At 64.2% G+C, this 114285-nt stretch carries 100 protein-coding genes and 1 tRNA gene (1 of these 101 only partly in view); 45 read left to right on the forward strand and 56 right to left on the reverse strand.

Features of this window, described 5'->3' with window-relative positions; genetic code table 11:
* Positions 1–245 precede the first annotated feature (245 nt).
* From C1A35_RS26950 to C1A35_RS26970, 5 genes are all read right to left on the reverse strand, one after another.
* Positions 246–1748 carry an aldehyde dehydrogenase family protein gene (locus C1A35_RS26950; protein WP_104667317.1) on the reverse strand — a complete coding sequence of 501 codons (1503 nt, stop codon included), beginning with the start codon at positions 1746–1748 and terminating at the stop codon, positions 246–248.
* A 110-nt stretch (positions 1749–1858) separates the two neighbouring features.
* On the reverse strand, positions 1859–2875 hold the full coding sequence (locus tag C1A35_RS26955) for a helix-turn-helix transcriptional regulator (protein ID WP_104667318.1): 1017 nt from the start codon (positions 2873–2875) through the stop codon (positions 1859–1861).
* A gap of 39 nt (positions 2876–2914) precedes the next feature.
* Complete coding sequence (locus C1A35_RS26960) at positions 2915–3856, reverse strand: electron transfer flavoprotein subunit alpha/FixB family protein (RefSeq protein WP_104667319.1); 942 nt, start codon at positions 3854–3856, stop codon at positions 2915–2917.
* Positions 3853–4605, reverse strand: coding sequence for an electron transfer flavoprotein subunit beta/FixA family protein (locus C1A35_RS26965; RefSeq protein WP_104667320.1), 753 nt, complete (start codon positions 4603–4605; stop codon positions 3853–3855). Before C1A35_RS26965 ends, C1A35_RS26960 begins: the two co-directional genes overlap by 4 nt.
* A gap of 38 nt (positions 4606–4643) precedes the next feature.
* On the reverse strand, positions 4644–5888 hold the full coding sequence (locus tag C1A35_RS26970) for an acyl-CoA dehydrogenase family protein (RefSeq protein ID WP_158665175.1): 1245 nt from the start codon (positions 5886–5888) through the stop codon (positions 4644–4646).
* A 416-nt stretch (positions 5889–6304) separates the two neighbouring features.
* Between C1A35_RS26970 and C1A35_RS26975 the strand changes: the two genes are divergently transcribed.
* A complete protein-coding gene (locus C1A35_RS26975; protein ID WP_199773036.1) occupies positions 6305–7999 on the forward strand; it encodes an amidohydrolase in 1695 nt (564 codons plus the stop codon).
* A 114-nt stretch (positions 8000–8113) separates the two neighbouring features.
* Here the strand turns inward: C1A35_RS26975 and selD are convergent, their stop codons facing one another.
* A complete protein-coding gene (selD, locus tag C1A35_RS26980; protein ID WP_440271570.1) occupies positions 8114–9160 on the reverse strand; it encodes a selenide, water dikinase SelD in 1047 nt (348 codons plus the stop codon).
* A 192-nt stretch (positions 9161–9352) separates the two neighbouring features.
* Here selD and fdnG point away from each other — a divergent pair, with 192 nt between their 5' ends.
* The 7 genes from fdnG to C1A35_RS36090 all read left to right on the forward strand — a co-directional run bounded on the left by fdnG (position 9353) and on the right by C1A35_RS36090 (position 18501).
* Positions 9353–12439, forward strand: coding sequence for a formate dehydrogenase-N subunit alpha (gene fdnG / locus C1A35_RS26990; RefSeq protein WP_158665176.1), 3087 nt, complete (start codon positions 9353–9355; stop codon positions 12437–12439).
* On the forward strand, positions 12436–13425 hold the full coding sequence (gene fdxH, locus C1A35_RS26995) for a formate dehydrogenase subunit beta (RefSeq protein ID WP_104667324.1): 990 nt from the start codon (positions 12436–12438) through the stop codon (positions 13423–13425). The genes fdnG and fdxH overlap by 4 nt, the downstream gene beginning before the upstream one ends.
* The gene (locus tag C1A35_RS27000) at positions 13425–14114 is read left to right on the forward strand and encodes a formate dehydrogenase subunit gamma (protein WP_104667325.1); all 690 of its coding nucleotides are present in this window, start codon (positions 13425–13427) and stop codon (positions 14112–14114) included. The genes fdxH and C1A35_RS27000 overlap by 1 nt, the downstream gene beginning before the upstream one ends.
* A 102-nt stretch (positions 14115–14216) precedes the next feature.
* The gene (gene fdhE, locus C1A35_RS27005; protein ID WP_104667326.1) at positions 14217–15128 is read left to right on the forward strand and encodes a formate dehydrogenase accessory protein FdhE; all 912 of its coding nucleotides are present in this window, start codon (positions 14217–14219) and stop codon (positions 15126–15128) included.
* Entirely contained in the window at positions 15128–16504 is a 1377-nt protein-coding gene (gene selA, locus C1A35_RS27010; RefSeq protein WP_104667327.1) for an L-seryl-tRNA(Sec) selenium transferase, read from the forward strand. Before fdhE ends, selA begins: the two co-directional genes overlap by 1 nt.
* The gene (selB, locus tag C1A35_RS27015; protein WP_104667328.1) at positions 16501–18405 is read left to right on the forward strand and encodes a selenocysteine-specific translation elongation factor; all 1905 of its coding nucleotides are present in this window, start codon (positions 16501–16503) and stop codon (positions 18403–18405) included. Before selA ends, selB begins: the two co-directional genes overlap by 4 nt.
* Positions 18406–18501: transfer RNA gene (locus tag C1A35_RS36090), tRNA-Sec, on the forward strand.
* Between the two features lie 61 nt (positions 18502–18562).
* Here C1A35_RS36090 and C1A35_RS27020 read toward each other — a convergent pair.
* The 8 genes from C1A35_RS27020 to C1A35_RS27055 form a co-directional block, all read right to left on the reverse strand.
* Positions 18563–18835, reverse strand: a complete 273-nt coding sequence (locus C1A35_RS27020; protein WP_234823029.1) for a helix-turn-helix domain-containing protein — start codon at positions 18833–18835, stop codon at positions 18563–18565.
* A gap of 152 nt (positions 18836–18987) precedes the next feature.
* Complete coding sequence (locus C1A35_RS27025; RefSeq protein WP_104667330.1) at positions 18988–20139, reverse strand: hypothetical protein; 1152 nt, start codon at positions 20137–20139, stop codon at positions 18988–18990.
* An 11-nt stretch (positions 20140–20150) separates the two neighbouring features.
* The gene (locus C1A35_RS27030; RefSeq protein WP_104667331.1) at positions 20151–21920 is read right to left on the reverse strand and encodes a hypothetical protein; all 1770 of its coding nucleotides are present in this window, start codon (positions 21918–21920) and stop codon (positions 20151–20153) included.
* 5 nt (positions 21921–21925) lie between these two features.
* A complete protein-coding gene (locus tag C1A35_RS27035; protein ID WP_104667332.1) occupies positions 21926–23245 on the reverse strand; it encodes a hypothetical protein in 1320 nt (439 codons plus the stop codon).
* A complete protein-coding gene (locus tag C1A35_RS27040) occupies positions 23242–24246 on the reverse strand; it encodes a hypothetical protein (protein WP_104667333.1) in 1005 nt (334 codons plus the stop codon). The genes C1A35_RS27035 and C1A35_RS27040 overlap by 4 nt, the downstream gene beginning before the upstream one ends.
* A gap of 36 nt (positions 24247–24282) precedes the next feature.
* Complete coding sequence (locus tag C1A35_RS27045; protein WP_104667334.1) at positions 24283–25161, reverse strand: hypothetical protein; 879 nt, start codon at positions 25159–25161, stop codon at positions 24283–24285.
* 341 nt (positions 25162–25502) lie between these two features.
* The gene (locus C1A35_RS27050; RefSeq protein WP_104667335.1) at positions 25503–26012 is read right to left on the reverse strand and encodes a gluconokinase; all 510 of its coding nucleotides are present in this window, start codon (positions 26010–26012) and stop codon (positions 25503–25505) included.
* Positions 26009–27385 (reverse strand): GntP family permease, encoded by a 1377-nt coding sequence (locus C1A35_RS27055; RefSeq protein ID WP_104667336.1) that lies wholly within the window; start codon positions 27383–27385, stop codon positions 26009–26011. The genes C1A35_RS27050 and C1A35_RS27055 overlap by 4 nt, the downstream gene beginning before the upstream one ends.
* Positions 27386–27666: 281 nt before the next feature.
* Between C1A35_RS27055 and C1A35_RS36095 the strand changes: the two genes are divergently transcribed.
* Positions 27667–27804: a hypothetical protein gene (locus C1A35_RS36095; RefSeq protein ID WP_158665177.1), complete on the forward strand. Its 138-nt coding sequence runs from the start codon at positions 27667–27669 to the stop codon at positions 27802–27804.
* Between the two features lie 105 nt (positions 27805–27909).
* Here C1A35_RS36095 and C1A35_RS27060 read toward each other — a convergent pair whose 3' ends face one another.
* Positions 27910–29253, reverse strand: a complete 1344-nt coding sequence (locus C1A35_RS27060) for an aminotransferase-like domain-containing protein (protein WP_104667337.1) — start codon at positions 29251–29253, stop codon at positions 27910–27912.
* 132 nt (positions 29254–29385) lie between these two features.
* Here C1A35_RS27060 and C1A35_RS27065 point away from each other — a divergent pair, with 132 nt between their 5' ends.
* Positions 29386–30144 (forward strand): sulfite exporter TauE/SafE family protein, encoded by a 759-nt coding sequence (locus C1A35_RS27065; RefSeq protein ID WP_104667338.1) that lies wholly within the window; start codon positions 29386–29388, stop codon positions 30142–30144.
* 109 nt (positions 30145–30253) lie between these two features.
* On the opposite strand, the gene C1A35_RS27070 is transcribed toward C1A35_RS27065, so the two are convergent.
* Positions 30254–30736, reverse strand: a complete 483-nt coding sequence (locus tag C1A35_RS27070) for a methyltransferase family protein (RefSeq protein ID WP_104667339.1) — start codon at positions 30734–30736, stop codon at positions 30254–30256.
* A gap of 153 nt (positions 30737–30889) precedes the next feature.
* Here C1A35_RS27070 and C1A35_RS27075 point away from each other — a divergent pair, with 153 nt between their 5' ends.
* Positions 30890–31315 (forward strand): OsmC family protein, encoded by a 426-nt coding sequence (locus tag C1A35_RS27075; protein WP_060604512.1) that lies wholly within the window; start codon positions 30890–30892, stop codon positions 31313–31315.
* Between the two features lie 52 nt (positions 31316–31367).
* On the opposite strand, the gene C1A35_RS27080 is transcribed toward C1A35_RS27075, so the two are convergent.
* The 7 genes from C1A35_RS27080 to C1A35_RS27115 form a co-directional block, all read right to left on the reverse strand.
* Positions 31368–31748 carry a VOC family protein gene (locus C1A35_RS27080; protein WP_104667340.1) on the reverse strand — a complete coding sequence of 127 codons (381 nt, stop codon included), beginning with the start codon at positions 31746–31748 and terminating at the stop codon, positions 31368–31370.
* A 118-nt stretch (positions 31749–31866) separates the two neighbouring features.
* Positions 31867–32838 (reverse strand): aldo/keto reductase, encoded by a 972-nt coding sequence (locus C1A35_RS27085; RefSeq protein ID WP_104667341.1) that lies wholly within the window; start codon positions 32836–32838, stop codon positions 31867–31869.
* A gap of 113 nt (positions 32839–32951) precedes the next feature.
* On the reverse strand, positions 32952–33362 hold the full coding sequence (locus C1A35_RS27090) for a hypothetical protein (RefSeq protein ID WP_104667342.1): 411 nt from the start codon (positions 33360–33362) through the stop codon (positions 32952–32954).
* 455 nt (positions 33363–33817) lie between these two features.
* Positions 33818–35158, reverse strand: a complete 1341-nt coding sequence (locus C1A35_RS27100) for an HlyD family type I secretion periplasmic adaptor subunit (protein WP_104667343.1) — start codon at positions 35156–35158, stop codon at positions 33818–33820.
* Between the two features lie 6 nt (positions 35159–35164).
* The gene (locus C1A35_RS27105; RefSeq protein ID WP_104667344.1) at positions 35165–37627 is read right to left on the reverse strand and encodes a type I secretion system permease/ATPase; all 2463 of its coding nucleotides are present in this window, start codon (positions 37625–37627) and stop codon (positions 35165–35167) included.
* Positions 37628–37648: 21 nt separating this feature from the next.
* Positions 37649–39682: a type I secretion protein gene (locus C1A35_RS27110; RefSeq protein WP_234823030.1), complete on the reverse strand. Its 2034-nt coding sequence runs from the start codon at positions 39680–39682 to the stop codon at positions 37649–37651.
* Between the two features lie 132 nt (positions 39683–39814).
* Positions 39815–41563: a hypothetical protein gene (locus C1A35_RS27115; protein WP_104667346.1), complete on the reverse strand. Its 1749-nt coding sequence runs from the start codon at positions 41561–41563 to the stop codon at positions 39815–39817.
* Positions 41564–42100: 537 nt separating this feature from the next.
* Between C1A35_RS27115 and C1A35_RS27120 the strand changes: the two genes are divergently transcribed.
* The 4 genes from C1A35_RS27120 to C1A35_RS27135 all read left to right on the forward strand — a co-directional run bounded on the left by C1A35_RS27120 (position 42101) and on the right by C1A35_RS27135 (position 48260).
* Positions 42101–42583: a hypothetical protein gene (locus C1A35_RS27120; RefSeq protein ID WP_199773038.1), complete on the forward strand. Its 483-nt coding sequence runs from the start codon at positions 42101–42103 to the stop codon at positions 42581–42583.
* A gap of 160 nt (positions 42584–42743) precedes the next feature.
* Positions 42744–43715: a DUF817 domain-containing protein gene (locus tag C1A35_RS27125; protein WP_104667348.1), complete on the forward strand. Its 972-nt coding sequence runs from the start codon at positions 42744–42746 to the stop codon at positions 43713–43715.
* 100 nt (positions 43716–43815) lie between these two features.
* Positions 43816–46872 (forward strand): AsmA family protein, encoded by a 3057-nt coding sequence (locus C1A35_RS27130; RefSeq protein WP_104667349.1) that lies wholly within the window; start codon positions 43816–43818, stop codon positions 46870–46872.
* A gap of 122 nt (positions 46873–46994) precedes the next feature.
* On the forward strand, positions 46995–48260 hold the full coding sequence (locus C1A35_RS27135) for an alkyl sulfatase dimerization domain-containing protein (RefSeq protein WP_104667350.1): 1266 nt from the start codon (positions 46995–46997) through the stop codon (positions 48258–48260).
* A 127-nt stretch (positions 48261–48387) separates the two neighbouring features.
* Here the strand turns inward: C1A35_RS27135 and C1A35_RS27140 are convergent, their stop codons facing one another.
* A complete protein-coding gene (locus C1A35_RS27140; RefSeq protein ID WP_104667351.1) occupies positions 48388–48957 on the reverse strand; it encodes a methylated-DNA--[protein]-cysteine S-methyltransferase in 570 nt (189 codons plus the stop codon).
* A 191-nt stretch (positions 48958–49148) separates the two neighbouring features.
* Between C1A35_RS27140 and C1A35_RS27145 the strand changes: the two genes are divergently transcribed.
* The gene (locus tag C1A35_RS27145; RefSeq protein ID WP_158665178.1) at positions 49149–50423 is read left to right on the forward strand and encodes a GGDEF domain-containing protein; all 1275 of its coding nucleotides are present in this window, start codon (positions 49149–49151) and stop codon (positions 50421–50423) included.
* 113 nt (positions 50424–50536) lie between these two features.
* On the opposite strand, the gene C1A35_RS36100 is transcribed toward C1A35_RS27145, so the two are convergent.
* From C1A35_RS36100 to C1A35_RS27155, 3 genes are all read right to left on the reverse strand, one after another.
* Positions 50537–50683 (reverse strand): hypothetical protein, encoded by a 147-nt coding sequence (locus C1A35_RS36100; RefSeq protein ID WP_158665179.1) that lies wholly within the window; start codon positions 50681–50683, stop codon positions 50537–50539.
* A gap of 236 nt (positions 50684–50919) precedes the next feature.
* On the reverse strand, positions 50920–51564 hold the full coding sequence (locus C1A35_RS27150; protein ID WP_104667353.1) for a LysE family translocator: 645 nt from the start codon (positions 51562–51564) through the stop codon (positions 50920–50922).
* 83 nt (positions 51565–51647) lie between these two features.
* Positions 51648–52550: a M23 family metallopeptidase gene (locus C1A35_RS27155; RefSeq protein WP_104667354.1), complete on the reverse strand. Its 903-nt coding sequence runs from the start codon at positions 52548–52550 to the stop codon at positions 51648–51650.
* 135 nt (positions 52551–52685) lie between these two features.
* Here C1A35_RS27155 and C1A35_RS27160 point away from each other — a divergent pair, with 135 nt between their 5' ends.
* The gene (locus C1A35_RS27160; protein ID WP_104667355.1) at positions 52686–53174 is read left to right on the forward strand and encodes an RrF2 family transcriptional regulator; all 489 of its coding nucleotides are present in this window, start codon (positions 52686–52688) and stop codon (positions 53172–53174) included.
* Here the strand turns inward: C1A35_RS27160 and C1A35_RS27165 are convergent.
* The 4 genes from C1A35_RS27165 to C1A35_RS27180 all read right to left on the reverse strand — a co-directional run bounded on the left by C1A35_RS27165 (position 53157) and on the right by C1A35_RS27180 (position 55999).
* A complete protein-coding gene (locus C1A35_RS27165; protein ID WP_104667356.1) occupies positions 53157–54167 on the reverse strand; it encodes a mechanosensitive ion channel family protein in 1011 nt (336 codons plus the stop codon). The genes C1A35_RS27160 and C1A35_RS27165 overlap by 18 nt on opposite strands.
* A 79-nt stretch (positions 54168–54246) precedes the next feature.
* Positions 54247–54654 carry a cupin domain-containing protein gene (locus C1A35_RS27170; RefSeq protein WP_104667357.1) on the reverse strand — a complete coding sequence of 136 codons (408 nt, stop codon included), beginning with the start codon at positions 54652–54654 and terminating at the stop codon, positions 54247–54249.
* Between the two features lie 54 nt (positions 54655–54708).
* Positions 54709–55461: an SDR family oxidoreductase gene (locus tag C1A35_RS27175; RefSeq protein ID WP_104667358.1), complete on the reverse strand. Its 753-nt coding sequence runs from the start codon at positions 55459–55461 to the stop codon at positions 54709–54711.
* Between the two features lie 58 nt (positions 55462–55519).
* Positions 55520–55999, reverse strand: coding sequence for a carboxymuconolactone decarboxylase family protein (locus tag C1A35_RS27180; RefSeq protein WP_104667359.1), 480 nt, complete (start codon positions 55997–55999; stop codon positions 55520–55522).
* Positions 56000–56129: 130 nt separating this feature from the next.
* Between C1A35_RS27180 and C1A35_RS27185 the strand changes: the two genes are divergently transcribed.
* Positions 56130–57035 carry a LysR family transcriptional regulator gene (locus C1A35_RS27185; protein WP_104667360.1) on the forward strand — a complete coding sequence of 302 codons (906 nt, stop codon included), beginning with the start codon at positions 56130–56132 and terminating at the stop codon, positions 57033–57035.
* Positions 57036–57042: 7 nt separating this feature from the next.
* On the opposite strand, the gene C1A35_RS27190 is transcribed toward C1A35_RS27185, so the two are convergent.
* Entirely contained in the window at positions 57043–57528 is a 486-nt protein-coding gene (locus tag C1A35_RS27190) for an Lrp/AsnC family transcriptional regulator (protein ID WP_104667361.1), read from the reverse strand.
* A gap of 141 nt (positions 57529–57669) precedes the next feature.
* Here C1A35_RS27190 and C1A35_RS27195 point away from each other — a divergent pair, with 141 nt between their 5' ends.
* Positions 57670–58086, forward strand: a complete 417-nt coding sequence (locus tag C1A35_RS27195) for a DUF2000 domain-containing protein (protein ID WP_104667362.1) — start codon at positions 57670–57672, stop codon at positions 58084–58086.
* A gap of 310 nt (positions 58087–58396) precedes the next feature.
* Positions 58397–59575 (forward strand): MFS transporter, encoded by a 1179-nt coding sequence (locus C1A35_RS27200; protein ID WP_104667363.1) that lies wholly within the window; start codon positions 58397–58399, stop codon positions 59573–59575.
* Positions 59576–59646: 71 nt separating this feature from the next.
* On the opposite strand, the gene ycaC is transcribed toward C1A35_RS27200, so the two are convergent.
* Positions 59647–60273, reverse strand: a complete 627-nt coding sequence (gene ycaC, locus C1A35_RS27205; protein ID WP_104667364.1) for an isochorismate family cysteine hydrolase YcaC — start codon at positions 60271–60273, stop codon at positions 59647–59649.
* 146 nt (positions 60274–60419) lie between these two features.
* Here ycaC and C1A35_RS27210 point away from each other — a divergent pair, with 146 nt between their 5' ends.
* Together C1A35_RS27210 and C1A35_RS27215 are read left to right on the forward strand one after the other, a co-directional pair.
* Positions 60420–61430 carry a LysR substrate-binding domain-containing protein gene (locus tag C1A35_RS27210; protein ID WP_104667365.1) on the forward strand — a complete coding sequence of 337 codons (1011 nt, stop codon included), beginning with the start codon at positions 60420–60422 and terminating at the stop codon, positions 61428–61430.
* 208 nt (positions 61431–61638) lie between these two features.
* A complete protein-coding gene (locus C1A35_RS27215; protein WP_034787562.1) occupies positions 61639–61932 on the forward strand; it encodes a hypothetical protein in 294 nt (97 codons plus the stop codon).
* A 131-nt stretch (positions 61933–62063) separates the two neighbouring features.
* Here C1A35_RS27215 and C1A35_RS27220 read toward each other — a convergent pair whose 3' ends face one another.
* Entirely contained in the window at positions 62064–62762 is a 699-nt protein-coding gene (locus tag C1A35_RS27220) for an aspartate/glutamate racemase family protein (RefSeq protein WP_104667366.1), read from the reverse strand.
* A gap of 236 nt (positions 62763–62998) precedes the next feature.
* Between C1A35_RS27220 and C1A35_RS27225 the strand changes: the two genes are divergently transcribed.
* From C1A35_RS27225 to C1A35_RS27245, 5 genes are all read left to right on the forward strand, one after another.
* On the forward strand, positions 62999–64528 hold the full coding sequence (locus tag C1A35_RS27225) for an ABC transporter substrate-binding protein (RefSeq protein ID WP_104667367.1): 1530 nt from the start codon (positions 62999–63001) through the stop codon (positions 64526–64528).
* 120 nt (positions 64529–64648) lie between these two features.
* Entirely contained in the window at positions 64649–65590 is a 942-nt protein-coding gene (locus C1A35_RS27230) for an ABC transporter permease (RefSeq protein WP_199773039.1), read from the forward strand.
* The gene (locus C1A35_RS27235) at positions 65590–66459 is read left to right on the forward strand and encodes an ABC transporter permease (protein WP_104667368.1); all 870 of its coding nucleotides are present in this window, start codon (positions 65590–65592) and stop codon (positions 66457–66459) included. The genes C1A35_RS27230 and C1A35_RS27235 overlap by 1 nt, the downstream gene beginning before the upstream one ends.
* A 3-nt stretch (positions 66460–66462) precedes the next feature.
* Positions 66463–67674, forward strand: a complete 1212-nt coding sequence (locus C1A35_RS27240; RefSeq protein WP_104667369.1) for an amidohydrolase/deacetylase family metallohydrolase — start codon at positions 66463–66465, stop codon at positions 67672–67674.
* A gap of 20 nt (positions 67675–67694) precedes the next feature.
* A complete protein-coding gene (locus C1A35_RS27245; RefSeq protein WP_104667370.1) occupies positions 67695–68210 on the forward strand; it encodes a RidA family protein in 516 nt (171 codons plus the stop codon).
* Between the two features lie 15 nt (positions 68211–68225).
* On the opposite strand, the gene C1A35_RS27250 is transcribed toward C1A35_RS27245, so the two are convergent.
* Complete coding sequence (locus C1A35_RS27250) at positions 68226–69032, reverse strand: IclR family transcriptional regulator (protein WP_104667481.1); 807 nt, start codon at positions 69030–69032, stop codon at positions 68226–68228.
* Positions 69033–69246: 214 nt separating this feature from the next.
* Between C1A35_RS27250 and C1A35_RS27255 the strand changes: the two genes are divergently transcribed.
* Entirely contained in the window at positions 69247–70446 is a 1200-nt protein-coding gene (locus C1A35_RS27255) for an aminotransferase class V-fold PLP-dependent enzyme (RefSeq protein WP_104667371.1), read from the forward strand.
* A 51-nt stretch (positions 70447–70497) separates the two neighbouring features.
* Positions 70498–72333 carry an ABC transporter ATP-binding protein gene (locus C1A35_RS27260; RefSeq protein ID WP_104667372.1) on the forward strand — a complete coding sequence of 612 codons (1836 nt, stop codon included), beginning with the start codon at positions 70498–70500 and terminating at the stop codon, positions 72331–72333.
* Positions 72334–72426: 93 nt separating this feature from the next.
* Here C1A35_RS27260 and C1A35_RS27265 read toward each other — a convergent pair whose 3' ends face one another.
* Complete coding sequence (locus C1A35_RS27265; RefSeq protein ID WP_104667373.1) at positions 72427–72903, reverse strand: Lrp/AsnC family transcriptional regulator; 477 nt, start codon at positions 72901–72903, stop codon at positions 72427–72429.
* A gap of 142 nt (positions 72904–73045) precedes the next feature.
* Between C1A35_RS27265 and C1A35_RS27270 the strand changes: the two genes are divergently transcribed.
* From C1A35_RS27270 to C1A35_RS27290, 5 genes are all read left to right on the forward strand, one after another.
* Positions 73046–74065 (forward strand): 1-aminocyclopropane-1-carboxylate deaminase, encoded by a 1020-nt coding sequence (locus C1A35_RS27270; protein ID WP_104667374.1) that lies wholly within the window; start codon positions 73046–73048, stop codon positions 74063–74065.
* Positions 74066–74116: 51 nt separating this feature from the next.
* Positions 74117–76504 carry a 1-deoxy-D-xylulose-5-phosphate synthase N-terminal domain-containing protein gene (locus C1A35_RS27275; protein ID WP_104667375.1) on the forward strand — a complete coding sequence of 796 codons (2388 nt, stop codon included), beginning with the start codon at positions 74117–74119 and terminating at the stop codon, positions 76502–76504.
* Between the two features lie 502 nt (positions 76505–77006).
* The gene (locus C1A35_RS27280; RefSeq protein WP_104667376.1) at positions 77007–78701 is read left to right on the forward strand and encodes an ABC transporter ATP-binding protein; all 1695 of its coding nucleotides are present in this window, start codon (positions 77007–77009) and stop codon (positions 78699–78701) included.
* A gap of 111 nt (positions 78702–78812) precedes the next feature.
* A complete protein-coding gene (locus C1A35_RS27285) occupies positions 78813–79997 on the forward strand; it encodes a glycoside hydrolase family 5 protein (protein ID WP_104667377.1) in 1185 nt (394 codons plus the stop codon).
* Between the two features lie 117 nt (positions 79998–80114).
* Entirely contained in the window at positions 80115–81938 is a 1824-nt protein-coding gene (locus tag C1A35_RS27290) for an adenylate/guanylate cyclase domain-containing protein (protein ID WP_158665180.1), read from the forward strand.
* 57 nt (positions 81939–81995) lie between these two features.
* Here the strand turns inward: C1A35_RS27290 and C1A35_RS27295 are convergent, their stop codons facing one another.
* The 10 genes from C1A35_RS27295 to C1A35_RS27340 form a co-directional block, all read right to left on the reverse strand.
* The gene (locus C1A35_RS27295; protein WP_104667379.1) at positions 81996–82841 is read right to left on the reverse strand and encodes a sugar phosphate isomerase/epimerase family protein; all 846 of its coding nucleotides are present in this window, start codon (positions 82839–82841) and stop codon (positions 81996–81998) included.
* A complete protein-coding gene (locus C1A35_RS27300; protein ID WP_104667380.1) occupies positions 82838–84148 on the reverse strand; it encodes a DUF6005 family protein in 1311 nt (436 codons plus the stop codon). The genes C1A35_RS27295 and C1A35_RS27300 overlap by 4 nt, the downstream gene beginning before the upstream one ends.
* Positions 84145–85425 (reverse strand): AMP-binding protein, encoded by a 1281-nt coding sequence (locus C1A35_RS27305; protein ID WP_104667381.1) that lies wholly within the window; start codon positions 85423–85425, stop codon positions 84145–84147. Before C1A35_RS27305 ends, C1A35_RS27300 begins: the two co-directional genes overlap by 4 nt.
* Positions 85422–87158: an IucA/IucC family protein gene (locus C1A35_RS27310; protein ID WP_104667382.1), complete on the reverse strand. Its 1737-nt coding sequence runs from the start codon at positions 87156–87158 to the stop codon at positions 85422–85424. Before C1A35_RS27310 ends, C1A35_RS27305 begins: the two co-directional genes overlap by 4 nt.
* Positions 87142–88926: an IucA/IucC family protein gene (locus C1A35_RS27315; RefSeq protein WP_104667383.1), complete on the reverse strand. Its 1785-nt coding sequence runs from the start codon at positions 88924–88926 to the stop codon at positions 87142–87144. The genes C1A35_RS27310 and C1A35_RS27315 overlap by 17 nt, the downstream gene beginning before the upstream one ends.
* Before the next feature lie 104 nt (positions 88927–89030).
* Positions 89031–89321 (reverse strand): DUF2218 domain-containing protein, encoded by a 291-nt coding sequence (locus tag C1A35_RS27320; RefSeq protein WP_104667384.1) that lies wholly within the window; start codon positions 89319–89321, stop codon positions 89031–89033.
* A 113-nt stretch (positions 89322–89434) separates the two neighbouring features.
* Positions 89435–91744 (reverse strand): TonB-dependent receptor, encoded by a 2310-nt coding sequence (locus C1A35_RS27325; protein WP_104667385.1) that lies wholly within the window; start codon positions 91742–91744, stop codon positions 89435–89437.
* A gap of 117 nt (positions 91745–91861) precedes the next feature.
* Positions 91862–92854 (reverse strand): FecR family protein, encoded by a 993-nt coding sequence (locus C1A35_RS27330; protein ID WP_104667386.1) that lies wholly within the window; start codon positions 92852–92854, stop codon positions 91862–91864.
* A 105-nt stretch (positions 92855–92959) separates the two neighbouring features.
* A complete protein-coding gene (locus tag C1A35_RS27335) occupies positions 92960–93484 on the reverse strand; it encodes an RNA polymerase sigma factor (RefSeq protein ID WP_104667387.1) in 525 nt (174 codons plus the stop codon).
* Positions 93485–93635: 151 nt separating this feature from the next.
* Positions 93636–94580 carry a LysR family transcriptional regulator gene (locus C1A35_RS27340; protein WP_104667388.1) on the reverse strand — a complete coding sequence of 315 codons (945 nt, stop codon included), beginning with the start codon at positions 94578–94580 and terminating at the stop codon, positions 93636–93638.
* A gap of 96 nt (positions 94581–94676) precedes the next feature.
* Here C1A35_RS27340 and C1A35_RS27345 point away from each other — a divergent pair, with 96 nt between their 5' ends.
* Complete coding sequence (locus C1A35_RS27345) at positions 94677–96092, forward strand: aldehyde dehydrogenase family protein (protein WP_104667389.1); 1416 nt, start codon at positions 94677–94679, stop codon at positions 96090–96092.
* Positions 96093–96179: 87 nt separating this feature from the next.
* On the opposite strand, the gene C1A35_RS27350 is transcribed toward C1A35_RS27345, so the two are convergent.
* The gene (locus tag C1A35_RS27350) at positions 96180–97148 is read right to left on the reverse strand and encodes a TerC family protein (RefSeq protein ID WP_440271567.1); all 969 of its coding nucleotides are present in this window, start codon (positions 97146–97148) and stop codon (positions 96180–96182) included.
* 221 nt (positions 97149–97369) lie between these two features.
* Between C1A35_RS27350 and C1A35_RS27355 the strand changes: the two genes are divergently transcribed.
* The 3 genes from C1A35_RS27355 to C1A35_RS27365 all read left to right on the forward strand — a co-directional run bounded on the left by C1A35_RS27355 (position 97370) and on the right by C1A35_RS27365 (position 99209).
* The gene (locus C1A35_RS27355) at positions 97370–97777 is read left to right on the forward strand and encodes a GNAT family N-acetyltransferase (RefSeq protein ID WP_104667391.1); all 408 of its coding nucleotides are present in this window, start codon (positions 97370–97372) and stop codon (positions 97775–97777) included.
* A gap of 129 nt (positions 97778–97906) precedes the next feature.
* A complete protein-coding gene (gene yghU / locus C1A35_RS27360) occupies positions 97907–98821 on the forward strand; it encodes a glutathione-dependent disulfide-bond oxidoreductase (protein ID WP_104667482.1) in 915 nt (304 codons plus the stop codon).
* Positions 98822–98831: 10 nt separating this feature from the next.
* Positions 98832–99209 carry a hypothetical protein gene (locus C1A35_RS27365; protein WP_104667392.1) on the forward strand — a complete coding sequence of 126 codons (378 nt, stop codon included), beginning with the start codon at positions 98832–98834 and terminating at the stop codon, positions 99207–99209.
* A 75-nt stretch (positions 99210–99284) separates the two neighbouring features.
* Here the strand turns inward: C1A35_RS27365 and C1A35_RS27370 are convergent, their stop codons facing one another.
* Positions 99285–100022: a glutathione S-transferase family protein gene (locus tag C1A35_RS27370; RefSeq protein ID WP_104667393.1), complete on the reverse strand. Its 738-nt coding sequence runs from the start codon at positions 100020–100022 to the stop codon at positions 99285–99287.
* 197 nt (positions 100023–100219) lie between these two features.
* Positions 100220–100984 (reverse strand): SDR family oxidoreductase, encoded by a 765-nt coding sequence (locus C1A35_RS27375; protein WP_104667394.1) that lies wholly within the window; start codon positions 100982–100984, stop codon positions 100220–100222.
* Positions 100985–101238: 254 nt separating this feature from the next.
* On the opposite strand from C1A35_RS27375, the gene C1A35_RS27380 reads away from it, so the two are divergent.
* Positions 101239–101712 carry a VOC family protein gene (locus tag C1A35_RS27380; RefSeq protein ID WP_104667395.1) on the forward strand — a complete coding sequence of 158 codons (474 nt, stop codon included), beginning with the start codon at positions 101239–101241 and terminating at the stop codon, positions 101710–101712.
* A gap of 229 nt (positions 101713–101941) precedes the next feature.
* Here the strand turns inward: C1A35_RS27380 and C1A35_RS27385 are convergent, their stop codons facing one another.
* Entirely contained in the window at positions 101942–102637 is a 696-nt protein-coding gene (locus C1A35_RS27385; RefSeq protein ID WP_104667396.1) for a type 1 glutamine amidotransferase domain-containing protein, read from the reverse strand.
* A gap of 122 nt (positions 102638–102759) precedes the next feature.
* Here C1A35_RS27385 and C1A35_RS27390 point away from each other — a divergent pair, with 122 nt between their 5' ends.
* Complete coding sequence (locus C1A35_RS27390; RefSeq protein ID WP_199773040.1) at positions 102760–103647, forward strand: LysR family transcriptional regulator; 888 nt, start codon at positions 102760–102762, stop codon at positions 103645–103647.
* A gap of 58 nt (positions 103648–103705) precedes the next feature.
* Here the strand turns inward: C1A35_RS27390 and C1A35_RS27395 are convergent, their stop codons facing one another.
* Positions 103706–104347, reverse strand: coding sequence for an HD domain-containing protein (locus C1A35_RS27395; protein ID WP_104667398.1), 642 nt, complete (start codon positions 104345–104347; stop codon positions 103706–103708).
* 110 nt (positions 104348–104457) lie between these two features.
* On the opposite strand from C1A35_RS27395, the gene C1A35_RS27400 reads away from it, so the two are divergent.
* Positions 104458–105444, forward strand: a complete 987-nt coding sequence (locus C1A35_RS27400; protein ID WP_104667399.1) for a GlxA family transcriptional regulator — start codon at positions 104458–104460, stop codon at positions 105442–105444.
* 16 nt (positions 105445–105460) lie between these two features.
* On the opposite strand, the gene C1A35_RS27405 is transcribed toward C1A35_RS27400, so the two are convergent.
* Genes C1A35_RS27405 through C1A35_RS27415 form a run of 3 tightly spaced genes read right to left on the reverse strand, consistent with a single transcriptional unit; the run spans position 105461 to position 106448 of the window.
* Complete coding sequence (locus C1A35_RS27405) at positions 105461–105676, reverse strand: hypothetical protein (RefSeq protein ID WP_104667400.1); 216 nt, start codon at positions 105674–105676, stop codon at positions 105461–105463.
* 41 nt (positions 105677–105717) lie between these two features.
* Positions 105718–106128 carry an SRPBCC family protein gene (locus C1A35_RS27410; protein ID WP_104667401.1) on the reverse strand — a complete coding sequence of 137 codons (411 nt, stop codon included), beginning with the start codon at positions 106126–106128 and terminating at the stop codon, positions 105718–105720.
* A complete protein-coding gene (locus C1A35_RS27415; RefSeq protein ID WP_104667402.1) occupies positions 106125–106448 on the reverse strand; it encodes an ArsR/SmtB family transcription factor in 324 nt (107 codons plus the stop codon). Before C1A35_RS27415 ends, C1A35_RS27410 begins: the two co-directional genes overlap by 4 nt.
* 189 nt (positions 106449–106637) lie before the next feature.
* On the opposite strand from C1A35_RS27415, the gene C1A35_RS27420 reads away from it, so the two are divergent.
* Complete coding sequence (locus tag C1A35_RS27420) at positions 106638–107246, forward strand: flavin reductase family protein (RefSeq protein WP_234823031.1); 609 nt, start codon at positions 106638–106640, stop codon at positions 107244–107246.
* A 167-nt stretch (positions 107247–107413) separates the two neighbouring features.
* Here C1A35_RS27420 and C1A35_RS27425 read toward each other — a convergent pair whose 3' ends face one another.
* Positions 107414–107950, reverse strand: a complete 537-nt coding sequence (locus C1A35_RS27425; protein ID WP_104667403.1) for an invasion associated locus B family protein — start codon at positions 107948–107950, stop codon at positions 107414–107416.
* Positions 107950–110961 carry an autotransporter family protein gene (locus C1A35_RS27430; protein ID WP_158665181.1) on the reverse strand — a complete coding sequence of 1004 codons (3012 nt, stop codon included), beginning with the start codon at positions 110959–110961 and terminating at the stop codon, positions 107950–107952. The genes C1A35_RS27425 and C1A35_RS27430 overlap by 1 nt, the downstream gene beginning before the upstream one ends.
* Before the next feature lie 256 nt (positions 110962–111217).
* Between C1A35_RS27430 and C1A35_RS27435 the strand changes: the two genes are divergently transcribed.
* From C1A35_RS27435 to C1A35_RS27445, 3 genes are all read left to right on the forward strand, one after another.
* Entirely contained in the window at positions 111218–112312 is a 1095-nt protein-coding gene (locus C1A35_RS27435) for a sensor histidine kinase (RefSeq protein ID WP_199773041.1), read from the forward strand.
* A gap of 122 nt (positions 112313–112434) precedes the next feature.
* A complete protein-coding gene (locus C1A35_RS27440) occupies positions 112435–113523 on the forward strand; it encodes a sensor histidine kinase (protein WP_104667485.1) in 1089 nt (362 codons plus the stop codon).
* Positions 113520–114285, forward strand: partial view of a LytR/AlgR family response regulator transcription factor gene (locus C1A35_RS27445; protein ID WP_104667405.1) — the 5' portion only. Its footprint extends 38 nt past the window's final position; 766 of the gene's 804 nt are visible here — the first part of the coding sequence; it begins with the start codon at positions 113520–113522; its stop codon lies beyond the right edge, outside the window. Before C1A35_RS27440 ends, C1A35_RS27445 begins: the two co-directional genes overlap by 4 nt.

Raw genomic sequence — 114285 nt, forward strand, 5'->3', positions numbered from 1 at the left:
TTCAGCCGGATCGCCGCCGCAAGACCGGCCGGCCCCGCGCCGACGATCACAACGTCGAACTCCATGCTCTCGCGTTCAACCATCTGCATGCACCTATCAATTGGCGGCTCTACTGAAGCGCGCCGCGCGGAACGCTACGGCCGCCCTCGCCGAGGACCGCTAGAAGTTCGCACGGCGACGCGCCGAAGACGCGGCGTCGTCACCGTGCTGGAGGTTTGGTTCAATGGATCTGGTTCAGGAAGAACTCAGTCCTTCGGTGGCCAGGTCGGGATGCTCCCCCGACCCGACGGAAACCGGACGTTCTTGGAGCGCGTGAATTCGCGCAGGGTTTCGGCGGCATTTTCCCGTCCGAAGCCGCTTCCCTTCTGCCCGCCGAAGGGGGAACCGAGGAAGGCACGGCGCATGTAGTTGTTGACGAAGATCATGCCGGCTTCGAGCCTGGCGGCGATCTTGCCGGCATGGGCCTCGTCGGTCGTGCAGATCGCTGCCGTCAGGCCGTACTCGCTGTCATTGGCGATGCGGATCGCCTCTTCCTCGGTCGAAAACCGCATGATGCTGGCGATCGGACCGAACATCTCCTCGCGCGCCGGGGTCATGTCGGACGTGACATCAGCGAGCACCGTCGGGGCAACCCAGTAGCCGTCCTTCAATCGCTCCTCGGTCGGCAGCCTGCCCTGGGTGACGAGGCGGGCTCCTTCCTTCAGTGCGATATCGAGATAGGACAGCACCTTGTCGCGGTGCTTCGCATCGACCATCGCGCCGATATCGGTCGCCGGATCGAGCCCGTCGCCGACGACGAGCTTCTCGGTCGCCCGCGCGAACCGCTCGAGGAACTGGTCGTGGAGGCTGTCGTGCACGAGAATGCGCGACGTCGACGTGCATGCCTCGCCCTGATTGTAGAACATGCCTTCGAGCGCGACGTCGATCGCGACGTCGAGATCGGCATCGGCAAGCACGATCAGCGCGTTCTTTCCGCCAAGTTCCATCGTGGCATAGGTGAGGTTCTGCGCCGCCGACTGCAGCACGCGCCGGCCGGTCATCGTCGAGCCGGTGAAGGTGATCCGCTCGACCAGCGGATGGGAGGCAAGTGCCGGGCCGGACGCGAGACCTGCAACGGCATTGAGCACGCCCGGCGGCAGGATTTCATTGGCGAGTTCGACAAGCCGCAGCACGGTCAGGGGCGCCTGCTCACCCGGCTTGATGACGACGGTGTTGCCGGCGGCGAGCGCCGGCGCGCACTTCTTGGAAAAGTGGATCGGCGGCCAGTTGAAAGGCAGGATCGCCGCGACCACGCCATAGGGCTCGTAGCTGATGCGCGCCTCGATCGGTCCCTGATCGAGGATCTCGCCGTGGATCGTATCGGCGAGACCGCCGAAATAGTCGAAGCACGCATGGCAGAACGACAGGTCGAAGCGCAAGGCATCGCGTCGCGGCTTGCCCACCTCGCGCGCCTCGATCTCGGCCAGCTCGTCGACGTGCTTGCGGATATGGGCCGCGACCTCTCGCAGGATCTGGCCGCGCTCGCGCGGCGAACGATCACGCCATGCCTGGTAGGCGCCGCGCGCGCTTCTGACCGCCCGGTCGACGTCGCTCTCCGACGCGTTGGTCACGTGCGCAATGGTCGCGCCGGTCGCCGGCTCCTCGACGCTGAACGTGGTGGCGCTGCCGTCATCCAGAAATTCTCCGCCCACGAACAGGCCGGACATCCTGAGCGGTGCCCGCGCCTGATCCTCGACATTCTTAAGCATTGCTACTCCTCCCATGTTGCAATCAACCGCACATGCCGGACCGGATCCCGGTCAGGCTCTCCTCTGTCCGACGGACAATCCCGTTGCCCGCCTGGTTCCACTTGCCCTGACTAGCTCTTGCCCCTCGGCATGGGGCCCGCGGCCTGCGCGGCAAGGCCGCGCCGGGCGGCCGCGGGCACGGCAAGGTCGCTCAACCGTTTCGCCCGATAGGCCGTCGGGGTCATTCCGACCGACTTTCGAAACGCCCGCAGGAAATACTTCTCGTCGTTGTAACCAACGGCAAAGGCGATCTGGCCGATCGGCTCGTCGGTCAGCACCAGCCGCTCGCGCGCATCATCGATGCGCATCTCGCGTATGAGCGCGTTGAAGCTGGTGCCGGTATGCTGTCGTAAAAGCGCGCAGAGGCGGCTGCGGGAAAGCCTGGCATAGGTCGCCGCCTGATCGAGCGTCGGCGAGCGCAGATAGTTCTCCGCAATGAAGTCGGAGATCCGACGCATGTGTCCGCTGTCCCGGCCGATCACCGGCAGCACCGGCGACAACTCGTCGAAACGATCCTCATAGGCCCGGCAGATCCTGCCGAGCATCAGCGTCAACTCGGCGCGAATGATCTCGCCTGTACAGATGCGATCCTCCGAATGCTCCAGGATCATCGCCCGGCAGGCCTCCTCGACGCGCGCCGCCAGGGCTTCGTCGAGGTTGAAGTCGATGTGCCCCTGCCAGGCAAAGGGCGTGAGTTCCGGGGCGATGCGCACCAGTTCCGAGATCGGATAGGAGCGCGTGATCCCCGGCCGGAGGAAGTCGAGATCGAAATAGATCACGACAGACCGCGACGCGCTGCTGAACCGCATCTGGTGCGGGGTCATCGGCGCGATGAAATAGATCGAGCCCGGCTGCGGCCTGTAGGATCTGAGCCCGACGCGTGCCGTCGGCGCTTCGCTCATGAAATAGACGATCTGGAAGTAGTCGTGCTTGTGCGCCGGATAGAGCCTTTGGGTCTTTTCGACCAAGCGTATATGGAACCGGGGTGCATCGGCCCGTTCGAGCGCGTAGGAACGAAAGGGCGCCGAGAGGGTATCGTCCACGCCCTGATCCGGATCGCCGCCCGGCTGCCCGTCTGTCCTCACCATCTCGTCCTCCCCGTTTGCCTCACTGCCGATGCCACCTGCTCAAGTCGCGCTTGCGAGCGTCCCTTTCAATTCGGGAACGGCCTCGAAGAGATCGGCCACGAGACCGTAGTCTGCAACCTGGAAGATCGGTGCCTCGGCGTCCCTGTTGATCGCGACGATCACCTTACTGTCCTTCATGCCTGCCAGGTGCTGGATCGCGCCGGAAATGCCGCAGGCGATATAGAGGTCGGGCGCGACGATCTTGCCGGTCTGGCCGACCTGAAGGTCATTCGACACATAGCCGGCGTCAACCGCCGCACGGCTCGCGCCCAGTGCCGCCCCCAGCGTGTCGGCGAGCGGCGCAAGCACCGTCTCGAAATTGTCGGCCGAGCCCATGCCGCGCCCGCCGGAGACGACGATGCGCGCCGAGGTCAGGTCGGGCCGTTCCGAGACGGCAACCGCATTGGCGACGAATGTCGACAGGCAGGAGCCTGGGACAATGTCGACGGTCTCGATCGGCTTTGCCTCACCCTTGCCGACGGGCCGGAACGCCGACGCCCGGATCGTCAGAACGCGCTTCGGATCCTTCGAGCGCACCGTCTGAACGATGTTGCCGGCATAGATCGGACGGCGAAACAGGTCGGGACTATCGATCGCGATCACATCCGAGATCTGCATGACGTCGAGCAATGCCGCAACGCGTGGCATCACGTTCTTGCCGGTCGATGTGGACGCCGCGACGATGGCGTCGTAGTTGCCCGACCGAGCAACGATCAGGTCGGCGAGCGGCTCGGCAAGCTGGTTGGCAAGGCTTTCCCCTTCGGCGAGCAGGACCTTGGAGACGCCGTCGAGATGGGCGGCAGCCAGGGCCACGTCGTGACACCCCTTGCCCGCGACGAGCACGTGAACGTCGTTGTCGAGGCAAAGCGCGGCACTGACCGCCCTTGCCGTTGCCTCGTCCAGTTGCGCATTGCCGTGTTCGGCCAAGACAAGCACGCTCATGCCAGCACTCCCGCTTCCGTTTTCAGTCGTTCGACAAGTTCCGCCACCGACTTGACCTTGATGCCGGCGGCGCGCGTCGGCGGCTCCTCGAGGCGGACGACCTCCAGGCGCTCCTCGATGACCAGCCCGTAGTCCGAGGCTTGCCTTTCCTCCAGCGGCTTCTTCTTGGCCTTCATGATGTTCGGCAGCGACGCATAGCGCGGCTCGTTCAGGCGCAGATCTGCCGTGACGATCGCCGGCAGGGTGAGCGCGATCGTCTGCGATCCGCCATCGACCTCGCGGATGACGGTGACGCGGTCGCCATCGACGGCAAGCTGCGAGGCGAAGGTCGCCTGCGGCCAGCCGAGTTTTGCCGCCAGCATCTGCCCGGTCTGATTGCAATCGTCGTCGATGGCCTGTTTTCCAAGAAGGATCAAAGCCGGCTGCTCTTCGCCGGCGACGGCGCTGAGGACCTTGGCGACGGCGAGCGGCTCGGTTGTCGCCTCCGTCCTGACGAGGAGGCCGCGGTCGGCCCCCATCGCCAGCGCGGTCCGCAAGGTCTCCGTCGCCTTGTCGGGACCGACCGAAACGACGACCACTTCGGAAGCGATGCCTGCCTCCTTGAGCCGGACCGCTTCCTCGACCGCGATCTCGTCGAACGGGTTCATCGTCATCTTGACGGCGGCAAGGTCGAGACCGCTGCCGTCCGCCCGTAACCTCACCTTCACATTTGGATCGGCAACGCGCTTCACCGCGACCAGTATCTTCATCTTCGTCCTCCCGGGCCCGCCATCTCCTCCGCCACGTCCTAGTTTTCAGGGCCTGCGTATTTGCCGGCGGTTGCCGGGAACATGGTCTTGATGATCTTCATCCGGCTGACATCGACGGTCGCGTCCATGTGCAGGAAGATGGCGGCATCGCGGAACAGCTTCTCGATGCCGAACTCCAGCATTGCGCCGTTGCCGCCATGTAGTTCCAGCGCGTGGGTGGCGACCTTCATGATCTCTTCCGACGCGTAGACCTTGGCCATGTTGCAGAGAACATCCATGTCCGGATGCCCCTCGTCGACGGCCCTCGATGCCCGTTCGATCAGGGCACGCACCGCCTCGATCCGCGTCGCCATGTCGGCGAGCCTGAGCGCCACCGCCTGGTGCTTGATGAGAATACGCCCGCCCTGCACGTAGTTCTGGACGTAGTCGGCCGTGCGTTCGAAACAGGCGACGCCGACGCCGAGGTTCTTGGCCGCCTGGATGATCTTGCCGGCACGGAAATACTGCCCGGCGCTGCCAAGCGCGGTGTTCTGCACAAGCAGGTGATCGGCCGGCACCCGGCAGTCTTCGAACACCAGTTCGCCGTTGTTCATGAAACGGCAGCCCATGGTCTCGTTGCACTTCGTCACCGTCAGGCCGGGCGTGTCGCGCGGCACGAGGAAACTCGAGGTCCCCTGCAACATGCCGACGGAGGAGTCGGTGTTGGCGTAGACGACATAGAGGCTCGCGTCGAAGCCGTTCGAGATGAACTGCTTGCGGCCGTTGATCACCCAGTGTCCGTCCTTGAGCACGGCCTTCGTGTGCATCGCCGCCTCGGGCACGTTGTAGGGTAGCCAGCGATCGGAAGCGCCGCGCGGCTCGGTAAGGCAATGGGCCAGCAGGAACTGCGGGTCCGCCAAGAGGCGCGGGAACCACTTGTCCTGCAGATGCTTCGGCGCGAACTCGCGCAGGAGGATCGAGACCTTCCAGTTCTGCACCAGCTTGTCGGCCAGGCCAGAGTCGCCGCGGGCGATTTCCTCCGAGATGAGCGCGAAAGTCCTGACTTCCGTCTCGCGCTCGAGGTCGACGCCGCCATAGGCTTCCGGCACGCCGAGCGTACGGACGCCGATCGTTTCGGCGCCCTCCAGGATCGAGCGCGGCAGCCGCTCGCCGGGGCTCATGTCCCATTCGCGCTGCCAGTTCGATCGAATGAAGGGCGTCACCGCGTCGTCGACGAAGGCGCGGCAGCTGTCGCGCATCAATCGCTGTTCCTGGGACAGTGAGCCGTCATCGGCGTGGATCATTTCTCGCTCCCTTGGTTGATCTGGCAGGTTCCTCATCCTGCCGACAGATTGGTAGCGCGGCGTCCCGGTGGACATGAGGTTCGAGTGTGCTCTTTTGGTGGACTATCGTCCAATTCGACGTGGATTTTCTGCGCCATATCTGAAGCAACTGAACACCAGGCTGTGTTCGACCGCTCCGCATGCGATCACAGTCTTGCCCGGCGCCGGCAAAAATCGTTGTCCTATCTTCAGGACACTGTGGCCCGATTTCAGCAGCTACCGCGCGTTTGTACCGCTCGTATCTTTTTTGAGCCCGCCCGCTCAGGCGCGGCGAGACGGCTCGGCCACCATCCGACGCCGCACCTGCCGGGGAGGCGACGCGAACCACCCGCGACCTCCGCCAGTTTGCTTTCACCGATCCAGTTGAGGAGAGTGCCTTGATCCGCCGGTTTTCGACTTTCTGCCTCGCCGCGGCGCAGCTTGCCGTTTTCACATCACCGTCCCTGGCAAGCGATCGCCCCGACCTCGTGCTCCGAAACGGGACGATCGTCACCATGGACGACGACCGCGCGATAGCAGAAGCGCTTGCCATTTCCGACGGCCGCATCCTGGCGGTCGGCACCGATGAGGAAATCCAGGCCTTCGTGCAGCCGGGCACAAAAGTTCTGGATCTTGGCGGCCGCACCGTCATTCCCGGCCTTGTCGATACGCATATCCATGCGATCCGTGGCGGCCAGACTTATCCGTTTGAAACCTACTGGCATGACGAAACGAGCCTTGCGAGCGCGCTCGAAGCCCTGAAAACCGCGGCGCGCGATCGCGCAAGCGACCAGTGGGTCGCGGTCGTCGGCTCCTGGCATCCGGACCAGTTCGCCGAGCGTCGCGCGCCTGACGTGGCCGACCTCGACAAGGCCCTGCCGGACACGCCGGCCTATGTGCAATATCTCTATGACTACGCGCTCGTGAACACCAAGGGGATCGAACTGCTTGCTCTCGACAGCACCAAACCGAAACTGCCGCCCGGCGTCCGGATCGAGCGCAACGAAGAGGACCGCGCGACGGGCAAGCTCTTCGGAAATATCGGCTCGTTCAACGTGCTCTTCGGACAACTCAGTGCGATTGGAAAGGAAGAGCGCAAGGCGAACCTGAAGACCTTCTTCTCGCATCTGAACGCGGTCGGGGTCACCGGTTTCATCGACCCTTCCGCCGGACCGGCGGCCGGCTACGAACCGTTCTTCGCGCTCAGGGACGAAGGCGGCCTCACGCTGAGGGCCGGCTACCGCATTCCGGCGGCCCATCCCGGCAACGAAGCCGAATGGTTCCGCGAGATCATGTCGTTCCGTCCCGCCGTCCACGACGACGGCACGCTGAGCTTCCTCGGTCTTGGCGAATCCCTGGTCTTTGCGATGAACGACGGCGTGCAGATGGGGCCGGGGTTCACCCCGCCGAAGGAAGCGCGCGACGAACTGCGGAATGTCGCGCTCTTCGCCGCCGAGCGGCGCATCCCCGTCGAGATCCACGCCTATACCGATGACGCCGCGAGCGCCATCCTCGACGTCTTCGAGGAGGTGCACAAGACGCGTCCGCTCAATGACCTCAGGTGGTCGATCGCCCACCTCAACACCGGATCGGAACGGACACTCGACCGGATGCAGAAGATGGGCCTCGCCTACACCGTCCAGATGGGTCCCTATTTCGAGGGAGCGGCGATCGCTGATGCCAACGGCGCCGACGTGGCAGCCGTTTCGCCGCCGACACGCCTTGCCATCGACAAGGGGCTGCTCGTCGCAGGCGGCACCGATTCCACGCGGATCGGCGTGGCCGGCGTCTGGCAGGCGATTGAGTACCACCTGACCGGGCGCTCGCTCGGGGGCACGGTGCAGAAGGCCGACGACCAGTTGCTGACGCGACAAGAGGCGCTGCGGCTTTATACGCGCAACGCCGCATGGATCGGCTTTGCCGAAGAGGACCGCGGCACGCTTTCGGCAGGCAAGCTCGCCGATCTCGCGGTGCTCGACAAGCCGTACATGACGATGCCCGCCGACGAGATCGACACCATCGGATCGGTGCTGACCCTGCTTGGTGGCAAGGTCGTGCACGACGCCGGTGCCCTCGAGGCGGCAAAGCAATAGCCGGAGTGCCGGGGCAGCCCCGCACCCGTCACAGTCGACCGGGAGAGGTGACATCCTCTCCCTGTTGTGCGCGATCTGAACGCCGCTTCCGGCCAGACAGGAATGAGCGCGGCGCTACGCGACCACCAACTGCGCCGGTCCGGCCACCGTTTCCCCAATCGCCGCCGCGGCGAAGCCATGCTTGCTGAAGAGGTCGAGGACCTCCTGTGCGGCGGACCGGTCACAGGCAACGAGCAGGCCGCCGCTCGTCTGCGGATCGCAAAGCAGCGCCTTGTCGACCGCGCCCATCTCGCGGGCAAAGGCCACGTCCTGCCCGTAGCTTGCCCAGTTTCGCCCCGAAGCGCCGGTGACGAAGCCGGCAGTCGCGAAATCGAAGGCGCCTTCCAGTAGGGGAACGGCGGACCAGTCGATACGGACCTGGCAGCTCGACCCGCGCGCCATCTCGAGCGCGTGGCCGGCAAGCCCGAAACCGGTGACATCGGTCATGGCATGAACGCCGGAATGCCGCGCGAGGTCGGGCCCGGCGGTGTTGAGGCGGGTCGTGCTTGCGATCATCCTGATGTAACCGGCCTCATCGAGCGCGCCCTTTTTCAGCGCCGCCGAGAAGATGCCGACACCGAGCGGCTTGCCGAGGATCAGCACGTCGCCCGCAACGGCGCCGCTGTTGCGCTTGAGGTGGGCAGGGTCGACGAGGCCGAGAGCGACGAGGCCGTAGATCGGCTCGACGGAATCGATCGTATGGCCGCCGGCGATGGGAATTCCGGCCGCCCGACAGGCCGCCGCGCCGCCGTCGAGGATGGCACCGATGGTCGCCGTCGACAGCACGTTGACCGGCATGCCGACGAGCGCCAGCGCAAAGATCGGCGTGCCGCCCATGGCGTAGACGTCGCTGATCGCATTGGTCGCGGCGATCCTGCCGAAATCGTGGGGATCGTCGACGATGGGCATGAAGAAGTCCGTGGTGGCGACCACGGCCTGGTGATCGTTGAGGCGGTAGACCGCCGCATCGTCGGACGTTTCGATGCCGACGAGGAGTTCCGGCGGAACCGGCAGTTGCACGCGTCCACGCAAGATTTCCTGAAGCACGCCCGGCGCGATCTTGCAGCCGCAGCCACCACCATGGGCAAGTGAGGTCAGGCGAGGCTCGGCGGAGGCGGATATGCTGCTCACGGTTCGAACTCCCTCGATGCAATGGTGCCGATGGCGGCCAGGTGGAGGATCGCGATCATGCCGCATCGTTTCCGGCAAGGCCATGACTTTTCGTGACAAATGCCGATCAAATCGGCCTTGACACGCCGGCCCTGAGGCTCGACCATTCGCATCAAGACCGATACGCATGGAAGAGGACCTCCAATGAACATCGATCTTTCCCGCCGCAGCTTCCTGAGGCTCGCCGGCGCAGGTGCTGCGGCAACCACGCTCGGGGCCATGGGCTTCGGGGCGGCCGAGGCGGCAACTGCCGCCCATGTGCGCGCCTTCAAGCTCACAAGCACCACCGAGACCCGCAACGTCTGCACCTACTGTTCGGTCGCCTGCGGCATCCTGATGTATTCCAGGGGTGACCTTGCCGCCGGCGAAAAGGCGGAGCTCATCCACATCGAGGGTGATGCCGATCATCCGACCAACCGCGGGACGCTCTGTCCCAAGGGCGCGGCGCTCAAGGACTTCGTGAAGTCCGAGACCCGCGCCACCAAGCCGCGCCACCGCGCTCCGGGCGCAGACACGTGGCAGGACATTTCCTGGGAAGACGCCTTCGACAAGATCGCCCGGGCGATCAAGGACGACCGCGACAAGAACTTCATCGAGAAGAACGCGGCCGGCGTCACGGTCAACCGCTGGACGACGATGGGGTTCCTTGCGGCCTCGGGCGGCACCAACGAGACGGGGTGGCTGACCTACAAGACCGTCCGGTCCCTGGGAGTCCTCGGCTTCGACAACCAGGCACGCGTCTGACACGGCCCCACGGTAGCCAGTTTGGCTCCAACATTTGGCCGCGGCGCAATGACGAACGCCTGGACCGACATCAAGAACACCGACCTCGTCATCGTCATGGGTGGCAATGCGGCGGAAGCCCACCCCTGCGGCTTCAAGTGGGTGACGGAAGCCAAGCACCATCGCGGCGCCCGGCTGATCGTCGTCGATCCGCGCTTCAACCGCACGGCATCGGTCGCCGATGTCTATGCCCCGATCCGTCCCGGCTCCGACATCGCCTTTCTGATGGGCGCGATCCGCTACTGCATCGAGAACGACAAGGTGCAGTGGGACTACGTCAAGAACTACACCAACGCCACCTATCTGGTGAACCCGGAGTTCGGCTGGGCCGATGGTCTCTTTAACGGCTATGATGAGGAGAAACGCGACTACGACCGCACCGCCTGGGAATACCAGCTGAACGAGGACGGGACGGTCAAGACCGATCCGACGCTCACCGACCCGCGCTGTGTCTGGAACCTCCTGAAAGAGCATGTCGCGGCCTACACGCCGGAGTTCGTGGAAAACATCTGCGGCACGCCGAGGGATCGCTACCTGAAGATCTGCGAGATGATCGGCGCGACCTCGGCCCGCGACAAGGTGATGACCTCGCTCTATGCGCTCGGCTGGACTCAGCATTCCAAGGGCGCCCAGAACATCCGCGGCATGGCGATGCTGCAGCTCATCCTCGGCAATGTCGGCCTGCCGGGCGGCGGGGTGAACGCGCTTCGCGGCCACTCCAACATTCAAGGGTTGACCGACATCGGCCTGCTTTCCAACTCCCTGCCGGGTTACATGAACCTGGCGACCGAAAAGGAGACGGACTACGCGACCTACATGTCGACGCGCGGCAACAAGCCGCTCGTTCCGGGCCAGACGAGCTACTGGCAGAACACCCCGAAATTCATGGTCAGCTTCCTGAAGGCCATGTGGGGCAGCGCTGCGACCAAGGAGAACGACTGGGGCTTCGACTGGCTGCCCAAGCTCGATGTGCCCTACTACGACATCCTCAGGATGTTCGACATGATGAGCCGCGGCGAGGTGAACCTCTACTTCTGCCAGGGCTTCAACCCGCTTCTGTCCTTCCCGAACAGAGCGAAGGTGACCGAGGGTCTGTCGAAGCTGAAGCTGCTCGTCACCATCGACCCGCTGCAGACCGAGACGGCGCATTTCTGGGAAAACCACGGCATCTACAACGAGGTGGACTCGGCCAAGATCATGACCGAGGTGTTGCAGCTTCCTGCGACGTGTTTTGCCGAGGACGAGGGCGCCACCGTCAATTCCGGCCGCTGGCTGCAATGGCACTGGCCCGGCGCGACACCGCCGGGTGACGCCAAGCACGACACCTGGATCCTCGCCAACATCTTCCTGCGGGTGCGTGAACTCTACCGCAAGGAAGGCGGGGTTTGCCCCGATCCGATCCTGAACCTTGCCTGGGATTACAAGGATCCCTACGAGCCCGAGCCTGCCGAGCTTGCCCAGGAGATGAACGGACGGGCGCTGCAAACGCTCTACGATCCGACCGATCCGACGAAGGTGCTGGTAGAAGCGGGCAAGCTTCTGCCGAACTTCGGTGTGATGCGTGACGACGGCTCCACCATGGCGGGCTGCTGGATCTATGCCGGCTCCTGGACGGAGGACGGCAACATGATGGCCCGGCGCGACAACAGCGATCCGGGCGAGATCGGCACCTATCTCAACTGGACCTTCGCCTGGCCGGCAAACCGCCGCATCCTCTACAATCGTGCCTCCTGCGATCTTGAGGGCAAGCCCTGGGATCCGGCACGCAAACTGATCGAATGGAACGGCGAGCGGTGGGCAGGCTTCGACGTGCCCGACATCGCGGTGACGGCAAAGCCCGAGACGGTGATGCCGTTCATCATGACGCCGGAAGGCACCGCCCGCCTGTTTGCCCGCAAGCTGATGCGGGACGGGCCTTTCCCCATCCATATGGAACCGTTCGAAAGCCCGGTCGAAAATCCGTTCAACGCCAAGCTTCGCGGCAATCCGGTCGCCCGCATCTTCCCCCACGACCTTGAGCAGTTGGGCACGAGCGGCGATTTCCCGTTCGTTGCCACCTCCTATCGCCTGACCGAGCATTTCCACTTCTGGACCAAGCACAGCCGCGTCAATGCCGTCCTGCAGCCGGAATTTTTCGTGGAGATCAGCGAGGAGCTGGCGGCCGAACGGGGCATTACGAAAGGTGGAAGGGTGCGCGTGTGGAGCGCGCGCGGCGAGGTCTGGGCGAAGGCGGTGGTGACGAAGCGCATTCGGCCGCTGATCTGCAACGGCAAGCCGGTGCATGTGGTCGGCATTCCCTTGCACTGGGGCTTCATGGGGGCGGCCCGCAAGGGCTTCGGGCCGAACAGTCTGACGCCCTTCGTCGGCGACGCCAATATCGACACGCCGGAATTCAAGGCCTTCCTGGTGAACATCGAACCGGCGGCGGAAGAAGGAGCCTCGGCATGAGCGAACGCGCACCGGAACCGGTAACGGCCGCCGCCAACCCGCCGCTGCAGCCTCTGGCGTCGAACCTGTTGCCGAGCGACGTCATCAGGGTGTCGGCAACGAGCGACGTACCGGCGCCCGAAAGAGAACTCACCCCGGTCGCCAAGCTGATCGACGTTTCGAAATGCATCGGCTGCAAGGCCTGCCAGTCCGCCTGCATCGAATGGAACGACACCCATCCGGACCTGGAGGAGAATGTCGGCGTCTACGAGAACCCGCACGACCTGACGCCTGACATGTTCACGCTGATGCGGTTCACGGAATACGAGAACCCCGTCACCAACGAGTTCGAATGGCTGATCCGCAAGGACGGCTGCATGCACTGTGCCGATCCCGGCTGTCTGAAGGCCTGCCCGGCGCCGGGCGCCATCGTGCAATACTCTAACGGCATCGTCGATTTCATCTCCGACAACTGCATCGGCTGCGGCTATTGCGTGGCCGGCTGTCCCTTCAACATTCCGCGCATCTCCAAGACCGCGCATGTGTCGAAGAAATGCACGCTCTGCTCCGACCGTGTGGCCGTCGGCCAGGGACCGGCCTGCGCCAAGGCCTGCCCCACCAAGGCGATCTCCTTTGGCACGAAGGAAGACATGGTCACGCTCGCCAACGAGCGGGTCGAGGACCTGAAATCGCGCGGCTACGACCATGCCGGCCTCTATGATCCGCAGGGCGTCGGCGGCACGCACGTCATGTACGTGCTGCACCATGCCGATCAGCCGTCGCTCTATTCCGGCCTGCCGGACGATCCGCGGATCTCGCCGGTGGTAAGGGGCTGGAAGGGGCCGGCCAAGACCGTGGGTCTCGCCGTCGCCGGACTTGCAGCCGCCGGCGCCGTGCTCCACGGCATCTTTGCCCGGCCCAACGAGGTGACCGCCCACGAGGAGGGAGAAGCGGAGGAACTCGTCACGCATCGTAACCACGCGCCGCAGGGCGACAGGGAGGCATGATGGCTGACAAACGCATCTACTCCGCGCCCGGCGACAGGATCGAGACGAAGCACCCGGTCACCGTCAATCGATACCGCGGCTACACACGGGTGAACCATTGGGTCACGGCCGCCTGCATGATCGTGCTTCTGATCTCCGGCCTTTCCTTCTTCCACCCCTCGCTGTTCTTTCTGACCGGTCTCTTCGGCGGCGGCCAGATGACGCGGTGGCTGCATCCGATCGTCGGCGTCGTTCTGGTGGCAAGCTTCCTTCTGCTTTTCGCGCAAATGTGGAAGCTCAACCTGCCGCGGCGCGAGGACGTGGAGTGGAGCCGCAAGATCGGTGACCTGCTGCAGGGCAACGAGGAAAACCTGCCGGAACTCGGCAAATACAATGCCGGCCAGAAGGTGGTTTTTTGGGGCATGTCCGGGCTGATCGTCGTCCTTGTCACGACCGGCATCATGATCTGGGAACAGTATTTCCCCGACCTCGTTTCCATTCCGGTGCGTCGCATCGCCGTCGCCGTGCATGCGCTTGCGGCACTTTTCACGATCCTGATTTTCATCGTCCATGTCTACGCGGCGATCTGGACGCGCGGCACGATTAGAGCCATGACGCGCGGCACCGTCACCGGCGGCTGGGCATTTCGCCACCATCGCAAATGGTTGCGCGAACTGGCTGGACGCCAGGGCTCCGACCCGTCAAAATGAGCGTCTCCTACAGCGCCGCGCGTCCTGTCAGGCGCGCAAAGGTCGCTGTAGCACCGTGAATGCTGCTTGATCCGGCCTTGCGGCCGGATTGCCGGAGATGCGATGGCAGAAGACGTTCAACCCGATCCCTCCCTCATCGGCGGCGTGCCGACACCGCCCCTTACTCTCCTGCCCGAGCCAGTCAAACTGTTCCAGACGCGCGCGCGCCGCTTCGCGTTTCTTGCCGAAAGCAATGCGCTCGCGCCTTATCTCACCTTCCTCTCAGCCCTTTCCAAACTGCAGGCGCGGCTTGCGGCAACCCTTCCGCCCGTCTCCCCACCCTCTTCGGCGCGCATCGTCGAGGCAATGCGCGCCGCAATGCCACCGATCGACCGGACTGCATTTGCCGGCGATCCCGAGCTTGCCGCAACGCTCGGCGCGCTGCTCGACGGTGCCGTCGAGATCGCGATGCCCGAACCCGCCCGCCTGGCGCTTGATGCGGTGCGGGCGGCAAGCGTCGATGATCGGCGCTGGCTGCTTGCAAATATTCTCTCCGATCAGATTCCCGACGACAGCGCCGCACCCCATCTCTTCGTCGCAGCCGCGGTGCAGGTGCACATGGCGCGGCTCGCCGCGGCGCTCGATGCGGAAGCGCTCGTCCCTGTCGCGCTCGGCGTCTGTCCCGCTTGCGGCGGCCGGCCGGCCACCTCGTCCGTGATGGGCGCGCAGGGCGTCGAGAACGTCCGCTATGCCGCCTGCGCCTGCTGCGGCACGCAATGGAACGAAGTGCGGGTAAAGTGCCTCTGTTGCGGCTCGACCAAGGGCATCAGCTACCGCTCGGTCGAGACATCGGAGGCGACGGTGAAAGCCGAGACCTGCCGGGAATGCCACGCCTGGGTCAAGATCTTCTACCAGGTGAAGAACCCGAGCCTGGATCCGATCGCCGATGACGTCGGCAGCCTCGGCCTCGATATCCTGATGAAGGAAACCGAGTTCCGCCGCGGCGGCTTCAACCCCTATCTCGTGGGCTATTGATGCCGGATTTTCGCGTGCTTCCCTCGGTCGACCAGATGCTGACCTCGCCAGAGGGGCTGCTGCTGACTGAAGAATATGGCCGCCTTGCCGTCGTCACCGCCGTGCGCGCCGGGCTCGAGATTGCGCGAGCAAAAATCCGTGCGGGCGAGGATGGGGCAGCGCTCGCGACCGAGCTGCCACGCCGTGTTGCCGAGGACCTGGCGGCTGCCGCCCGCTCCGCTCTTCGACCGCTCTTGAACCTCACGGGCACGGTGCTGCACACCAATCTCGGCCGTGCCATTCTGGCCGAGGAAGCCGTCAGCGCCGCAACCGCCGCTATGGCCAACCCGCTGGCGCTGGAGTTCGACCTTTCGGGCGGCGGGCGGGGTCAGCGCGACGACCATCTGCGCGGCCTGCTCTGCGAACTGACCGGCTCCGAAGATGCCACCATCGTCAACAACAACGCCGCCGCGGTCCTGATCGCACTCAACACGCTCAGCGAAGGCCGCGAGGCGATCGTCTCGCGGGGCGAGTTGATCGAAATCGGCGGCGCCTTCCGCATGCCCGATATCATGGCCCGCGCCGGCGCAAAACTGGTGGAAGTGGGCACCACCAACCGCACCCACCCGCGCGACTACGAAGGCGCGATCGGGCCGGAAACCGGCGTCATCCTCAAGGTCCACACGTCCAATTACCGGATCGAGGGTTTTACCGCCGAAGTGCCGGCGCCGAGGCTGGCCGAGATTGCGCGCAAGGGCGGTGTCCCGCTTCTCAACGACCTCGGCTCCGGTTCGCTGGTCGATCTCTCCACCTTCGGGCTGCGGCGTGAACCGACCGTCGCGGAAGCGGTCGCCGAAGGTGCTGATCTCGTCACCTTCTCCGGCGACAAGCTGCTCGGCGGCCCGCAGGCGGGCTTTATCGTCGGGAAGCGCGACCTGATCGCTGCCATCAACCGCAATCCGCTAAAACGCGCCGTCCGCCTCGACAAGATCCGCATCGCCGCGCTGGAGGCGACGCTGAGACTTTATCGCGATCCCGACCGGCTTGGGGAACGCCTGCCAACATTGCGTTTCCTCACCCGGCCGCAGGCCGAAATCGCCGCGCAAGCGACCCGGCTTGCGCCGGCAATCGATGCGCTGCTCCAACCGCACGGCTACTCGGCGGCGCGCTGCGCTTGCCAGAGCCAGGTCGGCTCCGGCGCCTTGCCGGTCGATACCGTCCCGAGCGCCGGCCTCAGGTTGACAGGCAGTGGCGGCGATGCGCCGGAACGGCTTTCGGCACGGCTCCGCGGCCTTCCTTTGCCGGTGATCGGCTACATCCGCGATGGCGCGCTGATCCTCGATCTACGCTGCCTTCAGAGCGATCAGATACTGATCGAGGCCCTGGCGGCGCTATGATCGTCGGAACCGCAGGGCATATCGACCACGGCAAGACGGCGCTCGTGAAAGCGCTCACCGGCACCGATGCCGATCGCCTTGCCGAAGAGAAGGCCCGCGGCATCACCATCGACCTTGGCTTTGCCTATGCCGACCTCGGCGGCGGCACGGTCACCGGCTTCGTCGACGTGCCGGGTCACGAGCGGCTGATCCACACCATGCTTGCCGGCGCCGGCGGCATCGATTTCGCGCTGCTCGTTGTCGCCGCCGACGATGGCGTCATGCCGCAGACGCGCGAGCATCTCGCCATCCTCGACCTGCTGGGCAGCGAACGGGGCATCGTCGCGCTCACCAAGGCCGATCTCGCCGGACCGGAGCGACGCGCGGAAGTGAAAACGGAGATCCGCGCGGCGCTTTCCGGCACCGGGCTTGCGGGTGCGCCCATCATTGCCGTCTCCGCATTGACCGGCGAAGGTATCGACACTCTCAGCGCGGCACTTGCCGCCGCCGAAGCGGAAACCGCAGCGCGCAACGACACCGGCCTGCTGCGCTTTGCCGTCGACCGCAGTTTTACGCTTTCAGGCGCCGGCACCGTGGTGACAGGCATGGTCCTTGGCGGCCGCGTGACGCTCGACGATACCGTCACCGTCAGTCCGTCCGGCCTTGTGGCCCGCGTGCGCGGCATCCATGCGCAGAACCGGAAGGCAGCTGAAGGGCTTGCCGGCCAGCGCTGCGCGCTGAACCTTGCCGGCGAGCGCGTGACGAAGGACGCAATCCGGCGCGGCGACGTCATCCTGGCCCCACCGCTGCACGCCCCGACCGACCGGATCGATGCGACGCTCCATGTGCTCGCTTCGGAAGCCAAGCCGATCGGCACCTGGTTTCCCGTGCGGCTGCACAGCCATGCGACAGAAGTCGGGGCGCGGATCGTGCCCCTTGCCGGCCCGCTCGATGCCGGAACAGAAGGTCTGGTGCAACTGGTTCTCGATCGCCCCATTGCCGCGACGATCGGCGACCGCTTCATCCTGCGCGACACCTCGGCCAGCCGGACGATCGGCGGCGGCCGTTTTCTCGACCTGCGTCCGCCGGCGCGAAAGCGCGGCACACCGGAGCGGCTGAATGTCCTCGCCGCATCGGACAACCAGGACCCGGCGGCGGCGCTGGCGGCTCTGATCGAGCTTGCCCCGATCGAACTTTCGGCCTTCCTGCGCGACCGCGGCCTCGGCGAACAGACACTGCCCCGCCTGCTCACGGACGCCGGGGCCGAGGTCGTCGGCGACCACGCATTCTCTTCCGCGGCCCTTCACCGATTGCGGGCGAGCCTGACCGACACACTCTCAGCGTTCCACGCCGAGAACCCCGACCTGGCCGGCATCGGCCGCGAGAAGCTCCGGCTTTCGCTGAAGCCGCGCCTGGCAAAGCCTACGTTCCTGACATTCCTCAAGGCCGAAGCAGCGGCGGGCCGTATCGTGCTCGACGGCGCTTTCCTGCGGCTGCCGGGCCACGTGGTCCGGCTGACGCCTGCCGACGAAAGCCTCTGGCAACGCATTCATCCGCAGCTCATTGGCGAGAGCCGCTTCCGGCCGCCGCGGGTGCGCGATCTTGTGCCTCTGCTTGGCGCCGACGAGCGCGACGTGCGGCGGGTCTTGAAGCTCGCCCAGAAACTCGGGCAGGTTCACGAGATCGCGCACGATCACTTCTTCGCCCGCACGGTCGTGGAGGAAATGGCAGATATCGTGCTCGACGTCGCAGCGGAGACGGACGATGGCTGGTTCACCGCACCCGCCTTCCGCGACCGGGTGCACAACGGCCGCAAGGTCGCGATCGAGATCCTCGACTTCTTCGATCGGCTCGGCCTGACCTTGCGCCGGGGAGACTTGCGTCGCATAAATCCCCATCGCAGCGACCTGTTTTCACGCTGAGGAAGGGAATCGTCTCCGGTGGGACGGCCGGACTTCAAATCCGGTTGGGGCAGCGAGCCTGTCCCGGGTGGGTTCGACCCCCACTCCCCTCCGCCAGTGCTCGCGCATCGGGGCTGCGCCTGCAATGTACGCAAAGCCGAGACACAACTAAGCGATGTTATGCGCGAGATACCCCATTGGGCGGGCGTTCGCTCCTCGCAACTGTCGCCCGATAAAGGATGCAGAGATCGATACGGCGATCGATCTCCAGTTTGAGAAAAATACGTCGCAGATGCGCGGAAACTGTCCAATGGCTGATGCCGAGAGCAAGGCCGATCTCCTTGTTCGCCATGCCGCTTGCAACCAGACGGGCGATCTCCTGCTCCCGTGGGGACAGATATGAGCAGCGATCGCGAAACAGAGAAGGCGGCGTGGCCAGGTCCGGCGGCAAGCTCGGGCTCCTGCTCGCCAGCGGCAGGGAGGATGCAAACGATGTTCTTTCCTCCGGTACTGATGCCGATGATATCCGTGCCATTCGGCCCTCCCAAACGAATGAAATAACTCTACGCTTTTTGCCGGATTTCGACCCCGGTCACGATCCTCTCAGGTGTAGTTGATGCCGCCGAGGATGGACTTGCCCCGGCCTCGCGCCGGTTCGAACGTAACCACGTTCCCGCCATTCAACTTGGGATTCTGCCGAAGCCCCACGGACTCCGCACTTGTCAGCCAGTCGTCGCAGGCGTCCACGATCGCCTCAAGCAGGGACTCGAAATCGATGCGCACGGTCGTCAGCAGGTAATCTTCCGACAGCCAGCGCAAGATCTCGCGGCCGGTGACGGCCATGCGGCTGCGCTGCGAGGTGACCGGAATCTCGCGCAGATACCGCTTCGAGATCTCCTCGAGCACATCCCAGGCATTGTCGGCGCCGAACAGGTTGATGACGTCGTCGGAGCCCAGGATGTCGAAGGCCTCCTGCAGGAGAACCATGACTTCGCTGCGCAGCACGGCGACATGGCCGTAGGACACCTGCTTGAGATTGTGCCGAAGGTCGAGTCCGGACCGTCGAACGACGGCCATGCTGCCGAAGGTCTCGCGGATGCCGTCGGGACGCAGGACTTCAGACACGCGCTTGTCCTCGAAGAAGCGCGAAACGTGCTGGCAGAAATTGCTCAGAAGTGCATGGAACGCGATGTTCGGCTCGGCACCGGACGGCGGCGCCACCTCCGTGTAGCCGAAGACCTTGCGGTAGGCCGAACGCCGCTCCCTCTGCGTATACCGCAGCACGCGCTTGCGATCGTACTGGTAAAGCGAGAGCGCACCCCTGCCGTCGGAAAGGCGGATCTCGCCGGACTGGAACAGTTGCTGCAGCTTCAGGATCGACCGGAACACGCCGGCGCGCTCATGCTGGTAAATGTAGTAGAGATCGCCGACGGCCGTCAGCCGCTCGCGGCTGATCTGGTCGTCATAGGCGGGAACCAGCGGCGCCGGACGGACCTCGTTCAAGGTGGACGCCACCTGTTCGCCAAGACCGATCATGCGGCCGAGACCGCCGTCGGTACCCGGTTGGCCGGGCGCCCGCTTCAACGTCTCGTAGATCGCCTCCTCGGCCTCCGTGATGTACTGGTTGATCAGTTCGGCCTGCGCCGGCGTTTTGGCCAGTTCGTCCCGGGCATCGCGGACCATTTGCGAACGCAGTCGCTGCAGCCGCCCCAGCAGATCGTTGAGACCGCCCAGATTCGTAAGTTCGGTTGCCATCTCGCGTCCTCCTAAGCCTTTTCAATGGTCAAGGCCGCAGCCATCGCATCGGCAGCATTGAGCGCTTTGTCCAGCAGGTACTTCAGTTCGACCAGCTGCCGTATCGGCCCGGGCAGCCGAACCGAGAAGCTCAGGCTGCCCGCACCGGAGACGAATTGCTCAGCCGCCTGCCTGAGGGAACGAAGCTCGCAGCGGAGAATCTTGAGGTCGCCGGCGTGCAGGTTGGCAGCCTTGTTTTCCGGGCGCGAGAACGGTTCGGCGACCGCGCGCACCCATCCGAGGAACTGCCCGAGAGACAGGCCGCCGAACGTCTCGGGTGATCCTTCCTGCGCCGGAACGAGCACCAGATCCTGCTCGATCGGGTCGGTGCCGGTGCGTTCGAGTTGATCTTCGAGCGCAACAGCGGCGCTGAGCGTCGCCGTCAGTGCCAGCTCGAGCCGGGCCGAGTTGACACCACGCTGGGCGCCCTCCTGAACCGAAACGATCCGGCGGCCGATCGAGCAGAGAAGACCGAAGACGGCCCGCAGTTCGGCGGCGACCTCCTCCTCCCGGACCGCCGAAACCGGCGCCGCAAGGTCGTTTTCGATGACCTGGACGAGTTCCCTGATGAGCTCGCGCACGTCGTCGCTCGTAAAACATCTCCGCCAGTTCGCAACCGTATGAATCTCGCCGAGCTCCAGATATTCAAGGATTGTCCTGATCACCCGGCGAAACTGATATTTGGCCCGCGCCCGGTTGATCCCGAGCGGATCGCGCGCGGTCTCCACCAGGGCGTCGAGTTCGTCCTTGATCCGCCGGCGCATAGACGCAGGGTCGAAAAGCCCGCGAACCGTTTCGAAACGGTTCATCGCCGGCAACCGCGCGATCGTCGCATTCAGCGCGTTCGCGTCCGTGCGCAGAATCTCGGAATTGACCAACGCCTCGCCTCTCAGCAGCTGCGACGGATCTGCCGTGCTGCGGAGCTCCGGCGCGGCATCGGTCCGGTAATAGACGCGGAAACCATCACGCTCCTTCCAGGCGAAGTTGCGCATCAGGCCGTCGATCAGCCGGCTGCGCGTCAACTCCAGCTTGCCCTCGCTGCCGAACTGGACGCCTTCATGCGGCAGCCCCATCACATCGAGGGTCGCCATCATCTGATCGCTGACGGTTTCGAAGCGGCCGCTCGCACGGCTGGTCTCCATCGGCCGGGCGGAGCCCGCCTGGAAACTTGCCATCATCACCGCCAGATCACGAATGGCCTCGGCAGCGGGCTGCTCATTCGCCGGGTGGATGACCGGACGAGCCATGCTGGTCAGGGTAGGGGTAAGGTCGATGACGGTAGCCATCAGATTGTCTGTCAACTCGGAAAGTTCGTCGAGCAACTCATCCAGGCCCTCGACAGTATGGCGGTCGTCCTCGACCTCGCGCATCGACGTGCTCTCATCGATCTTGAGGCTTGCCAGATCGGCGGACCCATAGACCCGGATGTCAGACAGGATGACCCGGGATCGGAGCATGTGGATCAGAGCCAAGACGCTCTGGAGCGCACTGCTGGCGCGCTCATCCGCGACCGCCTTCTCAGCCCTTTCTTCAAGGATAAGGGCTTTCGGCACGCTCTCTGCCAAATGTTCAAGGGAAATCGTCAGGTCCTTGTGGTCGACCCGCTCCGTTACGCCGTCAAGAAAGGCATGGAGTCGACCCAGGCACTCTCCCAGCGCCTTCAAAGGCCGACCGAGTGCATGGAAAACGTTCTCCAGCTCGTAACTCGCGTTCTCGATTGACTTCTTTTCGATCCCGGCCATTGCGGTCACCTCCCCAACGTCTCGTAGAAGTTGCGATGGATGATCTCCGGCGCGGCTTTCTTGCGGATCAGCGCGATGCGCGCTGCTGCAATCAAGAAACGTTCCGGAAGTACGCCTGTATCGGTGCCTGTCTCGAGCCGCGCGGCGGCTTCTCGCACGAGCGCTGCGTGCTTGGGCTGAAAGCGTACCACGTCAGCGAGCGCCCGTCCTCCATATTCCTTGAAGCTCGTGAAGCACATCGCGTCGAGCGCAGCGTCTATCTGCTGCGGCAACTTCGCACGCACCCAGTCCGGCACCTGCCTCCAGACGGAGGCGGGGTAGAGCATGTCCCAGGACCGGCGGAACGCCTGTGCATCCTCGCCGAACCCCATCCGCTCCAGGAGACGGATGTTGAGCGGCACCCTGATGATCGGCGTCGGGTGCACGGCCTCGTCGGAATAGGCGGCGGTCTGCTGGCGGGAGCGTCCGACGACATCCATGAGCGAGCCGACATAGGCAGGCCCAATCAGGAGCACGCCGGCGAGATCGGCATAGGCCTCCTTGTGCCACCGCGCCCAGACCTCCGCGTTGCGCTCCGGCAGCTTGTGCTGGTCGAAGGCAAGCTTGATGCGATGCGGCATGATCTCCCAAAGCTCAAGGTCGTTCTGCAGATTGTGCGCGACCTCATGCGGCACAGCTCCCAGCGACCAGGGGTTGACCAGCCGATGAAACGGTACCTTGACCAGCGGAAACGGATTTTGCCGCTGGCCGAGCTTGGACAATTTCACGCCACGCCGATAGGTCGCCGGGCCGAACCCCGCTTCCATATAGGCAAACGGAACCGGAGACGGGATCGACCGCGCCCGCCCAAGGCCGAGATAGACCGCCTGGTAACAATCGAGCGCGATCCGGTCGATCCCGCGAAGCCAATGGCCGAAGGGGCCGATGCGCTGGCCAAAGAGGTTGAGGTAGAACTCCCAGATCTTCTCCGTCTCGCTGGCGAGCGCCTGGTTGCGCTCCTTCAGTTGCAAGAGCAGGGCGCGGCCGGAATCGCCGGCCTTCGCGATGTTGCCGGCGAGCGTCGCCAGCCGCCTGTCCTCGACCATCTGCCGCTTGCGTGCCTCCTCGATGAGGCGGTTTACCGCCTGGATGTGAGACCGGCTGGGCGATTCAGGCCCGGAACCGAACTCGTCCTCGCGGAAGGCTCGAAGGCCCGTCACGTAGCGTCTGGCATTGACCGCCGTGCGCACGGCAAAGAACGGCAAGGCGTTGCCGCTGGTGGCCGCCGCCGCGCCGGGTCGGCTCTTCACCTTCGTCGCTACCGGTATCGTCGCCACGACGTTCATCGCCATATCTCCGGGTCCGAGAACAACTCGTCGCTTTCTTTCGACGGGACGGCCCTCACCGCGAAGCTGGCGGCGATGATGGCAAGTTTTGCCATGGCCGGCAGGTGGGGCGCGAGCGCCGCGTTCACCACGTCGGCCAGCATCGGGACGGCACGATCATCGATGATGTTGAGGCGCCGCGCCGCATCGGCAACCGCCGCCGACGTCATTGCATTGATACCGGCATCTGCGACGTCACCGGCATTCGGATCCGAGAACAGACGCGTGAATTCCGCCACGAAGCGGTCGCTGGCAAGCCCGACAAAACGGGCGCGGACCTGAGCGATCTCGGAGGGCAGCAGTGTCGGATTGCGCCGAGCGATCGCCTGGTCCGTCAGCAAATTGCCGGTGGCGGCCCGGGCAAAGGCGACCCTGGCAAGGCCGGCAAGTCGCTGCCGCGCCTGTTGCGCGCTGTACCTCGCCTGCTTGCTCGCCTGTCCCCTTGACGCCCAACGTCTGACGTCGCGCGCCGCCCGCAGGTTGGCTTCGATCCTGTTGCGCCGCGCCGCCTTTGACCTCGGGTCTTCGAACTCGACCCCCTCACCCCGACCCGACGTGGCCAGTCTTCGGTCAAGGCTGCGAAGCAGATAGGCCCTGGCCGCTGCATTCGACCAGACGGAGCCGGCAAGCCGGCGGGCACTGCCTTCCTCTGCAGCCGGTTTCTCGAGCCCGCGCGAAAACATGTCGACTGCGGCCATGCGAAGCGCGAGGCGCACCAGATGCTGCCGTTCGGCGCTGCCGCGTTCGCGCAGCCGCATCGCATAGGTGCCCGGCAGTCGCTGCAAGAGAAGCGGGATCGCCCACCGTGCCGCGGCAAGGACGAGTTCTCGTCCGGACCCGGAGTGCCCTCCCGGCGCGCCGGCGAGGCGGCCGGGGCGCTGCGACCGCCCCGGTCGTGCCGCGCCGCGCCTGTCCACCACTTCTATGGTGTAGGCCGGGGCCATATGGCTGCTCGCGTACATCGTCGTTCTCGCCAGCCTGGGTTGCGGTTGAAGCGTTCAGTAGAAGCGTTCTGCCCGGGCGACTGCGCGTCGATCGATCTGCCGCTTCTTGGCGACATTGCCCGCGAGCGCCTTCGCAATCGTGTTCGGATTGGTCAGCGTCCGGTTTGCCTGCTTGGCCATGACGCGAATGGCGGTTCGCGGCGTAACCGGTTTTCCCGTCTGCGCCTTGCGGGTGAGAGTGGCGATGGTGCGGCGCTGGATCGTCGGCAGCGTCCGGATCAGGGTGCGGGCGCGCGGATCGTTGGTGGAAGCCAGCCGGCGGGCCACGTCGGCGCTCGCCTTTGCCAGAACCGGTGTCACCGTCTTGACGGCGAGAGGCGCGCGACTGGAGATGGTTATCGTGATCGCCGACCCCAGCGCGAGCGCATCGCTCACGGGCGCCTTCGACGCGGCAACGGCCATCGCCTCGGAAAGCTGATCGTCGATTGCCGGAACGCGGATCATGGCGTTCATTTCGTCTTCGGTCTCGCCTTCGTCTTCCGCCTCGAGCGAGCGCACGACAGACCCGAGCTTGCCGCCGATGGCAGCGCCGGCCGGCCCGCCGAGCGCGCCGCCGATCACGGTGCCGATCTGCGGGGCGAACTTCTTGGCGATCGGTGCCACGACCTTGGCTGCCTTCTTCGCTGCCTTCCACACCGAGCCGAGGAACTGGTCGCCCTCGGCCTCCATGGTAAACTCGTCCTCGAAATCGTAGCCGTCGGCGGAGAAATCTTCAGCTTCGAGGTCGAAGTAGTTGCCTTCGGGTTCGTTGAAGCCCTCGTCCTCAAAATCTTGAAAATCGAGAGCATCGCCGGCTTCGGCGGCGAGGAACCCTCCCTCATCCTCTCCGAGAAGTGCTTCAAGTCCGTTGAGCGAGCCCCTGTCCTGTGCCATTTCATCCTCCCTCGAAGATGGGCCGCTGCGGCCCGAAAAGAGATGAAGGAAAGTGATACTCCCATTGCCGAGGGGGCGTTAGAGACACGCATTCAGTAGCTAAGTTGAGCTAGTCAAATACGGCCCCCGGCCGCCTGTGTCGGCTCCGGCCCAGGGGTATCGATCTTGCGCTCGCGCCCACGGAAAGGCCGAGCAGACCACCCGGAAAATTGGGATTTCGGGCCGACGAGCGGCTTCACGCCGGTCCCGGCTGCGCAGCGACAAAGCCGTGCGCCGACGCCGGTGCACGACCGGCGAACGCTATTGCCCGCCGGTCGGCGCGGCGCAACCGCCGCAACCGGCTAGTTGCCCAGTCCCCGCAAGGCGAGCTCGACCTGTTCGCCCGTTGCGAGCGCCACGTCGACGACGACGCCATCCTCGTCCGGACCGAGCGGTTCGAGGGCTGCAAGCTGGGTGTCGAGCAGCGAGGCGGGGAAGAAATGCCCGGACCGATGCGAAAGCCGGTCGGCCAGCACGGCGCGGTCGCCGTGCACATGCACGAAGCGCACGCGCGGCGCTCCGGTGCGCAGGATGTCGCGATAGGCACGCTTCAGCGCCGAACATCCGACCACCGAGGGGCGGCCAGCCGCCTCGTCCTTGGCTATTTCTGCCGCCAGGGTCCGCAGCCAGGGCTCGCGATCGTTGTCATCGAGCGGAATGCCGGCCGACATCTTGGCGACGTTTTCCGGCGGATGGAAACTGTCGCCCTCGACAAAGCGCCAGCCGAGCCTTGCGGCCAGCGCCTCGCCGACGGTGGTCTTGCCGCTGCCGGAAACCCCCATGACAACGATATGCTGCAGATCCGCGCTCATAGCAGCCACCATCCGACGAGCGCGAAGGCGAAACCGATCACCCCGAGCAAGGTTTCCATCACCGTCCAGGTCTTGAGCGTCGTGCGTTCGTCCATCTGAAGGAAGCGGCCGACAAGCCAGAAGCCGGAATCGTTCACGTGGCTCAGCACCGTCGCACCGCAGGCGATGGCGATGACGAGGAAGCACAGGTCGAAGGGGCTCAGCCCCGTTGTGGCCGCAACGGTCGGCGCAAGCAGGCCCGCCGTCGTCGTCAGCGCCACGGTCGCCGAACCCTGCGCCACGCGCAGGGCCGTGGAGATGAGGAAGGCGGCGACGATCAGCGGCATGCCGATGGTCTCGAGGCTGCCGGCGAGCGCCTGCCCGATTCCGCTTGCGCGCAGCACGCCGCCGAACATGCCGCCGGCTCCGGTAACGAGGATGATGCCGCAGATCGGGCCAAGAGCACCGTCCATCAGCTTCTCCATGTCCTTGAGCGTACGCTCGCCGCTCAAGAGCCACATGCCGACAAGAACGGTGATCAGCAGCGCGACCGGCGTCTGCCCGGCCATGCGCAGGATGCTGACCCACAATGCGCCGCCGTCGATCACCTTGGCGGCGGCCAGCGTCGAAAGGCCGGTATTGAGGAAGATCAGCACGAGCGGCAGCAGCAGCACCAGCAGCACCGTGCCGAAGGACGGAGGTACGTCGTCGTGCGCCGCCTCGCTCGGCGATCCGAGAAGTGTCGGAACCGGCAGTTCGAAGCGCTTGCCGGCCCATAGGCCGAAGATGTAGCTGCCGAGATACCATGTGGGCAGGGCAAGGACGAGGCCGACAAGCACGAGGAGGCCGATGTCCGCCCCCAGCAACTCGCTTGCCGCGACCGGGCCCGGATGGGGCGGGAGAAACGCGTGCATCACCGCGAAGGCGCCTGCCGAGGGCAACGCATAAAGCAGCACCGAGCCGCCGAAGCGGCTTGCGACGCTGAAAATGATCGGCAGCATGACCACCAGGCCGGCGTCAAAGAAGATCGGAAAGCCGAAGAGCAGCGAGGCGACGCCGAGCGCCAGAGGCGCGCGCTCAGGCCCGAACTGGCCGATCAGCCGATCCGCCAGCACCTGCGCTCCGCCGGAGACTTCCAGCATCCGCCCGATCATCGCGCCGAAACCGACGAGCAGCGCGACCGAGGCAAGCGTCGAGCCAAACCCCTGCAGCAGCGTCGGCACCACGTCCTTGAAGGAGATGCCGGTCACCAGCGCGGTCAACAGACTGACCAGCACCAGGGCGACAAAGGCATGCAGACGCAACCGGAGGATAAGAAAAAGAAGCAGGCCGACGGCTGCCGCCGCGATCAGCAGCAGCGTCGCGGTTCCATAGACGGGTTCGATCGAAGTCATGTGTCCTCCTTGTTCCGGAAGTGAGGTCAAGGGCCTTATAGTCTATGTTCTTTCTCAGCAACCTACCTGAAAGAGGTGGACATAGGAGATGCGCCCGTAAGATCACGGGCTGTGGCCCGACGGTAACGATCGCCTTCCACAGGCGATCGCGGTGCGTTTGAGGCGCGTCGCATTGCCATAGACAGTCATCGCCACACGCACTCGATCAAACTCCACCGGGCGTGTTAGGTATGCGACCTCGGCAACCCTGTCGTGATTGTTGAATTGAAAAGGTAGAATAAATGCGCGCTACAATCCTGTTGGCAATGGTTCTCGCCCTCGCCGGATGCTCCCAGACCGGCGGCGGCGGTGGTAGCTACGCCGCGGACTACGAGGCCGGCGACGGTGACTACTACCACGGTATCGTGGCGCCAAGATAAGCTTTCGACTGCCTTCACGAGAGACCCCTTTCGTGTTCCAGCGGGATGGACGCTTGCACCGCTGCTCCATCCCGACGACCGGGTCGATCAGGCCAATAGGGGCGCTCACTCCGTGGAATAGAGCTCTTCCTCCCGCGCGTTCAGCATCCCCGCCAATGTTCGCAGGCCGCTGTCGAGCTGCTCCATCGTCGGGGTCGCCAGCGCCAGCCTGACGGCATTCGGCGCGTGCCCGGGCATGACAGCGAAGGTCGTCGAGGGCGTCAGGGCGATATCGCGCCTGGCCGCTGCAACGACGAAACTCTGCGAGCGCCAGTGGGGCGGCAAGGTCAGCCAGAGATGGAAGCAATTGCTGTTGGCCTGGACTTCGAAGCCGGAGAGGCGGTCGGCCGCAAGCTTCTGGCGCGCGCGCGCGTCGAGCCGCTTCAGCCTGACCAGCTCGGCAACGGTGCCGTCGGCCATGATCCGCTGGGCAGCGGCGAAGGTAAAGCCGGAGGCGGACCAGCCGCCGGACCGCACCGACGCCATCATGCTTTCACGCAAGCGCAGCGGCGTGACGATGAAGCCGAGCGACAGGCCCGGCGCGACCCGCTTGGACAGGCTGTCGACGACGACGCAGCTTTCCGGCGCCAGCGCGGCGAGCGGCAGGTCGTCCTCGAGAAAACTGTAGACGCGATCCTCGATGACTGGGAGGTCGAGTGCTTCGACGACCCGGATCAGATCGCTCCGCCGCGCCGGCGACATCGTCGTGCCGAGCGGGTTCTGCGCCGCAGGCTGGACGTAGATCGCCGAGAGCCGGGCCTCCTGTTGCGCCTTCAGCACCGAGTCCGGCCGCACGCCGTCCTCGTCCATCGCAAGCGGCACCAGCGTGATGCCCAAGCGGACGGCGACCCCCTTGATGAAGGGATAGGTCAATGCCTCCACCCCGCATCGGCCGCCCGTCGGGACGAGCGCGGCGAGTGCCGCGGCAATGGCCTGCCGTCCGTTGCCGGTAAAAACGAGTTGCTCGGCCGCAGGCGCCCATCCGCCCCGTGACAGAAATTTGGCCCCCGCGCTTCGCGCCGCGGTCGTTCCGGTGCTGGTGACCTGCCTCAGCGCGCCATCCAGGGCCGCGACTTTTTCCAGGCCCGCGAGGCTCCTTGCGATCAGCGCGGTCTGTTCGGGCAGAACTGGATAGTTGAATTCCAGGTCTATCCGGATGCCGCGCGGCTCGCCGAGCGCCTCCGCGCCGCGCCTGGCCTCGCCCGAGACGAATGTGCCCCGGCCCACTTCGCCGACGACAAGTCCGCGACGCAGCAATTCGGAAAAGACGCGGCTGGCGGTCGAAACGGCAATCTTGTGCTCATAGGCAAAGCGTCGTTGCGGCGGCAGGCGGTCACCCGGCTTCAGTGTACCGTTCGCGATCTGCGCCGCGACCGCGTCCGCGAGCCTGATATATTCGGAGTTCGACATTTATTGCTCCGAGTACAATGTTTGGATTGCACAGAGCATTATCTGCGATCATTCTTCTCCCATCAACCCACTTCCACTGAAAAACGCGAGACGCTTCCGGCGTCGCGGGCGCGTCAACGCGGAGCCACCGCCATGGAACTGACCCTTGCGACAATTCTGGTCGCCTTTGCCGGCGTGTTTCTGATCAGCTTCATGCGCGGCGCATTTGGCGGCGGCTTCGCCATCATCGGCATTCCGCTGCTGTCGATCGTGATGGATCCGGTTGCGGCCGGCGGTCTGCTCGCGCCGCTGTTCATCGCAATGGACCTCGTTGCCTTGCGCTACTGGAAGCCATCGACCTGGTCGAAACCGGACCTGGTGCTGCTCGTTCCCGGGCTGGTGATCGGTATCGGCATTGGTTACGTCGTGTTCCGTGTCCTGGACCATCGGGCGATCGCAATCCTGATGGCAGCGATCACGCTTGCCTTTGTCGGCCTCTGGCTCATCCGGGGCGCGGAGGTGACGCCGCATCCGCGGTCGCGACCAAAGGCCGTTGCCGCCGGCTTCACCTCGGGGATCACCACCATGGTGGCCCATTCGGGCGGGCCGCCGCTGGCGATGTACCTCTTGCCTCTCGGCCTCAGCAAGGAAATCTATGCGGGAACCACGAGCCTGTTCTTTACCGTCGGCAACGCGACCAAGCTGGTGCCCTGGCTCATCCTTTCGCAGCCATCGATCGGCACCTGGACGCTGATGGCGCTTTGCCTTCTCACCATTCCGGTCGGCGTATGGTCGGGCTGGCGGCTGCATGGCGTGCTGGACCAGCGCCAGGTCTATCGCGCCTGCTATGGGCTGCTGGTCGTCACCGCATTGAAATTGCTGTGGGATGGCGTTTCCGGCTTCATCGCCTGACCCTTGGATCTAAAGCGCGCCGCGAACTTTCAGATACGCTCGGTGCGCTTTAAAGTATTGATTTGTCGCTTGTCGCGCAAAACCGCTGCGCACTTTTGCGCGACAAGCGCTAGAGCCAGCGCCTGACGCGCGCCTTGTAGGCCCGATAGACGTCGCCGAACTTGCGTTCGAGATAGGCCTCCTCGCGCGCCACCACGCCGTGGCGGATGACGAGATAGAAGGGCGCCAGCAGGATCAACAGCCACAGGCTGTCAAAGACGATGGAAAAGCCGATCAGGCCGAGGAACATGCCCATGTAGATGGGGTTGCGGGTGAAGCGGTAGGGACCGGCTTCGACGATCGTCGACGTCGGTCGATGGATCTGGATCTCGGTTCCCGCGCGGCCGAAGGTCATCGCCGCCCAGATCAAAAGCGCGAGACCGGCGAGAAAGACGATGCCGCCGACGAGGACGCCCTGTACCATTTCGGGCACGAACGGCAGCGGGTAGAGCCGGTCGAGCACGAGGCCGCCGCCCACCGACAGCACCCAGGCGACCGGCGGGTGAACCACCGCACCGGAACTGTCAGGCGCTTGTCCCGTCGCCTCGTTCATCCGAACACCTCCTCGTTCCCGCACAAATGGCGCAGCTTGCCATTTTAGCGGAAGCGGACCATTTGCGAAAACACTTCGAGGCGGTATGTGAACTGGAGATCATCGCTCTCCTTGGGTCGGTGAACCTGCTATAGCTACAACAGGACGAGACACATGAAAGCACGCGTCAAATGGGTGGAAGACCGGACCTTCGTCGGAGAGTCCGGCAGCGGCCACAAAGTCGTATTGGGAACCGCCTTCGGAGAGGAAGGGCGCACCCCGGGACCGAGCCCGATGGAACTGGTGCTGATCGGCACGGGCGGCTGCTCGGCCTATGACGTCGTGCACATCCTGGAGAAGGGCCGCGAGCCGGTCGAAGACTGCGTCGTCGAACTCGACGCCGACCGTGCCGAGACGGAACCGCGCGTCTTTACCCGCATCCACATGCACTTCATCGTCAAGGGCCGCGGGCTTGCGGTCAACAAGGTCGAGCGCGCCGTTTCGCTCTCGATCGAGAAATACTGCTCGGCCTCGGCGATGCTCGCCAAAACCGCGACGATCACGCATGATTTCGAGGTGGTCGACACCAGCGCCGGCTGAGCCGACCCGTCTTTCGTTCCCGGTGGGACGAATGACATTAAGCGCGCGGAAGTTATCGGCGCGCTGGCTGAAACAGTTCGACGACATTGCCCGAAGGGTCGACCAGCAGGATCTGCGCCCCTCCGGGCCCGGTGACGATGTCATTGCGAAAACGAACGCCGGCGCGGCGCAGCCGCTCCACCTCCGCGTTCAGGTCATCGACGATGAGATGGATGCGGTTCCAGCCGCCGGGACCGGGCCTCTCGCCGTCCGGCATCGCCCTGCCCGCCGAGCTCTTCGGCCCACTGAGCAGCAGCCGCAGCGCTCCGCGCTGGACATCGGCGAAGGCCGGCGGATAGCTCGTCAGAACCGAAAAGCCGAGATGGGCGGTGTACCAGGCGACCGCAGCCTCCACGTCGTCGACCATGTAGCGAACGTTGACCGTTTCAGACATTGCCTTTCCTCCGAAGCGAAGACTGTCGTCATCAGAAACCGGCGCCCTGGGCATGAGCTTGTTGCGGGTCGACCTCGCTCGACAACGTCCTCGTCTTCAAGGAGGATGTCGCCGATTTTCAATCTCGATAGAAATTGCGCCGCCAGCGATGGGCGCTCAGCTTCGCCCGCTGGGCGTCCGGCAAACCCCGCCCGTCGCCGATGGCGCAGTTGCGCTCGACGTTGCGCACCGAGCGCATCCCCGGGATGACCGTCGAGACGGCCGGGTGGCTGAGAACGAAGCGAAGCGCCGTCTCCGCCAATGCGTCCGGCTTGATCTCCAGGTCCTCGACGATCTTCTGCGTCCGCTCCTCGACCTCGCGCTTGCGCTCGCCGCGGAAATAGGTTTCGCGGAAATCGCCCTCGGGGAAGACGGTGTCGGCGCGGATCTGGCCGGTGAGGCCGCCCTCATCCAGCGCCACGCGGACGATGACCCCGACATTGTGCTTCAGGCACGCCGGCAGCAGCTTTTCCTCAGGCGCCTGCTCGAAGATGTTGTAGATCACCTGCACGCTGTCGACGACGCCGGTCTCGATCAGTCTCAGTGCATTGTCCGGTTCGTAGTCGTTGATCGAAACGCCGAAGAAGCGGATCTTGCCGTCGCGCTTCAGCCGCTCGACCGCCTCCAGCCAGTCGCCGCGGCCGACCCATTCGTCGGACCACACGTGGAATTGCTGCACATCGATGGTCTCGACGCCGAGATTGCGCAGGCTCGTCTCGGTGCAGGCAATCACGTGGTCGGCCGGAAAGGTCTGCTCGGCCGGTGTGCCGGCATGCGCGGGCCATTGCAGGTTCTGCGGCGGGATCTTGGTGGCGACGTGGATCGTCTCCGACCTTTCGCGCAGCAAGGCGCCGATAAGCTTTTCGCTGTGGCCCTGACCGTAGCCGAGCGCAGTGTCGATAAAATTGAGGCCGAGATCGACGGCGCGGTTGAGTGCACGCGCGGACTCGTCGTCGCTGGCACCCTGCCAATGGCTCTTGCCGATGCCCCAGGCACCGTAGCCGATTTCGGAGATGCGCAGGCCCGTGCGGCCGAAGGTTCTGTAGTGCATGATGATCTCGCTGGCATTGGAGAGGATGGGACGTCGCCGGTTATCTAGGCTTCGGTCATCGACCGTCAACCGGGATATGTCCCGGTCGCAGACGGCATTCCTGCCCTGACGTCCTATGCAAGGAACCAGAAGAAGACGGCCGACAGGAAGATGAAGGCGAGCACCATCCCCATGAACTGCCGCATGGCCTCGCTGGTATTGTCACCGAGCAGGGCCACCCAGATGGGGCCGCCGGTGCAGTCTTGGTCGCGGAGGTCCTCGATGGAGGCCAACGCTTCGCGGCCGGCCGGCCGGTGGCTGTAGTCGTGCGGCGGCGGTTGCCGGTTGCGATCAGCGACAGGAGCAGCCGAAAGGTCGGGCGCGACCAGGCCGCCGTCGCCTGCATCGACGACCTGCGCCCGCCCGGCCTCCATTGCGGGCCGGTCGCGCGCCGCATCATCCTGCCGGAGACGCCCGGCGCCATGGTGAAACGCCCAGCGCAGTGCTTTCGGCGACGAATCGGATTTCGAGCGACGGATAGACATCACGCACCTCCCGCAGCCTTAACCGCCTGTCGGGCGCTTTGGTTCCGTGCGCAGGCACGGATTGATCGCGTGGCGGCCGTGATGCGCCGCTTTAGGGGCTGAAGAGAAGTTGCCGAAAACAAAAGAGCCCGCCGCGGGAGGAGCGGCAGGCTCTCTAAAAATCGATCAGCAGCCTGGGAGGAGGAGTGGCGCTGATCTCGTGAACGATCCATGGGAGGAGGAGATCGTTCACCGCATCGAAGCTCTGCGGGAGGAGATGCATTGCTTCGATGAGGTGAATATACAGCGATCCTGCCCAAATCGTAGGCGGAATTTGCGCAAGTCAGCTATGCGCTATGCGCGCAGCGCAACATCGGAGGCGGCCATACCGGCGATGTGCGGGGAGGCTTCGGGCCACGTACGACTGGGCGTGGACGTGCGCATCCACGCTTGCGCGCCGCCATCGGCCGCGGCGATCAGTTTTCCATGAAGGCGCGCGCCATGCTGTCGCGAATCGGCTTGGTAAGGTAGTCGAAGAAGGTCCGTTCCGCGGTCTGGATCAGGATTTCGGCCGGCATGCCGGGGGTCACGACGAAGTTGTGAACCCTTGCAAGCTCGGTTGCCGGCAGGCTGACGCGCGCCAGGTAGACCTCGCGCGTGCCTTCCTGCGTCTGCACCGGCAGGGCGTCCGCCGAGACGTAGAAGACCTGCCCGTTGAGGACCGGCGTCGTGCGCTGGTTGAGCGCCGTCAGCCGCACCGTCGCCTTCTCGCCGACCCGGATATTGTCGACGTCGGTGCGAAGCACCTGCGCCTCGATGATGAGCGGCACGTCGGCCGGCAGGATTTCCATGATCGGCTTGCCGCTCTCGATGACGCCGCCGGACGTATGGAAATGCATCCGGATGACGGTCCCGGTGACCGGCGCGTTGATCGTCGCACGGCGCAGCACATTGGTGGCGCCGCGCAATTGTTCACGCACCGTGTCGAGTTCGGCCTCGGCCTTCTGCAATTCGTCGAGCGCCGCCTCCTGGTAACTCTGTTCGGTCTGGTTGACCTGCTGCTGCTGCTTGAGGATCTGGGCGCCGGTCTCCGAGACTTCGGACATCAGACGCCCGATCTGCCCCTCTGCATCGGCGATCGCGCGCTGGATGGTCTTGATCTCCGTCTTGCGGATCAGGTCCTTGGCCAACAGCGTCTTCTTGCCGATATATTCCTCCTCGAGCAGGACCCGTTGCTCGCGCACCGATTTCAGCTGCTCATGAAAACCTTGCGAGCGGAACTCCAGGCTCTCGATGTTCCGCTTCAACAGTCCGATGTCGCTGTCGAGCTTGCTCCTCCAGGTCTGGAAATTGAGCTCCTGGCTCTGCACGATCGGGACAATCTCAGGATCCTTCTTGACGTGCTCCGTAAGAGCCGCCGGCAGCACGATCTGCTTCAGACCATGCGCCTGCGCGGTCAGCCGGGCGACGATCGCCTCCAGTCGCGCCCAGCGCAGAAAATACTGCCTCTCGTTCGCTTGCGCTGCCGTCTCGTCCAACCGCACCAACGGCTGATCCGCGGTTACCCGGTCGCCCTCGCTCACCAGGATTTCCTTGATGATCCCGCCTTCGAAGTGCTGGACCACCTTGTTCTGCCCGGTTGCGACAAAGCTGCCCTGGGCGATGATGGCTGCCGCCAGCGGGGCGGTGAAGGCCCAAATGCCAAAGCCGCCGAAGGTGACCGCGATCAGCACCAGGCCGATCATCGTATGCTGCCAGATCGAGCGCGGAACCTCCGCGTACCAGGTCAGATCCTGCACTTTGGCCATGTCGCTCATGTTCGCCTACGGAAGCTGGGGTTGGTCGAGCGGGTTGCCTTCGGTGTTGACTCCACGTGCGGCAAGCGCCTTGAGGACATCCTGACGCTGACCGAAGAGCGCGACCGTGCCGTTGACGAGCAGCAGAACCTTGTCGACGCTGTTCAAAAGCGCGGGCCGCTGGGTAATGGTGACCACCGTGATCTTCTCGCGCTTGGCATGGGTCAGCGCCCGTGTCAGCGCCGCCTCGCCGGCGGTATCCAGGTTGGAATTGGGCTCGTCGAGCACGACCATGCGCGGATTGCCGAAAAAGGCGCGGGCCAGCGCGACGCGCTGCTTCTGGCCGCCCGAAAGCGGCGAGCCGTCGGCGGCCACCACGGTCTCGTATCCGTGCGGCAGCATGGCGATCATGTCGTGGACGTCGGCAAGCTTGGCAGCGGCGTAGATGTCGGCGTCGGTGGCATCCTCGCGCATGCGGGCGATGTTGGCCTTGATCGTGCCCGGGAAGAGCTGCACGTCCTGCGGCAGGTAGCCGATGCTTTCACCGAACTGCCGCTGGTCCCAGTTTCTCAGGTCCATGAGATCGAGCCGGACGTTGCCCGACGTCGGCAGGATGGAACCGACGAGCATCTTGCCGAGCGTCGTCTTGCCGGCGCCGGAACTGCCGATCACGGCAAGCGAATCGCCGGGCTCGAGGGCAAAGGTGATGCCGTTGAGCACCACGCGCTTGGTGCCCTGCGGAACGAAAAGCAGGCGCTCGACGTCGAGGCGCCCTTCGGGCCGCGGCAGCTTCAACCGCTCGAAATTGAGGGGTGAGGTCTTCAAGAGCGCCGAAATGCGCCCGTAGGCAGCGCGCGACTGGATGACCTGGCTCCACCCCTCGATCGCCCCCTCGATGGGTCCGAGTGCGCGGCCGGCGATGATGGAGGCCGCAATCACCATGCCGCCGGTGAGCGAGCCGTTGAGCGCGAGATGGGCACCCCACCCGAGCATCGTTACCTGGGTCAGAAGCCGCACCGCCTTCGACAGCGACGCAAAGGCGATATTGCGGTCCTGCGCCTTCACCTGGGCCTTGAGCGAACCGGCCATGTCCCTGCCCCAAATGTGCACGGCTTCCGGGATCATCGCCAGCGCATTGATGATCTGGGAGTTGCGCGACATTGAATCGAGATGAAGGTTGGCCTTGGTCTGGTAGTTGGTCGCTTCGCCGAAGGCGGCAGCCGTCGCTTTCTGGTTCAACAGCGTAACGATGAGGAGAAGAACGGCTGAGGTGACGACGATCATGCCGAGATGCGGGTGAATGAGGAAGACCGCCACCAGAAAGAGCGGTGCGATCGGTGCATCGAGAAACGAAAGCAACGTGCCGGATACGAGGAACGAGCGAAGCTGCTGCAGATCGCCAAGCGTCTGATACTCGCGCCCGTTGCTATGCAGGGCGGCTCTTGCTGCCGCGCTCAGGATCGGCGCGCCGAGCTGCGCGGCCACCTCGACGGCGGTGCGCATCAGGATCATCCGGCGAATGGCGTCGAAAACCGACTGCAGCACCACCGCGCCGACGATGATCGCCGTCAGCATCACCAGCGTGTCGACCGAGCGGCTGGTCAGCACCCGGTCCGAAATCTGGAACAGATAGACGGGGATCGAAAGCACGAGAACGTTGGTGACGATCGTGAACACCATGACGATCATCAGGTTCTGCCGGATCGCCTTGAGACCGGCAGTGAGGCTGGCCGAAAAATCGACGGGCCCAAGGCGCTTATGGAAGACGCCACCTCCGCCGCCGCCACCGCCGCCCTTGCCGTCGGACGATCCGCCGCCCTTATCCGGCGATCGCGCCTCGGCCTTGATCGGCCCTCGGTCGGCCTCGATCACCACCATGCCCGACGGCGAATATCTCTCCTTCATCTCCGCCGTCGGCCAGGCGACCGGCTTTCCGGCCGGCTTTTCGATGCACGGTTCCGGCCGCGGCTCCTCCTGCAGCGAACGACGCTCTACCGGCGCCGCGTCGCGCGGAGCCGGCCAAGGCTCGGGCCTGGCCACGGGCTCGGTCTTCGGCGGCCACGGCCGCGGCGCGACATCGACCGCCTCTGCGGCATCTGCCCGCGGCGATCCAGTCTCTGCGCTTGCGGCCTGGGTGATCCCCATCGGTGCGGCCGATGCGGCACGCGCCGGTGCGACGCCAGGCGCGACGCCCGTCGCCTGAACCGGCCTTGCTGCGGTATCCGATCCGGGAAGGCCCGAAGGGCTCCAGTTTCCATCCTCGCCGGCGCCGTTTGCCGCCACTCTTCTTATTTGGTCCGCCACCCCGTCGATCTCCCTAACAGCACGGTCCAGAAGGTGTTCCTGATGATCGAGCTTGCGCTGAAACTGCCGCCGAACGGCGTCGGCGGCTGACGTTTCCGGCCATGTTCCGGTTTCCTCTGCGCGCGAAGAGGCATCGCCGCCGGTTTCGGCGGACGCTGGCCGAGACGGATTGGTGCGGTCGGTCATGGATATCCTCCCGCGTCCCGATCAGGCGACCATGCTGTGCATGGGATCGACGCTGGCCGTGTCGATAGTGTGCATTCCCTGGTTCGGGGAAATCTGGTCCTGCTGCTGACCAGTGTCCGCCGTGAGCATGTCGTCGCCGAGGAAGATCACGGCTTCGCTGACCAGCGCATCCGGGTCCTGACCGCCGAGATAGGGATCGTTCTTGACCAGTTCCGCCTGGATGAGCACCTCATCGGAATAGGCCCCGCCGCCGGCATAGATCGTCTTGCCGGTATCGACATCGACGATCCCCGCATAGTTCAAAAGGGCGTTCGACCCGGTCGATATGGTCCAATCCGCATCGGGACGGGCCGCAAGCGCATTCATCGCAAGCGTCACCTGATCGCTGTCGCCCAGGATGTTCGTCTGCTGGATGTAATTGAGGCTGATGAGATCACCGGAAATGTAGAGCACGCGCAGGCCATGCAGCCCGGCAAAGGCGGGATCATTCAGAAAGTCTCCGCCCGAAGGCATCTTGCCTTCCGACAGATCCTGCAGCGCCGACAGATAGCCTTGCGACATCGGATTGACCGGGCCTGCACTGCCGGCTTCGACGATTCCGGCATAATTCCACAGCAGGTTTCCGCCGGTCGAGACCGAACCGGCGCCGCTGGTGTGAAAGCCGCCGACCGCACCGATGAGATCGTTGTCGAGCAGAATATTCGTCTGCTGGATGATGTTGGCGTCGAAAACGCTGCCGCCGACGAAGATCAGGTCGAAGCGGTATCCGAGCTCCAGCAGCGATATCTGGTTGGCCGCCGTGTTGTCGCCACCGACGATCGAAAGCTTCGAGCCGGACGCGGCAAGGATCGCCGTGTCCTCATCCGACATGAAGGCAAACTGCTGCAACCAGTTGACCATCATCAGATCACCCTTGACCTCGGTGATGGCCCAGGCCTTGGGGAAGTCTCCGGTCCCTGTGGGCGTCGTTTGCTCCGGCTCGACATGCTTGAACATGGCGATGTTGAACGCCTGGGTGGCATGCTGTTCGATATTGTCGCCGCTCAGCGCGGAACTGATGAGGTCGCTGTCATAGTAGGTGTTGATCTGCACGATCGCGTTGAGCTCGACGTGGTCGCCGGCCACCGCCAGGACTTCGGCCTGCAGCCAGTTGCTGGTGATGACGACGGAGTTGACCAGCGTGTTGCTGCCGGTCTCCAACTCGACCGAAATGTCGACCGAGACGGCGCCTTCGCCATAGGCGATGCCGCCCTCGACATCGCTCCCCTCGTTCGACAATTCGGGCTCTTCCGGCGTATCGGACGCCTCGTCCGGGTCCGGCAGGTGATCCTTCAGAACAGGCGCTTCCTCAACGAGCACGCCGTTCACATAGATGCCTTCGAGCGTGCTGGCCCTGGCCGAAAAATGGCTGACGGTCAGCCCCTCCGCCTCCGCTTCGCCGCTAGAGAATGCATCAAGCCTCTCGGCCGTGCCGACGACGAGGCTGGCGATCGCATCGCTGGAGCCGGCGACATTCGTCTCGCCAAGCAGCGAAATCTTCTGCGTCGCATCGATGAGCCCGGCCATCGTGGCACTGTTGTCGATCTGCAGGCCGGATTTCAGGCCATGCCCGCCAACGCTGACGAAGTCGTTGTCCGAAAGCTCGGCGGTCTGGTTGCTGTAGAGCGCGACCGAACCCGGCGGGCTGATGTGCGGCTCGAGCGGCTGCGCCGCCGATCTCGGCGATGAGCCCTGCAGGAAGACTTCCGAACTGGACCGTCCAAGGGAGCCGCCAAAAGTCGGATATTCGGGGAAGGACACGCCGGCATAGCCGTCGGGTATCGGCATGAAGATGTCCGGTCCGACCGGCTTGTACGGAATGTCGGGGTTGAAGTCGTCGAGATCGTAAGGTGCGTGCACCTTGACGGGCGCAGAAACGAGCTCCTTCGGATCCTTGTGGATTTCGCGATCCGGGTCGAACTTGTCGTGGACTTCACGCAGACGCGCCTCTTCGGTTGAGATTTCGAAGAGACCGATGAAATGGGCAATGGCCTCGGTGATCTTTGCGGAATACAAGGTCGGGCCCTCCTCTTGTAGTCGGCAGTCCCCTCCTGCGTGGCGGGGCATGCCTGACTGCGCGAGAGGCTTCCCGCGCAGTCATCATTGTCGTGTCGATGCCGCGGGATGCGGATCGACGCCCCCTACCGATCAGGTGTTGTCGTCGTCGCCGACGGCGGTGGTCGTGTAATCGCCACCGACGACCGTCATGTCGATCGTGTTGCCCTGCAGGTTCGCGCCGAGCACGATCTGCTGGTTGAAGGCGTTGGTGTCGATGACTGCGTCTGCCGAGGCAGAGGAGAGCCCTTCAACGAAGCTATCGTCACCATTGTACGAGCCCCACATGCCGGCGCTGCCACCCGCGCCGCCATCACCGTTGGCCGCAAAGCCACCGTTGCCACCGGCACCGCCGGCACCACCGAGTGCGTGGCCACCATAGGCATCGCCACCGTCGCCGCCCGTCGCCCACGAACCCGTGAGCGCAGAGCCACCGAGGCCATGACCGCCGGTCGCAGCACCACCGGTACCGCTGCCACCAGTCGCATCGCCACTGGCGCCGCCGCCCGCAAGAGCACTGCCGCCAGCACCACCGGCCCCGCCGATACCTGCACCGGCGCCAAAGCCGGCACCCGCACCAAGACCAGCACCCAGGGCACCGCCGCCGTCGCCGGCATCGCCGGCATCGCCGCCATTGGCATCACCCGTTTCGCCGACCGCAACGCTGTTGCCGCCGTCGTTGTCGCCACCGTCGCCACCGAAGTTCAGGATCGGCAGGATGAACCCACCGGCGTCACCGCCGTTGCCGGCATCCGAGGCTTCCGCGTCGTCGCTTTCCACGTCGCCGCTATCGCCGCCGTTGCCGGCCCCGTTGCTGCCACCGTCACCGCCGGCTGCTGCGCCGACGCCAAGACCGACACCAAGGCCGAGGCCGACACCGAGACCTGCACCGCCAGCAGCACCCGAACCAGCGGTCGCTGTACCACCAGCCGCGTCACCGCTGCTGGCAGAACCACCGACGCCAACACTCGCTGCAATGCCGCCAAGGCCGGCACCGCCGGTCGCATCGGCATCGTTGTCGGAGTCGCCGCCATCGCCGTCGCCTGCGCCTGCGAAGCCACCGATGCTATGGCCGCCGCCGCCGCCGTCACCACCGTTGGCATAGGCGTCGCTTCCGCCCTCGCCGCCGTCTGCTCCGGCTCTGATGCCGTCGCCCGATTCAGCGTCGCCGGCATTGGCGTTGCCGTTCTGGTTGAGCGTACCGCTGTTGTTGATGTTCGAGGCGCTGTCGTCATCCGACATGATGGCGTTCTGGCTGAATACGTTGGCAACGTTGCTGTTGCCGTTCATCGAGCCGTTCAGGATGTCCTTGAAGCTCGTATTCGCCATGCCGTGGATCGAGGAGTTGTCGATATCGGCGAAATCGTCATCGGACGGCTTGTAGCCGCTCAGATCGAGATCGACGTCCACATCGACATCGACGGTGGTGCTGCTGTCCACATCGACATCGGTGCTGTTTTCATTGAGGTTGGCATTCAGGTTGGCGTTGCCGTTGCCGTTCAGGTTGGCATTGCCGTTACCGTTGAGATTGGCGTTGCCGTTGCCGTTCAGGTTGCCGTTGCCGTTCGCATTGGCATTGCCGTTGCCGTTCAGATTGCCGTTGCCGTTCAGGTTGCCGTTGTAGGATTCGCTGTATTGCGATTGGCCCTGATCCTGGCCTTGCCCCTGATCTTGTCCCTGACCCTGGTCTTGACCCTGCCCCTGGCCCTGTCCTTGCCCCTGAAGCTGGCCTTGCAGCTCTGCCTGCAATTGTCCTTGACCCTGGCCTTGTCCCTGTCCCTGGTCTTGATCTTGAGACTGGCTGTCATTCCATGGCCACAGAATGTTCTTGTCCTTACTCATAACAATTACCTCAAGTTGAGGCCGCGACAGCCGAGCCGCATTCTTCTCATACGCGGATTTGGGCCATGCGCGGGCTACATGTTGGACTCGTTGAACTCAGTAAAGGTGTTTTCCTCCGGGCGCCTAGTCGCCCACATGTCGATATCTTTGATCGCTTTTTTTGCCTCTCCCCTTACTTGGTCGAGAGGACCGGAACAGGTTCCCAACTGGGCTTTTCCATTCGATGCAGTGCTTGCCCTTGGGGGCCTGAGTGCGTCCTGCTCGCCGGTTGCAGAGGAGACTCTGTCTAAAACCGACACGCATTGTAAGTTGTCAGTTCGGGTTAACCTTCGCGGGCTAGCGACGGGACGCGGAAATGTTCACCCGCGGGCTAGGTAAAATATAGCCGTCGCCCCCCTGGCCAGCCACGCGGCCAAGAGGCCCGGATCGCAGTATTTCCGGGCCTGCGCGACCATCGTCAGAACAAATTTACTGGACGCAGGAATGCGGTATTCTGGCGAGCAGTGGTTTGGCAAACGGCAAGCACTGGCAGGGCCCATGGCAAGATTTCACGAAATCCTCCTTTTGATCGGACAGCTCAACTATACGTGGACCAACACGGAGAGTTTGCTCATCTATCTCATCGCCGGCCTCGCCCGGGTCGACAAGGAAACCGCGATCGTCATCTTCCTGACGCTGAACACGACGCGCGCGCGCATCGAACTCGTCGAGCGGCTGACCAAGATGGGCAAGACGCCGGCCGCCCAGCGGCAGGAAATTCTCGCGATTACCCAACACCTTGGCCGGCAGGCGAAGCTTCGCAACAAGTACAGCCACTGCATCTATTCCTTCGACGAGACCGGCGATCAGGCCAGCACGCAGCTGATGGCGATCTTCGACAGCAAGGACACGATCAAATACGGCAAGATCGAACAGATCAATGATGCAGAGATCGCACGGATCAACGAGGTCATCGAGCAACTGCAGGAGGTCAACCGGGAGATCTGGGGGATCGTCGACCGCTACTCGTTCCCGCGCTGATCAACCGCGGTAAACGCCGACGGCTGCATGCCGAGGTCCGGCTGTCTTCGGGCGATGACCGATGGGAAGCAGTGTGGGCGCACGGCACGGTTTTCGCCCATCCATAATTCAACCGCATTGTCACGCCATCGCTCCGCGAGGCGACACGGAGACGATGCGGATGGTTCGAGAGCCCGAGGAACGGCGATTCACTAGCCTCGAGGCGCGCATCGACGCCGCAGCGCATGGTTTGCTCGATCGGCTTCCGGCGAGCGGTCTCTTCGGCGGCCTGACCGAGTTTCTGGTATTCGGCATCAAGCAGGCCTTCGCCTGCCTCTTCGGCGGCGCGATGCTGGCCCTCATGCTGGGCACGAAATTGTACTGGCCCGAAGGTGCAGGCCTTGCCCGCTACGACTTCCTGTTCCTGAGCGCCATCGCCATCCAGATTTCCTTGCTCGTCTTCAAGCTCGAGACCATCGCCGAGGCCAAGGTCATCCTGATCTTCCACGTCGTCGGCACGCTGATGGAAATCTTCAAGACCTCCGTCGGCTCGTGGATCTATCCGGAGCCGAGCCTCTTTCGCATCGGCGGCGTACCCTTGTTTTCGGGCTTCATGTATGCCGCCGTCGGCTCCTATCTGGCGCGCGTGACCCGCATTCTCGACATGCGCTACAGCGGCTACCCGCCGCTCCTTGCGACCTTGCTGCTGGCTTTTGCCATCTACGTCAACTTCTTCAGCCACCACTACATCATCGACCTGCGCTATGTGCTGTTCGGGGCGACGGCGATCCTCTTTCTTCGCACGACCGTGCACTATCGCGTGTTCCGGTTTCGCCACCGCATGCCGCTGCTTGTCGGCTTTCTGCTTGTCGCGCTCTTCATCTGGTTTGCCGAAAACATCGGCACCTGGTCGCGGGCCTGGATCTATCCCTCCCAGCATGACGGCTGGACGCTGGTGTCCGTGCAGAAGCTCGGCGCCTGGTACCTGCTGATGATCCTGTCGTTCGTGCTGGTCACGCTGGTGCATCGGCCACGCGCATTTGCCGCGCGGTCTTCGGCGGAGCGAACCGCTCCGCAGCCCGCCGCCGCTGAAGCCTTCGCTTCCGAGATTGGCGATGGCGGCGCCGCGGCAAAGGGTGTCGTCGTGAGATAACGCCGCCGTCCGGAGAGAACGGCGGATCGCGCCAAGAGTTGCAAAACAGCGCGCCCTGGAAAACGATACCGAATCAGTCGCTTTCGCAACGAGGGGAAACATGCGGAGTTTCTTTCTTTGCCTGCTGGCGCTCGGCGTCCTCGCTGTCGTTACAGTCATGATCCTGCCAAGCTTCGTTTCGAGCGACTGGATGCGCGCCGAACTCGGACGGCAACTCTCCAGCGTCACCGGCAGTTCGATCGCGCTCAATGGCCCGGTCAGGCTTTCCGTCGTGCCGCATCTGGCCGTTGTCGCCGAAAACGTCTCGCTCGATGCCGACGGCATGACCGCCGAGATCGGCGAAGTCGCGGGCTCCGTGACGCTCTCCTCGCTCTGGTCGAAGCGTCTGCACGTCCGGGAGGTAAGGCTGGTGCGGCCTGTGGTGGCGCTGCGGCCGAAGGCGGATGCCGCACCCGTGGCGCAAGAGAGCGGCGCGGAGGCGGAACAGACCAAGACGGACGAAACGCGCGATCCGCTCGCTGTCCTCATCGCTTTCCTCGAGAAAAGCGCGATCGACAAGATCTCGATCAGCGAGGGAACGCTGCGGCAGGAGGGCGCCGGCGGTTCGGTCGACGTCGTCAGCGATCTCGACCTCACGCTCGCCGTTCCGGATATCGACGGCGAATTGTCGCTCTCGGCCGGGGCCGGTATCGAGGGTCGGCGCTACGAGGTGACGCTTGCCGTTTCGCCCTTGCGTCCGCTGCTCGAGCACAAGCCCGCCGAACTCAGCCTCTCCCTGGAAGCGGAGCCTGCACTTGCGGCCGGGCTTACGGAACTGACCGCCAGCGGCCAGGTGGCGTTGAATGCCAATGGCGGCTACCAGATCCGCGGCGGCAAGCTCACGGTCGGAGACGAAACGCTCGGGCTCGACGCGCTGTTCGTACCGGGAAGCCGCCCGCGGTTTCTCGCCGACCTCAGCGCCGACCGGCTGGATCTGAGCGCGTTTCTCGATGGTGACGCGACCGCGGCATCGTCGCAGGTGACGGAACCGACAGGTCGTTCGCAGAAGGCCAAGGCGGCAGGGGGCCTGCAGGCACTCGCCGGTTTCGATGCCGATATCAGCGTCAACGTCGCCGCTCTTGACGTCGGCGACATTTCCGCCGCCGACGTCGCGCTGACCGCCACGCTCAAGGACGGGCAACTGACGGGCCGGCTTGAACATCTCGGCATCGACGCCGGCAGCGTTGCCGCCGACCTCGCCGCCGATATCAGCGCCGACGAGCCGGTTTTCAAAGGCCGCGTCGCCAGCAACGGGCTCGATGTTTCCAAACTCGCGGCTTTTGCCGGGCAGTCGGTGCCGCTGTCCGGCACCGTGACGATGGACACCGGCTTCGCGTTCCGCGGACTGAGCGCAAACGCCATCCGCGAGACGATCAACGTCACCGGCGGCGTGAGCCTGCGCGACGCGACCTTCGCAATCCCCGGCATGGACGACCCGGCGATGGCCGAAGTGAAGGCAAAGAAGCTGACCCTCAAGATCGACGGCCTGACCAAGCCGATGAAGCTTGCGGGCAGCCTCGTCTGGCGCGGCAAAGCGGCCGATGTCGACCTCACGCTGCCCGTCCGCGACCTGCTCCTGGACGCCAATGCCCGCGCCGGCGACATCCCGCTGAAGCTCGACCTGCGCATGAAGGAGGCGACGCTTGCGCTTGATGGCACGGCAGCGCTTGCGGGCAGCTATTCAGGCAGGGTGAACTTCGCGGCAGCAGACTTGCGGGCGCTCCTCGCCTGGGTCGGCCAGGCCGACGCAGGCGGCATCGCGCAATTCGCCTTCAACGGCGACGTGCAGGCAAGCGCTGCCGGCGTCGCATTCCAGAAAGCCACGCTCTCGGTCAACGGGGTCGAAGGAAGCGGCAACGGCGCGGTCGAACTCGGGACACCGCTCAAAATTTCGAGCGCGCTCCATTTCAAGGAATTGGATCTTGCGCGACTGGCCGGCGCGCCCTCGGCTGCCGCCCCGCAGGCGAAGGCTGCGGCCAAGGCGAGCAAAGGGCCGGCCTCGGATACTCCGCTGGATCTGTCCGCGCTTCGCTCGATCGACGCCGCCATCAAGGTCGATGCCGAGAAGCTCGCCTACGGCCGCGTCGTCGCCGGGCCGGTCGCCACCACCTTGAAGATCTCCGAGGGCATCGCAAACCTCGATATCCCCGAAAGCCCCTTCTATGGCGGCCAGGTGGCGGCAAGCGTGACCGCCGACGGATCCGGCGCAGAGCCGACGATCGCGGTCAAGGCCTCGATATCGGGCGCTTCCGCCGCGCCGCTGCTAACCGATCTGGCAAACTTCAAGCACCTCGAGGGCGCCCTGCAGGCGACCTTCGACATTGCCGGCGCCGGCGGCACGACGGGCGCGCTCAAGCGATCGCTCAAGGGCACGGCTGAGGTCCGTTTTTCCGACGGCGCCATTCGCGGCATCGACGTTGCCGACGTCTACAACAATCTCGTCGGCCTGATGTCATCCGGCTTCAAGCAGAACGACAACAAGGCGACCGGATTTACCGAACTCGGGGCGTCCTTTGCCATCGACAACGGCGTTGCGCGCACGGACGACATCAAGCTCGTCGGTCCCCTCGTGCGCATGAGCGGCAAGGGTGAGGCAAACCTGCCGGAGGATCAGCTGAACTTCCGTCTCGATCCGCGCGTGGTCGCATCCTTGCAGGGCCAGGGCGCCGACATTGCGACCGAAGGCATCGGCGTGCCTGTTGTCATCGAAGGATCGTTTGCCGCTCCGCGCATCTATCCCGACCTTTCGGGCCTCTTGAAAAACCCCGATGCCGCGCTTGCCACCTTGAAGAAGCTCGGACTGCCGACCGGCAAGCTGGGGCTCGACGAGCTCCTGTCCGGCGAGGGCAAGGGCGGAAAGATCCGCGATATCCTCGGCGGCGCAATCGGCAAGCAGCCGAAGGGCGAGGGAAGCGAGCTCTCCATCGAGCAGATCATCGGCGGCGGCGGCACCGAACCCGAGGCGGTACCGCCCGCCGACGGGCAAGTCTCGCCCGACATGGCTGCGGACCAGCCGGCACCGGAGACGCCGCAGCCGGATGAGCAACCGGCCGAAGGGACCGCGCAGCCGGCGCAGGAACCCGGCACGCTCGGGAAACTGTTTCAGCTTCTCCAATGAGCGAGTGTCTTCAGTGATGGAGCCCAAAGCCGGAGGCATGGCCGCGCGGCCATATACGCCGGCTTCCAATCGCGGCCGGCAATGCTAAAGCTGTCGGCGATTGCTTCAAGGATAGAGAGCCCATGAGACACGATCCTTTGTTCGAACGTCTGTGGGACGGCACGGCGCAGATGGAAGAATGGACCGCCGCGGTCTCCGACGGCGCCATCACCCACGTCGCCGACGACATCGTCACCGTCCATACGACCTATTTCTGCGGCAGCGTGACGGCCATCCGCACGCGCGAAGGTCTGGTCCTGATCGACACCGCGAAGCCGGAAACGGCAAAGCGGACCCTCGAGGTCATACGCTCCTGGGACGACAGCCCCATCCACAGCGTCATCTTCACGCACGGCCACATCGACCATACCAGCGGGATCACGGAAATCGACCGGGAAGCGGATGCGCGCGGACTTGCGCGCCCGCAGATCGTCGCCCACCGCAACGTCGCGCGGCGGATGGAGCGCTACGAAGCCTCGCACGGCTACAACAGCATCGCGCAGAGCCAGCAATTCAACAAACCGGGCTACATCTACCCGATCGGCCAGCGTCGCCCCGACGTGGTCTATGACGATACCCTCTCGCTTTCCATCGGCGGCGAGCGGATCGAACTCTTTCACGGCAGAGGCGAAACCGACGATGCCACCTTCGTCTGGCTGCCGGAGCGACGCGTGCTTGCGAGCGGCGATTTCGTCATCTGGGTGTTTCCGAATGCCGGCAATCCGCGCAAGGTGCAGCGTTATGCAGCGGATTGGGCGACGGCACTTCGGCAGATGGAGGCGCTCGCTCCGGCGGTCCTCATTCCCGGTCACGGACCGGTCGTCTTTGGTGAAGAACGGGCCGCCGAGGTGCTGAGCGATGTCGCCGAAGCGCTCGAGCACCTTGTGCGTGAAACGCTCGCGCTCATCAACAGGGGCGCCAACCTCGACGAGGTTCTGCATGCGGTGAAGGTGCCGGACGGATATCTGGCAAAGCCCTATCTGGCAGCCAAGTACGACGACCCGGAATTCCTTGTGCGCAGCATTTATCATTTCTACGCCGGCTGGTTCGATGGCGACGCTGCCCATCTCAAGCCGCCGAGGACTGCCGATCTCGCATCGGAACTGGCCGCTCTTGCCGGCGGCGCCGAAAGGCTTGCGGAACGGGCAACCCATCTGTCGGAGACTGGGAATTTCCGCCTCGCGGTGCAACTGGTGGAATTCGCCAGCGCAGCCGCACCCGACGACCGGGCCATTCAGGCAACCCGTGCAGCGGTCCTGCGAAAGAGCATCGAGAACGAGAAGTCGCTGATGGGCAAGGCCTTCCTCGCGGTCTACGCACGCGAGGCCGAGCAACGGTCCAAAGGCTGATGCAGGTCGCGCCAGAGCGTGCCGCGATTTCGCGGCAACGACACGCATATAAACAAGAGCTTAGAGCCTGGCGTGCGGATCCTTTTTCACGAAAGGCTTTAGGCGCCCGCGCTGGGCCGCCTCTACCTCAGAAGCCGAAAGACTGCTGCGCGGGCTTGGCCTGCTGCTCCTCCAGATGGACACCCTCCAGTTCGAGCATGCGCGTCTTGGTGGTCGATCCGCCGGGCGCTGAAAACCCGCCGATCCTGCCGCCGGCGGCCAGGACCCGGTGGCAGGGGATGATCAGCGATACCGGGTTCTTGGCCATGGCCTGGCCGACGTCGCGCGCCGCTTCCGGCCCGGCGCCCAATTCCTTGGCGAGCGCGCCATAGGTGGTGGTCTGCCCCCAGCGCAGCGCCCGCGCCGCCGCATAGATGCGCAGGAAAAATTCGTCCTGGCCTTGCAGATCCAGCGCGAAGCCGGAAAAATCGACCTCCACGCCCTCGAAGTAGCGGCGCACGGCGTCCACCGCCGTCCGGATTTCGGGCGTCGGTTCCGACGCTTCGCCGGAGGGCAGTCGCCGCAGCAACAGCCGCTCGGTTGACTGCATCGCCCTGGTCGGCAGCTGAAAGCGCGTGATGCCGACATCGTTCCAGGCGATGCCGCAGAATCCGGCTGCGGTCTCAAAGATGAAATAACGATGCACCGCCTGACCCATCGGTCTCGCCTCCGCTTTTTGCGTCCATCCCAAAAATCGTGCAGGACGCACCCGAATTCAACCCGTTTCCTGCGCTGGCAACCGCCGTTTTGGCACAGACCGTCCGATGCCGGGCACGCCGTCTGGAGCCGTCATTTGCGAAAGCTTTACGGTTGTGGGGCATGGTTTCGCGCGAACATCAGGAGACGACGGTGGACATCCTGCATACCCCGACGATCATGCTCAGTTCGTTCGCGACACTGGTGATCTTCGCCGCTTTCTTCGGTCTTGCCTGGCGGCAGGAGCGCAAAAGCCTCGAGCTGCTTCTGTGGTCCTTGGCCTTTAGCATCAGCGCGGTCGGCTTCGTGCTTTTGACGCTGCGCGGCGACGGTTACAATTTCATGACCATCTCGCTCGGCAACGCGCTCGCGGTGCTGGGGCTCGCGATGATCTGGCTCGGCTTGCGCGCCTTTGACAATCAGCCGCTCAAGATCGCCGCCGCGCTCTTCGGGCCGGCCCTATGGATCCTCGTCACCTATTCTTCAGATTATGTTCGCGAGAGCGTTACCAGCCGGATCGTGCTCTACTCGATCCTGATCTTCGCCTATTCGACGCTGATCGCGCTCGAGATCTTCCGGTCGGAGAATTTCCGCAAGCTGCCGAGCTCCTACATCGTCGCCTTCGTGTTCGCCACCCACGGCCTGCTCTACCTCGCCCGCATCCCGCTGGTCCTGCTTTGGCCGCTCGCCGGCAATACCGCCGCCGGGACGTCGCAGCCGCTCTGGTATCAGCTGCTGACCTTCGAGCTGTTTCTTCACAGTCTTGCCGGAGGCTTCGCCTTCTTCGCACTGGTCAAGGAGCGAACCCAGCAGCGCTACAAGCTCGCTTCGGAGACCGACGCGCTGACGGGCGTGCCGAACCGCCGCTCGTTCCTTGCGCAACTGGACGCCCATCTCGCCACCCAGCCGGCGAAGGGCGCGCTGCTCTACCTCGACATCGACCACTTCAAGGCGATCAACGATCGACACGGGCACACGGCGGGTGACCAGGTGCTCGTCGAATTTGCGCAGATCATCTCGAAGGCCGTGCCCCGCGACGCCCTGGTCGCGCGCATGGGCGGAGAGGAATTCGCCGCCTGCCTTCCACGGGCGGACCGCCCGGAGGCGATCGCCATTGCAGACAGCATTCGCACCGCGCTCGAAGCGCGCCGGCTGAGCACGAGCAAGGGCGTGCTCTCGGCAACCGTCAGCATCGGGATTTCCTTCGCCGACCGGCACGGGGACGTGCATGCGCTCATTTCCGCCGCCGATGCGGCGCTCTATGCCGCAAAGGCGGCCGGCAGAAACAGCGTCTGGTCGGAGGACCCGTCGGGCATTTCGCAGTTTGCCGCAGGATCGCCGAACGTGCCTGCTGAAACGGCAACGACACTTCTGTCGCTGAGCCCCGCCAGAAGCGGTGCGGCGGCGAGGCGGCCGGCCGGCTCCTGACCCTCTCCGCATCCCCGGGAGCGAACGATCCGCCGTCAAGACGCCGAATGTTCGGCCATCCACCGTCGGACGTAGTCATGATGCGCCCGCCAGTCCTCCCAGGTGGCTCGCGCTCATCCGCGCACCTTGCGCTCGTGCAGGGCACCGCCTGCAAACGGCGCGACGTCCGCCGCCGTCATCGTGAAGGCAACCGGGGGCGACAGCGGCGCGAGCCCCGCCTTGTGGCGTGAAAAGTCCAGTATGACCGCGTTGGTTTCCATCGGCGAACGGGGCCTCTCGGCTGCAGCCGGCGAGCCTGCCGAAGTTCAGGGATACTGTACTCGGCCGCAAGCAGATCGTTGAAGGCGCGAAAGCAGGCCGGAGATGATTGCATATAGGCATGGGTCGGGCCGTCGACAGGCTCGAAATTCCCCCCGCACCCCTTGCAGCGTTCCGTCACGCAGGTCTTCGCCTTTTGGAAATGCACATCTGCCGCGCCGGCATCGCTGCCCGCCACCTATCCGTTGGCGCGTTTCACCAGCGCGAGCGAGGCGGCCGAGACCAGCAGCGCCCCGCCGCAGCCTCTTTCCATCCAGCGCCGCATCGACGAGGCGGCAAACTGCGCCGTCTTGAAGCCGACAAGCGCGTAGCCGAACATGACGGCAAACTCGACGACGGTGAAGACGGCCGTGAGGGCCAGGAATTGCGGCAGTTGCGGCGTGGCCGGGTTGATGAACTGCGGCACCAGCGCGGAAAAGAACAGGTAGGCCTTCGGGTTGGTGATGGCCACGATCATGCTGTGGCGGCAGATCGCAAGCGCGGTTTCCGTGCGAATGAGATCGGTGTTTTCAAAGCCGTGCCCGTCCACCTTCCTTGCTTCGCCGGGGCGAAGCATCCGGTAGCCGAGCCAGGCGAGATAGCCGGCGCCCGCATATTTGACGACCGAGAACCAGAATTCCGAGGCGGCGAGGATGGCGCCGAGACCGGCTGCCACGGCAGCGATCAGGAAAAAGTCGGAAAGCAGCACGCCGATCATGCCGGCAACCGCCTTCTTCATGCCGAAGCGAGAGCCGTTGGCCATCGCCAGGATCACGTCCGGGCCCGGCGTGACCACAGCAATGAAGGTGACGGCCGCAAAGGCGGCCAAGGTGGCGATGTCCATGCGCGAACTCCTCCCGTAGCGGCCATCTTTGGCCAATCGGATTGCGCGTGTAAAGCGCCGCCCTCTCAACCGGCTATCGGCTCTCATCGGACGAACTGCGCATTGCGAGCCGGGATACGTCCGTCGAAGGACAATTGAACGCCCTTTCCGGATCCGGCATCGACGGCATGGATGTGCAGATGCGGCTCCGTGCTGTTGCCGGAATTGCCGACCGCGCCGATCGGGGTGCCGGCGGCAACCCGCGCGCCGACCACGGCGGTCACGCTGCCCTGGCGCAGATGCGCCAGTTCCACCCGCATGCCGTCGCAGGCGACGATCACGTGGTTGCCGGCAGGGTTGTCGCGGTCCGCCTCGGGTGGTGAAAGGTCCGGCAGTCCATCGACCGCCGCGATCACCTCTCCAGCGCACGGGCTGACGACGGTTTTGCCGAAGATCGCATAGTCGGCGGGCTCCCCTGGCAGCAGGCCGAATGCACGGAAGCCGGCATCGCCGACAGCGGTAATGTCGAGGGCATGCCGCTGCGCCGGGTGGTCGCTGTGGTGGTTGAGCACGCCGATGCCGCCCCCTTGCGCGACGACGAAGCGGCCGCCGGAAAGCGGAAACTCCAGCGCGCGGGGGTCGTGTCGCGCGCCCATTCCCCAGGCGACATAGGCGAGCGCCATCCCGAAGACGAAGAGAGAAGCCACCGTCGGCACGAGGCTTTGCGCCAGTGCGCCGCGATCGGGCGACAGCCAGGGCCGATGCCTGTGCCGCGGCAGCGAGACGAGGGCCGCCGCAACGCCGAGAGCGGCGAGCGCCGCCCGGGTCCAGAACCCGGCAATGTCCCAGCGGTTGAGAAGCCCGATCAGGCAGAGCAGCACGGCGGTCTCGGCAAGCGCCAGCAACCAGCCAAGCCGCGTCGGTTCGTCGAGCCGCCACAGACGCCGGATGAAGGCAAGCGGCAACAGGATGCTGAGGACCAGCAGAAAACCAATGACGGCGACCATTTCCCCTCCTGTTGCCAGCGACGCACGCAGCCATCCCGCGCTGGCGCTGTTTACACAGGGAAGAAATAGGGATATTTTTTGTCCTTAATAGATCCGGAGTGCATCTGCCGGACGAATAAATGATCGTTAGAGCGAATGATCCTTAAAAGCCAAGTCGAATGGGCGCTGCATTGTTGCGCCATACTCGCCGGCCTGCCCGAGGGCCGCTACCTTTCGACCAAGGCGCTGGCCGAATTCCACGGGCTTCCGAAGGAATATCTGTCGAAAGCACTGCAGAGCCTGTCGCAGGCGGGCCTCGTCCACACGACCCTCGGCCCTTCGGGAGGCTACCGGCTGGCGAAGGCGCCGGCGGAGCTGACTTTCCTCGAGATCGTCGAGGCGGTCGAAGGCAGGACGCGCACCTTCGTCTGCACCAACATCCGGGCCAACAATCCCTGCCGGGCGCCCGGTTACTGCGACGAGACGCCCTGCGCCGTGGCGCGCATCATGTGGGAGGCGGATGAAGCCTGGCGCGACAAGTTGCGGAGCGTGCGCCTGTCCGACCTGGTGGAAATCCTCGCGAAGGAGATACCCTCGGACCTGTGGAAGCGCAGTTTCCAATGGGTGCTAGAGCGCGCCGGCTGAGGAGGGCTTGAGCTCGGGCTCGGCCTGCGGTGCGTAGAGATAGGCCTGGGCCGGCGGCGCCAGAGAAAGTCCGCTTTGACGGCATTGTTCATGGACGCGCGCGATCACTTCGTTGCGCCCGGGCGTTCTTTCCGCCGGGCTCCTGACGCGAAATTGCAGTTCAGCTTCGATCGCCACGGCATCGATTGCCTTGAGGGCGACCACCGGCTCCGGATCGTGCACGATCCGGCTGCAGCCACGCAAGGCGGTCCTGAGCATCTCTTCGACCCGCTCCGGCGGGTGATCCGCCGCGAGGCGGACCGGCAATGCGATCTGATGTGTCTCGTCGGGACGGCTGAGGTTGGTGAGGCTCACCTTGGCGAGCGCGCTGTTCGGCAGAACGATGACATTGTGGGCGCCGGTGAGCAGGAAGGTCGAGCGCCAGTTGTTCTCGATGACACGCCCTTCGGTGCCATCGCCAAGCGCGATCCAGTCGCCGATGGCAAAGGGCCGCCCGAGCGTCAGGGCGATGCCCGAAAAGACGTCGCCGAGCGTGTTCTGAAGCGCCAGGCCGAAGATGATCGCGACCACGCCGGAGGTGGCGACAAGCGTGCCGATGGGCGCCTTGAACACGAAACCCAGAACCGCAAGCGTCACCCCGAGATAGACCACGGCGACGATGAGATCCTGCAAGAGACGCGCCTCCTGCGGCCGCTTCTCGAGAACGATGTAAATGCGCACGAAACCGATGAGGGACCAGGCAAGATGCGTCCACCACAGCACGCGCGCCGACGCCGCCAGAAGGGCGGCAGCGCCCTGAAGATGCCCGTCGTCGCTGCGATGCGGCATGATGCCTGCGAGGATGAGAACCGCGGTCATCGCCGAAAAGAAGAGGATCTGGACGATCAGCCTCGCGGTCGGGCGGCCGCGGCCCTGCAGGTGCCAGACAACGATGCCGGTCACGCCGAGAAGATTGATCAAAATGAGAGGCAACGGCAATTGGCTGATAAACATCGCTGGCTCCACGGAGACAAGGGCCGGTTCGCCCCCGGCGCCGACCCTTGTCTCGTTTCTTGTCTCGAACAATGCCGACTTACTTCGTCATCGGATAGGTCAGTTCCTTTTCCGCGGTATCGACGACGAAGACCGCCAGAAGCTTGGCGGGTTCGGTTTCGCTACCATTGGCGCTGACGCCGTGTCGGTCGCCGGGCATTTCCGAAAAATTCTCACCGGCTTTGTAGACCTTCACCGGGCCGTCATTGACCTGGCTTCGGATCGATCCTTCCAGCACCGTGGCGTAGATGAAGGCCGTGCTCGGATGGGTATGCGCCTCGGACGAACCGCCGGGACCGTATTCCACCAGCACGCCCTTGATGCTCTTGCCCGGAACGTTCGGCAATTCGTGCTCATAGACCAGCGTGACCTTTGCAGCGTCGCCGGCGACGGCAGGGCCGACCAGGGCTGCACCAACGGCAAGAGCGGCGAGGAGAGATTTGATCATGTCGAATATCCTTTCAGAATCTGGCGGCGCGGGACGAGCGCGTCTCCTGTTCGGTTACTTGCGGGGCACCGACGCGAACCACTCTTCGAAGGTGATCCGGCCGAGACGGGGGTTGTCGTCGGATACGAGCGAGCCGTCCTTGAGCAGGGCGCCGAAATAGCGCGCCTCCCGGTCGGGTTCGACCTTGCGATTGTCGCCGCTTGCCTTGAGATAACGGGCGACGAGGTCGCTGAGACGCGAACGTTCCGGACCGGCGATCTCGACCGTGCCGTTGACGGGAGCGGCCAGCGCAACGGCAGCCATGGCATCGGCAACATCGTCAGACGCGATCGGCTGCACATAGGCCGGCGACAGGCGTACGGTGTCGCCGACCGTCCCAGACTGCGCGATGCCACCGAGAAACTCCATGAACTGTGTGGAATGCACGATCGTATAGGGAATGCCGGATGCCTTGATCAGCTTTTCCTGGGCGAGTTTGCCACGGAAATAGCCGCTCTCCTGCAGCCGTTCGGTGCCGACGACCGAAAGCGCGATATGGTGTTTGACGCCGGCCGATCGTTCCGCCGCAAGCAAGTTGCGGCCGGAGGTTTCAAAGAAGTCGAGCACCGCCTTGTCCTCGAAGGAGGGTGCGTTGGCAAGGTCGATGACGACATCGCAACCGGTCAGCGTTTCGGCAAGACCTTCGCCGATAACCGTGTTGACGCCGGTATTCGGAGAGGCGGCAATGACCTCGTGGCCCTGCTTGCGCAGGCGCTCCACCGTCTTGGTGCCGATCAGGCCCGTTCCGCCGATGATGACGATTTTCATGGATTCCTCCTGTCGCTGCGGCGGTTGCACCGCGTTGCTCGATCGCTCCGGAACGAGGTCAGTTCAGCCCGGCCTTGTCGAGGCCATAGAGCTTGTCGGCCGAACCGGGCACGGCCTTGAAGGCGACGCTGACACGGTTCCACGCATTGATGACCATGATGGAGAAGGTCAGGTCGGAGATTTCCTTCTCCGAGAGCTGGCCGCGCACGCGTTCGTAAAGCTCGTCCGGAATGCCGCCTTCGGGCAGTTTCGTCACCGCTTCGGTCCAGGCAAGGGCCGCGCGTTCGCGTGGAATGAAGAGGTTCGATTCACGCCAGATTGCGACGTGATAGAGGCGCAGTTCGCTCTCGCCGTGAATTTTTGCCTCCTTCACATGCATGTCAAGGCAGAAGGCGCAGCCGTTGATCTGCGAGGCGCGGATGTTCACGAGGTCGCGGATCTTCTGCTCGATGACGCTATCCTTCAGGCTGAGGCTGAGGTCGGAGATTTTCTTGAAAAGCTCGGGAGACTGCTGTGCGTAGTTCAGGCGCTGGGTCATGGCTTTGCTCCTAATTAAGGATATTTACTGTCCTTATGGATAGAAGATATCCTTAATTGGTGGACAGTAAAGCGCATCGGGCGTAAACTCGGCGCATAAGGCTTATGTCGAAACGTTTGAGGGAAGCCGGATGGACATCGTTTCTGCGCTGAGAGCCTTCCTGCGGGTGGCCGAGACCGGCTCGTTTTCCGCCGCCGCCAACGATCTCGGCCTGACGCAGCCGGCGGTCTCACGCCAGGTCTTGGCGCTGGAGGGGCACCTGAGCACCCGCCTCCTGCACCGAACGACGAATGCTCTGGCGCTGACCGCCGAGGGCGAGCACATGATCCCGATGGCGCTTCGCGTGGTCGAGGCGGTCGATGCCCTCAGCGAAGCCTCCTCAGGCGACACCGGACTTGTGGCGGGTCGCGTGAGGCTCACCCTGCCCGCGCCTCTCGGCCTCTATCTCAGCGATCGTCTTGCGGCCCTGCTCGGCCATCATCCGGGGCTTTCGGTCGAGATGCTGTTTCGCGAGGCGCCTTCGGATCTCGTCGGAGAGGGCATCGATCTGGAGGTACGCCTGGGTCCGGTGTCGGAGAGCGGCCTAATCTGCCGGCGCATCGGCTCGACGACCGCCTTTCTCGTGGCCGCTCCCGACTATCTGAACCGGCGGCCTGAGCCAAGGACACCCGACGACATCGCCGGGCACGAATGCATCTGCTACAGCCGCGCCGGCGACGGTCGCCAGTGGACATTTTCCGACGGGTCGGACGACGTTTTCGTGCGTGTCGCGCCAAGGCTCGTTGCCAACAATGCCGTGGCCGTGCATCGCGCGGCGCTCGCCGGCAATGGCCTTGCGATCCTCTCCCATATCCTGGCATGGCCTGATATCGAGGCCGGCCGGCTGGTGAACCTCATGCCGGCGTTCCCGCCCGCGCGCCTGCCGATCAGCGTCGTCTACCCCTCGCGCAGGAACGTGCCGCTTCGGGTGCGCACCGTTCTCGACTTCCTTGTCCAGGCCATCCGGGAAGACCCGCTGATGGCTTCCGCCTCCTGAACGGCTGTCAGCGCGGACCGGCCGAGGCGCACAGGGGCAGGCCGCTATAGGGCTTTATCTCCTTCAGCACGAAGGTCGTCTGCATCTCCTTGATGCACGGCAGGCGCCGCACGACCTTCATCGCAAAGTCCGAATAGGAATCGAGGTCTGCCGAGACGACCTGGAGCAGAAAATCCGCGTCACCCGCAATGCTGTAGCAGGCAACGACGCTATCGAGCTTCATCACTTCGTCGGCAAAGGCGTCCGCTTCCGCTTCCGTATGGCTGTCGATCTTCACCCGGATAAAGGCGAGTACCCCAAGGCCGATTTCCCTGCGGTTGAGAACGGCCATGTAGCCTTGGATGACGCCGTCGTCCTCGAGCTGCCGCACCCGCCGCCAGCAAGGCGACGTCGACATGCCAACCTCCTCGGACAGCGCCTGATTGCTCAAGCGCCCGTCATTTTGCAGCGCGGTCAGGATTTTCACGTCGGCGGGCGCCAGCATAGCGGGCATCTTCTATCTCTCATTCGGTCAGTTTGGGTAGAAGCTACCTCATACTTTCAATTCTTCGCAATATGCGAAAGAAACTACCCTGCCGCACGGTCTATTCTCCCGGCCAACAACAGCCTGGGAAACAGAGAGGAAACAGACCACGTGCTTCAGGACACCCGCCTCGCAATCATCGTCAATCCCGAACTACCCCCGGGTCATCTCGCCAACACGATCGCGGCCATTTCCATTGGCATCGGCTCGGCAATGCCCGGCCTCGGTAACGGGCGGCTGACGGACAGCAGGCAGAATACGATCGACATCAGCTCCAACCGGCCCGTGCCGATCCTCCAGGCCGACGGCCCGACGATCCGGGCCCTGCTCCTCAAGGCGCTGCCGAAGGAGGATGGACGCGTCGTCGTGCCGTTTCCGGCCTTCGCCCGTTCGGTACACAGCTATGCGGACTACGAAACGCAGTTTCCGCAGCGTGACCTCTCGCAGGAGACGATCGACGGCATCGGTTTGGCAGGCGCTGCCAAATGGGTCAAATCGCTGACGGGATCGTTGAAATTGCTCCGATAGGGCAAAGCTGTCGCAACGGCGCGGGGCGCGTCAGCGCCCGCCCCGCCCGACATGTATATTTTTTTCATCGGAACCATACCAATGCCGGGATTGGTGGCGACACATTCGCAACACTGGCAGCCATTCGATCGGAAAGGCGTCGCTTTCCAACTTGACGGCCTTTTGCCGGCTTGACGGGACCACCCCTGCGCGACAAGCTCTGAAAACAATTTTCAGAATATCAGAATTCCTTCACATACCGCATCGGCTCGACGGCCCTCGCCGTTGCCGAGGGTACATCGTGCGACACGATATCCGGGGAACAATGCGCATGACCAATCAACGGCTCATCATGCTGATCTTCTTCCTGCAGCCGATCGCCTTCGGCGCCTGGCTGCCACGCATCCCCGACATACAGCAAAGGCTTGGCCTCGGCCCGGCGGAGCTTGCCATCGCGCTCCTCGGCATGCCGGTAGGCACGCTGCTGACCCTGCCCTTCGCCGGGCGTTTCGTTGCCTGGATCGGCGGGCGCGCCACCATCCTCTACGGCTTCGTCGTCTTCCTGGCGCTCGTCTGGCTGCCGACATGGGCGACGAGCATCGAAATGCTCTTCGTATGTCTCGCCATCGTCGGCGTGGCGCTGGCGACGCTCGAGCTTGGCCTCAATGTCGAGGCAGACGCGATCGAGAAGCATTCCGGACAGCTGATCATGAGCACCTGCCACGGCTTCTGGAGCCTCGGCATCATGACCGGAAGCCTGATCGGCGTCGGCTTCGCTGCCCTTCACGTTGCTCCGGAATGGGCGGTGCCGCTGGCGGCCGCGGCCATGCTGCCGATCAGCGTCTTCTTCGCCAGAAAACTGCCGCTTCTGCAGAGCCATGAAGCCGCGAGCGCGGAAGCCGCGCCAGCCAGGCGACGGTTACCCGGATGGGCGCTGCTCAGCGTCTGCTTCTTCGTTTTCGGCATCACGATGACCGAAGGCGCGGTGGCCGACTGGTCGGCAGTCTTTCTGCGCGACGTCTTCGGGCTTTCCAGCGCCAGCGCCGGCTTCGGCTATTCGATCTTCGCCTTCATGGTGGCCGCCGGACGCTTTGCCGGCGACCGGCTGAAGGCAAACTACGGCCCGGTGCCGGTCGCCCGCGCCTGCGGCATCGCCAGCATCGCCGGGCTGCTGCTGGTCGTCGCGAGCCCCGCGGCCTGGGCAGCGCTCCTCGGTTTTGCCGCGATGGGTTTCGGCGTTTCGGTCGGCTTTCCGCTCGCCGTCACGGCCGCCGCCGACCAGAAGGACCGGCCGGCCGCGGCAAGCGTCGCCATCCTGTCCTTCATCGCGCTTTCGGGCTTCCTGCTCGGGCCACCCTTGATCGGCCTCATCGCCGAGCACAGCGACATGCGCTTCGGCCTCGGCGCGCTCGTGCCCTTCCTCGCCGTCAGCCTGCTTCTGACCGGCCGGCTCAAGCCAGCCGCCGGCGCCGACGTGCAGGACGCGCAGCAAGCCGCCAGCCGCGCGTAACACCATAGGATATGCAGCACGAAAGCCCCGGCCGAAACCGGCCGGGGCTTTCGTCGTTCATCGGCAGGCGCTTACTTGCGCGCAGCCATGGTGTTGTAGCTGGTGATGAGGTTGCGGTAGTCCGGGATGTGGTTCGAAAACAGCGTGCCGAGACCTTCGATGTCGTTGCGCCAGTCGCGGTGCAGTTCACACGCAACGCCGAACCAGGTCATCAGCTGAACGCCGGCGGCGGTCATGCGCGACCAGGCGGAATCGCGGGTCACCTCGTTGAACGTACCGGACGCATCCGTCACCACGAAGACCTCGAAGCCTTCCTCGATCGCCGAAAGTGCGGGAAACGCGACGCAAACCTCGGTCACCACGCCGGCGATCAGCAGCTGCTTCTTGCCGGTGGCCTTCACCGCCTTGACGAAATCCGCGTTGTCCCAGGCGTTGATCTGGCCCGGACGGGCAATATAGGGCGCGTCGGGGAACTGTTCCTTCAGTTCCGGTACCAGCGGGCCGTTCGGGCCATCCTCGAAGCTGGTGGTGAGAACCGTCGGCAGCTTGAAGTATTTGGCGAGATCGCCGAGCGCCAGGACATTGTTCTTGAACTTGTCCGGGTCGAAGTCGCGCACCAGCGACAACAGGCCGGTCTGATGGTCGACGAGCAGGACGGCGACATCATCCTTGTTGAGGCGTACGTAGGGCTTGGTCATCGGAAGTCCTTTCCTTCGTTTGGTTTCCATCACCGCCGGCAGCGCACCTGTTGCTGCCTGATCCGCTGTGATTGAACGCAGGCTACCGCAGGACCGTGCATGCAAATAGATTGTGAAATCCGACGCAGCGTCCTATCAATAGAACGATGCAAGACCTGAACGACCTCTATTATTTTGTCCAAGTCGTCGAGCATGGCGGCTTTGCGGCTGCGGCACGAGCGACCGGGACGCAAAAGTCCCGCCTGAGCCGGCGCATCGCGATGCTGGAGGACCGGCTCGGCGTCCGGCTGATCCAACGCTCGCCACGGCGGTTCTTCGTCACCGATGTCGGCCGCGAATATTACCAGCGCTGCGTTGCGGTGTTAATCGAGGCCGAGGCGGCCGATGCCTTCATCGCCCAGCACCAAGGAGAACCCCAGGGCACGATCCGGGTCAGTTGCCCCACAGCGCTGATCTCCTTCCAGTTCGGTCGACTTTTCGCCCGGTTCATGACCGCGCATCCGAAAATCAGCCTGCAGCTCGAAAGCACCAACCGGCGCGTGGACGTGATCGCCGAAGGCTTCGACGTCTCGATCCGGGTGCGGTTCCCGCCGCTGGAAAGAAGCGAGCTCGTCATGCGCAAGCTCGATGACAGCCCGCAGTATCTCGTCGCCAAGCCGGGCTTTCTCAAGGAACCGATCGGCGAGCCCGCCGAACTGACGGGACTGCCAAGCCTCGCCTGGACCTCGGCCACGCACACCTACGAATGGCGGCTGGAAAGCGCCGAGGGAGAACAGGCGGTCGTCCGGCACGAACCGCGCTTTTTGACCGACGACATGGCGGCGTTGCGCGAGGCGGCGCTCGACGGCGCCGGCATCGTGCAGCTGCCGACGATGATGATCTGGAAGGACCTGGCGGCCGGCACGCTGGTGCCCGTGCTGCCGCAGTGGCGTCCGGCATCCGGGATCGTACACGCCGTCTTCCCTTCCAGGCGCGGACTTCTGCCCTCCGTTCGCACCTTGATCGACTTTCTCGCCCAGGAATGCGCCGCCGATCGCCTGACGGTCGACGAAAGCCTGGCATGGCCGGCAAGGCCACCCCATATCATGGCCGAGAGCATCCCGCGTCCAGGCATGCCCCCTCGAAGGCGGAAAGATGCCTTAAAAACAGAGCGGTAGGGTTTCCAAGGCCCGCTCTGCGCAAGTCCGCCGACCCATGCGTCAACCGCATAGTAGCCATTCCTTGCATATCGCGCCGCCCCGCACGATCTTAATGGAGAAGCCGCGTTCGACGCCGGCTCCCCTCCTTGATCCACTACAGTCGTAGACTTTTCCCCCGGCCTTGGCCGGCGCGGCCATTTCGGCTTGAACAATAGGGAAGGTAATCATGCAGACAACTGCCAAGACTCCCGACGCCAAGACGCTTGATGCGATGACGCTGGATGAACGCTCCAACATGATGGCGCTGGTGGCCGAGGCGCTCGAGGCAACGGCCGAGAAGGCCTACGAGATCGGCGACGACCGGTTCGCCGAGAACTCGATCAGCCTCGCCAACATCATCATCGGCTGTGCGGACGACCTGGTGGTCGGCGACCTGCCGGCCGCCGAACTGCTGCTGCAGCAGGGAATAGCGCTTCTCAGCCTGTTTCCGGGCGAGCCCCGGGAATTCACCCTGCATTAGCGCGCCATGCGCTCAACTGACTGCACGCTCCAGCACTTTTATCCCAGAGCATCCTTCCGCTTCCGGTGGCTCCGCTTGAAAACGGGATGCTCCAAGGCTTGTGATCACGGTCGACGGCCCGTCGGCCGTGGTCAGGCGCCCTCGAGCGCGAGATCGACCGCAGCGAGCGCATGGATCTCGGTCGTATCGAATACCGGCACCGGGCTGTCGGCCTGCGAAATCAAGAGCATGATCTCGGTGCAACCCATGATGATCGCCTCCGCGCCGGCATCGACAAGCCGGCCGATCACCGCACGATAGGTATCGCGTGAACTGTCCCTGACGATACCGGCGACAAGCTCGCGGTAGATGATCTCGTGCACCTTCGCCCGGTCTTCGGCCTGCGGCACCAGCACATCGAGACCGAACGTCTCCGTCAAACGTCCCTTGTAGAAGTCCTGCTCCATGGTGAAGGCGGTACCGAGCAGGCCAACCTTTCGAAGGCCCGCGGCCTTGATCTTCTCCGCCGTCGGGTCGGCGATGTGCAGCAGCGGAATGGAGACAGCCGCCGAAACGTCCGATGCCATCCTGTGCATGGTGTTGGTGCAGATCATCAGGAAATCGGCGCCGCCCGCCTCCAGCCGCCGTGCCGCCGCGATCATCTCCCCGGTCAGGGCCTGCCAGTCGCCATGATGCTGCAGCCGCTCGATCTCGCCGAAATCCATCGACCACATCAGCGATTTCGCCGAATGCACGCCGCCCAAGCGGTTGCGAACCGTCTCGTTGATGATCCGATAGTACTCGGCCGAGCTCTCCCAGCTCATGCCGCCGATCAGGCCGATGACCTTCATCCAACGCTCTCCCATTTCAAGCCGGACTCCGGGCTAACAAATCGCGGGCCTTCGCGATAGCTCCCGCCGCCCATGTAATCCCGACCAAGCCACGCTTCCGGCTTTCACAGACCGTTGGCGCGGCTGCGATTGTGACAGGCGGGCGACACCCGGTTGACATTTCCGCCTTTGTGCCGTTTTATATTCCAAAATAAAGAACGACATAGCATAACTATGGAATATGAGGAGGAGCAGAAATGAAATCGACGAAATTTGCATTGCTTATCGGAACGGCTCTGGTGGCATCGGCGACGCTCGCCTTCGCCCAGGAAAAGGGCGGCGTCATCAACGTCGCGACGGTCGGCGAACCGCCGACGCTCGACCCGATGGCCTCGACCGCCGACCTCGTCGGCATCGTCTCGCAGCACATCTTCGAGACGCTCTACACCTTTGACAAGGACTGGAAGCCGACGCCGCTTCTGGCAGCAGCGCTTCCCGAGATCAGCGCCGACGGCAAGACCTACACGATCAAGCTGCGTTCGGGCGTCAAGTTCCACGACGGCACCGACCTGGACAGCAAGGACGTCGTCGCCTCGCTCGAGCGCTGGACCAAGGTCGCCTCGCGCGGCAAGCAGACGGCAACGACGATATCAGGCATCGAAGCGGTCGACCCGCTGACGGTAAAGATCTCGCTCACCACGCCTTACGCGCCGCTCGTCTCGCTGCTCGCCTTCAACAACTCGGCAGCCATCGTGCTTCCGTCGGAAAAGCAGGCCGAGCCGATGACCGATTTCGTCGGCACCGGCCCCTACCAGCTGAAGGAGCGCAAGGCTGACCAATATATCCAGCTGACCCGCTACGACGCCTACACGTCGCCGGAAGGCGAAGCCAACGGCTATGGCGGCGCCCGTCATCAATATGCCGACGAGATCCGCTTCGTGCCGGTGCCGGACCCCAACACCCGCGTCGAGGCGGCCGTCTCCGGCCAGTATGACTATGTGGACTCTCTGCCGGTGGAATCTTTTGACCGCGTGAAGGGTTCGAGCGCGTCGGATCCCGTCATGCTGCAGCCCTTCGGCTGGCCGGTCTTCGTCTTGAACTCCGGCAACGGCATGACCAAGAACCTCGACCTGCGCAAGGCGATCCGCGCCTCGCTCAGCATGGAAGACATGATGGCCGCCGCCTTCGGCACCACCGACTTCTATGCGCTCGACGCTGCCCTTTACCCCTCGCAATACACCTGGCGCACCGATGCCGGCACCGAAGGCGCCTACAACATCGCCGATCCGGAAAAGGCCGGCGAACTGCTGAAGGCCGCCGGCTACAAGGGCGAGCCGCTGCGCATCCTGACGAGCCGCCAGTACGAGTTCCACTACAAGATGGCGCAGGTCGCGGCCGAATATCTGAAGCTCGCCGGCTTCACCGTCGATCTGCAGGTGGTCGACTGGGCGACGCTCACCCAGCGCCGCGCCGACCCGACGCTCTGGGACATCTACATCACCCACAGCCCGTTCCTGCCGGAACCGGCCCTCATCGGCATGATGTCGACCAAGGCGCCCGGCAACTGGGACACGCCGGCGCGTGCCAAGGCGGTCGACGCCTTCAACGCCGAATCCGATCCGGCCAAGCGCGTGGCGCTGTGGGCCGACGTACAGAAGGTCATCTTCGAGGAAGTGCCGTTCATCAAGATCGGCGACTTCAACGCGCTGTCGGCCAAGGCAAAGACGCTTGAAGGCGTCTCACCGGCCCCGTGGCCGTACTTCTGGAACGCTTCGATCAAGAAGTAAGCTCCCCCTCCCAAGGGACTTCGGCGGATGCTCGGCCCATGGCCCGGCGTCCGCCTGAAGGGGCGCGTCGCTCCGCCTCCAGCCTTTGGGCGGAGCGCACAGGAAAGGTTCGAGGCCACCATGTTACGCTACATCTTCCAACGGCTGATGGGCATGATCGTCGTCATGGCGATCGTCGTCACGATCGTCTTCGTCATCGTCCGCGTCACGCCCGGTGACCCGGCCGCCGTCATGCTCGGCCCGGAAGCGACCCAGGAGGACATTGCGGCGCTGCGCACCCGGCTCGGCCTCGACCAGTCGCTCGGTCTGCAATATGTCTACTATATCGGGCAACTGCTTCAGGGCGATCTCGGCCAGTCGATCTTTCTCAATCAGCCGGTGACTTCGGCGCTTGCCGAACGCGCCGAGCCGACCTTCTTCCTCACCCTGTTTTCGATCGTGATCGCCTGCGCGATCGCGCTGCCGATCGGCATCTACGCCGCCTACAGGCGCGGGTCCTTCGTCGACCAGGCGGCAACCACGCTTGCGATGCTGGCGGCGAGCATTCCGAGCTTCTGGCTCGGCCTGATCCTGATCCAGGTGCTGGCGGTGCGCCTCGGCTGGTTCCCAGTCTCAGGTTATGGCGGGCCCGGATCCTCCTTCGCTGATCGCATGTATCACCTGACCTTGCCGGCGATCGCGCTCGGCGTCGTCTCCTCCGCGCTGATCCTGCGCTTTACCCGCGCCTCGATGCTCGACGTGCTCGGCGACGACTTCATCCGCACCGCGCGCGCCAAGGGACTTGGCGAACGCAGGGTGGTGATGAAACACGCGCTGAAAAACGCGCTGATCCCGATCCTGACGATCATCGGCCTCACCGCCGCCGTGCTGATCTCCGGCGCCGTCGTCACGGAAACGGTCTTCGGCCTGCCGGGTGTCGGCAACCTCGTCGTCTCCGCCGTGCTTCGCCGCGACTATCCGGTCATCCAGGGTGCGCTGCTGGTGATTGCAGCACTCTACGTGCTGATCAATTTCGCGATCGACATGCTCTACCTCCTCGTCGACCCAAGGGTGCGCTACTGATGGCTATCACCGTATCTGCCCCCGCCGAGAGCGAAGGCCGCAAATTCGTCCGCCGGCTGCTGAAGCGCAAGACCGTCGCCTTCGGCCTGATCGTGCTCACCGTCTTCGTGCTGCTCGCCGTCTTCGCACCGCTGATTGCGCCTTATGCGCCCGGCAAGCTGTCGATCGTCAACCGGCTGCAGCCGCCGAGCCTGCAATGGTTCTTCGGCACCGACGAGTTCGGCCGCGATGTCTTTTCGCGCACCATCTATGCCGGCCGGTTGTCGTTGCTCGTCGGTGCCGCCGTCGTCACGCTCGCCACCGTGATCGGCGTCGTGCTCGGCCTGCTTGCCGGCTTCTTTCCGAAGCTCGACACGCCGATCGCCCGCGTCATCGACGCGATGATGGCCTTCCCGGACATCCTGCTCGCGATCGCGCTCGTCGCGGCCCTGGGGCCCTCGCTGACGACGGTGATCATCGCGCTCAGCATCGTCTATGCGCCCAGGCTTGCCCGCGTGGTGCGCGCCTCGACCCTGGTGATCCGCGAGCTTCCCTATGTCGAGGCTGCCCGTGCGCTCGGCATCTCGACGCCGCACATCATGACGCGGCACGTGCTGCGCAATCTGCTGTCGCCGGTCCTCGTCCAGGGCACCTTCCTCTTTGCCCATGCGATGCTTGCCGAAGCCGGGCTTTCCTTCCTCGGCGTCGGCGTCAGCCCGGAAATCCCCACCTGGGGCACGATGATCGCCTCGGGTCGTCAATATATCGGCCAGGCCGACTGGGTGACGCTCTTCCCCGGCATCGCCATCGTGCTCTCGGTCTTGTCGTTGCAGATGGTCGGGGACGGCCTGCGCGACATGCTCGACCCCCGCCTCAGAAAGGACCTGTAAGTCATGGCTAACCAAAACAGCGGCAACGGCCCGGTGCTGATCCGGCAAGTGAAGCCCGTCGCCTTCGGCATGGTGCCACCGGCGGAAACCATCGACATCCTCGTCGACGGCGAAGGTCGCATCGCAGCGCTCGGCCAAAACCTGCAGGCACCGGACGGCGCGCGGCTGGTCGAGGGCAACGGCGCCTGGATTTCGCCCGGCTGGATCGACCTGCACGCCCATGTCTGGCACGGCGGCACCGACATCTCCGTGCGCCCGCAGCTTTGCGGCATGGAGCGCGGCGTTACCACCATCGTCGATGCGGGTTCGGCCGGCGAAGCCAATTTCCACGGCTTCCGCGAATACATCATCGAGCCCTCGCGCGAGCGCATCAAGGCGTTCCTCAATCTCGGCTCGATCGGTCTCGTCGCCTGCAACCGCGTCAGCGAGCTCTCGGACATCCGCTCGATCGACATCGACCGCATCATCGCCTGCTACCAGGAAAACCGCGAACACATCGTCGGCCTCAAGGTGCGCGCCAGCCACGTGATCACCGGTTCCTGGGGCGTGACCCCGGTGAAGCTCGGCAAGAAGATCGCCAAGATCCTGAAGATTCCGATGATGGTGCATGTCGGCGAACCGCCGGCGCTCTATGACGAGGTGCTCGAAATCCTCGGACCTGGCGACATCGTCACCCATTGCTTCAACGGCAAGGCCGGCTCCAGCATCATCGAGGACGAGGACCTGTTCGAGCTTGCCGAGCGCTGCGCCGGCGAAGGCATCCGCCTCGACATCGGCCATGGCGGCGCCTCCTTCTCCTTCCGTGTGGCGGAAGTGGCGATCGCTCGCGGGCTCCTGCCCTTCTCGATTTCCACCGACGTGCACTTGCGCAGCATGAACCAGTCCGTCTGGGATCTCGGCACCACGATGTCGAAGCTGCTCAGCGTCGGCATGCCCTTCGAAAAGGTGGTCGAGGCCGTGACCCAGGCGCCCGCCTCGGTCATCCGCCTGCCGATGGACAACCTGCTCACGGTCGGCGCCCGCGCCGAGTTCACGCTCTTCGATCTCGTCGACAGCGAACTCCGGGTCTTCGATTCCCTCGGCACCGAAGCCCATCTCAGCCGCCTCTTCGAACCGCGTTACGCGGTGATGGGCACCGAGGTGGTCGCCGCCAACCGCTACCAGCCGCAACACATCGAATGCCCGGACCACAGCCACGGCTTCAGCTACCGCTGAGCCGGGCGCAGAGTACAGAAATGACAGGACAACGCGTGAACAGTCTGGATCCGAAAAACGACAGCCCTGCCGCTGTCTCACCCTACGACCGCCTTCAGGCCCTCGGCATCGACCTGCCGCCGGCGCCGCCGCCGATCGCCAACTTCGTGACGCATGTGCGCGAAGGCAACATCCTGTATCTGTCCGGCCAGGGCCCTCGCGAGCCCGACGGTCACCTCTATGCCGGCAAGGTCGGCGGCGATGTCGACATCGACAGCGCCTACGATCACGCACGGCTGACCGGCATCAACCTGCTGGCCGTCATGCACGACGCGCTGGGAGATCTCGGCCGCGTCAAGCGCATCGTCAAGATCCTCGGCATGGTCAATGCCGTTCCGGATTTCGCCGAGCATCCGCGCGTCATCAACGGCTGCTCGGACCTGATGATGGACGTCTTCGGCGAGGCGGGCAGCCATGCGCGCTCGGCGGTGGGTTTCGGGTCGCTGCCCGGCAACATCACCGTCGAGATCGAGGCGATCGTCGCTCTCCACGAGTGACGACGGGAGGTCGGATCAATGGCTGCGCCAGCCCATCATCTTTTCGATCCGCTCGGCGGAAACCCTGACGTGATCGGCGTAGAACGCCCGGTCGTCGAGGATTTTCTGCTCGGGCAGCACGATCGAGATCGTGGCGGCGCAATTGCCCTTGTCGTCGAGGATCGGGGCTGCGACGCAGGCAACCGCATAATCGGATTCGCCCGCCTGGATCGACAGCCGTGCGGCAAGCGCGCTTTCGGCCTGGGCGGAAAGCGCGGCCGGATCGATGTCGGCGCGTCCGGTCGGCGAGGTGCGGGCGCAGCGACGGAAGAGTTCGAGCCGTTCGTCGGCCGGCAGATGGCCGACGAGCAGACGACCGGAGGCTGTCCAGTTGAGCGGCACGCGCGTGCCGACGCGCGAGGTCACCTGGAAATGGCCGGGACCGTCGGCCATGGCGAGCACCTGCATGTAGTCGCCGTCGCGGCCGCAGAGCTGGATCGTTTCGGCCACCTCGCGGCCGAGATCATGCATCTCGCGGGTGGCAACGCCGAGGAAATCGAGCGAGCGGGCATAGGCGAGACCATAATGGTAGAGCCGGTCGCCGAGCCAGACGAGGCCATCGGCATCGCGGCTGAGCAGGTTCTTCTCGACCATGTCGTCGACGATCACGTAAGCGGTCGACAGCGGCGCACCGACGGCCTTTGCAATGGCGTAGACGCCGCTCGGCGCGCCCGTCTCATAGAGAAAGTCGAGCACCTGCAGGGCGCGGTCCATGCCGCTTACGCGCGAGCGGCGCGGCTTGCCCGTCGTTTCAATGTCGTCGTTCGGCGCGGCGTCGGTCATCGTCTTGTCCACTGTTCCACTCCTGCGCAGCCTGGAGCGCGCATCCTCCGGAAATTGCCAGGCTCTGCCGTCGCTGCGCCGCCGCCGGCGGTCGCATTCCGTGACGGAAAGCCTCACCCATACTTCATTACTATGGTAGATATTCCGCGAAAACGGAATAGTCTACCCGCTTCGACCACCAGAAAATCGCCTGCCAAATCATATGGAGACCACAATGCCTGACCGTGACATTCGCGAAGCTCTCGGACTTCGTCCCGTAATCAACGTCTCCGGCACGATGACCAGCCTCGGTGCATCGATCGTGGTCCCGGAAGCGATCGCCGCCATGACAGGCATACTGCCGCAGTTCGTCGAGATCAACGACCTGCAGCGCAAGGTAAGCCCCGTCATTGCGCGGCTGACGGGTGCCGAAGCCGGCTTCATCACGGCGTCGTGCTCCGCCGGCATCAGCCTTGCCGTCGCAGGCTGCATGACCGGCAGCGACCTTGCCGCCATCGAGCGCCTGCCGGATACGACGGGCCTCAAGAATGAAGTCATCCTGCAGATGGGCCATGTGGTCAGCTACGGCGCGCCCGTCGACCAGGCGATCCGGCTTGCCGGCGCCAAGCCTGTTATCGTCGGTCAGGCGACGTCGGCCTATCGCTACCATATCGAAGGCGCGATCAACGAGCGCACCGCCTGCGCCGTCTACGTCGTCTCCCACCACGTCGTGCAATACGGCCTCGTCGGCCTCAGGGAGTTTGCCGAGGTCTGCCATGCCAAGGGCGTGCCCGTCATCGTCGACGCCGCCTCCGAATACGATCTGCGCATCTTCCTCGATCACGGCGCCGACATCGTGCTCTATTCCGGCCACAAGTTCCTGGGCGGCCCGACCTCGGGCATCGTCGCCGGCAAGAAGGACCTGGTGCGCAACACCTTCCTGCAGAACCTCGGCATCGGCCGCGGCATGAAGGTCGGCAAGGAAAGCATGCTTGGGGTGATGGCGGCGCTTCAAGCCTGGGAGACGCGCGACCATGCCGGCATCCGCGAGCGCGAAGCCGGCTATCTCAACCTGTGGCATCAGACGCTCGATGGCCGCCCCGGCATCAAGCCGGTGATCGAGGCCGACCCGACCAACAACCCGCTCGACCGCCTGCGCGTCAATATCGACCCGGAGGAAGCCCATATTGCCGCCTGGGATCTCGCCGACGCGCTTGCCCGCGGCACGCCGCCGATCATCGTTCGCGACCACGAGGCCGAGCACAACTACTTCTACCTCGACCCCTGCAACCTGCATCCGGGCCAGGAGAAGGTGGTCGCAGGCCGCCTCGCCGAGGAACTCGACAAGGCACGCGCCTCCAACGAGATCATCGCGACCTCGCTTGCCGAGCGCAATGCCCGCCGTTTCGCCGGCCTGCTGCGCTGGCCCGATTGAACCGCGACGACGACCAGACACCGACACGCAGCACCTGACGGAGGAGACGAGATGACCGAGACCCAAGCCCCAAAGGACCGTTCGACGGCGCCCGTTCTCTCCGTCGAGAACCTGACCACGTCGTTCCTGGTGGACGGTGCCTGGAAACCGGTCGTCCGCGACATCTCCTTCTCGGTTGCGCCGGGCGAGACCGTCGCGATCGTCGGGGAATCCGGCTCGGGCAAGAGCGTCACGTCGCTCTCGATCATGCGGCTCCTGCAGAAGGAGACGAGCCGGATCGGGGGTCGGGTGATGATGGGCGGGCGCAATATCCTCGACCTGCCCGAAAGCGAGATGCGCAACGTGCGCGGCAACGACGTGGCGATGATCTTCCAGGAGCCGATGACCAGCCTCAACCCGCTGTTCACCATCGGCGACCAGATCTCGGAAGCCTTGCTCTGCCACAGGCCGATGTCGAAGGCCGATGCGAGGGCCGAGACCATCCGGCTGCTCGAAAAGGTCCGCATTCCCTCGGCCGCCTCGCGTTTCGACGAGTACCCGCATCGCTTCTCCGGTGGCATGCGCCAGCGCGTGATGATCGCCATGGCGCTTGCGAGCCGTCCGAAGCTCCTGATCGCCGACGAGCCGACCACGGCGCTCGACGTCACCATCCAGGGCCAGATCCTCGACCTGATCAAGGTGCTGCAGGAGGAGGAAGGCACCTCGGTGCTCTTCATCACCCACGATATGGGCGTGGTTGCCGAGATCGCCGACCGCACCGTGGTAATGTTCCGCGGCGACGCGGTCGAGACCGGGCCGACGGAGGACATCTTCCTTCGGGCGAAGCACCCCTATACCCGGGCGCTGCTTTCGGCCGTGCCGATGCTCGGCTCGATGAAGGGCGAAAGCCAGCCGATGCGCTTTCCCGTCATCGACGCCGCGACCGGGCTGCCGACCGCATCGGCGGAAGCCACCGATACGGTGCAATCCGGCCGCAAGCCGATCCTCGAAGTCAAGAACCTCGTCAAGCGCTTCGACATTCACGCCGGCCTGCTCGGCAAGCTGAAAGGCCGCGTGCACGCGATCGAAAACGTCTCCTTCAGCCTGCAGCCGGGCGAAACCCTGTCGCTCGTCGGTGAATCCGGTTGCGGCAAGTCGACGACGGGTCGCGCCATCATGCGGCTGATCGAGCCGGAAAGCGGCTCCGTGACGCTCGACGGCCAGGATGTGCTCAAAATGGACCGCAGGCAGCTGCGCGAGATGCGCCGCACCATGCAGATGATCTTCCAGGACCCCTTTGCCAGTCTCAATCCGCGCATGACGGTGGGGGCTGCCATCGCCGAACCCTATCTCGAGCACAAGCTCGGCACGGCGCGGCAGGCGCGCGAGAAGGTCGCCGACCTCTTGGAACGCGTCGGCCTGCAGGCCGACATGGCGGCGCGCTATCCGCACGAGTTCTCCGGCGGCCAGCGCCAGCGCGTCTGCATCGCACGCGCCTTGGCGCTCGACCCGAAGGTGATCGTCGCCGACGAGTCCGTCTCAGCACTCGACGTCTCGATCAAGGCGCAGGTCATCAACCTGCTCCTCGACCTGCAGGCGAGCCTCGGTCTTGCCTATCTGTTCATCTCGCACGACATGGCCGTCGTCGAGCGTGTCAGCCACCGCGTCGCCGTCATGCATCTCGGCGAGATCGTCGAGATCGGTTCGCGCACGCAGGTGTTCGAGAACCCGCAGCATCCCTATACGAAGAAGCTGATGGCAGCCGTGCCGATCGCCGATCCGACCCGACGCCACACCCGCCGCAATGTCGCCAGCGACGAGCTCAAGAGCCCGTTGCGCGCGCCCGACTACGTGCCGGAAGCGCGGCGCTACCAGCAGGTCGCCGACGATCATTTCGTCCAGGTCTGATCGGGCTGCACCTGTTGGGCCGCATCCGGCGCGCTGAAGACGCGCCGGGTCTCGCGTGCCCGTCGATGCGAAAGTCCAATCGTTCGACGGCCGTCAGAACGGCAGCCGGGCGTTCTCCTTGACTTCCTTCATCACAAAGAAAGTGCGCGTCTGGCGCACCCCCGGTAACGCAATCAGCTTCTGGCCGTGCAGCTTGTTGAAGTCCGCCATGTCTCGGACCCGGATTTTCAAGAGATAGTCGAAGTCGCCGGCAACGAGATTGCAGTCGAGCACTTCCTTCATCTCCAGCACCGCGCCCTCGAAGGCGGCAAAGCTCTCGGGCGTCGAACGATCGAGCACAACGCCGACCATCACCAACGCTCCAAGACCGACCGCTGCCGGCGCGACCTCGGCCCTCACACCGGTGATATGCCCCTCTTCGAACAACCTCTGTGTTCGCCGATGACAGGTCGCCGGACTGACGTTTACCCGCTCGGCGAGGTCGGCGTTCGTCAGCCGTCCTTCGGATTGCAGGGCACGCAGGATCTTGAGATCGATCCGGTCAAAATCCTCCTCGGAAGAATCTTTCATTTTCTATCCCGCTTATTGAAGAAAGATGAAACTCGACCGGAATTCTATTCGATCCGGAGAATTTCGGACAGCAACTTAGAGAGCACCTTTCACGCGACTTCGCCTATCCTTCTCCTACAATTTTCACAGGGAGGCCTGGATCATGTCACTGCTTGAGAAGTTCGAACGCTACCCACTCACCTTCGGCCCGACGCCGATCGAGCATTTGCCGCGACTGACCGCGGCGCTCGGCGGCAAGGTCAAGATCTATGCCAAACGCGACGACTGCAATTCCGGTCTCGCCATGGGCGGCAACAAGCTCCGGAAGCTCGAATACATCGTGCCAGACGCGATCGCGTCCGGCGCCGACACGCTGGTCTCGATCGGCGGCGTCCAGTCGAACCACACGCGCATGGTTGCCGCGACCGCCGCCAAGATCGGCATGAAGTGCGTCGTCATCCAGGAAAAATGGGTTCCGCACTATGATGCGGTCTATGACCGCGTCGGCAACATCCTGATGACACGGCTGATGGGAGCGGACAGCCGGCTCGTCGACGACGGTTTCGACATCGGTATCCGCAAGAGCTGGGAAGATGCGATCCAGTCGGTGAAGGATGCCGGCGGCAAGCCCTACCCGATCCCGGCCGGCGCCTCGGTGCACAAGTATGGCGCACTCGGTTACGTCGGCTTCGCCGAAGAGGTGGCGGCACAGGAGAAGGAGCTTGGCTTCACCTTCGACTACATCGTCGTCTGCGTCGTCACCGGCTCCACCCAGGGCGGCATGATCGTCGGCTTTGCCGCACAGGACCGCGCCGATCGGGTGATCGGCATCGATGCATCGGGCACGCTCGAGCAGACCCGCTCCCAGGTTCGAAGGATCGTCGACTCGACGGCAGAACTGGTTCGCCTCGGCAGGGCGATCCGCGAAGACGAGATCGTGATCAATCCCGATTACGCCTATCCCGCCTATGGCGTACCTTCGGAAGAAACCAACGCGGCGATCCGGCTTGCGGCCCGCACCGAGGCGATGATCACCGATCCGGTCTATGAGGGCAAGTCCATGCAAGGCATGATCGACCTTACGCGCAAGGGTTTCTTTCCCGAGGGGTCCCGCGTCCTCTACGCCCATCTCGGCGGCGCGCCGGCGCTCAACGGCTACAGCTACTACTACAAGGACGGCTGAAACGCCGTCCGCACCCTGTCACCTTCCGTCCTTCTCCATCGGAACCTGGCGATGACCGACACGACCCATCTGAAGACCATCGAAAAACGCCTGCTCTGGCTCTCCCACTGGATGATCCACCATGCCAACCACATCCGGCCGAAGGTCGACGGCATCAAGATCGGCGGGCACCAGGCAAGCTCCGCCTCGGTCGCCTCGATCATGACGGCGCTTTATTTCTCGGCGCTCAGGCCGGAGGATCGTGTCGCCGTCAAGCCACACGCGGCACCGGTGTTCCACGCAATGCAGTATCTGATGGGCCGGCAGACCCGCGAGAAACTTGAGAACTTCCGCGGCTTTGGCGGGGCGCAGAGCTATCCGAGCCGGACCAAGGATGTCGACGACGTCGATTTTTCGACCGGCTCGGTCGGTCTCGGCGTCGGCATCACCGCACTCGCCTCGATCGTCCAGGATTTCGTCCGCGCCAAACAATGGGGCGAGGGCAAGATCGGCCGCATGGTGGCGCTCGTCGGCGATGCCGAACTTGACGAAGGCAATGTCTACGAGACGCTACAGGAGGGCTGGAAGAACGACCTCAGGAATTGCTGGTGGATCATCGACTATAACAGGCAGTCGCTCGACGGCATCGTGCGCGAGGGCCTGTTCGAGCGCGTCGAGAAAATCTTCGACGCCTTCGGCTGGGACGTGGTGCGGGTGAAATATGGCGTGCTGCAGCGCGCGGCCTTTGCCGAACCGGGCGGGAGCAAGCTGCGCGACTGGATCGACGGTTGCTCCAACCAGGACTATGCGGCGCTGACTTTCATGGGCGGTGCCGTCTGGCGCAAGCGGCTTGCCGACGATCTCGGCGACCAGGGCGACGTCTCCGCCCTCATCGACCGACGCAGCGATGCCGAGCTCTCGGCGCTGATGGAAAACCTCGGTGGCAACTGCGTCGAGACGATGGCCGAAACCTTCGCCGCGATCGACCATGACCGGCCGACCTGCTTCCTTGCCTATACGATCAAGGGCTGGAGCACGCCGATTGCCGGCCACAAGGACAATCACGGTGGCCTGATGACGACGACCCAGTTTGCCGAATGGCAGGCGCATATGGGTGTCGCGCCCGGCGAGGAATGGGAGCCGTTCGCCGGAGTGGCGGATCGTCAGGCGCTCAAGACATTCCTCGCCGCGGTCCCCTTCTTTGCCGAAGGCACGCGCCGCCACGCCGATCACCGGCTGGAGGTGCCCGCCATCGCCATTGAGACGCAGCGCGAAATTTCCACGCAGATGGCCTTCGGCAAGATCCTCGACGATCTCGCCAAGGGCAAGTCGGACCTCGCCGAACGCATCCTCACGACGTCGCCCGATGTCACCGGCACCACCAGTCTTGGCGCCTGGGTCAACCGGCGCAAGCTCTTTGCCCGCCAGCCGCTCGCCGACGCATTCATCGAGCACCGTATTGCATCGACGGCAAAGTGGGAGTTCACGCCGGAGGGCCAGCATGTGGAGCTCGGCATCGCCGAGATGAATCTGTTCCTCTTGCTCGGCGCCGCCGGCCTCAGCCATTCGCTCTTCGGCAAAAGGCTGATCCCGATCGGTACGGTCTATGACCCCTTCGTCTGCCGTGGCCTCGATGCGCTCAACTATGCCTGCTACCAGGACGCCCGCTTCATGATCGTCGGCACGCCCTCGGGCGTGACGCTGGCGCCGGAAGGCGGCGCGCACCAGTCGATCGGCACGCCCCTCATCGGGATCAGCCAGGACGGCCTTGCAGCCTTCGAGCCCGCCTTTGCCGATGAACTCGCCGTCATCATGGAGTGGGCCTTCGACTACTTGCAGCGCGATGGCGACAACGATCCGGACGAGCGCACCTGGCTGCGCGACGAGACTGGCGGCTCCGTCTATCTGAGGCTCACCACCAAACCGCTGGAGCAACCGTTGAAACGGGTCGACAACGACTTCCGCCAGGGCGCGATCGACGGCGCTTACTGGCTGCGCAAGCCAGGGCCGAACTGCGATATCGTCATTGCCTATCAGGGTGCGGTGGCGGACGAGGCGATTGCCGCTGCCGGCCTTATAGGCGAGGTCCGCCGCGACATCGGCGTGCTCGCCGTCACCTCGGCTGACCGTCTCAATGCCGGTTGGACGGCAGCGCAGCGCGAGCGCGCCCGTGGCAACCCCCGTGCGAAAAGCCATATCGAGCGGCTGCTCGATCCGCTGCCCGGCCACTGCGCGATCGTCACCGTGCTCGATGGCCATCCGGCAGCGCTCTCGTGGCTCGGTGCCGTCGCCGGCCACCGCACCATCGCGCACGGCGTCGAGCATTTCGGCCAGACCGGCACGATCGGCGATCTCTACCGCCACTCCCGGCTCGACCGCAACGCGCTCGCGGCATCCGCAATGGCGCTGACGGCAGGCCGGCGTACGGCTGCCGGACAAGCGGCTCTCCTCTTTCCCTAGTTCGGCAATCGCCGTCCGAACCATCGAAGACGAACCATCATGCGCCGCAGGCCCCGCGGCCAGAGCATGCGTGCGCCTTCCAAAATCCAGAAGCGTCACCTGTACGCCCGACTATGTGCCGGTCGAGCGGCGCTACCAGAAAATCGCCGACGATCATTTGGCCCAGGTCTGACGGTGTCGGCCCCGATCGACCACTCGTACCGTCGACAGAACGGATGCGCGCTGCCGACGGCGCAACATGGCGGGAGTTCGCTGCGTCGCAGAACGGCGCGACGCAAGATCCATGATCCAGTCCGTTCGCCACAAGCGTAGCGAGAAGCACGCCGGCAATTCCCTCCTCCATCGGCACACCCGCGATCGCGGGCGCGATTGCGCTCGACCCGCCGTTTCTCGCAAACCAGAGGTCGAATGAGACAGGAATATTCGCCCTTTCGTTGCGCATTCCTGGCAAAAGACCTATAGGGGCAATGGGCGGGTTTCAGACTAGACCGAGGATGAAACGATGTTTCGAAACGCCAGGCCCGATCTGCTGCGGCCGATCTCGGAAGTGCTGCGCGCCTATTGGCGGGCAGATCGCTGGATGCTGCTTGCCATGGCGACGATCGTGTTCGTTTCGAGCGTCAGCAGCGTCGCCGCTCCCTATCTCTTTTCCAGGCTGATCGACCGGCTGTCGCAGGAAACCCTCGTTTCCGGTCTCCTGTGGGGCTTCGTGATCTACGCGACGCTTCTCGGCCTGTCCGCGGCCCTGCAGCACATGGTGCAGTATCTCTCGTTCATGACCGCCGAGAACCTCGGCTTCATCGCCAGCACCCGCTTCTTCGAACGCATCCTCAAGAAGACGACCGTCTTCTTCGTGGAGCACAATCCGGCGCAGATCCAGAACGCCAACGCCCGAGGACGCAGCGCGCTGATCACGCTGGTGGAGCTGGGACTCGTCGCCTTCATCCCGGGCGCAGTCCAGATCCTGTTGACGCTCGCCACCCTCGGCGCCCTCATCAATGCCGAAGTGGTCGCGATCACGGTGATCTACGGCACGGCGGCGATCGCGATTACGCTGGTCTCCACCCGCCGCGCCCGCGTCTATCTCGACAGGGCCGTGGAGGCCGGACAGGAAAATGCCCGCTTCGTCGGCAACGCCATGAATGCCATGGAAACGTTGCGCCATTTCGGCAGCCACGGCTGGATGAGCCACCGCTTTTCGACCAAGGCGCGCGAGGTGCGCGACAACTGGCGCGCCTTCGTCCTGCAGCGCCTCGGTTCGATCGCCCTGCTCGGTCTGGGGCTCGCGATCCAGTTTGCGGTAACGTTCTGGCTGCTACTGCCGCGCTACGAGGCCGGCACCCTGTCGATCGGGGAAATCGTGTTGTTCAACACGCTTCTGCTGCAGCTCAACCTGCCGTTCGAAATGATCGCCCATGCCATCGACGACGTTGCGCGCTCGCGCGCCGACCTTGGGCCGATGGCCAGAATGTGGAGCGCTCCGGAGGAACGGCAGGTATCACAGGCAACGGCCTTTACCCCGCGTGACGGGCGCGTCGTTTTCGAGGACGTCGGCTACACCTACGACAATGGCCGCGGGCTGGACGCGGTCAGCTTTGCCGCCCGCCGCGGCGGCATCACCTTTGTCACCGGCGAGACCGGGTCCGGCAAGTCGACAATCTTCAAGCTGGCGCTGAAATCGATGGAGCCGGACAAGGGCCGAATCCTTGTCGACGGCACCGACCTTGCGGCCATCGACCGGGCCGACTGGTACGGCGCGATCGCCGTCGTGCCGCAGGACGTCGTGCTGCTGAATGAGAGCCTGGAAGACAATATCCTGCTCGGCCGCCCGCGCGACGAGGCAAGGCTGCGCGAGGCTGCCGAGAAGGCCGCGATCCTCCCCTTCATCGCCGCGCTGCCCGCTGGCTTCGACACCACCGTCGGCGAACGCGGCCTGAAACTGTCAGGGGGCGAACGCCAAAGGATCGCCATCGCCCGCGCGCTCTACGGCAATCCCGCGATCCTGTTCCTCGACGAAGCAAGCTCCGCGCTCGACGAAGCGACCGAGCGCGACATCATGGAACATATCCGGCTGCTTGCCCGCGACGTGACGGTGCTGGCGATCACCCACAGGCGATCGGTGATCACGGAAGCCGACACGGTCATCGCGCTCGGCGAAGCCAATGTCGCCCCGAAAGAAGCCCTGGCACCGTCTTGAGGCAAGATCGACGGGATCTGGACAAGGCACGCCTGTGTTCCCCAGGGAACATCACTGAAACCATCCGCCAGTAGTTTACGACGCCAACCCGAAGCCTGCAGGATCGAATACATGCGCGTCGTTGCCTCCGCCCTTCTTGCCCTCTGCCTCGCGACGCCGGCAGGCGCTGCGGACCTCATCGGCTTCTGGGACACGCCCCGGCACGGCGGCAACAGTTTCAACCGGCTGCCGCCGGACGAGGCCTATTTCGCGGCGCTGGCGGGATACGGCGCCACCTGGGTGCGCCTGTCCTACGACAAGTGGGAACCTGCCAAACGCGACTATCTGATCGGCGACGCCGACAAGTACGAGGGCATACCGCCGGCAGACCTGAAAACGCTCAGGGAAACGCTCGACCGCGCCGACAAGGCAGGCCTCAAGGTCGTCATCGCGCCGCTGTCGCTTCCCGGCATGCGCTGGGCGCAGAACAACGGCAACAAATTCGACGGCAGGCTCTGGCGAGACAAGGCCTGGTGGGGGCAGGTCGCGGCCTTCTGGCGGGATCTGGCCCGCGAACTGAAGGACCATCCAGCCGTTGCCGCCTACAACATCGTCAACGAGCCTGCGCCCGAGAAGAACAACGGTCTTGTCGAACATGCCGACCTGAAGACGATGCAAGCCTGGTACGACGATAAGGCAGGCAGCGCCTCCGATCTCCGGGCCTTCTACGAGACCGTGATCGCCGCCATCCGCGGAGTCGATCCGGCAACGCCCATCATGGCGGATGCCGGCTGGTATGCGGCTGCCGACGCCTTTTCCTATTGGCCAGCCGCGCTCTCGGACCAGAAGGTGCTCTACAGCTTCCACATGTACGAGCCCTATGCGGCGACGAGCGCGCCCAACATGAAGCGCGACAAGCCCTACGCCTATCCCGGCAAGGTGCCCTTCGGCGACAACGAAGAGACGTGGGACAAGGTGCGGGTCGCGAAATATCTTGCGGCGCCGGTGGAATGGGCAAAGGACAAGGGCGTGCCGCTCAATCGGCTGGTCGCCGGCGAGTTCGGCTGCATGCGCCTGTGGTCCGGCTGCAAGGCCTATCTCGAAGACGTGTTGACCGCGCTCGACAAGAACGACCTGCATTGGGCCTTCTACAGCTTCCGGGAGGATGCCTGGGATGGCATGGACTACGAACTCGGCGCAAGGAAGGTCGGGTGGAAATACTGGCAGCAAATGGAGGCCAACGAGCGCGACACGACGCCGCGCAAGGCGACGCCCGAGTTCGCGCCGATCAGCAAGCGGCTGCAAAAGGCAGATTGACGCAGGCCAAGAAACTCCGGCACGCGCTTGGAAAAAAGCCCCAAACAGCTAGAAGACGGTGCATTCCTTGCGGGGCGACGCGAATTGCGCGCACCTGCTGCAACATGGGACATGCACGTGCAGACGACCAAGGCGACTGACGCCGAAACACACAACCGAACCATCTCCCTGTCGCGCACGCTGGCGATCGTGATGGCAGCGCTGGTCGCCCTGACCGCGGCCGTCATCCTCTCTGTCGTCTGGTTCATGTCGGCCGGCACGACCCGCGACCTGCTGGTGCAGTCGGCGCATCTCGGCCTCGAAGCAGTGCAGACGCAAATCGGCAGCCGCTTCTCGCCGGTGGAGGACCAACTCGCCTTTCTGGCGCGTGAAGTCGGTGCCGGGCGTCTCGACCCGAAGGATTCGTCGAAGTTCGAACGCGTCATGACGGGCGCTCTGGCGGCAACCCCGCAAGTTCGCGTGCTCTCCTTTGTGAAGCCCAACGGCGATATCATCGGCGTTACCCAAGGCCCGAAGGGTGTGTTTTCCTATACCGACCAGGTCACGAGCGCCAACGAGCGTGCGGAGATCGAGGAAGCGCGGCGCAGCGGCACACCCCACTGGGGGCCTGTCTATTTCGTACCCGATCCGGCGATACGCACCTCGGTTACGAACCTGCAGCAGCCGGCAAACCATAACGGTGAATTTGCCGGCGTTTTCCGTGCCACGATCACCGTCGACACCATGTCCGACTTCCTGCGCCAGATTGCCGTCTCGAACCCGGGGGCGACGCCCTTCGTCCTCTACGGCCGCGACCAGGTCCTCGCCCATCCGCTGATGGCTGCGGGGCATCCGCTCCTGTCGGCGGAACATCGGCTGCCGAAGCTCGACGAACTGGGCGATCCGTTTCTCGCCGCGCTGTGGGAAGGACCGCCCGAGACCTTTGATGATTCGGACATGGAGGTGCGCGCGGTCAAGCTCGGCGATGATGGGCGGGTCATCCTGACGCGCCAAATCCGCGGCTACGCTCCTTCTCCGCTCATCATCGGCGTCGAGGTTCCGATCGAATCGGTGGAGAAGCCGATCTGGGACCTGCTGCGGGCCGGCATTGCCGGTCTCGCGGTGCTGTTCGTCGCGATCGTCATCGCGTGGGTTGTCGGTCGTCTGATCGTTCGCCCCGTCACCAGCATGGCGCGTGAGGTCCGTGCCGTCGGCATGCTCGATTTTGCCGCCCTGCGGCCGCTCCCCGGTAGCCTGTTCACCGAACTCGACGAACAGGCCAAAGCCTACAACACCATGCTGACCGGCCTGCGCTGGCTCGAGACCTATGTGCCGAAGAAGCTCGTGCGCCACCTGATCGGCAGTGAAGACCTGGCATCCACCCAGCGCACAGTCACCATCATGTTCACCGATGTCGTCGATTTCACCGCGACGGCAGAAAAGACCAGCGCCGGCGACGTGGCGGCACTGCTCAACAGCCACTTCGACCTGCTCGGCCACTGCATCGAAAGCGAAGGCGGCACCATCGACAAGTTCATCGGCGATTGCGTCATGGCCTTCTGGGGCGCACCCGACGCGCAACTGGACCATGCCGATCGTGCAATCCGGGCAGCGCGGGCGATCGCCAAATCGATCGCCCGCGACAACGCCGAGCGACGCCTGAAGGGCCTTCCGCCCCTCAGGGTGCGCATCGGCATCCATTCCGGGTCCGTCGTTGCCGGCAATATCGGCATGACCGGTCGGTCGGCCTACACGATCGTCGGCGACACGGTGAATGCCTGCAACCGGCTGGAGCAGCTCGGCAAATCGATCGCGCCAGGTGAAGAGGTTGTGATCCTCTTGAGCGGCGAAACCTTCGGTCTGGTGGCCGATGACGATCGCTCCGATCTCGCCCAGCTCGGCAAACATTGCCTGGCCGGCCGAAGCGAAGAGACCGAGATCTACAGGCTTCAGACACGATAGGCCCCGCGCCGACACGAGCCGGCGCGGGGCCTATTGTGCCGCCATGATGGCCAATGCCTATTGGCTGGCGGCCCGGCGGTTCGGCTCAGTCCCGTCGACCGCCTGGCGGACCTGCCTGCGATCGCGACGCAGGGTCTCGAAGCAATCGTTGCCGAACCATTCAAGCGACGCGTCGACCGACGGCTCGTCGGCGATCTCCGTCAGGAACCGTTCGTAGTCGACGACCCCTTCGAAGAGCGGCGTCATCCCACGCCGGCTGCCAGCCGCGGCATAGACGTTGGCCGGCTCGAAGACGGAAAGCTCTGCCCGGCCGACGATATTCTTCAGGTGGTAGTGGCGAATGTGCGGTTTCATCGCACGGTGCACGGCGACCGGATCGTCGCCGCCCTCCCACACATGCAGCGTGTCGAAATTGATCGCGAAGGAGGGATGGTCCACCTCTTCGATCAGCCGCATGGTTGAGGCCGCCGTGTCGGCGAGCGTCTTCGGATGCGTTTCGACGAGCAGATGGATGCCGTAGCTGGCGGTAATAGTGCAGATCTCCTGCAGGCGTTCGACAATCTGCTGCCGCTCGTCGGCACTGACATCAAGGCTGCCGCGGCTTCCCGCAAAGGTGCGGATCTTGCGGGTGCGCCACCGCCGCGCCAGTCGGCAAAGCTCGACCGCCTTGTGTCGCAGCGCTTCCACGTCGCCGTCGAGCGGCAGGTAATCGCTGATCATCGGCACCGAGAGGCCGTAGCCGTCGAGCCATTCGGCGTTGCGATCCAGGCGCGGCGAAAGATTGCGCGCATGCGCGCCCCAGAGCTCGACCCCCTGGAAGTCATTGGCCTCGGCCCAGGCCGCGATCTCGTCGAGCGAGATCAGGTGGTGGCGAAAGGTGATGGTGCAGAGCGAAACTCTCATCGTGCAACTCTCTTCAAGGAGGGAATATCCTGGGGGATGGCGCGGTCGCACCAGAGGTCGAAGACTTCGGCGAGCTTGACCTTCAGCTTCGTCTCCAGCCGGTCCGCTTCGTCGAGACGCTCGATGACAGCGCCCACGAGGGCCCGATCGCCTGTCTGGGAGAGCTTCATGACCGCGTAGTGCAGGGTCTTCAGCGACTGAACCAGAGCTTCGATGTCCCCGCACCAAGCCTCGAACTCGGCGGCCGGCAACTTCAACGCCCGCCAGTAGAAGGCAAAGCCGTGCTCATAGGCGTATTTGCGGATGGTGATGACGGGCAGTTCGCGCACCGCCGCACCAAGATCCGTGAGCGCGACGCCGTTCGTCCCGTCGAGATGCGCGGCAACGATGGACCGAACCGCATCGACCAGCGGATTGCGGTCCCGGACGAAGCATGCCTCGAAATAGGCTTTCAGATCCTCGGCAAACGGCGCGCGCGCCTCGGCATTGTCGAAGACGTAACCGCCGCCGACCGTCGGCTGCATGATGGCATGGATGACCTTTTCCTTGGCGATCTCGCCTTCCCAGCGGTAGTCGGGATCGTGCACGAACCAGGTCTCGGGATCGGCCGTTTCCTGCAGCATCAGGTAGTGCGGGAACGGGTTCTGGTTGAACTTGTTCTCCCGCTCCGGCAGGTGGAACATGTCGAGCATGACCATGATCGAGCCGGTTTCGCTGCGCTGCTTGAGGAGGCCGAAAAGCACCGCGAGGTTGTCGAGCTTGGTGCGCTGCGGATCGTACCATTCGACGACCGAGACGCCGTAGAGCCGCTCGAACCAGCCACGGAAGAATTCCTGGGTGATATCGGGTGCGTGGTAGAGCAGCTCGAAACGGTCGCTGACCGCGAACTTGGCGTCCCAGACGCCGAAATAGAATGACCGCTGGTCGAGCCCGTTTCGCTTCAGACCGTCAGAGACGCAGCTGACGAAGCAATGGACCTTGATGTCGTAATAGGCCTCGCCGTGCACGCCCTCGTCGGTCGTCCCGCCGGTAAGCGCAAAGGCCGGCACGATGGCGGCGGTGGGCTTCGGCACATAGAGAGCGACGAGATCGGCGACCGTTTCGATCTCCTGCTTTGCGATCGCCTCTTCCGGCACCGACAGCCCGTATTCGAGCTCGAGATTGAGGAAGATTTCGAGGATCAGCACGGAATCGAGATAGAGGTCCTCGTTGAGACGGGCATCGAGGCCGAAGCCGTCCATATGCCCATGCGCCATCTTGTCGGTCAGGACGGCTTCGATCGCCGCCAGAACTTCGCTTTCGCTCATGATGCGGCTCCCGCGATCGGTTTGTTGAATTCGCCCGCCAGATGACGTGCCGCGACATCGCGGCGGCTGATCTTGCCGTTCGCCTGACGCGGAACGACCTCGACCTGGAGGATCTCCATCGGCAACTGGTGAGGCGCGAGGTGACGGCTGCACCATTCACGCACCGCCTGCGGCGGCACCGGTGCCTCTGCGCTGAAGATGAGCGCAACGCGCTCGCCGGCGAAACGATCGGCCTTGCGGAAGGCGACCGCATCGGTCACGGCGGGCATGGCCATCACCGCATCCTCCACGTCCTTCGGATAGACGTTGAGGCCGGAGACGTTGATCATGTCGTCCATGCGCGAGACGAACACCAGCATGCCGTCGGCCCGGCGGTAGCCGAGGTCGCGGGTGTGGATCGGCGCGGCGTCGCCATTTTTGACGACGATTTCGCCCGCGTCCTCGGCGCTGTCGCCGGTAGCGGCTATCAGATGCGGCAGCACGAAGCCCATGTCGCCGGCGGACCTCACATCCGGATTGATGGCGATGCAGCCGGACTCCGAGCAGCCATATTGCTGGAACATGAACCGGCTCTTGGCACGAATGTCGGCAAACCACGGATCGGGAAGCAGCGTGCCCGAGGTCATCGTCGCGTGGATCTGTTCGCCTGCCGGCAGAAGCCGCGCCAGCGTGTTGAGGATCGCCGGCGACGAATAGAGCAGTGGCCGCTCGGTCTCGCGCAGTACCTTCAGCAGATACTTCGGGTTCGCTGTATTGACGATGACAGGTGTCTGTCCGCGCTTCAGCGCCACCAGGATACCGCAGATCAGCCCGTAGGAGTGGGTGGTCGGGCAGGCGACGACCGGTGTCATGTCCTCCGGTTCGCGGAAGGTGCTGACGTAGCTTTCGATCTCGGCATCGATCTCCTGCCAGCTTCGCGCCACGCATTTCGGAGCGCCGGTCGTTCCGGAGCTCATCTGCAGCAAGGTCCCGTGCCGTACCTCCGTCTCGGGTACATCGAGAACTTCGGCGGTCAGGCTGTTGTAGAACAGCCGGTCGCAGCCGGCGCCGATCGCGAGCTTGCGTGCGGCCGGATAGGGTGTGCCCGGGTGGATCGGCAGCACGCTCGCACCCGCCTTGCGGATGGCAAGAAACAACGCCAGCCAGTCGACCGTTTCCTGGAAGCAAACGGCATAGCGGCCGGTATCTTGCGCGCCGAGGCCGATCTCGGCTGCGAGCTCGGCCGAGCTTTGTCTGAAATAGGCCTCGTCATAGAGCCTATCGTCGATGCGGATCATGGCTTTCTCCTTCGTTGGAGCGTCCTTGCGGCCAAGGCGTTCGCCACCTCGTGGTGGTACTCCGGCTTGAGCGCGAGCAGCTTCCTCGTCATCAGGGATTCGGTCAGGATGCGGGGCTGGCCGCAGCCAAGCTGCTCCAGCCGCTCCGTCGCGGTGTGCTCGGCTTCGTAGGCGGCAAGCACGGTTTGAACGCGCTGCCAGAAGAGCGCTTCCGGCAGGTCGTAGCAGTGGTCGAGAAGGTGGGAGATCTCGCTGAGATTGAAGACGAACAGCGTGTCCATCACCAGTTCGCGCAGCGAATCCAGATTGTCCGTCCAATAGAACTGGTCGGGCTCGGCCTCCCGGTAAGCTGGATTGAGCGACGGGAAATCCGGCGCCTCTTCCGGCGCGCGCAGGAAGCCCGGCGAAAACTCGATGCTCTCGTGAAAATCGCGCAGGATGAGCCTGACCGGCCAGCCGTCGCGGTGGACCAGCAGCATGTTCTGCCCATGCGCCTCGACCGCCAGGCCATGGTGCACGAGGAGGTGCCAGACGGGCAGGACGGCGACTTCGATCAGGCGGTTGATGAACGGCATCAGGCCGAAGCGCCTGATCCAGTCGTCGGCGAACGCGCGCCCGTCCGCCTCGACCATCATCAAGGCATTGAAGGGAATGACGGCCTCGCCGGGTGCGAGCGTGGCTTCCGCGTTTTCGCGCCAGATGGCTGCGACCTGTCCGGCCAACGCTCCCTCGCCGTCCGCGATGATGCCGGCATATTCCTGCAGGATGGTAAGCGGATAACGCTCACGAAAGGCCGGATCGCCGGCAACCATCCCGGCGATCCAGCGGGAGATCACCGGCGCCGTGCAGACCGAATGCGGTTCAAGGGTGCGGCGCGACGAGGTGTTGACGATGTTGAGCGGCAGCTTGATGCTCGAAGCCAGCGGCCGGTCCCGGTTCAACAGCGAGCGGACCGACTGCGTCGCCGTGTATCGGTCTCCCGCCGGACCGAGGTAAACGACTTCGCCCGCGGCGATCCACTCGGCAAGCTGGGCCCCACGGAGCTCGCGCCATTGCCAGGGATGCAGCGGCACGAGGCCGAACGCGTCAGGCGAAACGCCGCGCTGCTGCCGCTTCGATCGGAGTTCGCACCAGGTTTGCTCGCCCAGTTCCGCCTGCCAGAAGGCCTCTTCGTCGCAAGGCAGAGCCTGGCGCAGGTGTTTTCGCGCAACGAGCAGCCAGACGAGCTGGAACGTTCCCCCGACTTCCGGCCCGTAGGCCGCATGATCGGCGACGGAAAAGCCGGTGCGCGCCTTGTAGCAGGGATGGTAAGGATGCCCCTCGTCGAGGGCACCCTCCAGCTCGGAAAACGACAGGGCGCGGCGCGCCCGCGCAGGCACGCGACGCTCGTTCCAGGCGCTGAAGGCAATCGTCTGCGTGAGTTCGTCGAGCAGCTTCCCGCGGGTCGGACCGCTGCCCGGCAAGGCGGAGACCAGTTGCGCCAACGGCGGCACGCCCCAGCCGTCCGCGTCATCGTGCATCTCCACGGATCCGGCGGCTAGCCGCAGCCGGCCAAACGGACCGATGGCGCCCCGGCAGCGGAACTGCCGGCCGGCGAGCGACCATTGAAAGGTCGCGACATCGCCGTCGGTGCGCGCGCTGGCCTCAACGATGCCTTCGTATAGCAGCGCGGCAACGAGCTGGCGAAGCACCCGCTCGTCCGGGCGGCCCTTGAGATCAAGAGGCAATGGCATGATCGGTCCTCGGCGCGGTCAGAACGGCCGGCGCCCGCAGCGGGTTCGGCACGGGGCGATAGAGTGTCGGCGCATTGCCGGATTGCAGTTCGTCCACGTCGTAGAGGCGCGTCGTCAGGTTAGCCTTGGAGACGATCGTCGGCAGGTCGAGGACGTGACGGGCAAAATCGCGACCGGCTGCGGTCATTCGGGCGGCATAATGTTCCAGATGCGTGCGCAGTTCGCGCAGGAGCAGGCTCTCGTCGCAGAGCCCGTCATGGCCGATCCGGCTGATCACCGAGAAGACCTGATTGACGATCAGGTAATAGGCGAAGCGATCACGGATTTCGCTCTCGGCAAAATAGAGCGACGCGATCCCTTGCGTCTCCGGAACGTGACCGGCGATCAGGCTGCGGTAGCGCTCCGAGAGGTAGAAGCCCTGATTGTCCCGGTAGAAGCTGACGGACGGATAGCCGGCGCCGACATCCAGCAGGCTGTTTTGCTGGTGCGCCTCGAGCGCGACGCCATAGTCGTCGTAAAGGCAGATCAACGGCTCGACGGCGCAGTCGAGATAGCGGCGGAACCAGGCGAGCGCCGCATCCGCCAGGCTCTCGCCCGTGCGCGCGGCGACCGTCCGAACCAGCCGTTCGAGGCGGGAAACCTGCCCCGGAAGCGGATCGGCCGTCAGGGCCGCGACGGTGACGACGCCGCTTCCCCCGTTGCCGGAAAAGGGGTTCTCCCGCAGGATGACTTCAAAGCCGCTCTCGCTGCGTCCCGGCACGTCCAGCGTGATATAGGCGGGGTCCTGGATGATGCGGAAGTTCCGGGACCGTTCGGCAAAACCGATCCGGTCGATCAGCTTTGCCATCGCGACACCCGCTTCGAGCTCCTGGCGACGGTTCAGGCGCACGGAGTTGGTGATGCGCACGGGAAGGGAAAACTTCAGCATCCAGCCGGCATCGGCGCCGTAGACCGTGCGCACCGACGACGTCGCGGTGAAGGCCGGGCCGGCGGGGCCGATATGGCGCAGCCGCCCTTCCCCCAGCATGCCGCGGATATCGGCATCAAGCAGCAGGGCTTCGGCCTGGAGCGGATGCATCGGCAACAGATATTCGTCGTCGGCAAGCGCGATCCCGTCGGCATCCGGCCCGGCCAGAGACCGCACGATCTCGGGCGCTGCAAATTCGCGGGCGCTATCGTGCCGGATATCGCCGCGTTTCGCCGCGAAGTAGTGCAGCTTGAACTGACCGCGCAGCTCCGGGGCGTAGGATTCCTGCTGCCAATAGGTCATGCCCTGGCGGCTCTTCGGTGTCGGGTGCTGCCAGTGTCCGAAGACGAGCGCCTGTTCCGCTTCGATGAAATGGTCGCCGCCCACCGGTCCTGGTTCGGCCCTGTCGATGTAGAGCGCCGTCTGCTGGTAGCTTTCGAGCACGCGCATCAGGAGTTCGAGCTCGAAGCCGCGCAAGGCGTCGGCCTTGGCCTCATCGACCTGGCGGTAGCATTCGTGCACCAGGATATGGAGGGCCGATATCAGTTCGATCTGGCGCCAGGTGGCATCGGAAACGCCCCTGCCCCACACCCTGCCGAAGTGGTGCGGGCCGCAGAGCGACGGCGACGTCACCTCGGCGCGCAGGATCATCTGCTGCCTTGGAAGAGACCACTCCACGCAGTCGACGACGCTGCCGGCGGCGCGATGCATGGCCCGAATGCCCGGGTTCACTTCCCGCAGGTAGCAGTTTGCGAAGCTTTGAAAGGTGGCGATTTCTGCGATTTGCCTAGACGATTGCATCCTGTCGATCCTCGGCACGCGACACGCACAGCCGCGCATTTGCGTTGGCGTTTTCGACCAACACATTGAATTTTCTTGTCGGAACGTGTTTGCGAGCGGTCCGTCTACCCGGCGGGCTGCCAGGCAAGCGGACCCGGCTCTTCCCGGAACGCGAAGCGCAGAAGATGGCTTTCGATCACCGATTTCGTGTCGGCGAGATTGGCATCGTCGGGCGAGCTGGCGCGAATGCTCAGGCCATCGGCCGCGGCCTTCAGATAGCCGGTGCCGCAGGAGAACCGGAGCTCGGCGCGATCGCCTGCCTGTTCAACGTCGACCTTGTGGGCGAAATGCTTGCACAGTTGCGTCAGGTATTTCTGGCCGTCTTCCGTCGCAAAATGGGTGGTCGCTTCTTGCATCTGGAATTTCCTGTCTTTCGGCTTTCCTTGCTGAGGCGGCCGGGAATGACCGCCTGAGCGTCTTGGGTGGCTGCCGTTGGGAGTGTCCGGCAGCCAAGTTCGGGACCGTCGAACTAAAAGGTCGCTCTGGCGGTCAGGATGAAGGAACGGCCGGGCTCGTAGAGCGGCGTGACTTCAGCGAATTCCTGCCCGTAGGTCGCCCGGTCCGAATAGGTTTCATCGAAGATGTTCTTGATCTCGGCGCGCAGCGTCAGGTTCGGCCGTTGCGGCGGCACATACTCGATGAAGGCGTTGAAAACCTCGTAACCATCAAGGGGTTTGTAGCCCGCAGCCACGTCGTCGTAGTCAAGCGCAATTTCGGCATCGCCGCCGAGCGTGACGCCCCAGTCCGCCAGCGTGTGGACTGCCTGCAAGGTGATGATCTGGCCGGCCGGGGTGGCAAGATAGGTGCCGAGATCGGAATTCGCAGGCTTGCCGTCGATTTCAACGTCGATGTTGGCGTACTTGACCTTGAAATAGCCGTCGCCCCAGCTGTAGCCGCCGCCGATCTCGAAGCCCCGCGAGCGGACGTCATGCGCCTCGATCCCCTTGGTGACGGGAAAACGCGGCGTGCGGGCGTCATCGAGGTCCGTCTGGAAGATGCTGCCTTCGACGGTGAAGCCGTTGTAGTTTGCTTCCAGCCCGAGGATGTAGTTGTCCGCCGTCACCGGTTTCGGGCCACGCCCATAGTCCCAGTTGGGATTGACGATGAAGTTTTCGGCGAGCGGAATGCCGGCCCAGACATGCGAATAGCCGGCCTTGGCCGTCAGCAGGTCCGCGACAAGGTCGTATTCGCCCGAAACGTTTCCGCTGAAACCGGCGTTGTTCCACGTCTGGCCGGTCGTCCCGGTAAAGCGCTGATGGTCGCCGCGCGCACCGAAGGAGAGGCGCGTGCGCTCAAAGGGTTCAAGCCGCGCCTGGGCGTAGATGCCGACGTTGCGCGCCTTTTCGGAACCGGGATCGAAGAGAGCCCGAAGCTTTGCCTCGTCCTTGTAGAAATCGACGCCGGCGATGACGTTGCCGATATCGAAGGAGACCTTGTTCTCGAACTTGCCGTTGAGGCTGTCCGACGCGCCGACCCCTTGATAGCTGACGGGAACGCCCGGCTCCGGCTTCGGATAGACGGGCACTTCGACTTCGGTCTTGCTGTAGGCGAGCAGCAATGTCGGATCCCACCACCCCTCGGGCGTGCTGTCGGTATAGGTGAAGACCGTGTTGCCGCGTTCGAGCGTATAGTCGCGGATAGGCGGCTCCCACGGCTTGCTGCCCGTCGTCGACCCCATATTGGCCCGGAAGGGTCGCGGTGCATCGTCTCTTATGCTGTCGTGGCTGATCTCGAAGCGGTCGCCGCTGTCGAACTCGTAGGCGAATTTGCCAAGCCCGCTCAAGAGGTCCGTGGAGGTACCTTGCACCTCCTGGCCGTTGCCGGCCGTGAAATCATTGCCCTTGCCGAAATTGACGTAGCCGAGGAACTCGAGCCCCTCTTGCATGCCGTAGGCCGAGAGCCCGGTTGTCACCGTATTGCTGTTGAAATCGTAGCTGGACGTAACGAAGCCGCCGAAGCCTTCGCCATCCAGCAGATCGCGTGCATCGATCGTTTCATAGGAAATCGCACCGGCAAGCGCCCCCGGTCCGGCATCGGCCGGCGCAACGCCGGCATCGACGCTGACGGTTTTCAAAAGGCCCGGATCAATGAGGTTCGTACCGTTGTGATGGAAGACCTTGTTGTTCTGGCGGCCGCCGTCCATCGTCACGGCAAGGCTGGTTTCCTCGATGCCGTGGACATAGACCTTCTGCGACATCGGCAGCGAGCTGCCGACCGAAATCCCGGGCTCGCCCGAAAACACGTCGGCAATGTCGGCCGGGTTCTTCCGCTTCAGGTCCTCCGACGAGATGACGATCTCGCCGGCGGCGAGCGGACCGGCGCCGAAGGCCGCAATCGGATTGAGCACCGTTGCGCCGTCCGTGGCGACCGCATCGCTACCGCCTGCCGAGAGAGGCGCGCCGACAAGTGCAGTGCCGGCCGATATGCTATAGGAAATGCCGGTGCCGGAAAGCAGCCGCGCGAGTGCCTGGTCGACTGTGAGCGTTCCGCTGACGGCGGTCGAACGCAATCCCTGCGACGTTGCGGCCGCCAGGGTCACCTGCAGTCCGGACTGGCGCCCGAAGGCATTCAACGCGCTCGCAAGCGGCTGGGACGGGATGTCGAAAGTACGGGCATTGGCGACGCGGGGCGTGGACTGCTGGGCCGACGCTATGGAAACGGGCATCAGGGCGAGGGACGAAGTTACGGCGATTGCCATCGTCGTCAGCAGCCGTCGTCCGCCGTGGCGACGTTCTGCCTTGAAAATCAGATGTCCCTTGCGGCATTTCCGCGAACGCATTCTACCCCCGTCTCGGCATCCCACACGGCCTTGCGAGCGCGCGTTTCCAACCAAAGACGACCGGCTCCGGATTTTTTTTCACCGCCGAGCAATTTTTTCCTGATTTTTTGACTCCAATTAAAATTGGGTCAGAACGCGGCCATAGGACGTCACCTCACGCACCTTGCCGCCGAAGGGCTGCACCAGCGCCTGGAGCGCACGATCCGGATCCTTCAGGTCGTAGACGCCGGTCACGCGCCGCGCCGCAAGGCCGGGCTGCGGAATGGCGATCCAGGCGGAATGGTAGCGCTGCAATCGCTCGGCGGCCGCGGCAACCGTCACGTTGTTGACGAACATCCGGCCGCTTCGCCACGCGCCGATCTCATCCGGAGCGATCACGCTGCGCGAAACTGCGCCGGTCGCATGGCTCACCGTCGCCATTTCTCCCGGCGCCAGTTCGAAATTCTGCTTGTGCTCGTGGCTACTGTAGGAAACGGCGACCGTGCCATGCGCCAGTTCGACTGTCGTTGCTGTACTCGCCAATTGCACGTCGAACGCCGTGCCGAGCACGGAGACCTCGACGCCACCCGCCTCGACGACGAAGGGACGCGTCGGGTCGCGGGCGACGTTGAAAAAGGCTTCGCCCTTCAGAAGCCTGACATGGCGGGTGTCGGCCTTGATTTCGGTGGCGATGGCGCTGCCGCCGCCCATTTCGATGGTCGTTCCGTCCGCAAGCGCGATCGTCCTTGATTGCGCGGTGTCGGTGACGTGATCGGCCTGCCACCACAGGATGAGAGACGGCAGCGTGACGAACAGGGTGAGGCAGGCGGTGAGCGCGAAAACCGCCGCTCCCGCCGCAAGGCCCCCGGTCATGCGGCGGCGGGACGACGGTTCGCGCGCAATCTGCGGCTTGGCTCCGCGCCAGAGGTGTTCGCGGGCCGGCGGCACTTCGCCCAGAAGCTGCCAGGTTTTCAGCGCCGTCTCCCAGGATCGGGCATGCAGTTCCGACCGACTGAGCCAGGCCCGGAAGGCCGCTTCGGTATCGCGACAGTTGGGGCGCGCCTTCAGTTCGAGGAACCAGTCCATCGCCTCTTCAAGCAACGCTTCCGGAATGTGGTTGTCCTTGCTCAAAGCTTTGCCTGCTGCCTCGGTGGTCGATGCGACACGAGCGGATTCACTCGGTTTGTCACAAAGACGAATAGCGCCGAATTTTTTTTCACGGGCCCCCTAAAATTTCTAGGAGGCGTTGCCCGCCAGGGTTGTCGCGACGCGTACCATGGCGGTGCGGACGTGGCGATGCGCCGTCGCAACCGAGACGTCGAGGTGAGCGGCAATCTCCTCCAGCGTGTAGCCGCCGAAGCGATGCATCTCCAGCGCCACCCTGACCTGTTCGGGAAGGTCGCCGAGAGCGATCGAGACCTGCCGGATTTCGTCGGCCGCGACAACGATATCTTCAGGCGACGGCGCCTCGATCGGCATCGACCAGTAGGGCGGTTCGCTTCTTTCTTCCCGTAGCTCAAGCTTGCGCCGCTTGATGAGGTCGAGGGAAAGATTGCGGACGATCCTGTAGAGATAGGCGGGCAACAGGCCGGACGATTTCTCAAGGGTGGCGCCGTTGGCGTTCGCCGGCGTGAACCGGATGAACGCCTCCTGGACGATATCCTCGGCCGTCTCGCGGGATCCGACGATGCGCGTTGCGTAGGCAACCAGGGCGGTACGATTGGCGAAATAGACCTGATGGCGTGTTTCCATGTCGACCATGGTGTCTGATCCGATCAAAACAACTTCGATTTGGCATCCAGCGCCGCCCGCGCTGGCTGCCGAGATACGATCGTTCGGCCGGCCGGCCGCACGAACGGCGTGTCTCTTAGCACGCGTGAATAAACTTGTCTTTAATACTCATGTTATTTTTTCAAGACGTGTCCGCACCGTCGGATGCCGGGAGTCCGGCGCCGGTCCGACCCCGGCCTGGGCGCAACTCGCGGACAAGGTCGATCAACGCCCTGAGTTTTGCCGGGACATGCCGGCGGCCGGAAAAATAGAGGCAAAGCCCGTCATAGGGCGGCGTCCAGTCATCGAGAACCTGCACAAGTCGCCCGGCAGCGACGTGCTCCTGCACGGCATGATCGGAGAGATAGGCCAGTCCTGTGCCGCAAAGCGCCGCCTCGAGCATCAGATCGCTGTCGTCGAGGATGAGCGGCCCCGGCACATCGATCTCGACGCTTTCGCCGCGGCGACTGAACTCCCAGTGGTAGATCCTGCCGCTCGCCATGCGCGCGCGGATACAGGCATGCTTGAGGAGGTCGCCTGGCCGCCGCGGCATCGTCCTTTGCCGAAAATAATCCGGCGAACCGACGACGATCATGCGCGACTGGTTGAACACCGGAACCGCGATCATATCGGGCGGAACCGCCTCTGCCAGCCGGAAGCCCGCATCGAAGCCGAGCGCGATGATGTCGACCAACGCATTGTCCGTCGCAACCTCCAGCGTCATCTCCGGGTAGCGCTTCAGATATTCGACGAGCAGCGGCCGCAGCACCATTCTGGCTGCTCCTGGCGACGTGTTGAGCCGGAGCGTGCCGGTCGGGCGCGCCTGCGATTCCGTCGCCCGCTCGACGGCGCCTTCAATGGCTGCGAGTGCGGGCAGGATCTCGGCAACGAACCCCTCGCCCGCCGCCGTCAGCGCCACCGATCGTGTCGTCCGGTTGAACAGGCGCACGCCCAGCCGTTCCTCCAGCGCCAGCACCGCATGGCTCAGCGACGACGACGAGACGCCGAGCTCCCGTGCGGCGGCGCGGAAACCGCCGAGCCGCGCAATCGTCGTCACCGCCTCGAGTTCCGAGAGACTCGCCTTCACTGCTCTATTTTCCTCATCAGCCTGTCTTCGATTGATGATCTTATCCTGACGATCGTTCGGATGCATATCCCTGTCATCGCAACAGGAAACCGGACGATGAGACTTATCGAGCAGATTTACGTCGATGGCGCCTTCGCAACGCCTCATGGCAGCGAGCGTTTCGATCTTTTCAATCCCGCCACCGAGGAAAAGATCGGCGAGGTACGCCTCGGCGATGCCGAGGACGCCCGCACCGCCATTGCCGCCGCCAGACGCGCCTTTCCGGTCATGAGACGGACGACACCGGCCGAACGCGTGTCCATGTTGCTGGCGCTGCGCGATGCCGTCGCCGCCAGGGCCGATGCGCTCCACGCGGCCATGGCCACCGAATATGGCGCACCGCAATCCTTCCTCGCCTTTTCCGTGCCCCATGCCGCAAGCGTGTTCGAGGTCGCCGCGAAAACCGTGGCCGACTATGCCTTTACGCGGCGGATCGGCAATGCCGACGTGGTCATGGAGCCGGTGGGCGTGGCGGCCGCCATCACGCCGTGGAACAGCAATATCGGCTTCATCTGCACCAAGCTCGCCACCGCGATCGCCGCCGGAACGAGCATCGTGATCAAACCGTCGGAAATGAGCGCCATCCAGACCCAGACGCTGCTGGAGGCCCTTGGCGAGGCCGGTCTGCCGCGCGGAGTGCTCAACATCGTCAACGGTTACGGCCATGAAGTCGGCGCCGAACTCAGCCGGAACCCCGACGTGGCAAAGATCACCTTCACCGGGTCCACCACGACGGGACGGACCATCCTGCGCACGTCTGCCGAGACCTTCAAACGCGTGACGCTCGAACTCGGAGGCAAGGGCCCGCAGATCCTTCTCGACGATGCCGACCTTGACAGCGCGATCCCGCATATTCTCGCCTCGGCCTTTCGCAACAGCGGGCAGGCCTGCATCGCCGGAACGCGGCTGCTGGTCTCCAGGCAACGATATGGCGAAGTCACTGCGCGTCTGGCGAAGGCGGTCGCGGCGCTCAAGGTCGGCCCCTCCAGCGATCCGGCCGCCGACATCGGCCCGATGGTAAGCGCCAGGCAGTGGGAACGGGTTCAGTCCTATATCCGTCTCGGCCAGCAGGAGGGCGCGACCCTTCTGGTCGGCGGCGAGGGGCGGCCGGAAGGACTGGACCGCGGCTGGTTCGTCCGCCCGACCGTCTTCACAGGCGTCACCAACGATATGCGGATTGCGCGCGAGGAGATCTTCGGCCCGGTGCTGAGCGTGCTTTGCTACCGGGACGAGGACGAAGCGATCGCTTTCGCCAACGACACGGACTACGGCCTGCAATCCTATGTCCTTGGCAGCGATGCCGAGCACATGCGCGCCGTTGCCCGCCACCTTGAGGCCGGGCGGGTGGTGATCAATGAAGCACCGGCCGACGCCCGGGCGCCGTTCGGCGGCTTCAAGCATTCCGGTATCGGGCGCGAATTCGGTCCGTTCGGCCTCGAGGCCTTCCTCGAACCAAAGGCGATCATCGGCTAGTTTGGAAAACGCGCGCCGAAAACGAATGCGGCGGCCTCCTTTCGAAGGCCGCCGCGTTTTCTCGTCACGAGCCGGTCGAGGCAGGCCTTATGCCGGCTGCTGCTCCTCGCGCGTCTTCACCAGGCTCCAGACGACACCCGAAGCGATGATCGCGAAGGTCACGCCGAGCGACAGAGCCGCCGGGAACTTCTCGAGCCCCAGAAGGTCGGCGACGAAGATCTTCGAACCGATGAAGATCAGGACGACGGCGAGTGCGGGCTTCAGGTAGCGGAAGCGGTGGATCATCGCAGCGAGAGCGAAGTAGAGCGCACGAAGACCGAGGATAGCGAAGATGTTCGAGGTATAGACGATGAACGGGTCGGTGGTGATCGCGAAGATCGCGGGAACCGAGTCGACGGCGAAGATCACGTCAGCCACCTCGACCATGACCAGCGCCATGAACAGGGGCGTGATGAACCAGGTCATCTTGCCGGTCTTGGGGTTGACGAGCTTCACGAAGAAGCGCTCGCCGTGATGTTCCTCGGTGACGTTGAGACGGCTGCGCATGAAGCGCACGAGCGCATTGTCCGAGACGTTGGGCTCGGCCTCCTTCATGACCAGCATCTTGATGCCGGTAAAGACGAGGAACGCGGCGAAGATATAGAGAACCCAGGAGAATTCGGCGACGAGCGTCGCGCCGACGCCGATCATGATCGCACGCAGCACGATCACGCCGAGGATACCCCAGAACAGCACGCGGTGCTGGTAGATGCGCGGGACGGCAAAGAAGGAGAAGATCAGCGCGATGACGAAGACGTTGTCGAGCGCGAGAGTCTTCTCGACGACGAAGCCGGTCATATAGGCAAGGCCGGACTCGGCACCGAGATACCACCACACGAAGCCGCCGAAGCTGAGGCCAAGCGCGATATAGAAGGCCGAGAGCTTGACGCTTTCAGCAACGCCGATCTCCTTGTTCTCCTTATGAAGAATGCCAAGGTCGAACGACAGGATGGCGATGACGAGGGTGAAAAAGCTCGCCCACAACCAGAGCGGCGTTCCCAGCCACACTACAGACATGAAGGAATAATCCACAGACGGGTCCCCATTCGGCACATGTTGTCGGAATAAGGTCCGACATCGCAAGAGTGCCGAAGCTCTCGCCAGAGGGGCCCGGACCAGCGGGTTAGGCGGCAGATAGGAACTCGACTTTCGCGCATCAAGTACGACACGCCGATTTTTTTCGTGTAGGGAGTGGGAACGCTCCGTGGCCGGTCACGAAGCGACTTTCGGGAGACGATATGGACGACGGCGCTGTACGCTTCGAGTGGCGAGGGGCGTTTGAAAACAAGGAGTTGAACGCACTGCACGCCGAGTGCTTCGCGCATGCTTTGTGCGACGACGACTGGTGGACCCAGGTCAACCACTTCAGCCTGGGCTGGGTCTCGATGCGCATCGGGGGCGCGCTTGCCGGTTTCGTCAATGTCGCCTGGGACGGGGGCGTTCACGCCTTTCTGCTCGATACGATGGTGACGTCATCGCTGAGGCGCAAAGGCCACGCCGCACGACTCGTTGAAGAGGCGGTGACACACGCCAGGGTCTCGGGCTGCGAATGGCTGCATGTCGACTTCGATCCGCATCTGCGCGACTTCTATTTCGGCCGTTGCGGCTTCATCGCGACCGATGCCGGCCTCATCCGCCTTCGATAAAAAAATCCTCCAGCGCCCCGCCATTGAGAATGGTCGGCCTCGCCGCATGCGCGATGTGGTGGCTTGATGAACTTCCTATATAAAGCGAACACGACCGTTCGACGCTTCCGCCAAGACAAGGACCGATTGATGACCGATAAATCCTCCGCCGACAATTTCCCTGCCGGCTACGACGTTCCCAAGGTCTGGACCTGGGACAAGAGCAATGGCGGCACCTTTGCCAGCATCAACCGTCCGATCGCCGGGTCGACCAAGGACAAGGAGCTTCCGGTCGGCAAGCATCCGCTGCAGCTCTACTCGCTGGCAACGCCCAACGGCGTCAAGGTCACGATCATGCTGGAAGAGTTGCTGGCCGCCGGACACAAGGGAGCCGAGTACGATGCCTGGCCGATCCGGATCGGTGACGGCGATCAGTTCGGCTCCGGCTTCGTCGACATCAACCCGAACTCCAAGATCCCGGCGCTGATGGACCATGCGCCAAAGGGCGGCGGCGCGCCGGCGCGCGTGTTCGAATCGGCCTCCATCCTCACCTATCTCGCCGAGAAGTTTGGCGCCTTCCTGCCGAGCGAGCTTCGCGCCCGCACCGAAACCTTGAACTGGCTGTTCTGGCAGATGGGCTCCGCACCGTTCCTCGGCGGCGGCTTCGGCCATTTCTACGCCTATGCGCCGATGAAGATCAAATACGCCATCGACCGTTACGCCATGGAAGTGAAGCGCCAGCTCGACGTGCTCGATCGCCACCTCGCCGAGAACCGGTTCCTCGCGGGTGACCAGTACACGATCGCCGACATGGCGACCTGGCCCTGGTACGGCAACCTGGCGCTGGGCCAGGTCTACGGCGACGCCGGCACCTTCCTCGAGGTGCAGAGCTACGAGCACGTCCAGCGCTGGACGGCCGAAATCGCCGCCCGCCCGGCCGTCAAGCGCGGCCGCATGGTCAACCGGCTGAGCGGCGATCCATCCGAGCAATTGCATGAGCGGCACGACGCCTCCGACTTCGAGACGAAGACGCAGGACAAGATCGTTGAGAAGCAGACCGCGTAAGGAGAATAGAATGGCAAAGCTGGCTGATATGACGAAACACCGGGGGTTTCCCTACGCCATGCCGGGCACGGGCATCCAATTCGTCATCCGTCGGGCCAATCCCAAGGGGGCGACGCCGATCAAGGCGTTGCCCCGCCATGCCCGGCCCGGCTCTGGGGCGCACCGCATCGATGCTGCCTTCCTCCACGCCCTCTGGCATCATTTCGGCGCGGAACCATTCGAGCGCGGCAATCTCGATGCCGCCCGGCTAAACCTGCTGTTCGGACGCGAGGTGCTGCCGGTCGACAAGGATTTCGATCCCGTGTCCTATGAAGCGATGCTCATCATCAACGAGAAGGTTGCCCGCCAAAGCTTCCCGGAATCGTTCGAGGACGTATTCGAGGTGTGATGTCGGCGGCAGCCTGACCGCTGCACCTATTTGAGGTGGCGCACCGCATGTCGGTGCGCCTTCTCTCTTTTCAGGTCACGCGCCGAGTGCGCCGGTCATCGCAAGCACGTCCTTCAGCGGGACGAGGCCCTTCATCGCGCCGCTTCCTGCGACAGGCTCGCCATCCTCGATCGCGAGCGCGAAGCGAAACGCCGGGTCGGCTTCGATGCGTCGGCGCAAGGCGTTGATGCGCGGATAATTGCGCTCGTAGTCCTTCGGATCGATGGCCTCGTGGAAATCGACCCAGCGGGCCACGCCGGCAAAGACCGCATCGGCAAGCGTCGGACGATCGCCGAGCAGGTAGTCGCTGTCGCCCATCATCGCTTCCAGTTGCTGGTGGCGCTTGGCGACGAATTCGCGGCCGAAGGCGCGCAGCGTTTCGCGATACGTCTCACTGGCGTCCTCCGCCTCCAGCGCCACCCACATCGAAAAGAACGCGCCGGTGAAGCCGGTGTTGAGGAAGGCGATGAACTGATGCATGCGGTCCGCCTCGAAGGTGCCGGGCGCGAAGCTGATGCGACGCTCGTGATCGCGCGCCTCCAGCCACAATGCGATCGCCATGGTTTCGGTCAGCACCTCGCCCTTGTCGCTTACCAGAACGGGCGTCTCCACCCGGCCGTTGAACCGCTCGTAGGCGTCGGTGCGCATATCCCCGAGCATGTCGACGCGGGTCAGGCGATAGGGCTGGCCGAGCCACTCGAAGGCCGTGACCAGGCCGGCGGAGCTTCCCAGCGGAAAGCCTGACGTGAAGATCGGTTCAGAGACGGTGTGCATGGTGTCGTTTCTCCATTGTTGATGTCATGGATATATCGACGTGGACGGTGCCTCAGTAGTTGGCCAGAATTGGACTTATCGTCTTCATATGTAGACGATCGCGTTGAAGGATCTCGGCGAACGATGCCTGATCTTCGCCGAACGCCGTTGCGGGCGTTCGGCAATGTACGGGAACAGGGCCCTATAAGACCTCGCCGTCAGGCGGGGCGGGCCGGCGACGGGTAAAGGCCGCCCTCGTCGGCATCGACGGTGATCGACAGGGTCACATGCCGCGGACGCGTCAATGCGAACAGCACCGCTTCGGCGATGTCCCGGTTGGTCGCGGCCTCACCCTTCTCGCGGCTGGCGGCCGCCTCCCATGCGTCTTCAAGCGGCGAGACGTCCTCGAGGTATGGGGGGTGCACGACGATCGAACGGATGGGCGTTCCGGCGAGCTTCTGGCGCAGTCCGTCGGCCAGGGCCGCCTGCGCCCGCTTGGCCGCGTAGAATGGCACCGACACGCTCTGGAGCGCCGCGTTGGGCAGGCCGCTGATCGAACCGATCGTGGCGATATCCGGCCGGGGCGAGCGGCCGAGCAGGGGCAACAGTCCCTGGGTGAACAGGAAGGTTCCGGTAACGGCCGCGTTGACGACACCAAGCACCGCGTCTTCAGGATGATCCTCGTCACTGTCCTCAAGCCACATGGCGCCGTTGTTCACCAGGATATCGACGTGTCCGTTCCCGGCCTTGATGGTGGCGATCGCTGCGGCGACGCTTTTGGCATCCGCAAGGTCGAGCGCAACGGTTTGCACCGGTCGCTCAAACTTGCGGGCAATTGTCGCCGCCACGTCCTTGAGCGCGCCCAGGCTGCGCCCGCACAGAACGAGATCGCACCCCGCTTCGGCCAGGGCATAGGCGAGCGCCGCGCCGAGGCCGCGGCCGGCCCCGGTCACCACAGCGACAGTTCCATTCAGTTGTTTCATCTCTATCCCCTTAGGCGCGCGGAAGAATCCCGCGCCATGCATCGAGGCCGCACAGTTAGGTATCACCGGTTGAATTTCCAACGGGAAAGCACCGGATGCGACGACCCGGCGCACATGCCTTCGACGCCCATTCCGTCGGGGAAAGGCATGCGAGGGACAATTCCAGGGTGGAGAAAAAGGGTCACCGACCTATCTCGCAGGGCAGGTGGCGAAAGAAAACGGCCCATCCGGCTTGAAAATGAAAGGAATGCATAATGGCCAAGAACACGATCTGCCTCTGGTACGACAAGGACGCCGAGACCGCCGCTCGCTTCTACGCCGAGGTCTTTCCCGACAGCCGGGTCAGCGCCGTGCACCGGGCACCGGGTGACTATCCGTCCGGCAAGGAAGGCGATGTTCTGACCGTCGAATTCACCGTCGCCGGCATTCCCTGTCTCGGCCTCAACGGCGGCCCGATGTTCAAGCACAGCGAGGCCTTCTCGTTCCAGATCGCAACCGAAGACCAGGAAGAGACCGACCGCTACTGGAACGCCATTGTCGGCAATGGCGGAAAGGAGAGCGCCTGCGGCTGGTGCAAGGACAGATGGGGCATCTCCTGGCAGATCACGCCAAAGGTCCTGACCGATGCGCTGGCGGCAGGCGGCGCCGAGGCAAAGCGGGCCTTCGAGGCGATGATGGACATGGGCAAAATCGACGTGGCGGCAATCGAGCGGGCGCGGCGCGGCTGAGGCCGCCAGTGGAACTTTCCGGCCCGCGCCGGCTTACCCAAGGGTGCGCGAACCGTGTCAACCGGACGCGACAGGGATGGCGAACATGGCGGTTTTTCCGGTTTCCCGCCGTGGCCAACGCAACGGCAGTCGAGCGCTCCACCTGTCCGGTTCGCCTCACGCTGCCGGCGATGCGTCGCCGACAGCCGAAACGGGTTCGCGTTGTTGAACCTTCCGGTATCCCGGCTGATCAGGCGCTCAGGGCATCGCGCAGCGCCTCGCCCACGCCGGTCGCCGACTGCGGATTCTGGCCGGTGATCAACCGTCCATCGACAACCACCTTCGATGTCCAGTCCGCCGCCGGATGATGAATTGCGCCACGCTCCACGAGCGTGCTCGCCAGCAGGAACGGCACCGTCGTGTCGAGGCCGACGGCGCGCTCCTCCGAATCGGTGAAGGCGCTGACGTTGCGGCCGGCGACCAGATAGCGGCCGTCGGAAAGCTTGACGTTCACGAGGGCGGCCGGACCGTGGCAGACCGCTGCGACGGCACCGCCGGCCTCGAAGATCGCGCGGGTTGCCCGCTCGACGGCGCTGCTTTGCGGCAGGTCCCACATGGCACCATGGCCGCCGGCGAAGAAGATCGCCGCATAGCGGGAAGGATCGACATCGTCGAGCCTGGTCGTCGTGCGGATCGCGGCGCGGAAGGCCTCGTTGTTCCAGTAGTGTCGATTGGTCTTGTCCTCCAGGTCGAGGCCGTCGACCGGCGGCTCGCCACCCTTGATCGAGGCGAACTCGACGGCGATGCCGGCGGCCTCGAGCACCGCCAGCGGATGGGTGACCTCGCCGAGATAAAAGCCGGTCGGCTGGCCGCCATCGCCCTTGGTACCATGGCTGGTAAGGACAAAGAGCACGGGTTTCTTCGGGTTGGCGTTTGTGTTCGGCATCATTTTCTCCTGGTTGAAGCGGGCCTGAGATTGCGGCCGTCGATTGATGCTGCTTATCTATTGCTTCGCTTTACGGCGATAAATGTGTTTCCGAGGAAATGATCTGGACTTCAGAGGCAAGAATGCGACGCTTCGATCACCTCGCCGACGTCGAGGCCTTCATCACCGTCATGGACAAGGGCTCGCTGACCGCCGGCGCCGTTGCGCTGGCCACCACGCCTTCGGTGCTGAGCCGGGCGATCACCAGGCTCGAAACGAAGCTCGGCACGCAGCTGGTGCGGCGGACAACGCGGCGCATCAGTCTCACCGAAGCGGGACGCGCCTATCTGGAGCAGGTCCGCGTGGCCTTCGACACGATCGACCAGGCGGAGCGGGCGATCCAGGGTGAAGGCGTCGTTGCCGGCCGGGTACGGCTCAGTGCGTCGACGACCTATGGCCACTACCAACTGCCGGAAAAGCTGACGCGCTTTGCGCTGAAACATCCGTCGGTTACCGTCGAACTGTCGATCGCCAACCGGAATGTCGACCTCGTCGCCGAGGGCTATGACCTGGCCATCCGCCTCGGCCAGCTCCCCGACAGCGGCATGATCGGCAGGAAACTCGGGGATGCGCCGCTGAAGCTGGTCGCCTCCCCCAGTTACATCGCACGGCGTGGCATGCCGCGTTCGCTGGATGACCTCGCGGCACATACCTGCCTGCCCTTCATCATGCCGAGCACCGGCCGCCCGGCCCCCTGGCTGCTGCGGGCCGACGGGACGGACGTCGACTGGGTCCCCCATGGCCCTATCCACGTGGAGGACGATGTGCTCGGCACCGTGTCGCTGGCTGAAGCGGGTCTCGGCATCTGCCAGACCTATGACTTCGTCGTGCGGGATCGGCTTTCTCGCGGCAGCCTGGTCGAACTGCTGCCGGAGTTCAGCGGACGATCGCGCCCCTTCTCGCTCATCTATCCGCCCCATCGCCATCTCTCGGCCGCAACGCGGGCGTTGATTGATTGCCTGCTGGAATAGGCAAGGACGAAAGGCCACTGCGCGGGATGCGGCAAACCTTCTCCCGCGCAGCCGCCCCTTACCCGTGCCAGTGCGAACAGCGGATCACATTGCAGAAATTGCCGCGATGGAAGTGCGGCTCCTTGTCGGCGATGACGTCCGCCTTGACGTTGCCGAAGGTGGTGTCGGGCTTGTGCTTGATGCCGTCATAGAAGGCCTGAATGATATCCTCCTTGAACTTGGGCGTGCGCGGAAAGGCACCGACCACCGCCTCGCGCTCGGCGTCGGAATATTGGTTGTAGGTGAGCCCGAGCACGTCCATCTCGACGCCTGCCGTCACCAGCGCCACGACCGGATGCATGTGCTCGGGCACGCCGGGCGTGGTGTGGAGCGCGATCGCTGTCCAGACCGTGTAGGCATCCGCTTCCGAAATGCCGTGACTGCGCAGGAAATCGCGGGCGGCATGGGCGCCGTCGACTTCGAAGCGCTCGTTCTGGCTGCTGTGGCTCGGCATCAGGCCGATATCGTGAAACATCGCGCCGGCGTAAAGCAGCTCGCGGTCGAACGTCAGGCCGCGGTGAACGCCCGCAAGCGCCCCGAATTGGTAGACGCGGCTCGAATGGTTGAAGAGCAATTCGGTCTCCGTATCGCGGATGTACTGCGTGATGGCCCTTGCCAGCTTGCTATCGGGTATGGCGGCGTCTTTGGCGATGAGCGGCATGCGTTTTCTCCTTGCGGTTTCTACTCGCCAGCAGGGTAGAAAGCGCCTAGACTGTCCGCAATCGACGTAACACGTCAGATACAGCCAAATTCAGATCGAGGCGGACGCGGATGCAGCAGACGACGAGAACCATCGTGATGGTGGCGCTGCCCGGTGTGCAGCTCCTCGACGTCTCGGGCCCGCTGGATGTCTTTGCGGAAGCCAATGCGCAGGTCCGCCGGGAGGTCTACAGCCTTCTCGTCGCCGCGCCCGGTCCGGAGCCGGTGCGCAGTTCGTCCGGCGTGCGGCTGATGCCGGACCGGGTAATCGGCCGCGACTTCGACGATCCGGTCGATACGCTGCTTGTCGCCGGATGCCCCAACGCAACGGACGTGCCGGCCGACGGGATCGTCCTTGATTGGCTGCGGCAGCGCGCACCAACGGTCCGGCGCTTTGGCTCGGTCTGTAGCGGAGCCTTTTTCCTGGCGGCAGCCGGCCTGCTTGACGGGCGGCGCGTGACGACGCACTGGGCCGTGGCCGAAGAGCTCGCGCGGCGCTTCCCCGATGTGACCGTCGACGAAGATTCGATCCATGTGAGCGACGGGCCGGTGCGCACGGCCGCCGGCGTGACGGCTGGACTGGACCTGGCACTGGCGCTGGTGGAAGAGGACCTCGGGCACGAGGTCGCCAAACGAGTAGCGAGCCAGCTGGTGATGTTCTTCAAGCGGCCAGGAGGGCAGATGCAGTTCAGTCGCAAGGGCGAGGCGGCACCGGCCGGCCGCTCCGCCCTCCAGGAATTGCAGCGCTGGATCGCCGCCAATCCCGCACAGGACCACAGCGTTGCCAGCCTCGCGAAGCGTATGGATCTCAGCCCGCGCCACTTCTCCCGGCTTTTCCGCAGCGAGGTCGGCATCACGCCGGCAAGCTGGGTCGAGGAGGCGCGGGTGCATGCGGCCCGCCGCCTTCTCGAACAGGGCCATGAGGCGCCCAAGCAGGTTGCGGCTCAGTGCGGCTTTGCCGATGCCGATACGCTGCGTCGTGCCTTCGCGCGCCATGTCGGCGTGACGCCGGCCGAGTATCGAAAGCGCTTCGCCAGCCCGGCCCTGCCGGCCGTGTAACTGGCCTGGCCGTCCCCTACTCGGCCGCCTGCATCCCTCCTCGCGGCTTTGCGAGATAAGGCAGCACGAAGAGATAGAGGCCCGTCGGCAGCAATACCGCAAGCGGCGGCAGCGGCAGGTAGTAGACCCATTCGGGAAGCGTCGCCAAAGGCATGCCGACAAAGATTGCGGCAACCGCGAGCGAGAAAAGCAGGGACGTCCAGCGATGGATCGTGCGGATCAGCGAGGTCATTCTGGCACCTTGAGTTTGCGTGTTCCAAGCGGCAGCGCGATTTAGTCGAGTTTCGCGACGACCTCTTCGAGTTGGGTGAAAAAGCGCTGCCAGCCAACGGTTGCGCCCTGGAAATAGGACTTCTGGTCCGCCTTGAAGCCGCGCTGTTCCATGCGCAGGTTCGTGCCGCCATTGGCGGGAGCGAGCGTCCAGGTGACGACACTGGTGAGGTCCTTGGTGTCCCAGCGATAGGCGAGCGAGCGGTTCGCCTCGATCGTCTCGACCTCGCAGTCGACCTGGCCCCAGTCGGCCGACAGGGTAAAGCGACGCCCGACTTCGGGAACGAAGTCGTTGCGCATCAGCCATTCGGCGATCAGATGCGGCTGCGTCAGCGCCCGCCAGATCTTTTCCGGCGGATGGGAAAAATTGCGTTCGACGACGACGGAGCGGGTGGTTTCGGTTGTTTCGATCATTGGTCCATTCTCTTGAGAAGATCATCGAGATCGTCGAAGCGGTCCTGCCAGAAGCCTGACATCTCCGTCGTCCAGTCAACCAGCGTCGCAAGCGCTTCGCGCCGGGCGCCGTAATAGGTGTAGCGGCCCTCATGCCGGTCGTGCACGAGGCCTGCAGCCTTCAGGATCTTGAGATGTTTGGACACGACCGGCTGCGAAACCCCGGCATCGGCAAGCAACCCGACCACGGTCGTGTCCCCCTGCCGGCAAAGGCGTTCAAAAAGCCCCCGCCGGGTGGGATCGGCGAGTGCCCGGAAAACCGCGTCCTGTAACTCAGACATGTCTCATATCCATTTGGCTATGAGACAACGTATAGCCAAATGGATATGCGTTTGTCAAATGCCTATCTTCCGCGCGCCAGCTCCCGTTCAGGCGCGTTCCGTCCGCCCCTCCGGCACCGCCTAGGGCGCCGGGCCAGCCGGCGCTTGTTGGGAAATTGCGGCGCCCCCATAGAAGAGCATGATCGGTACATGTCCGCGATCGGCGGCTGGGGTAATCTGATGGTTTCGCATATTCGCGCCGTTCCACTCGAAAAGGCGTACCGGCTCCTGAACCATGGCCCGACGGTCCTGGTTTCCGCCCGCCACGGCGGTGTTCAGGACGTGATGGCGGCCGCCTGGGCGTGCGCGCTCGACTATGATCCACCCAAGCTGACGGTCGTGCTCGACAGCGCCACCCGTACCCGCAGCTTGGCGGTTGAAGCGGGCGTATTCGTCATCCAGGTTCCGACCGCCGCCCAGGCGGTCCTGACGCATGCGGTGGGAACCACGAGCCTTCACGACGATCCCGACAAACTTCGCAACGCCGGCGTCGAACTGTTCGAGATGCCGAGCCATGACCTTCCGCTCGTTGCCGGATGCTCTGCCTGGCTGGCGTGCCGGCTGATCAGCGAACCGTCGATCGAGCGCCGTTACGACCTGTTCGTCGGCGAAATCTTCGCAGCCTGGGCCGACGATCGCGTGTTTCGCGACGGGCACTGGATGTTCGAGACGGCCGATCCGGCCTTGCGCAGTCTGCATTATGTCGCGGGCGGGCACTTCTACGTGATCGGCGAGGCGATCGACGTCTCCTCTCGCTAGGCCCTGCCGGCATCCGAAGGCACCGACGCATCGGTGGTTGGCTGCGGCTGGCTGTCGAAAGCCGAGACCCGGCCGCACTTTTCATGCGACCGGGTCGGCCTTGGGAGGCTGCTCGCGTTGGAACCGGCCGGACGCCCGGGGATGAGGCGGAGGCCCGAGAGCCTGCCTCAGCTCTTTGCTGTGAGGGCGATCACCCGGTCGAGCGCTGCGGCAAAGCCCTTGAGCGACACCGAGAACGCCACGTCCTTGTCGATGTCGCTGGCAAAGGCGCCGACCTTCAACGCCGTCCCGCCGCGAAGCAGCGCAACCGTCGCTTCGGTGAAGGTTAGAGGCACGATGCAGCCGAGCGGCAGGCAGGTGCGGAAGCGGGTCGGCTTGCCGCCGGTCGCGTCGTCGACGCCAAGCGTCACGCCCTTGTCCAGGTAGAGACCGAAAGGCAGCGCGAGGCTTCCCTCGAGGCCCGCCTCCGCCGCCGTGCGAAGCTCGATCGTCAGCACATGCTGGCCGCTCTTGTGGAACTGGCGCTGCGACAGGAGGCAATGTTTCTTCCCCTCGATCTCGACGCAGGCGACACTCCAGTCCTCATAGGTTTCCGAGAGCTCGGAGGGCGCGACCGGCTTTCCGGCGGCGTCTTCCCCGTAAAGCGGCGTGATGGCGACGAAGGTCGCCATCAGCATCGTCGAGAGCCAAACGAACCTGCGCATCAGAAGCGCACGTCGAGCTTGGCGTCGATGGCGTTCTGCGTCGTGCCGGAGCCGAACTGGCCGGTATAGGTGATGCCGAGGCTCGCATTGCCGGTCAGCGCGAAGTCGATGCCGGCTTCGATGATCGCCGCATCCTCGGCGATCGGCGTTCCAGCGACCGAGAAGGCGCTGCCCGTACCGAACGCCAGGGTCGAGAACGGTGTCGTATCGCCGAAGGCGTGCTGCCAGCCGAGCATGCCGCGCAGCTTCGCCTCCGTGGTGCCGAGGCTGAGAGGCGCCGAGGCGCGAAGGCCGAGCGTCGTGAACGTCGTGTCGGTCGTGTTGCTCCGGGTCGACAGGGCCGCAGCACCACCGCGCTCGGTGAAGCCATCGGTGTGCAGGCTGACATAAGCGAGGTTGGCGAAGGGCTCGAGCGCGACACTCGGCAGATCGATACGGTAGCCGACTTCACCGAAGGCCTGGAACGTGCCTGCGTCATAATCGGCCTTCAGCTGATCGCTGAAGCCGGGGAAGGCCACGTTGCGCGACGTATTGATCGAATGCCAGGTATAGGCGAGCCCCGAGCGCAGTGCGACGTCGCCCCACCGGCCGCCGCCATAGACGCCGAGGTGGTAGTTGTCGCTGTCGCCGCTGGCAGCCCGATTGTCGACGTCGAAGTTGGTGCGGCTGTAGCCGGCCATGATACCGACGAGCGCATTGTCCGAGACCGCCGCGTCAAAGCCGGTGATGAAACCGCCGGTCGACTGGTCAAGGCCTGCGGCATTGCCGTTGCTGTCAGTGTTGGTCCAGGAACCGAACACCTGCCCCCAGCCGACGATTGCCGGCGGCGCGACGGGAACGGCGTTGACGGCGGCGACAGCGCCCGTCGTGATCTTGTCCTCCGGACCGTAGGCGAGGACCGGGACATTGGCCGCCCCCACATCGCCGAACGCATCGCGAATGCGGTTGTTGGCGGCATTGCGCAACAGGCTGCTGTCGTTGATCAGCGCCGTCTGCGCCGAGGCGTGAACCTCGCCCGACAGCTGGTCGAAGGCGCGGCGTGCGGCCTCGCCATCCTGCAGGATCAGCGCATTGTAGAGTGCCAGCGACGGGCCGCTCTGGGCGAGCGTGTTGAGGGCCAGCGCCGTCTGCCGCTGGTTGCCGGTGTTCGCTTCACCTTCAAAGACACCGGGTTTGGGCTCACCCGGTTTCGGCTCTTCGCCGGGCTTGGGTTCTTCGCCCGGCTTCGTACCGCCGTTCTTCACCTTGATCTTGAGATCGACCTGCTTGTCCTTCTGGTCGAGCGAGACCTCGAGGAAGGCGGATTTGGAAATCGCCTCGGCGAATTTCCCTTCGACCGCCCGGTCGGCCGTCAGGATCGTGTAGGTCTGGCCGGTCTGGTAGCTGGTGTTGGCGTCCAGCGCCGTGACGTGGACATTGGTGCCGCTGCCGATTTTCGCGATACCGGTGTTGTCGTTGGTGCCGATGCTCTTGACGACGATGCGGTCGGAGCGGCCATCACCGGCGATGTCGGCCTCGTAGATCGAACCGGTCGCCATATCCAGCCGACCCATGATCGTCAGCGTGCCGGTGGAATTGTTGCCCGGCGAAATGATCGCCTTCTTGTCGACATAGGTGTTGCCCACCGTGCCCGAGCCGCCGAGGCGGCCAAAGGCCGAACTGCTCCTCGTCTCGCCCCAGACGTTCACTTCACCGGTATAGAAGCTGTCGCCCTCGACGCGTCCCGTCGCGCCGTCGACGATCAGCGTGCCATTGGTCACCTCGAAATTGGTCTCGCTGTAATAGAAAGGAGCGGTTCGCGGGTCATTGTCGATCGTGTCGACGTTGCCCTTCAGCACCAGCTTGCCGCCGGAAACGTTCACCTTGCCATAGAACTTCGACAGGTCGCCGGTAAGGATGGTCTCGCCGGAGAAATTCGAGACCATGCCCTCCCCGACCATGACATTGCCGAATTCGTAACCCGTGTTCGTATGGTTGAAGTTGACGTAGCCTTGGCGCGGCCCGAAATCGATCTTCGCGGACGAGTTGACCGTACCGGCCCCCTGCGCCTGCCGTGCAACGGGTTCGGCGATATTGTTCAGATCGACGGCACCGCCGATCGTCAGATTGCCCATGCCCTCGTTGTTGATGCCGCCGATACCGGAAAGCACGATGTCGCCGCCGACCGAAAGCTTGGCGCCGTTGGCGACGGAAAGATTGACCCTGCCTCTGTCGCCGATCGTCAGCTTGTCGGCAACCTTGAGCTCGCTGCCGGCGCCATCGATAACCGCCTGGATCGTGTCGGTGCTCTCACTATCCTCAAGAACGGCGGTGTTGGTCGAAACGACCGCGCCCTTCTCGACCGTGAAGCTGTCGCCGATCGTCAGTTCGCCGGTGTTGACCCAACGGGTATTCTGGCCGGTGACGAGGACCGTGCCGTTTTCGAAATAGCTCTTGTTGGTGTTGACGAGGCCGCCGTCCTCGATGCGGACCGCCGCGGTGTTGAGCGTCATGGCGCCGACGGCAATGCCCAGATAATCGGTGTTGAGCACGGATCCGGCGCCACGTACGACCAGCGTTCCATCACCCTCCTGCAGCGAGCCGACATAGGTTTCCTTGGCGGAGACCCTGCCGCCGTTTTCGACGATCAGCGTGCCCTTGCCACCGTAGATGCCGTTTTCGAAACCGCCGACGAAGAGGTAGCGGTCGCCATTCGGATTGGCGTCGACGATATCCCAGGACGAGCCCGGGCCGGAAACGACCACAGTGGCGACCGAGCCTCTGCTGTCGGCGATGTAGCCGTGGGTGCTTTCAACCTTGGCACCGTTGTTGATCGTCAGCGTGGCGCTGGCCGGCACGCCGCGCACCACCAGCTTGCCGTTCACCGTGTGGTCGCTGGACCAGGTCGTGTCGGTGGGCACGAGCAGGTCGACGGCCCGCGCCGGCGACGGCACGAACGGCACGGCGGCCAGAGCCAGCGAGAGCAGGCCGGCACGGCCAAGAGCCGTCGAACTCAGAAGGTTGATCCTCAAAACGTCCGCCTTCGCACAGGTATTCAATGTCTGCCCCTTTGTTTTTGCATTCATCGGCGTGTGTTCGCGGGCGATTGGGAGTCGCCGGAAACGCACGGGTCATGGGGCGGCTATAGCAAGCCCGCAGAAAGCGAGAATTCGGCTTTCTGCAAACGGTAGATTGTGGCGTTGAAGGGCTGTGGCTTTCTGCAAACGGCTTGTTTTCGGCGACGAATGTCGGTCGACAACCGTATGGACTTGAAGGATAAAACCTCGCATGGCGCGAGGAAATGACACGATTTTGCCCGACGAGGCTGAGTATGCCGCAAGCGTTCGGCGGGCGACGCTCTTCCTCGGGCTCCTCTACCAGTTCATGCAGTTCGTCATCAGCAACACGCTCTGGGCTTTCCTCGGATACGACCCGATCGCGATTGCGCCGATCACCCTGATCCTGATGCTGAACGGGACACTGATGTCCTATGCGATGGCAGCGACGCTCTTTCGCTTCCGGAACCGCTCCATCCTCTTCAAGCTGCTGCTCGGCTCCGCCCTGTCGCTTGTCGCCGCGGCGACCAATGCCGGCCTCGACCTCCTCAGCCATGGGCTGATCGAGCATGGCGACACGGGCGCGATCAACTGGACCAATGTCGGCTACACCGTCATCTATTGCTTGGCGCTGTTTCACGGGTGGGCGTTTCTCTACATCGCCCTTCTGGCCAACTACGAGCTGCGCGAGCGGGAGCGCCGGCTTGCCGTGACACGGGAAGAAGCGCTGGCGGCGCAGATGCGGGCGCTGCGCTACCAGGTCAATCCGCACTTCCTGTTCAACACCTTGAACTCCATTGCTGGGCTGATCGAGGAGGGCGCATCGACGGCCGCCCGCCGTATGGTGCTTTCGCTCTCTTCCTTCCTGCGCACGACGCTCGAGCTCGACCCGATGCAGGACGTCTGTCTCGCCGACGAACTGGCTCTGCAGCTCGGCTATCTCAACATCGAGGGCGAACGCTTCTCCGACCGCATGCGGATCAAGCTCGACATCGCGCCGGGCCTTGAACAGGCGCTGGTGCCGAGCCTCATTCTGCAGCCGCTGATCGAGAACGCGATAAAGCACGGCGTCGGCGGTTCAGCCGGCATCGTCGAGATCGTGATCCGGGCGGCAAGACAGGGCGAGACGCTCGAGCTTTCCGTCGAAAACGACCTGGAGAGCGTACCGCCGCGCCCGACGAAAAAGCCTGCCGGGACCGGCACCGGGCTGAGGAACGTGGCGGACCGCATCAAGGCCCGGTTTCCCGAGGTTGGCGCCTTCATTTCCGGTGTCGTCGCGCCACACCGCTTTCGAGCGGCGATCACCATGCCACTGCGGCTGGCCTGATCACCGCTCTCCGGCAAGCGGCGCCCGGCAACCGTCGAAAATCCGGGGCTTTCTGCAAACCGCTCGATTTGACCGACGAACGGCAATCGACATCGGCCGCCGGTTGAACGATAAAAATGGCCATGAAACCTGAGGATGATACAAGATCGGTGGACGAAAGCGCCTATATCGCCAGCGTGCGGCGCGCAACGCTCTGGCTCGGCTTCCTCTACTGGTTCGTGGAATTCCTGATCAGCAGCATTCTGTGGGCGATCCTCGGGATCGACCCGATCATGTCGGCGCCGGGCAAGCTCCTGCTGATGTCCTGCGGCATGGCCTTTTCCTATGGCATCGCGGCCGCGATGTTTCACGTCCGCCACCAGCACATCGCACTGAAGATCGTCGTCGGCTTCACGACCGCTCTCGTTGCCGCCTTCGCCAACACCGGCGTCGACTTCCTGCTCTATCTTTCCATCGTGCGTCCCGACCCGATCACGCCCGATTGGACCAGCATCGGCTATACCCTGGTCTACAGCATGGCGACCTTCGTCGGCTGGTCCTTCTTCTTCGTTGCGCTGCTTTACAGTTTCGAGCTGCGCGAGCGCGAGCGGCGCCTGGCGATCACCCGCGAAGAGGCGCTCGCCGCGCAGATGAGGGCGCTGCGCTACCAGGTCAACCCGCACTTCCTGTTCAACACGCTGAACTCCATCACCGGCCTGATCGAGGAAGGGCAGAACCTTGCTGCGACACGCATGGTGATGTCGCTGTCCAACTTTCTGCGCACGACGCTGGAACTCGATCCGTTGCACGACGTGCGGCTCGCCGACGAACTCGCGCTCCAGGCCGGCTACCTCCATATCGAGGGCGAGCGCTACTCCGATCGAATGAAGCTCCGGATGGATATCGCAAACGGCCTCGAGGAGGCGCTGGTGCCAAGCCTCATCCTGCAGCCGCTGATCGAAAACGCGGTCAAGCACGGCGTCAGCCGCTCGCCGGACCAGGTGGAGATCGTCATCAGCGCGGCCAAGGTCGGCCAGGCGCTGGAGATCGCAGTCGAAAACGATATCGCCGCGGCGGCGGACGCCGGACGGCGGTCGGGCACGGGGATTGGCCTGAAGAATGTTGCCGATCGGGTCCAGGCGCGTTTTCCGGGTGTCGGTGCCTGCGTTTCAGGCCTCGTGACGCCCCGCCGTTTCAGAGCTGCCATCACAATGCCGCTGAGGCTTGCATGAACGAAATCCAGACCGTTCCGCTCTCGATCCTCGTCATCGACGACGAGCCCCTGGCGCGGCGCCGCCTTCTACGCCTGCTCGGCGCCATGCCCGCCGTCGAGGTGGTGGGAACGGCGGGCAACGTGCAGCAGGCCTGTTCCATGGTCGCTGAACTTACGCCGGACGCGATCCTGCTCGACATCCAGATGCCGGGCGGCACTGGCTTCGATGTCCTGGAGCGGCTTGGCGACCACGCACCCGCGGTCGTGTTCGTGACCGCCTTCGACCACTATGCGCTTCGCGCCTTCGAAGCCGCGGCGGTGGACTACGTCACCAAGCCGATCGAGTCCGACCGCCTGCGCACGGCGATCGAGCGCGCCCGCGTGGCGATCGCGGCGCGCACCAGTGCCGAACGGGTGCTCGAGCTCAACGAAACCGTGACGGTGCTTCGCAAGGCGCTTCGCAAGCAAGAGACCCAGGCGGGCGACCTGTGGATCAAATCCAGGGGAGAGTTCGTGCGCATCACGCTCGACCGGGTCGTGCGCTTTCAGGCGGAGCGCGACTATGTCCGCATTCACGTCGAGGGCCGGTCCTACCTGCACCACGAAAGCCTCGCCTCGCTCGAACGCCGCCTCGATCCCGCGGAATTCCTGAGGCTGCACCGCAGCTCGATCGTTCGCCGAGACTGTATCGTCGGGCTGAAGCAGGCCCCCTTCGCTGCGCTCATCGCCCTTCTGTCCGACGGCAGCGAGATCCGCATCGGCCGAACCTACGCCCGCCACA

The organism is Ensifer adhaerens (genome assembly GCF_002940685.1).
Classification (GTDB): Bacteria; Pseudomonadota; Alphaproteobacteria; order Rhizobiales; family Rhizobiaceae; genus Ensifer; species Ensifer adhaerens_E.

Bases quoted from the DNA above. Each gene is read 5' to 3' on its own strand.
- C1A35_RS27380 (WP_104667395.1), top strand. From the start codon at position 101,239: ATGGCCAAGAACACGATCTGCCTCTGGTACGACAAGGACGCCGAGACC.
- C1A35_RS26965 (WP_104667320.1), bottom strand. From the start codon at position 4,605: ATGAAGATACTGGTCGCGGTGAAGCGCGTTGCCGATCCAAATGTGAAG.
- yghU (WP_104667482.1), top strand. From the start codon at position 97,907: ATGACCGATAAATCCTCCGCCGACAATTTCCCTGCCGGCTACGACGTT.
- C1A35_RS27120 (WP_199773038.1), top strand. From the start codon at position 42,101: ATGGCAAGATTTCACGAAATCCTCCTTTTGATCGGACAGCTCAACTAT.
- C1A35_RS27250 (WP_104667481.1), bottom strand. From the start codon at position 69,032: ATGACCGACGCCGCGCCGAACGACGACATTGAAACGACGGGCAAGCCG.
- C1A35_RS27055 (WP_104667336.1), bottom strand. From the start codon at position 27,385: ATGACTTCGATCGAACCCGTCTATGGAACCGCGACGCTGCTGCTGATC.
- C1A35_RS27060 (WP_104667337.1), bottom strand. From the start codon at position 29,253: ATGTCGAACTCCGAATATATCAGGCTCGCGGACGCGGTCGCGGCGCAG.
- C1A35_RS27190 (WP_104667361.1), bottom strand. From the start codon at position 57,528: ATGCCCGCTATGCTGGCGCCCGCCGACGTGAAAATCCTGACCGCGCTG.
- C1A35_RS27085 (WP_104667341.1), bottom strand. From the start codon at position 32,838: ATGCACTACAGAACCTTCGGCCGCACGGGCCTGCGCATCTCCGAAATC.
- C1A35_RS27220 (WP_104667366.1), bottom strand. From the start codon at position 62,762: ATGAAGGTCATCGGCCTGATCGGCGGCATGAGCTGGGAGAGCTCGGCC.
- C1A35_RS27405 (WP_104667400.1), bottom strand. From the start codon at position 105,676: ATGACCTCGCTGATCCGCACGATCCATCGCTGGACGTCCCTGCTTTTC.
- C1A35_RS27275 (WP_104667375.1), top strand. From the start codon at position 74,117: ATGACCGACACGACCCATCTGAAGACCATCGAAAAACGCCTGCTCTGG.
- C1A35_RS27065 (WP_104667338.1), top strand. From the start codon at position 29,386: ATGGAACTGACCCTTGCGACAATTCTGGTCGCCTTTGCCGGCGTGTTT.
- C1A35_RS27165 (WP_104667356.1), bottom strand. From the start codon at position 54,167: ATGTTTATCAGCCAATTGCCGTTGCCTCTCATTTTGATCAATCTTCTC.
- C1A35_RS27240 (WP_104667369.1), top strand. From the start codon at position 66,463: ATGGCTAACCAAAACAGCGGCAACGGCCCGGTGCTGATCCGGCAAGTG.
- C1A35_RS36095 (WP_158665177.1), top strand. From the start codon at position 27,667: ATGCGCGCTACAATCCTGTTGGCAATGGTTCTCGCCCTCGCCGGATGC.
- C1A35_RS27130 (WP_104667349.1), top strand. From the start codon at position 43,816: ATGCGGAGTTTCTTTCTTTGCCTGCTGGCGCTCGGCGTCCTCGCTGTC.
- C1A35_RS27125 (WP_104667348.1), top strand. From the start codon at position 42,744: ATGGTTCGAGAGCCCGAGGAACGGCGATTCACTAGCCTCGAGGCGCGC.
- C1A35_RS36100 (WP_158665179.1), bottom strand. From the start codon at position 50,683: ATGGAAACCAACGCGGTCATACTGGACTTTTCACGCCACAAGGCGGGG.
- C1A35_RS27320 (WP_104667384.1), bottom strand. From the start codon at position 89,321: ATGCAAGAAGCGACCACCCATTTTGCGACGGAAGACGGCCAGAAATAC.
- C1A35_RS27415 (WP_104667402.1), bottom strand. From the start codon at position 106,448: ATGTCTGAGTTACAGGACGCGGTTTTCCGGGCACTCGCCGATCCCACC.
- C1A35_RS27365 (WP_104667392.1), top strand. From the start codon at position 98,832: ATGGCAAAGCTGGCTGATATGACGAAACACCGGGGGTTTCCCTACGCC.
- C1A35_RS27105 (WP_104667344.1), bottom strand. From the start codon at position 37,627: ATGACCGACCGCACCAATCCGTCTCGGCCAGCGTCCGCCGAAACCGGC.
- C1A35_RS27200 (WP_104667363.1), top strand. From the start codon at position 58,397: ATGACCAATCAACGGCTCATCATGCTGATCTTCTTCCTGCAGCCGATC.
- C1A35_RS26955 (WP_104667318.1), bottom strand. From the start codon at position 2,875: ATGGTGAGGACAGACGGGCAGCCGGGCGGCGATCCGGATCAGGGCGTG.
- C1A35_RS27135 (WP_104667350.1), top strand. From the start codon at position 46,995: ATGAGACACGATCCTTTGTTCGAACGTCTGTGGGACGGCACGGCGCAG.
- C1A35_RS27385 (WP_104667396.1), bottom strand. From the start codon at position 102,637: ATGCCGAACACAAACGCCAACCCGAAGAAACCCGTGCTCTTTGTCCTT.
- fdhE (WP_104667326.1), top strand. From the start codon at position 14,217: ATGGCAGAAGACGTTCAACCCGATCCCTCCCTCATCGGCGGCGTGCCG.
- C1A35_RS27300 (WP_104667380.1), bottom strand. From the start codon at position 84,148: ATGAGCGAAAGCGAAGTTCTGGCGGCGATCGAAGCCGTCCTGACCGAC.
- selA (WP_104667327.1), top strand. From the start codon at position 15,128: ATGCCGGATTTTCGCGTGCTTCCCTCGGTCGACCAGATGCTGACCTCG.
- C1A35_RS27210 (WP_104667365.1), top strand. From the start codon at position 60,420: ATGCAAGACCTGAACGACCTCTATTATTTTGTCCAAGTCGTCGAGCAT.
- C1A35_RS27285 (WP_104667377.1), top strand. From the start codon at position 78,813: ATGCGCGTCGTTGCCTCCGCCCTTCTTGCCCTCTGCCTCGCGACGCCG.
- C1A35_RS27370 (WP_104667393.1), bottom strand. From the start codon at position 100,022: ATGCACACCGTCTCTGAACCGATCTTCACGTCAGGCTTTCCGCTGGGA.
- C1A35_RS27025 (WP_104667330.1), bottom strand. From the start codon at position 20,139: ATGGCAACCGAACTTACGAATCTGGGCGGTCTCAACGATCTGCTGGGG.
- C1A35_RS27185 (WP_104667360.1), top strand. From the start codon at position 56,130: ATGGACATCGTTTCTGCGCTGAGAGCCTTCCTGCGGGTGGCCGAGACC.
- C1A35_RS27400 (WP_104667399.1), top strand. From the start codon at position 104,458: ATGCAGCAGACGACGAGAACCATCGTGATGGTGGCGCTGCCCGGTGTG.
- C1A35_RS27080 (WP_104667340.1), bottom strand. From the start codon at position 31,748: ATGTCTGAAACGGTCAACGTTCGCTACATGGTCGACGACGTGGAGGCT.
- C1A35_RS26950 (WP_104667317.1), bottom strand. From the start codon at position 1,748: ATGCTTAAGAATGTCGAGGATCAGGCGCGGGCACCGCTCAGGATGTCC.
- C1A35_RS27255 (WP_104667371.1), top strand. From the start codon at position 69,247: ATGCCTGACCGTGACATTCGCGAAGCTCTCGGACTTCGTCCCGTAATC.
- C1A35_RS27155 (WP_104667354.1), bottom strand. From the start codon at position 52,550: ATGGTCGCCGTCATTGGTTTTCTGCTGGTCCTCAGCATCCTGTTGCCG.
- C1A35_RS27270 (WP_104667374.1), top strand. From the start codon at position 73,046: ATGTCACTGCTTGAGAAGTTCGAACGCTACCCACTCACCTTCGGCCCG.
- C1A35_RS27225 (WP_104667367.1), top strand. From the start codon at position 62,999: ATGAAATCGACGAAATTTGCATTGCTTATCGGAACGGCTCTGGTGGCA.
- selB (WP_104667328.1), top strand. From the start codon at position 16,501: ATGATCGTCGGAACCGCAGGGCATATCGACCACGGCAAGACGGCGCTC.
- C1A35_RS27425 (WP_104667403.1), bottom strand. From the start codon at position 107,950: ATGCGCAGGTTCGTTTGGCTCTCGACGATGCTGATGGCGACCTTCGTC.
- C1A35_RS27325 (WP_104667385.1), bottom strand. From the start codon at position 91,744: ATGCGTTCGCGGAAATGCCGCAAGGGACATCTGATTTTCAAGGCAGAA.
- C1A35_RS27045 (WP_104667334.1), bottom strand. From the start codon at position 25,161: ATGGCACAGGACAGGGGCTCGCTCAACGGACTTGAAGCACTTCTCGGA.
- C1A35_RS27230 (WP_199773039.1), top strand. From the start codon at position 64,649: ATGTTACGCTACATCTTCCAACGGCTGATGGGCATGATCGTCGTCATG.
- C1A35_RS27335 (WP_104667387.1), bottom strand. From the start codon at position 93,484: ATGGTCGACATGGAAACACGCCATCAGGTCTATTTCGCCAATCGTACC.
- C1A35_RS26970 (WP_158665175.1), bottom strand. From the start codon at position 5,888: ATGATCCACGCCGATGACGGCTCACTGTCCCAGGAACAGCGATTGATG.
- C1A35_RS27075 (WP_060604512.1), top strand. From the start codon at position 30,890: ATGAAAGCACGCGTCAAATGGGTGGAAGACCGGACCTTCGTCGGAGAG.
- C1A35_RS27170 (WP_104667357.1), bottom strand. From the start codon at position 54,654: ATGATCAAATCTCTCCTCGCCGCTCTTGCCGTTGGTGCAGCCCTGGTC.
- C1A35_RS27310 (WP_104667382.1), bottom strand. From the start codon at position 87,158: ATGCCATTGCCTCTTGATCTCAAGGGCCGCCCGGACGAGCGGGTGCTT.
- C1A35_RS27390 (WP_199773040.1), top strand. From the start codon at position 102,760: ATGCGACGCTTCGATCACCTCGCCGACGTCGAGGCCTTCATCACCGTC.
- C1A35_RS27050 (WP_104667335.1), bottom strand. From the start codon at position 26,012: ATGAGCGCGGATCTGCAGCATATCGTTGTCATGGGGGTTTCCGGCAGC.
- C1A35_RS27350 (WP_440271567.1), bottom strand. From the start codon at position 97,148: ATGTCTGTAGTGTGGCTGGGAACGCCGCTCTGGTTGTGGGCGAGCTTT.
- C1A35_RS27295 (WP_104667379.1), bottom strand. From the start codon at position 82,841: ATGAGAGTTTCGCTCTGCACCATCACCTTTCGCCACCACCTGATCTCG.
- C1A35_RS27410 (WP_104667401.1), bottom strand. From the start codon at position 106,128: ATGATCGAAACAACCGAAACCACCCGCTCCGTCGTCGTCGAACGCAAT.
- C1A35_RS27345 (WP_104667389.1), top strand. From the start codon at position 94,677: ATGAGACTTATCGAGCAGATTTACGTCGATGGCGCCTTCGCAACGCCT.
- C1A35_RS26960 (WP_104667319.1), bottom strand. From the start codon at position 3,856: ATGAGCGTGCTTGTCTTGGCCGAACACGGCAATGCGCAACTGGACGAG.
- C1A35_RS27090 (WP_104667342.1), bottom strand. From the start codon at position 33,362: ATGTCTATCCGTCGCTCGAAATCCGATTCGTCGCCGAAAGCACTGCGC.
- fdxH (WP_104667324.1), top strand. From the start codon at position 12,436: ATGAGCGAACGCGCACCGGAACCGGTAACGGCCGCCGCCAACCCGCCG.
- C1A35_RS27420 (WP_234823031.1), top strand. From the start codon at position 106,638: ATGTCCGCGATCGGCGGCTGGGGTAATCTGATGGTTTCGCATATTCGC.
- C1A35_RS27160 (WP_104667355.1), top strand. From the start codon at position 52,686: ATGATCCTTAAAAGCCAAGTCGAATGGGCGCTGCATTGTTGCGCCATA.
- C1A35_RS27100 (WP_104667343.1), bottom strand. From the start codon at position 35,158: ATGAGCGACATGGCCAAAGTGCAGGATCTGACCTGGTACGCGGAGGTT.
- C1A35_RS27440 (WP_104667485.1), top strand. From the start codon at position 112,435: ATGAAACCTGAGGATGATACAAGATCGGTGGACGAAAGCGCCTATATC.
- C1A35_RS27115 (WP_104667346.1), bottom strand. From the start codon at position 41,563: ATGAGTAAGGACAAGAACATTCTGTGGCCATGGAATGACAGCCAGTCT.
- C1A35_RS27375 (WP_104667394.1), bottom strand. From the start codon at position 100,984: ATGAAACAACTGAATGGAACTGTCGCTGTGGTGACCGGGGCCGGCCGC.
- C1A35_RS27315 (WP_104667383.1), bottom strand. From the start codon at position 88,926: ATGCAATCGTCTAGGCAAATCGCAGAAATCGCCACCTTTCAAAGCTTC.
- C1A35_RS27175 (WP_104667358.1), bottom strand. From the start codon at position 55,461: ATGAAAATCGTCATCATCGGCGGAACGGGCCTGATCGGCACCAAGACG.
- C1A35_RS27395 (WP_104667398.1), bottom strand. From the start codon at position 104,347: ATGCCGCTCATCGCCAAAGACGCCGCCATACCCGATAGCAAGCTGGCA.
- C1A35_RS27140 (WP_104667351.1), bottom strand. From the start codon at position 48,957: ATGGGTCAGGCGGTGCATCGTTATTTCATCTTTGAGACCGCAGCCGGA.
- C1A35_RS27245 (WP_104667370.1), top strand. From the start codon at position 67,695: ATGACAGGACAACGCGTGAACAGTCTGGATCCGAAAAACGACAGCCCT.
- C1A35_RS27265 (WP_104667373.1), bottom strand. From the start codon at position 72,903: ATGAAAGATTCTTCCGAGGAGGATTTTGACCGGATCGATCTCAAGATC.
- C1A35_RS27180 (WP_104667359.1), bottom strand. From the start codon at position 55,999: ATGACCCAGCGCCTGAACTACGCACAGCAGTCTCCCGAGCTTTTCAAG.
- ycaC (WP_104667364.1), bottom strand. From the start codon at position 60,273: ATGACCAAGCCCTACGTACGCCTCAACAAGGATGATGTCGCCGTCCTG.
- C1A35_RS27030 (WP_104667331.1), bottom strand. From the start codon at position 21,920: ATGGCCGGGATCGAAAAGAAGTCAATCGAGAACGCGAGTTACGAGCTG.
- C1A35_RS27435 (WP_199773041.1), top strand. From the start codon at position 111,218: ATGGCGCGAGGAAATGACACGATTTTGCCCGACGAGGCTGAGTATGCC.
- C1A35_RS27070 (WP_104667339.1), bottom strand. From the start codon at position 30,736: ATGAACGAGGCGACGGGACAAGCGCCTGACAGTTCCGGTGCGGTGGTT.
- C1A35_RS27305 (WP_104667381.1), bottom strand. From the start codon at position 85,425: ATGATCCGCATCGACGATAGGCTCTATGACGAGGCCTATTTCAGACAA.
- C1A35_RS27235 (WP_104667368.1), top strand. From the start codon at position 65,590: ATGGCTATCACCGTATCTGCCCCCGCCGAGAGCGAAGGCCGCAAATTC.
- C1A35_RS27040 (WP_104667333.1), bottom strand. From the start codon at position 24,246: ATGTACGCGAGCAGCCATATGGCCCCGGCCTACACCATAGAAGTGGTG.
- C1A35_RS27355 (WP_104667391.1), top strand. From the start codon at position 97,370: ATGGACGACGGCGCTGTACGCTTCGAGTGGCGAGGGGCGTTTGAAAAC.
- C1A35_RS27215 (WP_034787562.1), top strand. From the start codon at position 61,639: ATGCAGACAACTGCCAAGACTCCCGACGCCAAGACGCTTGATGCGATG.
- C1A35_RS27260 (WP_104667372.1), top strand. From the start codon at position 70,498: ATGACCGAGACCCAAGCCCCAAAGGACCGTTCGACGGCGCCCGTTCTC.
- C1A35_RS27000 (WP_104667325.1), top strand. From the start codon at position 13,425: ATGGCTGACAAACGCATCTACTCCGCGCCCGGCGACAGGATCGAGACG.
- C1A35_RS27150 (WP_104667353.1), bottom strand. From the start codon at position 51,564: ATGGACATCGCCACCTTGGCCGCCTTTGCGGCCGTCACCTTCATTGCT.
- C1A35_RS27280 (WP_104667376.1), top strand. From the start codon at position 77,007: ATGTTTCGAAACGCCAGGCCCGATCTGCTGCGGCCGATCTCGGAAGTG.
- C1A35_RS27035 (WP_104667332.1), bottom strand. From the start codon at position 23,245: ATGAACGTCGTGGCGACGATACCGGTAGCGACGAAGGTGAAGAGCCGA.